Source organism: Clostridioides sp. ZZV14-6154 (assembly GCF_020657785.1).
In the GTDB taxonomy this organism is placed as follows: Bacteria; Bacillota; Clostridia; order Peptostreptococcales; family Peptostreptococcaceae; genus Clostridioides.
This window is the reverse complement of record NZ_JAGWCY010000010.1, coordinates 1-94,994: the sequence shown is the minus strand read 5'-3', so window position 1 is coordinate 94,994 and position 94,994 is coordinate 1. Positions and strand designations below refer to the sequence as shown.

The following is a 94,994-nucleotide window of genomic DNA, read 5'->3' as shown; positions in this document are numbered from 1 at the left end:
AACTTGCATGTGTTAGGCACGCCGCCAGCGTTCATCCTGAGCCAGGATCAAACTCTCAAATAAAAGTTTATCAGGCTCAGATACTATTGTTATCAAAATATCTGGCTTTATGGTTTGTTTCTTGTTTATAAATTAACCTACTGTTTAATTTTCAAAGTTCTTTTGTCTTATTTTTGTGCTCCTTTTGGGCACTCATATATAATATCATCTATGTTATTCTAAGTCAACGCTTTTTTAACTTTTATTTTAATTATTTTTTTGTCAAAACAAAAATAGCTCATATTAATGCATTTTTAAACACCTCAATACAAGCTATTTACATATTTAGACTTATTTTTATAATTATTTCAACTTAGATATTTTTGTATACCTATGTATATCGCCCACGCTATCTTTTCTTGATATGTTTCATCTGTCAAAAGTTTACATTCTTTTTCATTTGATAGAAAACCACACTCTATTAACACTGATGGAATATTATTTTCTTTCAAAAGGTATATGTCATCTCTAGGCTTAACTTCTCTGTTATTTGTTTTATCTACTACTCTTTTAAGTTCTTCTTGAATACACTTCGATAATTCCTTGCTATCTTGTTTATCTTTAGGATAAAAGGTCTGAGCTCCATAGTATTTAGACTGTTCAAATGCATTTAGATGTATGGATACGAACATATTAGCATTGGAATTAGAAATTATTTCTTTCCTATTTTTTAAGTTCTCATTATATTTTTGTCTTGTAGATTTATTATTTTCTTCTTTATAGAGGCTACTGTCATCTTCTCTGGTTAATATTACAAGACCTCCACTTGATTCTATAAGCTCTCTAAGCTTAAGTGTTATTGCTAAGTTGATATCTTTTTCAGATGTGCTCTTATCCTTGTTTAATGCTCCTGGATCAATACCTCCATGACCAGCATCTAAAATTATTGTTTTATTTGTTATTGGCATATATTTGATAACATCTTCAGAAATATTTTTCACTTCAAATATTGATACTATTACTAGACACACCATAACAAAACTAAAAATTATATGTTTTATGTACTTTCTCACAACATCACCCTGTATATGTATACTTATAAAAACACTATAATATTCCAAATATTAGTACAAACATTTAAATTTCACTTTAGTATTTATCAATCTCTATTTTTTAATATTAATATATGATTACATAAATATGCTATATTCACGTCTACTCTAAATTCCTATTTTTAATTATTATCGAATAACAGGTATAATAAATTATGACAATTTATATTATGAATTATATTATTGAATAACCTAAATTCTATTGCTTATAAAATGTAAAATTTTTAATTATATTTACTGTAACTTTCTTTATTAATTTCTCAATAGAACTATTATTCCAATAACTTTAACATGTAATTTTTTATTAGACAATTAAAACAATAAAAAGGATGTTTTTCTATTGAAAAACATCCTAATAAGATATCTTATTATTTTATTGTATATCAATAATTAACTTAAACCCAACATTTTAACATGCTCCCATATTTTCTGAATGGCAGAAAATAAAGGATTTTGCTTTTCCAAAAAAATAAATAATTATCTTTTTGAGAATTGTGGAGCTCTTCTTGCTGCTTTTAATCCGTATTTCTTTCTTTCCTTCATTCTTGCATCTCTAGTTAAGAAACCTTCTTTCTTTAAAGCAGGTCTTAAATCTAAATCAGCTTTTAATAAAGCTCTAGATATACCATGTCTTATAGCTCCAGCTTGTCCAGTGAATCCTCCACCTTCAACTTTTACTATAACATCATATTTATTTTCATTACCAGTTAAAACTAATGGTTGTTTAACATCTCTTATTAATGTTTCATAGTTAAAATAATTTTCTAATGCTCTTCCATTTACTAATATATTTCCTTCACCTGCAACTAGTCTTACTCTAGCAACAGAACTTTTTCTTCTTCCAGTTCCATAATATTGAACGTTAGCCATTATAAACTCCTCCTTTCACCTATTAATCTTATTTAAAGTTTAAAACTTCTGGATTTTGAGCTGCATGAGTGTGTTCAGCACCTGCAAATACTCTTAATCTAGTCATCATTCTACTTCTTAATTTGTTTTTAGGTAACATGCCATTTACAGCATGTGCTATAACTTCTTCTGGTTTTTTATCCATCATATCTCTATAAGATATTTCTTTTAATCCACCTACATAACCAGTGTGGTATCTGTAATATTTTTGATCTAATTTTTTTCCACTTAAAACTACTTTTTCTGCATTAACTACAACAACAAAATCTCCACCATCAACGTGAGGAGTAAATGTTGGTTTATGTTTACCTCTCAATACTGTCGCAATTTCTGTTGCTATACGACCTAATGTTTTTCCTTCAGCATCAACTAAGTACCATTTTCTTTGTACATCAGCTGGCTTAGCTATATAACTTTTCATAACTGTCCCTCCTTAACTACTTTTCATAAAAATTTTTTACCGTTTATGTCAAGTCCGGGGCAAGTGGACTTATTAACACATTCTCATATATTTTAATACATGTAGCCTGGTGTGTCAAGTTAATAATGAACTTTTTTAAGAAATAATCCTTGTGCTGGAGCTGTATGTCCACATCTTGATCTGTTTTTGGATTCCATTATATCTAAAAATGATTCATTAATTCTACCACGTCCTATATCAACAAGTGTTCCAACAATAATTCTCACCATATTATATAAGAACCCATCTCCACTAATTTCTAAAGTAATCAAATCATCTGTTTTTTTTATATTTATATCATATATTGTTCGTATTGTATCTTTTACAGATGAACCAGAACTCATAAAACCTTTAAAATCATGTGTACCCAATAGGCTTTTTGATTCTATACACATTTTATCAAAATCAAGTTCGTACTTTACTTGATATGATATGTTGTTAAGTATTGGATGTCTAAACTTACTGTTATATATTAAATATTTATATGTTTTTCCTTTTGCACTGTATCTTGAATGAAAATCATCATTAACTTCATATGCTTCTATAACTGATATATCTTTTGGTAATTTAGCATTTAGTGCCATTGGTATACTTTCTATACTTATACTTGAACTAATTTTAAAATTTGCAGTTTGTGCAAGAGCATGAACTCCTGAATCAGTTCTACCTGACCCTATAAGTTTAACTTCTTCATTCGTTATCTCATATATAGCCTTTTCAATTGTACCTTGTATCCCTAGGGAATCTGGTTGCTTCTGCCATCCACAATAATTTCTACCATCATATTGGATTGTAATCTTTATATTTCTCATATTTTACCTCATCTATATATGCTTCTATTAAATCGCTATAAATCTAGTAGCTATGATTAATCCTAAATAAATAACTTGAAACACACATGCTATATAATCTGCTTTTACTATAACAGACTCCCTCATTTTTGTTCTATTGTGCCCACCTCTATAACATCTAGCTTCCATAGCCATAGCCAATTCATCTGCTCTTCTAAATGCACTAACAAATAGTGGAACTAAAAGAGGTACTAGATTTTTAGCTCTATTTATAAGATTTTTACTTTCAAAGTCTGCACCTCTAGACATCTGAGCTTTCATTATTTTATCTGTTTCGTCCAATAATGTCGGAATAAAGCGCAAAGCAATTGTCATCATCATTGCAAGCTCATGAACTGGTAAACCAATTTTCTTAAAGGGATTCAATAATCTCTCTATACCATCTGTCAATTCTATTGGTGAAGTTGTTAAAGTAAGTAATGATGTCCCAATTACTAAAAATATAAGTCTTATTGCCATAAAAATTGCTTGTCTCAAACCTTGACTTGTTATCGTTAAAAATCCAAATGACCATATCTCATCACCTGGTAAGAAAAAAATATTTATAATAAATGTAAATAAAATAATCCACTTAAGAGGCTTTACACCCTTAACAATATACTTAACTGGTATATTAGCTAACTTTATCATACCTAATAAACATAATAAAACTATCATATAAGGCCAAAATTTATTTACTACAAATATAGATACCATAAATACAATTGTTGCTACAAGTTTTATCCTTGGATCTAATTTATGAATAGCAGAACTTGTTGGGTAGTATTGCCCTATAGTTATATCTTTTAACATAATCCTCGCCCTCTCACAACTCTTAATATTTCCTGTTTTGCTTCTTCTAAAGTCAATATGTCTTCACTAATGTCAAAACCTTGTTCTCTTAATTTCAATGCAAGTTCTAAAACCTGTGGAATATCTAAACCAATTTCTTTTAATTTAATAGCATTTGATTTAAATACATCTCTAGGAGTACCCATAAATTCTATTTTCCCATGATTCATAACAATTAAAGTTTGTGCCAACTTTGCCATATCATCCATACTATGTGATGACAATATTATAGTCATATTGTTTTTTTCATGTAAATTTTTTATTAAATTGAAAATTTCATCTCTTCCACCAGGGTCAAGACCTGCAGTTGGCTCATCTAATATAAGTACTTCTGGATTCATTGCTATAACTCCAGCTATTGCAACTCTACGTTTTTGTCCTCCTGATAATTCAAATGGAGATTTATCTTTAAATTCCTCATAGTCAAGTCCTACAGCTTCCATCGATGCTTTTACCCTATTATGTATTTCAGCCTCTTCTAGACCTAAATTAGCGGGTCCAAAAGCTATATCTTTATCAATTGTTTCTTCAAATAATTGATATTCTGGATATTGAAATACAACACCTACTCTTTTCCTTATCTCAGTTAAATTTAAATTCTTATCTGTTATATTAAAATCATTTATAAAAATCTCTCCTGAGGAAGGCTTTAATAGTCCATTTAAATGTTGTATCAATGTAGACTTTCCTGAACCTGTATGACCTATAAGTCCAACAAAATCTCTATCTTTAATTTCAAAAGATACATCATCAAGTGCCTTACTTGCAAAAGGCATCCCTTCATTATATATATGTGTTAAGTTCTTTACTATAATTGACATAATTCCATCACCATCTCATCCACAGTTAATATATCACTACTAATATTTATACCTTCTTCTATTAATAAACTAGACAACTCTGTCATACAAGGCACATCTAAACCGATTTCCTTTAACATATCTATTTTACTAAATACTTCTTTAGGAGTCCCTTCTAAAAGTTTCTTACCTTTCTCCATAACGACAACTCTATCAGCTTCTACAGCTTCTTCCATAAAGTGAGTTATATGTAAAACAGTTATATTTTCTTCTTTATTAAGTCTTTTTATTGTTTTCATAACTTCTTTTCTTCCAGATGGGTCTAACATCGCTGTTGCTTCATCAAATATTATACACTTAGGCCTCATTGCAATTATACCTGCTATTGCAACCCTCTGTTTTTGACCACCTGATAACAAATGTGGTTGTCTACCTCTTAAATCATACATACCTACACTTTTTAAAGACTCTTCTACAATACGTCTTATCTCTTTTGGCTCTATGCCTAAGTTTTCAGGACCAAAAGCCACATCTTCCTCTACTATTGTGGCAACAATTTGATTATCTGGGTTTTGAAATACCATGCCTGCTGTTTGTCTTATATCCCATAATCTTTCTTCTTCTTTGGTATCCATTCCATCAATGAGAATATTTCCTTCTGTAGGCATAAGAATAGCATTTAAGTTTTTAGATAAAGTAGACTTACCAGAACCATTATGTCCTATTATCGCAACAAATTCTCCCTTTTTAACATCCAAGCTTAAATTATCTATTGCTTTAAGTTTTGCTTCATCTGTAATATACTCAAATGAAATATTGTTTACTTTTATTATATTATCCATTAATTCATACTCCTTTTAGTAAGCAATAACTTATAAAAATCATTTTACACATTATTATATCACACCTTAGTCAGAAAAATAAAAAAAAGATTAAGCCATCAAGCCTAATCCTTTCCTTACTATACTAATTCTATAAAAGCCATTTCAGCAGCATCGCCTTTTCTTGGCCCTATTTTTATTATTCTAGTGTATCCACCATTTCTCTCAACATATTTTGGAGCTAAATCTGTGAATAAGTTATTAACTACTGTTTCATCCATAACATAAGCTAAAACTTGTCTTCTAGCATGAAGATCTCCTCTTTTAGCAAGAGTTATCATCTTTTCAGCCATTCTACGAGTTTCTTTAGCTCTAGTTACTGTAGTTTCTATTCTTCCACTTCTTAGTAAACAAGTTACTAAGTTTCTTAACATAAGGTTTCTGTGAGCTGTTTCACGTCCTAATTTACGGTACTTAGCCATTCTTATCCCTCCTTTGCTCGCTATTCTTCACTTGGTTTTAAACCTAGCCCAAGTTCCTCTAGTTTTTGTATTACCTCTTCTAATGACTTTTTACCTAGGTTTCTAACCTTCATCATATCGTCTTCAGACTTATTAGCTAATTCTTCAACTGTGTTAATTCCCGCTCTCTTTAAACAGTTGTATGATCTAACTGATAAATCTAATTCTTCTATAGTCATTTCAAGAACTTTTTCTTTTTGATCTTCTTCTTTTTCTACCATGATTTCAACACTACTTACATGTTCAGTTAAGTCTATAAATAGATTTAAATGCTCAACTAATACTTTTGCAGCTAATGATATACCTTCTTGAGGGTTTATACTACCATTAGTCCAAACTTCTAGTACTAATTTATCATAATCTGTTTTTTGACCAACTCTTGTGTTTTCTACATGATAACTAACTTTCTCAACAGGAGTATATATTGAATCCACAGGTAAAACACCTATTGGAACATTCTCTGTTTTATTTTCTTCAGCAGAAACATAACCTCTACCTTTATCTACAAATATTTCCATATTAAACTTGGCATTATCATCTAATGTAGCTATTGCTAAGTCTTTGCTTAATATTTCAACATCTGGAGGACAGATTATATCTGAACCTGTGATAGAGCATGGTCCTTGAGCCTCTATTTTAAGTGTTCTACTTCCTTCACCATCTATAGTTGCTGAAAGCTCTTTTAAAGTTAATATTATCTCTGTAACATCTTCTTTAACACCAGGTATTGTAGAGAATTCATGAAGAACTCCATCTATTTTTATAGCATTTACAGCTACACCTGGTAAAGATGATAATAATATTCTTCTTAGTGTGTTACCTATAGTTATTCCATATCCTCTTTCTAGAGGTTCTATAACAAACTTACCATATCTATAGTCTTCGCTAAGCTCAACTATATCTACTTTTGGCTTTTCTATTTCTATCATGGACAAAACCCTCCTTAAAATTCAGTAATCCACTGAGGGTAAACAAAATTTTAAAATAATTTTTAAAAGTGTGCTTATTATTTAGAGTAAAGTTCTATGATTAAGTGCTCTGCTATTTCAAGATCTATATCTTCTCTTGTTGGAACACCAACTACTTTTGCTGTCATTCCTTCTACATTAGCTTCTAACCATTTAGGAGCTATTCTTGAGTTAACTTCTACTAAATTTTTGAATTTTGCAGAAGATCTTGATTTTTCTTTAACTTCTATCACATCTCCAACTTTAACTGTTAATGAAGCTATATCTACTTTATTTCCATTTAAAGTGAAATGACCATGAGTTACTAATTGTCTAGCTTCTTTTCTAGAAGATGCTAGTCCCATTCTGTAAACTACATTGTCTAATCTTCTCTCTAATAAACTTAATAAGTTCTCACCTGATTTTCCAGGCATGTTCTCAGCACGTTCGTATAAATTTCTAAATTGAGTTTCTAAAACTCCATATATTCTTTTAACTTTTTGTTTTTCTCTTAATTGTAATCCATAGTTAGAAACTTTCTTTCTCCCTTGGCCATGTTGACCTGGAGCATAGTTTCTTTTAACTATAGCACATTTATCTGTATAACATCTATCACCTTTAAGGAATAATTTCATTCCCTCTCTACGGCATTGTCTACATGATGCACCTGTATATCTTGCCATTTATCTACACCTCCTATTTGTACTCTTATTAATTACACTCTTCTTCTCTTTGGTGGTCTACATCCGTTATGTGGGATTGGAGTAACGTCTTTTATCATAGTTACTTCTAGTCCAGTTGCTTGTAAAGCTCTTATAGCAGCTTCTCTTCCTGAACCTGGCCCCTTTACGAATACCTCAACACTTTTTAATCCGTGTTCCATCGCAGCTTTTGCAGCTGTTTCAGCAGCCATTTGAGATGCAAATGGAGTTGATTTTCTTGATCCTTTGAATCCTAATTGTCCTGAACTTGCCCAAGATATAGCATTTCCATGAACGTCAGTTAAAGTTATTATTGTATTGTTGAAAGTTGACTGTATATGAGCATGACCACGTTCTATATTTTTACGTTCTCTTCTTCTAACACGTGTAACTTTCTTTTTTGGTTTAGCCATTTTCCTTTTCCCTCCTTCATCTAATTATTATTTAATTATTTTTTCTTTTTACGAGATACTGTTTTTCTAGGACCTTTTCTAGTTCTAGCATTAGTTTTAGTTCTTTGTCCTCTTAATGGAAGACCTTTACCATGTCTAATTCCTCTATAACATTTTATATCTCTTAATCTCTTTATGTTTAAAGCAATTTCTCTTCTTAAGTCACCTTCAACTAAGAAATCGTCATCTATAACTTTTCTTAACTCATTAACTTGATCTTCTGATAAATCTTTTATTCTTGTATCTGGATTTATCTCAGCTTTAGCTAATATTTCGTTAGCAGTTGCTTTACCTATACCATATATATAAGTTAAGCCTATCTCCGCTCTTTTTTCTCTAGGTAAATCTACCCCAGCTATTCTTGCCATGATCGCACCTCCTACACATAGTTTTTAGTGTTTAAAACTTCATATCATATATCAATCCTACGTCAGATTGTTCAACGATTTTAACGTTCTTTTGTTAACATCACAATATAGTATTATACTATAAAATTTAACAAAATACTAGTAATAATTTCTTATCCTTGTTTTTGCTTATGCTTTGGATTTTCACAGATAACCATTACTTTTCCTTTTCTTTTTATTACTTTGCATTTTTCACATATTGGTTTTACTGATGGTCTAACTTTCATTATTAATCCCTCCTTAGACTAAATATCAAGATAGTCTACTTCTTACGCCAAGTGATTCTCCCTCTTGTAAGGTCATATGGAGAAAGTTCAACATTCACCTTATCACCTTCAAGAATTCTTATGAAGTTCATTCTTAGCTTTCCAGAAATGTGGCATAATATCTCATGTCCATTTTCTAATTTAACTTTAAACATAGCATTAGGTAAAGCTTCTGAAACTGTACCTTCTAATTCTATAACATCTTTTTTGGCCATTAACTAACCAGCCCTCCATTTCAATAAGTTAAATTATCTAATTTAACTTAGTAAGTTCAGCTCTTAAAAAAGAATCTGTAATCTCTTGTCCAGATACTACTCTTTTTCTAACTTCATCATTAATAAAATTATATTTTTTTAAGTGCTTAACTTTCTTTAACTTAGGTTTGTCAAGTTTTCTTTTCTTTCCATCAGCTATTAATACATATTCATTATTAATTATCTTGACTACGAAAAATAAATTTCCTTCATCTCGACCTAATGAAACCTTAACAACTTGACCTATACTTAAATTATCTGATAGCACTTTTTTCACCTACTTCTTAATTTACAACTTTGTCAATATCAAAGGTTCATGTTCAGTAATTGCTATCGTATGCTCATAATGAGCTGATTTTTTTCCATCTATTGTAACAGTCGTCCACCCATCTGATAGAGTCTTTACATGATAACGACCTGCATTAACCATTGGCTCTATAGCAATAACCATTCCTTCTCTAAGTCTTGGTCCTTTTCCTGGGAGTCCATAATTAGGTACCTGTGGATCTTCATGAAGATTTGCTCCAACTCCATGTCCTACCAAATCCCTAACTACTGAGAAACCATGTTTCTCAACGTGTGTTTGTACTGCGTGTGAGATATCTGAAAGTCTATATCCTAATTTAGCAAATTTTATTCCTTCATAGAAGCTTTCTCTAGTTACTTCTATTAATTTCCTATCTTCTTCAGATATCATGCCTACTCCATGAGTTTTCGCAGAATCACCATGATATCCTTTATAATAGGCTCCTATATCTAAGCTTACAATGTCTCCTTCTTTTAATAGAGTCTCACCTGGAATTCCATGTACAACTTCTCTATTGATAGAAGCACATATACTTCCTGGAAAACCTCCATATCCTTTAAAAGATGGTTCAGCATTGTATTTTCTTATATTCTCTTCAGCTATTTTATCTAATTCTAAAGTAGATATTCCCGGAGAAATAGCATTTCTTAAAACTTCATGAGTATCAGCAACAATTTTGCCTGCTTCTCTTAAAAGTTCTATTTCTTTCTTTGATTTCAAGATAATCATTTATTTTCCACTTCCTAAAGCAGCAACAATATCTTCAAATACTTTATCTATTGCTTGGTCACCTTTTATATCAGCTATTATACCTTGTTTGCTATAATAATCTACTAAAGGCTTAGTTTCATCTAGATAAACTTGTATTCTCTTAGATACAGTTTCTTCATTATCATCAGCTCTTTGATATAATTCTCCTTGGCATACATCACATACACCTTTTACTTTAGGAGGATTAAACTCAACATGATAAGTAGCTCCACAAGACTTGCATATTCTTCTACCAACTGCTCTAGATACTAATATACTCTTATCAACTTCAATATTGACAACTTTATCTAGTACTATACCAGCATTTTTTAAGAATACATCTAAATGCTCACCTTGTGCTACATTTCTTGGAAATCCATCTAACATAAATCCATTTTTACAGTCTTCTTGAGATATTCTATCAGTAACTAAACCTACAGTTAACTCATCTGGTACTAATAAACCTTGGTCCATGTATTCTTTAGCTTTTTTTCCAAGTTCTGTTCCCTCTTTTATATTCTTTCTGAATATATCTCCTGTTGATATATGAGGTATATTGTATTTTTCTACTATTCCTGCCGCCTGAGTACCTTTACCAGCACCTGGAGGTCCAAGTAATATTATTCTCATATTATCCATCTCCATTTTATTTTAAGAAACCTTGATAGCTTCTCATAACTAAGTTTGACTCTAATTGTCTCTTAAGCTCCAAAGCAACCCCAACAACGATTAGCAATGAAGTCCCAGCTAGACTCATATTTACATTCATATAATGTGTTGTAAGAGCTGGTACCATAGCAATTATTGCTAAGAAAGTAGCTCCAGCTAAAGTTAATCTTGTTAAGATTCTATTTAAATAATCCATAGTAGGTTCACCTGGTCTGATACCTGGTATAAATCCACCATTATTTTTCATATTTTTAGATATATCTTCTGTATTGAATGATACAGTTGTATAAAAATATGAGAAGAAAATTATAAGTAGAATTTCAATTGATCTGTATGTCCAAAATCCTTGTTCTGTTGCCATACTTAAGTATTTTTGAACAAAAGCTTGAGCATCTGCCCCCATAAACATAGCTATTGTTTGTGGAAAAGCTAAAAGTGAACTAGCAAAAATTATAGGCATAACTCCTGATTGGTTAACTTTCATTGGTATATGAGAACTTTGTCCTCCATACATTTTTCTTCCAACAACTCTTTTAGCATATTGTACAGGTATCTTTCTAGTAGCTTCTTGTATAAATGTAACTCCTGTAACTGTAAGTAATATAACTACAATTAGAAGTATTATTACCCAAGGTGCAACTTGACCAGATTTAACTTGTTGTGCGATTTTAATAACATCTGTTGGTATTCTTGATATAATACCTGCAAATATTATTACTGAACTACCATTACCAATTCCTTTTTCGGTAATTTTGTCCCCAATCCACATTACTAACATACTTGCTGAAACTAATGTTATTACAACAGTTGTGATAAAAAACACACTATTTGATATTAAAGCACTTCTTACAATTCCTAATGTAATTCCCAAAGCTTGTACAACTGCTAGAGCTAGTGCTGTATATTTAGTGTACTTATTGATTTTTTTCTTTCCTTCTTCACCAGATTTTTGAAGTTCTGCTAAACTTTCAAAACCTACTGTTAGAAGCTGTATTATGATTGATGCAGTAATATATGGACTTATACCCAAAGCAAATAATGAAAAGTTACTAAATGCTCCACCCGTAAACATATTATACAGAGAAAGTAGACTATTGCCGCCTACCATCTTTTGTATAATACTAGTGTCTATACCTGGAACTGGTATTGTAGTACCTATTCTGAATATCACGATCATCATAAGTGTATACATTACTTTTTTTCTTACTGCTTTAATCTTCCAAGCTTGTTTTAATTTTGACAGCACGCTAATTCACCCCGCCTGTACTGGCTAGGAGATTAGCAGGTTATTATACTAACTCTGCTTTTCCACCAGCTTTTTCTATTTTTTCTTGAGCTGAAGCTGTAAATTTAGCAGCTTTAACAGTTAAAGCTTTTTCTAAATTACCTTCACCTAAGATTTTAATTCCATCTTTACCTATTTTGCTTATAGTTTTAGTAGATTTTAATAATTCTGCAGTTATTTCTGTTCCATTTTCAAATCTATTTAAAACTTCAACATTAACTTCTGTGTAAACTTTCTTAAATATGTTATTGAAACCTCTCTTAGGAAGTCTTCTAGCTAGTGGCATTTGTCCACCTTCGAACCCTATTCTTACTCCACCACCAGAACGAGACCATTGACCTTTTTGTCCACGTCCTGCAGTTTTACCTTGTCCAGTTGCAGTACCTCTACCTAATCTTCTTTTAGCTCTTACTGCACCTTCAGCAGGTTTTAACTCATGTAACTTCATGGATTGCACCTCCTTGCACTACTTTTTAAAAATTATTCAGCTATTTCAGTTACTTCTAATAAATGACTTACTTTTTTTATCATACCTCTTATTTGAGCATTGTCTTCTTTTACAACAACTTGTTCTCTTTTTCTTAATCCTAACGCTTCAACATTCTTTTTTTGGTTAGGAGTAGTTCCTATAACACTTCTAACTAATTTTATTTGTAATTTAGCCATTTTACACTACCTCCTTACCCTAGAAGTTCTTCAACTTTTTTACCTCTAAGTTTAGCTATATCTTCAACTGTTTTTAGAGAATTAAGTCCTTCTATTGTAGCATTTACCATATTTCTTGGATTGTTAGATCCTAAAGATTTAGCTCTAACGTCTTTTAGTCCAGCTAACTCAAGTACGGCTCTAGCAGGTCCCCCAGCTATTACTCCTGTACCTTCTACAGCAGGCATTATTAATATATTTCCAGCACCAAAGTGTCCGCGTACTTCGTGAGGAATTGTAGTCCCAACCATTGGCACTACTATTAGATTTTTCTTAGCATCTTCAACTGCTTTTTTTATAGCGTCTGGTACTTCCATTGCTTTCCCAGCACCTATACCAACGTGTCCGTTTTCATCTCCAACAACTACTAACGCTGCAAATCTGAAGTTTCTACCACCTTTTACAACCTTAGTAACACGTCTTACTTCAACAACTTTTTCTTGTAAGTCAAGTTGTCCTGCATCTATCGGCTTACGACGTAGCATGTATTTTTCCCTCCTTCGTATTAGAACTTAAGACCAGCTTCTCTAGCACTTTCAGCTAATTCTTGAATTCTTCCATGATATAAGTATCCACCTCTGTCAAATACAACTTCAGTGATTCCTTTTTCAACAGCTTTTTTAGCAACTAATTCTCCAACTTTCTTAGCTGCTTCCTTATTTCCTGTATGATTAACAGCACTCTTAACTTCTGCTTCTAAAGAAGATGCAGCAACTAGAGTTACTCTGTTTGTGTCATCTATTATTTGAGCATATATATTGTTAGCACTTCTAAATACACATAATCTTGGTCTTTGAGCAGTACCGCTTATTTTTCTACGAACTCTCTTATGTCTTTGAAGTCTATTAGCATTTTTATCAGCCTTTTTTAACACCTAGCTCACTCCTTTCTAGCGTTTAAGTTTTGGTATTATTTTTTACCAGTTTTTCCTTCTTTACGTCTGATTACTTCATCAACGTATTTTATACCTTTACCTTTGTATGGCTCTGGCTTTCTCCAAGCTCTTATTTTAGCAGCATAGTTTCCTACTAATTGCTTGTCTATACCTTTTACTATTAACTCAGTTTGGTTTGGAGCTTCAACAGTTATTCCTTCTGGATCTTCCATTTCAACTGGATGAGAGAAACCTAAGTTCATAACTAATTTTTTCCCTTGTTTTTGAGCTCTGTATCCAACACCTTTTAGTTCTAATTTCTTTTCGAAACCAGTATTTACACCTACAACCATATTATCTAATAAAGTTCTAGTTAATCCGTGTAAAGATCTGTGTTTTTTATTATCAGTTGGTCTTTCAACCATTATTGTATTTTCTTCTTTTTTTATATTTAACTCAGCACTTAATTGTTTAGTTAAAGTTCCCTTTGGACCTTTTACTGTAACTAAATTTCCTTCAGCTATAGTAACTTCAACACCTGCTGGTATTATTATTGGTTTAACACCTATTCTTGACATGGTCGCACCTCCTTACATTGTTCATATTAATTACCAAACGTAGCAGATTACTTCTCCACCAACATTTTCTTTTCTAGCTTGCTTGTCAGTTAATATTCCTTTTGAAGTAGATATTACTGATATTCCTAATCCATTTAATACTTTTGGTATTTCATGGTTAGCAGCGTAAACTCTCATACCAGGCTTAGATATTTTCTTAAGACCTGTGATAACTCTTTCGCCTTCTTGTCCGTACTTTAATTGTATTCTTATGATACCTTGTTTTCCATCTTCTATAACATCATAACCTCTTATGAAACCTTCTTCTAATAAGATTCTAGCTAACTCTTTCTTCATATTAGAAGCTGGAACATCTACAGTTTCATGCTTAACAACATTAGCATTTCTTATACGAGTAAGCATATCTGCAATTGGATCTGTCATTGTCATTTTGTAGCCCTCCTTCCATTCTAATCAAGCTTCTACCAGCTTGCTTTTCTAACACCAGGTATTTGACCTTTATAAGCTAATTCTCTAAAGCATATACGGCATATACCAAATTTTTTCAAAACTGAATGCGGTCTTCCGCATATAGTACATCTAGTGTATTCTCTAGTAGCGTACTTTTGCTTTCTTTGTTGTTTAACAACCATCGCTTTTCTAGCCACGGGAATCCCTCCTTTGCTTACTTAGAAAATGGCATTCCTAATAATTTTAATAATTCACGAGCTTCTTCGTCAGTTTTTGCTGTAGTAACGAATATTATATCCATTCCTCTTACTTTATCAATTTTATCATATTCTATTTCAGGGAATATTAATTGTTCTTTAACTCCTAAAGCATAGTTTCCTCTACCATCAAAAGCATTAGGGTTAACACCTCTAAAGTCTCTAACTCTTGGTAAAGAAACTGATACTAATTTGTCCATAAAGTAGAACATTTTGTCAGCTCTTAATGTAACTTTTGTTCCTATTGGCATTCCTTCTCTTAGTTTGAAGTTAGCAACAGATTTTCTAGCTTTAGTTATAACAGGCTTTTGTCCTGATATTATTTCTAATTCTTCAACGCCTTTTTCTAATCCTTTTGGATTTTCTCTAGCATCACCTATACCCATGTTAATAACTATTTTATTTAACTTAGGTATCTCCATTACGTTTTTATATCCAAATTTCTCCATTAAAGCAGGAGCAACTTCTTTCATGTATTTTTCTTGTAATCTAGAAGCCATTTAAGGTCCCTCCTTTCAAGCAATATTTATTATAATTCTTTTCCGCTCTTTGCTGATACTCTTACTTTTGTCCCATCTTTTACTTCATATCTTACTCTAACGCCTTTTCCTGTTTCAGGATCAAATGGCATTACATTAGATATGTGTATTGGGGCTTCTTTATTTATTATTCCACCTTGTTGGTTCATAGCACTTGGTTTTTGATGTTTAGTTATTACGTTTACACCTTCAACTAATACTTTATCAGCTTTAGGGTATACCTTTAAAACTGAACCTTTTTTACCTTTATCTTTACCTGCTATAACTACAACAGTGTCACCTTTTTTAACACGCATCATGTCCTATTGCACCTCCTTAATTATAGTACTTCTGGAGCAAGAGAAACTATTTTCATGAATTCATTGTCTCTTAACTCTCTAGCAACAGGCCCGAATATACGAGTTCCTACTGGAGTTTTATCGTCCTTTATTATAACAGCAGCATTTTCATCAAAAGATATATAGCTTCCGTCATTACGTCTTACGCCTTGTTTGCTTCTTACTATAACAGCTTTAACAACCTTACCTTTTTTTACAACTCCACCAGGTGTTGCACTTTTAACAGTAGCAACTATAACGTCGCCTATGTTACCATATCTTCTTTTACTTCCGCCTAGAACACGTATACATAAAAGTTCTTTAGCTCCTGAGTTATCAGCAACTCTTAGACGTGATTCTTGTTGTATCATATCGTAATCCCTCCTTCTTCAAAAACTACTTAACTTTCTCAACAACTTCAACTAGTCTGAATCTCTTATCTTTAGATAAAGGTCTAGTTTCCATTATTTTAACTCTATCTCCGATGTTACATATATTCTTTTCATCATGAGCCTTAAATTTCTTAGTTCTCTTAACACGTTTGTTATATAGTGGATGACGTACGAATTCTTCAACAGCTACTACTATTGTTTTATCCATCTTATCACTAACAACACGGCCTATTCTAACTTTTCTTCTTCCTCTTTCCATGTTTAAAAAGCCTCCTTTCCAAATTAAGCTCTAGTTTCGTATAACTTTCTTTCAGCAAGAACAGTTTTAACTTTTGCTATATCCTTCTTAACAAACTTTATTCTAGCTGTATTTTCTAATTGACCAGTAGCTAATTGGAATCTTAAGCTAAATAATTCACTTTTGAAGTCGTTTAATTTGTTCATTAGCTCTTCGCTTGTTAAATCTCTTAATTCTTTAGCTTTCATCCTATTCACCACCCTTTACTTCTAAATCTTCTTTTTTAACAAATTTACATTTGATTGGTAATTTATGTGCAGCAAGTCTCATAGCTTCTCTTGCTTTATCTTCAGAAACACCTGCTAATTCAAACATAACTCTTCCTGGCTTAACTACAGCTACCCAATATTCTGGAGAACCTTTCCCTGCACCCATACGAGTTTCTGCTGGTTTTCTTGTTACTGGTTTATGAGGGAATATTTTTATCCAAACCTTTCCCCCTCTTTTTATATATCTAGTCATCGCGATTCTGGCAGCTTCTATTTGATTAGAAGTTATCCAAGAAGCTTCTAAAGCTACTAATCCAAACTCACCATAAGTAACTTTGTTACCTTTATGAGCTTGCCCAGCCATACTTCCTCTATGAACTCTACGACGCTTTACTCTTTTTGGCATTAACATGAGTATTTTTCCTCCTTCCTTGAACCTAACTATTATTAATTTCCTTTGTTTTCAGTTCTTTGAGGTCTTGATCCACCTTGAGGTCTTTGTCCACCTTGAGGTTTTTGTCCTCTATAGTTTCCTCTGTTATCGTTTCCTCTTCTATCATTTCCTCTTCTATCGTTTCTTCTGTTATCTCTCTTGTTGTCTCTTCTGTCGCTCTTTCTGCTTTCTTCTCTTGGATTTACACCATCTCTAGTTGGTAAAACTTCACCATTACATACCCAAACTTTTATACCTATTTTTCCATAAGTAGTATCAGCTTCAGCGAAACCATAATCTATATCTGCTCTTAAAGTTTGTAGTGGCACATTTCCTTCACTATAACCTTCAGTTCTAGCCATTTCAGCTCCACCTAATCTTCCTGAAGCAGAAACTTTTATCCCTTTAGCACCAGATTTCATTGCTCTTTGTATAGCTTGTTTCATTGCTCTTCTGAAAGCAACCCTTCTTTCTATAGCTAAAGCTATATTTTCAGCTACTAATTGAGCATTTTTATCTGTACTTCTTACTTCTACTATGTTAACTATTATACTTTTCTTTGTCATTTTTTCTAATTCAACTTTTAATGCTTCGATTCCAGCACCAGCTCTTCCTATAACTACTCCTGGCTTAGCAACATGTAAGTCCATTTTTATTTTGTTAGCTGATCTTTCTATTTCTATTCTAGCAACTCCAGCTGAGTATAATCTTTTCTTTAAGAATTTACGTATATTATGGTCTTCTAATAATAAGTTTCCGAACTCTTTTTTATCAGTAGCGAACCATCTTGAGTCCCAATCTTTTATAACACCGACTCTTAAGCCGTGTGGATTAACCTTTTGACCCATTATTTTCCCTCCTATCTATTAATTATTTTTTTTCTTTCACAACAACCTCTATATGAGAAGTTCTTTTTCTTATTGTAGTTGCACGACCCATAGCTCTAGGCATGAATCTCTTCATTGTTGGCCCTTGATTAGCAACTATTGATGCTATATATAATTTTTCAGTATCCATTTCGTGATTGTTTTCTGCGTTAGCTTTAGCTGACTTTACAACTTTAGCTATTATTGAAGCTGCTCCTCTTGGAGTGAACTTTAATATCGCTAATGCTTCATCAACATTCTTTCCTCTAACAAGGTCACAGATTTGGCCTGCTTTTCTTGGTGATACACGTACATATTTAGCAGTAGCTTTTGCTTCCATTGTTATTCCTCCTTTCTTAGTCATAATTTAATTATTTTCTCTTATTAGATTTTTCGTCATCCTTATGTCCTTTGAAAGTTCTAGTAGGAACGAACTCACCTAATTTGTGTCCAACCATATCTTCTGTTATATATACTGGAACATGTTTTCTTCCATCATGAACAGCTATAGTGTTTTCTACCATTTGTGGAAATACAGTTGAAGATCTTGACCAAGTTTTTATAACTTCTTTACTTCCACTAGCATTCATAGCTTCTATTTTCTTTAAAAGTCTTGCATGGACAAAAGGCCCTTTTTTAGTTGATCTTGACATTTATATTCCTCCTTTCCGAGCAAAAATAAATTTACTACTTAGTTCTTCTTGATACTATTAATTTATTTGAAGCTTTGTTTTTCTTTCTAGTTTTGTATCCAAGAGCTGGTTTACCCCATGGAGTAACAGGAGATGGTCTACCTATTGGAGATCTACCTTCCCCTCCACCGTGTGGATGGTCATTAGGGTTCATTACAGAACCTCTTACAGTAGGTCTTATTCCCATATGTCTTTTTCTACCTGCTTTACCAATAACTACGTTACCGTGCTCTATATTTCCAACTTGTCCTATAGTAGCTTTACAGTTTATGCTTACTAATCTCATTTCACCTGATGGTAATCTTAATAAAGCATTTTTTCCTTCTTTAGCCATTAATTGTGCAGAAACTCCAGCAGATCTAACTAATTGAGCTCCTTTTCCTGGCTTTAATTCTATATTATGAATGATAGTACCAACTGGCATATCTTTTAATGCTAAACAGTTTCCTGGTTTTATATCAGCACCTAATCCTGATAAGATAGTATCTCCAACGTTGATTCCAACTGGAGCTAATATATATCTTTTTTCTCCATCAGCATAGTTTAATAATGCAATATTTGCAGTTCTGTTTGGATCATATTCTATAGTAGCAACCTTAGCAGGTATACCATCTTTATCTCTTTTAAAATCTATTATTCTATATTTTCTTTTTTGTCCTCCACCTCTATGACGAACAGTTATTCTACCATGTACGTTTCTACCAGCATTTTTCTTTAAGTTAACTAAAAGAGATCTTTCTGGTTGGTTACATGTTATTTCCTCAGAAACTAAAACTGTCATTTGTCTTAAGGCAGGAGAAGTTGGTCTAAACTTTTTTATAGCCATCTGTTTTCCCTCCTTCGTTTGTTATAATATTACATTCCTTGGAAGAATTCTATTTCTTTACTATCAGCAGTTAATTTAACTACTGCTTTCTTAAAGCTTGCTGTTCTTCCTTGAGTTCTACCCATTCTTTTAACTTTTCCATCATAGTTTAAAGTATTTACTTTATCAACACTAACTCCGAATACTTTTTCTACTGCTTTTTTTATTTCAGTTTTGTTCGCATCTTTAGCCACAACAAAAGTGTATTTTTTTTCACCCATTTCAGCCATACTGTGCTCAGTTACAACTGGTCTTATTATTACATCATGTGGATTAGTCATTATGCGTACACCTCCTCCACTTTTTTAACAGCATCTGTAGTTATTATAAATGAATCATATTTTAATATATCATATACATTCATAGTATTAACTAATGCAGTTTGAACACCTTCTATATTTCTAGCTGATTTTATTACATTATCATTTTTATCAGCTATAACTACTAAAGCTTTTTTAGCAGCATTTATATTATTTAATATTTGAGCGAATTCTTTAGTTTTAGGAGCATCTATGTTTAATGCATCTAATACTATAACTTCACTATTTTGTATTTTTGAAGATAAAGCACTCTTCATAGCTAATCTTCTTACCTTCTTAGGTAATGTATATTTGTAACTTCTTGGTTTAGGTGCAAAAGCAACTCCTCCACCTACCCATTGTACAGATCTTGTAGAACCTTGTCTTGCTCTACCTGTTCCTTTTTGTTTCCAAGGTTTTCTTCCGCCACCTCTAACTTCTGCTCTAGTTTTAGCAGATTGAGTTCCTTGTCTCTTATTTGCTAATTGATTTTTTACAACTTCATATAAAACATGTCCATTAACTTCTACGCCAAATATAGAATCTGATAATTCTATTTCTCCAACGTTTTGTCCACTAATATTTAGTACATTTAATTTTGGCATTGTTATTCCTCCTTTCTCTAGGTTAGTCATTATTTAGAAACCTTTACAGCTTCTTTTATAGTTACTACTGAACCTTTAGCTCCTGGTATAGCTCCCTTAACTAATATAAGGTTCTTATCAGCATCTACTTTAACAACCTCTAAGTTTTGAACTGTTACCTTTACGCTTCCCATATGTCCAGCTAATTTTTTGTTTTTAAATACTCTACCTGGGTAAGAACAAGCTCCCATTGAACCTGGTCTTCTGTGGTATCTAGAACCGTGAGATTCAGGACCTCTACTTTGTCCATGTCTTTTTATTGGACCTTGGAATCCCTTACCTTTACTTATTCCAGTAACATCTATTTTTGCACCTGCTTCAAATACATCAGCTTTTATTTCTTGTCCAACTGTGTATCCTTCTACAGAATCTACTCTAAACTCTTTTAAATGTTTCTTTAAAACATTAGCAGCAGCTAAGTGTCCTTTTTTAGGCTTGTTTAAAGATTTTTCTTTAGCATCTTCAAAACCTATTTGTATAGCATTGTATCCATCTTTATCAACTGTTTTTATTTGAGTAACGACCATAGGTCCTGCTTCAACAGCTGTTACAGGTATAACTACACCTTTATCAGTGAATATTTGAGTCATACCAACTTTTTTTCCTAATATTCCATTCATATTAGCACCTCCTATAATTCTTACAGCGGATTACATCATTTTAGAAGTAATCATTCTAAGATAGTTACCTATAGGATAATATCTTAGGGGTTCTTATAATTTTATTTCTATATCTACACCTGCTGGTAAGTCTAATCTCATTAATGAGTCAACTGTTTTAGGTGTTGGATTAGCTATGTCGATTAGTCTTTTATGAGTTCTTATTTCAAATTGTTCTCTAGAGTCTTTGTACTTATGTACGGCTCTTAATATAGTTACAATTTGTTTTTCTGTTGGTAGAGGCACAGGTCCTGAAACTTGTGATCCAGCCTTTTTAGCAGTTTCAACTATTTTACCTGCTGAAAAATCTAATAATTTGTGATCATATGATTTTAATCTTATTCTTATTTTTTCATTCTTAGCCATTTTGTTTTCCCTCCTTTATCACGTGTTTAATTTTCAAGTTGCGTACAACCAATACCGATACACTGCTCCGGGTGTGTTGTAACTTTCAAATCGATATCAGTTCGTATTTCACTAGGATTTAATTCTTATTTTCTTAATCTCTCAAGCACACTATTATATTTTATATCATCTGTTACATTTTTTCAAGTTTTTTTTATGTTTTTTTCAATTTTATTTTCTCTTACAACATTATAACCTTAAACTTGATTATTAATCTATCTCAAGGCACTAGTTTAGTATATATGCTTTATTGCTACTTGTCAACAAAAAACAAAAAAGAGAGGTTGAACCCCCTCTTTTTTTATATGAAATCAATTAGCTTAGTAAAAGATTATTCGATTATTGTAGCAACAACTCCTGAAGCTACTGTTCTTCCACCTTCTCTTATTGAGAATCTTAATCCTTCTTCTACAACTATTGAGTTTATTAAGTCTACTTCCATTGTTACGTTATCTCCAGGCATTACCATTTCTATTCCATCTGGTAACTTACAAGCTCCTGTTACATCTGTTGTTCTGAAATAGAATTGTGGTCTATATCCATCAAAGAATGGTGTATGTCTTCCACCTTCTTCTTTTTTAAGTACATATACTTCTGCAGTAAATTTTGTGTGTGCTTTTACTGATCCAGTTTTTGCTAGTACTTGTCCTCTTTCTATTTCGTTTCTTTGTACTCCTCTTAATAATGCTCCTATATTATCCCCTGCTTGTGCTTGGTCTAATAATTTTCTGAACATTTCTACTCCTGTTACTACTACTTTTCTTGGTGCTTCTGTTAATCCTACTAATTCTACTTCGTCTTGTACTTTTAATACTCCTCTTTCCACTCTTCCTGTTGCAACTGTTCCTCTTCCTGTGATTGAGAATACGTCTTCTACTGGCATTAAGAATGGTTTGTCAGTATCTCTTTCTGGTGCTGGTATATATTCATCTATTTGCTCAAATAATTCTACTATTTTATTTCCCCATTCGCTCTTTGGATCTTCTAATGCCATTAATGCTGATCCTCTTATTATTGGAGTATCATCTCCTGGGAAATCATATTCTGTTAATAAATCTCTTACTTCCATTTCTACTAGTTCTAATAACTCTTCGTCATCTACCATGTCACATTTGTTTAAGAATACTACTATATATGGTACACCAACTTGTCTTGATAATAGTATATGCTCTCTTGTTTGTGGCATTGGTCCATCTGTTGCTGAACAAACTAATATTGCTCCATCCATTTGAGCTGCTCCTGTTATCATGTTCTTAACGTAGTCAGCATGTCCTGGGCAGTCAACGTGTGCGTAGTGTCTGTTTGGAGTTTCATACTCAACGTGTGCTGTTGATATTGTGATTCCTCTTTCTCTTTCTTCTGGAGCTTTATCTATGTTTGCGAAATCTACTGCTTCTCCTAATTGGTATCTGTCATATAATGTTTTTGTTATTGCTGCTGTTAATGTAGTTTTACCGTGGTCAACGTGTCCTATTGTCCCTATATTAACATGAGGTTTTGTTCTTTCGTATTTAGCTTTAGCCATTTTGAATTTCCTCCCTTTATCTTGTGCAAGACGAGACAAGTCTCGTCTTGCTGATTATTTTTTATATTTATATTATTAATTAATTTTTAAATTATTTTCCTTCAGCTATCTTTTTAGCAACTGAAGCTGGAACTTGTTCATAGTGATCGAATATCATTGTATAAGTTGCACGACCTTGAGTTGAAGATCTTAGGTCTGTAGAGTATCCAAACATTTCTGAAAGTGGAACAAATGCATTTATAACTTGTGCACCACTTCTTGCTTCCATTCCTTGGATTAATCCTCTTCTTGAGTTTAAGTCACCCATAACATCTCCCATGTAATCTTCTGGAGTAACAACTTCTACTTTGAAGTAAGGCTCTAAAAGAACTGCATTACCTTTCTTCATAGCATCTTTAAATGCCATTGAACCAGCCATCTTGAACGCCATCTCAGAAGAGTCAACTTCATGGTAAGAACCATCATATAACTCAACAGCAACGTCTACAACTGGATATCCAGCAACTATACCAGATTGCATAGCTCCTTGTATACCCATGTCAACTGGACCAACATATTCTTTTGGTACAGATCCACCAACAGTTTTGTTTGTGAATTTGTATCCTTCACCTGGCTCTTGAGGAGCAACTCTAATCTTAACGTGACCATATTGTCCTCTACCACCTGATTGCTTAGAGTACTTGTATTCAACATCAACTGGTTGAGTTATAGTTTCTCTGTATGCAACTTGTGGAGCACCAACTTTAGCTTCTACTTTAAATTCTCTTAATAATCTATCTACTATTATCTCTAAGTGTAATTCACCCATACCAGATATTATAGTTTGTCCTGTTTCTTGGTCAGTTTTAACTGTGAAAGTTGGGTCTTCTTCAGCTAATTTTTGAAGAGCTATACCCATTTTTTCTTGAGCTGCTTTAGAACTTGGTTCTATAGCAACAGATATAACTGGCTCAGGGAATTCCATAGATTCAAGTATTATTGGATTAGCAGGATCACATAATGTGTCTCCAGTAGTAGTATCTTTTAATCCTACTGCTGCTGCTATATCTCCAGCATAAACTTTAGTTATTTCTTCTCTTGTATTGGCATGCATTTGTAGTATACGACCAATTCTTTCTCTCTTATTCTTAGTTGCATTTAAAACATAAGAACCAGATTCTAATGTTCCAGAGTAAACTCTGAAGAACGCTAGTTTTCCAACAAATGGGTCAGTCATTATTTTGAATGCTAATGCAGAGAATGGCTCTTCATCAGAAGAATGTCTTTCAGCTTCCTCTCCATCTTCCAATATACCTTTTATAGCTGCTATATCAGTTGGTGCTGGTAAGTAATCTAAAACTGCATCTATTACTAACTGAACACCTTTGTTTCTATAAGCTGTACCACAGAAAACTGGGTTCATTTCACAAGCTATAGTAGCTTTTCTTATAGCAACTTTTAATTCATCTATAGTAGGTTCTTCACCTTCAAGATATTTCATCATTAACTCTTCATCAGTTTCAGCTACTGCTTCAACTAATTTTTCTCTCCACTCTGTAGCTAATTCTTTCATATCTTCTGGTATGTCTGTTTCTTCCATTTCAACACCTAAGTCGTCTTTGTATATAACCGCATCCATTTTTAATAAGTCTATTATACCTATAAATGAATCTTCTTTACCTATTGGTAATTGCATAGGAACTGCATTAGAATTTAATCTAGATTTCATCATGCTTACAACATTGTAGAAATCTGCACCTAATATATCCATTTTATTTACAAAAGCTATTCTAGGTACTCCATAAGTTTCAGCTTGTCTCCATACATTCTCAGATTGAGGTTCAACTCCACCTTTTGCACAGAATACAGCAACTGAACCGTCAAGAACTCTTAGAGATCTTTCAACTTCAACTGTGAAGTCCACGTGTCCAGGAGTATCTATTATATTTATTCTATGGTCTTTCCATGAAGCAGTAGTAGCGGCAGAAGTTATTGTTATACCTCTTTCCTTTTCTTGCTCCATCCAGTCCATTTGAGAAGCCCCTTCATGAGTTTCTCCTATCTTATGAGTTTGCCCAGTATAAAACAGGATTCTTTCTGTAGTAGTAGTTTTCCCTGCATCTATATGAGCCATGATTCCTATATTCCTAGTTCTTTCCAAAGGAAACTTTCTAGCCATGGTTATCCTCCTTATGATATCCTCAATTTTATAAGATATCTATATATCCTACCATCTATAATGAGCAAATGCTTTATTAGCTTCTGCCATTTTATGAGTATCTTCTTTTTTCTTAACTGAAGCTCCTGTGTTGTTAGCTGCGTCCATTATTTCTTTAGCTAATTTATCAACCATTCCTTTTTCTCCACGAGCTCTAGTATATTTTACTAACCATCTTAAACCTAATGTTTGTCTTCTTTCAGGTCTAACTTCGATTGGTACTTGGTAGTTTGCCCCACCAACTCTTCTTGCTTTTACTTCTAAAACAGGCATTATATTATCCATTGCCTTATTAAATACTTCTAAAGCATCTTCTCCTGTTTTTTCAGCAATAATTGTGAAAGCATCATAAACTATTGTTTGAGACTTTCCTTTTTTTCCGTCTACCATTAAATTATTTATCAATTTAGTAACTACCTTACTCCCATACATAGGATCTGGTAAAACTTCTCTCTTTGGAACATTACCTTTTCTTGGCATTTCGCTTCCCTCCTTAATTATTTAACTTAAATCATAGGTACTCGACATAAATCATTTAATGCCGTGATGCCATAAATATCTATATATTTAAAGCACCGAACTATAATCAATCATTAATTGTTTTTATTTTTTAGCGTCCTTAGGTTTCTTAGCACCATACTTAGATCTTGATTGTCTTCTCTTATCAACACCTGCTGTATCTAAAGTACCTCTTAGTATATGGTATCTAACCCCTGGAAGGTCTTTTACTCTTCCGCCTCTTATAAGAACAACACTATGCTCTTGTAAGTTATGTCCTTCTCCTGGTATATAAGCAGAAACTTCTATACCATTAGTTAATCTAACTCTGGCAACTTTTCTTAAAGCTGAGTTAGGTTTCTTAGGAGTAACTGTTTTTACTGAAGTACAAACCCCTCTTTTTTGTGGAGCACTAGCGTCAGTTACTTTCTTGTTTAAAGAGTTGTAACCTTTTTGTAATGCTGGAGCAGTAGATTTCTTTTCAACTGCTTTTCTACTTTTACGAACTAATTGGTTAATTGTTGGCATCATCTGCACCTCCTTCCAAATTTTCGATCTTATCAGTGACCGCCAACTACATCAATATGAATACTCATACTGACTGATTGTAACATTTGTTACTTACAATTTAATGTCTATAACACATGAATATGTGATATTAGCATTTTTCTAGCTTGATGCTTTTAGTTTTTGTTTATTGCCATTTAAAAGTCACTAAGAGCTCATATAAGCCCTTAGTGTACTTTTAAACAACACACTTTACTATTTTAACACCACAAATAATGGTTGTCAAGATTTCTTTACTCTATCTGCCATTAATCTTCAATTTTTTCAACAGCTATATTTCTATATTTCTTCATTCCTGTTCCTGCTGGTATTAGTTTACCTAATATAACATTCTCTTTAAGCCCTATTAGGTGATCTTCTTTACCTTTTATTGCAGCTTCTGTTAATACTCTTGTTGTTTCCTGGAATGAAGCTGCTGATAAGAATGAATCAGTTGCAAGAGATGCTTTAGTTATACCAAGTAATACTCTTTTAGCAACTGCTGGTCTTAAGTCTTTAGCTATAGCTTCTTCGTTACATCTATTAAATGTTAATACATCTTCATATCCACCTGGTAATAAATCTGTATCTCCTGGGTCTTCAACTTTAACTTTAGATAGCATTTGTCTTACTATAACTTCTATATGCTTATCGTTAACATCAACCCCTTGAAGTCTATAAACCCTTTGAACTTCTTTAACTATATATTCTTGAACACCTTTAACACCTTTTACTCTTACTATATCATGAGGATTTATAAATCCTTGTGTTAAAGGATCTCCAGCTTCTAATATCTGTCCTTGCTTAACTTTTAATCTAGAACCATATGGTATCACATATGTTTGAGTTTCGCCTTCTTCTGGTATTACATTTACTTCTTTTCTCTTTCCAGTTTCATCTATTTCAACTCTACCAGATACTTCAGTTATTACAGCTAAACCTTTTGGTTTTCTAGCTTCAAATAATTCTTCAACCCTTGGAAGACCTTGAGTTATATCGGCTCCTGCAACCCCTCCAGTATGGAATGTACGCATTGTAAGCTGAGTACCCGGCTCACCTATAGATTGAGCTGCTATTATACCAACTGCTTCACCTATATTAACTTCTTTTCCTGTAGCTAAGTTTCTACCATAGCACTTAGAACAAACTCCATGATTAGTTCTACAGTTAAGAACTGTTCTTATCCTAATTTTTTCAATTCCTAAAGCTACTATAGTTTCTGCTTCATCTTCTTGTATCATAGCATCAGCTTCAACTATAACTTCACCAGTTTCAGGATTTAATATAGGGTCTATAGTATATCTTCCTACAATTCTATCATATATCTCTTCTATAACTTCATTTCCTTCTTTTATAGCATAAATTTCTGTAGTATCTTCTGTTCCACAATCTACTTCTCTTACAATAACATCTTGACTTACATCAACAAGTCTTCTTGTTAAGTATCCAGATTCAGCTGTACGTATAGCTGTATCGGCAAGACCTTTTCTGGCACCATGTGAAGATGTAAAGTATTCAAGTACTGATAAACCTTCACGGAAATTAGATTTAACTGGTATCTCAACTGTTTTACCAGATGCATTGGCCATAAGACCACGCATACCTGCTAACTGTCTAATTTGATTTTTAGAACCTCTGGCTCCTGAATGTGCCATTATATATATATTGTTTAATCTATCTAGTCCACCCATAAGAGCATCAGTAACCTTATCAGTTGTTTCTGTCCATGTCTCTATAACTTTTTCATATCTTTCTTCATTAGATATTAAACCTCTTCTGTATGCTTTTTCATATTTATCAACTTTTGCTTCTGCCTCAGCTATAAATACTTTCTTTTCTTCTGGAACACTCATATCAGCAACAGCAACTGTTATACCACCTAATGTAGAGTATTTAAATCCTAGAGATTTTATATAATCTAGTAATTCAGCTGTTTCTGTATTTCCATGTTTTCTAAAGCACTTATCTATTATTTTACCTAGAGATTTTTTATCTGCTAAGAAGTCAACTTCAAGAGCAAATGGGTTTTCATTTCTATCTACAAATCCTAAATCTTGAGGTATACTTTCATTAAATATAAATCTACCAACTGTACTTTCAACTAATGAGCTTCTTCCATCTTCAAGAGTTACTTTTAGTTTTACTAAGGCATGTAGATGAACTGATTTATTGTAATAAGCAAGTAATAGTTCATTAAAATCTTTAAATACCATTCCTGTTCCTTTAGCATCATCTTGTGCTTCTATTGTTAGATAATAACAACCTAAAACCATATCCTGAGATGGAGTAGTTATCGGAGAACCATCTTTAGGAGCAAGAATGTTGTTTACAGAAAGCATTAAAAATCTTGCTTCTGCTTGTGCTTCTACTGATAAAGGTACATGAACCGCCATTTGGTCACCATCGAAGTCTGCATTGTAAGCTGTACATACAAGAGGATGTAGCTTTATAGCTTTACCTTCAACCAAAATTGGTTCAAATGCTTGTATACCTAATCTATGTAGAGTCGGCGCACGGTTAAGAAGAACTGGATGGCTTTTTATAACATCTTCTAAAACATCCCAAACTTCTGGCTTAACTTTTTCTACTATAGATTTTGCACTTTTTATATTATGTGCATATCCTTCTTTAACTAGTTTATCCATAACAAATGGCTTGAATAGTTCTAGTGCCATTTTCTTTGGAAGACCACATTGATAGAATTTAAGTTCTGGTCCAACAACTATAACAGAACGTCCTGAGTAGTCAACACGCTTACCAAGTAAGTTTTGACGGAAACGACCTTGTTTACCCTTTAACATATCTGATAAAGACTTAAGTGGTCTATTTCCAGGCCCTGTTACAGGTCTACCTCTTCTACCATTATCTATTAATGCGTCAACTGCTTCTTGAAGCATTCTTTTTTCATTTCTTACAATTATATCTGGAGCTCCAAGCTCTAGTAATCTCTTAAGTCTATTATTTCTGTTTATAACTCTTCTATATAAATCATTTAAGTCTGAAGTTGCAAATCTTCCACCATCAAGTTGTACCATTGGTCTTAAATCTGGTGGTATTACTGGTATTGCATCTAAAATCATCCATTCTGGTTTATTCCCAGATTTTTTAAATGCTTCTACAACTTCTAATCTTCTTATTGTTCTAACTTTCTTTTGTCCTGTACTGTCTTTTAATTCCGATCTTAGGTCTTTGCTTTGTTGCTCTAAATCTATGTTTTGTAACAATATCTTTACAGCTTCAGCACCCATACCTACAGTAAAAGTATATCCGTATTTTTCAAGAGCAGTTCTATACTCTTTTTCTGTCAATAACTGCTTCTCATTCAATCCAGTTTCTCCTGGATCAACTACTACATATGAAGCAAAGTATAGTATTTTTTCTAATGATCTTGGTGACATATCAAGTAAAAGTCCCATTCTACTTGGTATACCTTTAAAGTACCAGATGTGAGACATAGGAGCTGCTAGCTCTATATGTCCCATTCTTTCTCTTCTTACTTTTGATTTAGTTACTTCTACTCCACATCTATCACAAACTACACCTTTGTATCTAACTCTTCTATATTTACCACAATGACACTCCCAGTCTTTTTGTGGTCCAAATATTCTTTCACAGAAAAGACCATCTTTTTCTGGTTTTAAAGTACGGTAATTTATAGTTTCTGGCTTTTTAACTTCTCCTCTAGACCATTGTCTTATTTTTTCTGGAGAAGCCAATGCTATTTTTATCGACTCGAAATTGTTTAATTCAAACAAGGAGTTCTCTCCCTTCTATTTGAGATTTACATTAATTAAATTTACACATCAAAGTCATCACCAACAAAGTCTATTTCTTCTTCAAATAAATCTTCTTCAGCAAATTCTTCTAAATTCTCTATATCCTCATCTTCTACGGTTTCCGTAAAATCATCTTCAATTTCTTCTATTATATTACTTTCTTCAACTTCTCCCATGTTATTTACAACATCTAGTTCAAATTCACCTATTGTGTCATCTTCATCTACAGATTCTCTTACTTCTATTTCTTGATCTTCATCTGTTAATACTTTTACATCTAAGCATAAACTTTGAAGTTCTTTTATAAGAACCTTAAATGATTCTGGGATTCCTGGCTCAGGTATGTTTTCACCTTTAACTATGGCTTCGTAAGTTCTAACACGACCTACAACATCATCAGACTTGACAGTAAGTATTTCTTGAAGTATATGAGCAGCTCCATATGCTTCTAGAGCCCAAACCTCCATCTCTCCAAATCTTTGTCCACCAAATTGTGCTTTACCACCTAGTGGCTGTTGAGTAACTAATGAGTATGGTCCAGTACTTCTTGCATGTAGTTTTTCATCAACTAAATGATGTAGTTTTAAGTAGTACATATATCCAACAGTTATTCTATTATCAAAAGTTTCACCTGTTCTACCATCATATAAAGTTAATTTACCATCTCTAGGATATCCAGCTTCTTCAAGAGCATCCATTATATCATACTCATTGGCACCATCAAATACTGATGTTGCAACATACCATCCTAAAGTCTTAGCAGCAAGTCCTAAATGAACCTCTAAAACCTGACCGATGTTCATACGTGATGGTATACCTTGTGGGTTAAGTATTATATCTAGTGGAGTTCCATTTTCCATGAATGGCATATCTTCTTCTGGTAATATTCTTGAGATAACCCCTTTATTACCATGACGACCAGCCATTTTATCTCCAACTTTTATTTTTCTCTTTTTAGCTATATAACATCTTACTAATTCATTTACTCCTGGAGATAAATCATCTCCATTTTCTCTAGTAAATACTTTTACATCAACTATTATACCAGATTCACCATGAGGTACTTTAAGTGAAGTATCTCTGACTTCTCTAGCCTTTTCACCAAATATTGCACGAAGTAATCTTTCCTCAGCAGTAAGTTCAGTTTCTCCTTTTGGAGTTACTTTACCAACTAATATATCTCCTGAATCTACTTCTGCACCTATTCTTATTATACCTCTGTCATCTAAGTTCTTAATTGCACTATCTCCAACATTAGGTATATCTCTAGTTATTTCCTCTGGCCCTAGTTTTGTATCTCTAGCTTCACATTCATATTCTTCTATATGAATTGTTGATAATCTATCTTCTTTAACTAATCTTTCATTTATTAATATGGCATCTTCGTAGTTATAACCTTCCCACGTCATGAATGCTATAAGACAGTTTCTTCCAAGTGCTACTTCTCCTAAATCAGTTGCTGGACCGTCTGCTATAACATCTCCTTGCATTATTTGCTCACCTTTAGTTATTATAGGTGTTTGATTTATACAAGTACCTGAGTTTGAACGTTTAAATTTAAGTAGATTATATCTATCTCTGTTTCCATCTTCTCTTTTTATAATTATCTCATCTGCTGTTACTCTTTCTGCTATACCAGAATTTCTAGCAACAACAACTGCTCCAGAGTCTTTTGCAGCTCTATATTCTATACCAGTTCCTATAATTGGTGCTTCTCTTCTAACTAGAGGCACTGCCTGACGTTGCATGTTCGCTCCCATAAGGGCACGGTTGGCGTCATCATTTTCTAAGAAAGGTATCATAGCAGTGGCAACAGATACAACCTGCTTAGGAGATATATCCATATAGTCTACTCTGCTTTCAGGAACCATTTCAACAGCACCATTTACAGTTCTACAAACAACTCTATGGTTTACGAATTTACCATCGTCTGTTAATGGCTCATTTGCCTGAGCTCTTACGAATAAATCTTCTTCATCAGCAGTTAAATAATGTATCTCATCAGTAACTGTTGATGTTACTTTATCAAATTTTCTATATGGTGATTCTATAAATCCAAACTCATTTATTTTTGCATAAGTTCCAAGAGAGTTTATAAGACCGATATTTGGCCCTTCTGGAGTCTCTATCGGACACATTCTACCGTAGTGTGAATGGTGAACGTCACGCACTTCGAATCCAGCTCTTTCTCTTGAAAGACCTCCAGGTCCAAGAGCTGATAGTCTTCTCTTATGTGTTAACTCAGATAAAGGATTTGTTTGGTCCATGAACTGAGATAACTGAGAACTACCGAAGAATTCTTTTATTGCAGCTGAAACTGGTCTTATGTTAACTAACGCTTGAGGCGTTATAGCTTCCATATCTTGAACTGTCATTCTTTCTTTTATGACTCTTTCCATTCTTGAAAGACCAATTCTAACTTGGTTTTGTAATAATTCTCCTACAGATCTTATTCTTCTATTTCCTAAATGGTCTATATCATCAATATTTCCTATATTATAGAAGATATTGAATTCATAACTTATTGAAGCTATTATATCGTCTAATAATATATGTTTTGGTATAAGTTCTTTAATTCTTGATTTTATAGCTTCTTTTATTTCTTCTTCGTCACTATATCCATCTAAAATTTCTTTTAATGTTGGATAATGCACTTTTTCTTTTATGTTTAAATCATCTATGTCAAAATCAATATGAGACTTAATGTCTACAAAATTATTTCCTATAACTCTAACTTTCTTATCATCATCCATTAATAGATTTACTACATTTATACCTGCATTTTGTATATCTTTAGCTAACTCATAGCTTATTTTTTCTCCAGCTTTTACAAATACTTCTCCTGTTTCAGGATTTATTATGTCTTCTGCTGAAATTCTATTCATAATTCTATAGCATAAAGCAAGTTTTTTATTAAATTTGTATCTACCAACTTTTGCTAAATCATATCTCTTTGGATCAAAGAATAAAGCATTTAGTAAAGATGATGCACTTTCTACAGTAGGTGGTTCACCTGGTCTTAATTTTTTATATATCTCAACAAGACCTTCCTCTACTGTCTTAGTATTATCTTTTTCTAATGTAGCAGATAATCTTTCGTCTTCTCCTAAAAGGTCAATTATTTCTGCATCTGTCCCTATTCCTAAAGCTCTAAGTAAAACTGTAACTGGTTGTTTTCTTGTTCTATCAACTCTTACAGATATTACATCGTTAGAATCTGTTTCATATTCTAACCATGCTCCTCTATTAGGAATTACAGTAGATGAAATTAATCTCTTACCTGTTTTATCTCTCTCTTCCGCATAGTAAACACCAGGAGATCTAACTAATTGACTTACGATAACTCTTTCTGCCCCATTTATAACGAAAGTTCCTCTTTCTGTCATTAAAGGGAAGTCACCCATAAATACTTCTTGTTCTTTTATTTCGCCTGTTTCTTTATTTATAAGTCTTACCTTAACTTTTAGAGGTGCACAATATGTAGCATCTCTCTCTTTACACTCTTCTATATCGTACTTTGGTTTATCGTCTAAAGAGTAGTCAACAAATTCCAATATAAGATTACCAGTATAATCTTCTATTGGTGAAATATCATCAAACACTTCTTTTAAACCTTCTTTTAAAAACCACTCATAGGAATCTACTTGAATTTCTATAAGATTTGGCACATCAGCTATTTCCTTAATTTTAGAAAAGCTCATTCTAGTTCTTTTACCTATCGTGACAGGATGTGGCATTCACTTTTCACCTCTCAATAATTAAAAATAAAACAATAGTTCATTCTAACGCATCTAATAATTTTAGCATAATGTCAAGTATTTTTCAATATATTTTTTATCTTATATGTAAACTATGCATTATTTTTGATTTTTTGTAAATTATTTTAAGCATATATTATGTATTATGTACAATTCTTCAATATAAAATCCAATTTTTTCATTTATCGGTGTAATTTTCTATAAAAAGTTACATTCCATTACTATACCCATATTTAATTATAATTTCATAAATAAGTACTAGTAAATAATTGTATTTATATAAAATCTGTTAAATATACAAAATAAAGACCATAAATGAATTTAATCTGGAGTTTTAAATCTTAAACTATTTCCATCATAAATTATATCTACAGTCTTTATAAAAATAGAATTTCTACTATAATTAAGTTTTTTATTTTTACTATATATTAGTAATATAATTATCCTAATATATTATCTGCAAACTGTGGTGTAGGTAAACCAAAACCTCCAGCTACTTCAAGTAAGTCTCCTGTTATAAAGGATGAATCATCACTAGCATAGAATAAAACAGCCTTTGCTATGTCTTCTGGCTTCCCTATACGATTTAAAGGAACATGCTTTAGAAACTCCTTTATAAATTCTGGAGACATATTATCTAAGGCAGCTTTGGTTGCAATAAGACCTGGAAGTACAGCATTACATCTAACATTATCTTTTGCATATTGTGTTGCTATATTTTGAGTTAATGAGTTGATTGATGCTTTTGATACACAGTAAGCTATTCTAGATAGGTCAGGTAATACTGAACCTATACTAGATATATTTATTATACTTCCCTTACCATTCTTTATCATATGAGGAATAGCAGCTTTACATGGTAAATATACACTTTTTAAATTAGTATTTACTGTATCAAAGAAATTATCTGTATCTCCAGTTAAAAGGTCTTTATCAAGTGAAGGATTTGTCGAACCAAAATTATTTACAAGTATATCTATCTTGCCTTCTTTTTTAACTACATCTTCTATCATTGAAGTAAATGTTTCTTCTTCACGGGCATTAAAATAAACAAACCTAGCACAACCACCTTCTGCACTTATTCTATCTATAACTTCATTAGCCAATTCTTCTGAACGAGCTGCTAAATATACAACTGCTCCATTTTGTGCCAATATTTCAGCTGATGCTAATCCAATACCTTTAGTTGCTGCAGTAACCACTGCAACTTTCCCTTGTAATTTTTCCATTATTAACTCCTCCTTAAATGCCTTTCTTGAAATCTACATATTTCGATTTTTAGAAGTATTTAACTCATTTTAAATTTATATTTGTTAATTAATTATTTATTACATTTTATTTTTAAAGTACTTTTGTAAATTTTTAAAATAATATGTAGTTTTATATATTTTTCCTTTTATTATATCACCTTATATGTGCATATTACAATAATTGTTTATATTTTAATTTAACGTCTGTGTTTGACATAGTAAAAAACATATTCTTTAATAGTATTAAATTAAAATATCATTACACACTATATGATACCCTTAATTTAATACTATTATATAAATTTTTTTTATTTTATAGAAATATTTTATTTACAATTTTTTATAAATAAAAAAAGATACCCAAATGGGTACCTTTTTAAAGAAACTACTTAACTTCTACTTTAGCTCCAGCAGCTTCTAATTTTTCTTTTATTTGATCAGCTTCTTCTTTAGAAGCTCCTTCTTTAACTGTCTTAGGAGCATTGTCAACTACTTCTTTAGCTTCTTTTAATCCTAATCCTGTTATTTCTCTAACTGCTTTTATAACTCCAACTTTTGAAGAACCAACCTCAGCTAATACTACATCAAACTCAGTTTTTTCTTCAGCAGCTGGTCCACCAGCAGCTGCACCAGCTACCATTACTGGAGCTGAAGCTGAAACGCCGAATTTTTCTTCAGCAGCTTTAACTAATTCATTTAATTCTAAAACTTTCATATTTTCTATAGCTTCTAATATTTGTTCTATTGTCATTTTTAGCACCTCCGAATTTTCTTTTCAAATTAATATTTATAATTTTTTAGTTAAGCAATTAAGCTTCTTCTTGACCTTCTGCCTTTTTCGCTATTGCATCTATTAAGTATGCAAAGTTTGATATTGGAGCTTTTAAGCTACCAAGTAATTTAGCGATAAGAACTTCTCTTGATGGTATGTTAGCCATTTCAACAATCTTAGCTTCGTCATAGAATACACCTTCTACAACACCCATCTTTAATTTCATCTTTGGATGAGAATCCATGAATCCTTTTAATATTCTAGCTGGAGCAACTGGATCATCATACCCAAATGCTATAGCATTAGTACCAATTAATAATTCTTCATTGAATTGCTCTATACCAACTTCTTTAGCTGCTCTTCTAACTAAAGTATTTTTATATACTTTGTAATCTACACCAGCTTCTCTCATTTGTTTTCTTAACTCAGTTACTTCTTCAACTGTTAATCCTTTGTAATCTACAACAACCGCAGCAGAAGATTTTTGTAACTTTTCAACTATTTCAGAAACAACTTCTGATTTAATTTCTATAGCTTTTCTCATCTAGATGTGCACCTCCTTCACCAAATAGGCTTAGTATTTACCGCAACATTATAAAAAGCTTTTGTTGCCAAAAGTAGACATCAAAAGCTTTAGTAATCTCAATTTATCTAAAACCTCGGTGGGATATTAAGCTTTTGCACCCACTATCTACGGCAAATCTATTCTTTTTTACATTGACAAATGATATAATAACACTTTTGTCAACCTGTGTCAACAGTTTTATTATTCAGCTGTTCTTGCTGGGTTTATTTTAACTCCAGGTCCCATTGAAGAAGCTACAGTTATACTTCTTAAATATTGCCCTTTAGCAGCAGCTGGTTTAGCTTTTATTATAGCATCCATTAATGCAGCAAAGTTTTCAGATAATTTTTCTCCACCAAATGATACTTTTCCTACTGGAACGTGTATTATGTTAGTTTTGTCTAATCTGTATTCAACTTTACCAGCTTTTATTTCATCTATAGCTTTAGCTACATCAAATGTAACTGTTCCTGATTTAGGGTTTGGCATTAAACCTTTAGGTCCTAATACTCTACCTAATCTACCTACTACACCCATCATATCTGGAGTAGCAACTACTATATCAAAATCAAACCAGTTTTCACCTTGTATTTTTTGAACTAATTCTTCAGCTCCTACAAAATCAGCACCAGCTTGTTCAGCTTCTTTAGCTTTTTCACCTTTAGCAAAAACTAAAACTCTCTTAGTTTTACCAGTTCCGTGAGGTAATACAACTGCACCTCTTACTTGTTGATCAGCATGTCTTGAGTCAACACCTAATTTAATGTGTGCTTCTACTGTCTCGTCAAATTTAGCTCCAGCTATATCTGAAACTAATGTTAATGCTTCTGATGCATCATAGAATTTAGTTCTATCTACTTTTTGTAATGCACCTGCATATCTTTTACCTTTTTTAGCCATTTTATTTTCCTCCTTGTGGTTAATCTCGGCTTTTCGCCTCCCACTTTATAAAAAAAAGTGTATCTTTTAATTAATCTTCTACTACAACACCCATGCTTCTAGCAGTACCAGCTATCATACTCATAGCAGCTTCTACTGATGCAGCATTTAAGTCAGGCATTTTTAACTCAGCTATTTCTCTTACTTGAGCTGAAGTTATTTTAGCAACTTTCTTTTTGTTTGGTTCTCCAGAACCTGATTTTAAGTTTAATGCTTTTTTAATTAAAACTGCAGCTGGTGGAGTTTTTGTTATAAAACTGAATGATCTATCTTGATATACAGTTATAACAACTGGTATTATCATTCCAGCTTGATCTGCAGTTTTAGCATTAAATTCTTTTGTGAATCCCATTATATTAACACCATGTTGTCCTAATGCTGGTCCAACTGGTGGCGCTGGAGTAGCCTTTCCTGCAGGTATTTGTAATTTTATTTGACCTATAACTTTTTTAGCCATTTTGAGCGCACCTCCTCAGATTTTTCTATAATAATAGTATTAGATTTTTTCTATACCTTCAAGCTCTATTACAAATAGAGTCCTTTTACCAAATGCATTTATGCACACTTTAACTTCTCTGTTTTCTACGTCAATTTCTTCTATGTTTCCTACTTGTCCACTAAATGGTCCTTGAGATACCTTTACTGTATCCCCTATTTCAAAGTCAATATCACTATTTACTACTTTAGGGTCAGTTGTATCTATGCCCATAGCTTTAACTTCATCTTCACTTAATGGTACTGGTTTTGAACCAGGTCCAACGAAACCTGTAACTCCCTTAGTATTTCTTACTACATACCAAGATTCATCAGTTATTATCATTTTAACCAAAACATAACTTGGATAAACTTTACGTTGTCTAGTTTTCTCTTTTCCAGTTTTAGTAGTTTCCACTACTTCTTCTGTTGGAACAACTACTTGTCTTATGCAGTCTTCCATACTTCTTGTTTTAACTGCTTTTTCTATTGTAGCTTTAACTTTATTTTCATGTCCCGAATAAGTATGAACTACATACCAACTTGCTTCTTGTAATTCTGACATTTAACTTACCTCTTTTCGTCTATTTTAGTAATAACGCTAGTGCACCAGATAATATAGTGTCTATACCCCATACTAATATAGTGCATGAAATAACTACAGTTAAAACTATACCTGTGTTTTTAAACAATTCTTTTTTTGTCGGCCATGTAACTCTTTTCAATTCTTGTTTAGTTTCTTTTAAATAACCAAATAAACTGAATCTCTTTTTAGTTTTTGCACCGTCATTTGTTTGGGCAGCCATTCCATACTCACATCCTTATAAAACTATTTTGTTTCTTTATGAGTTGTATGCTTTTTACAGAATCTACAATATTTTTGTAATTCTATTCTGTCTGGATTGTTTTTCTTATTCTTAGTAGTGTTGTAGTTTCTTTGCTTACACTCTGTACATGCTAAAGTTACTTTAACTCTCATCTGATACACCTCCAACTTTGTAATACAATAATATATATTGTTAATATATGTGAATATAATATCTTTAAAATATGTATTTATTAAAAATCTACAGTATTCAAGATATTATTAACTTCCTATAATCATTACCTTGTATAAGTTATCACAAAATCCTATGCTGTGTCAATGTTTTTGTATTTCTATGTTAAAAAAAGAGGAGCATAACCCCTCTTTTTATTATTCTTTAATCCATCAGTTTAGTAAAAAGAATTACTCGATTATTGTAGCAACAACTCCTGAAGCTACTGTTCTTCCACCTTCTCTTATTGAGAATCTTAATCCTTCTTCTACAACTATTGAGTTTATTAAGTCTACTTCCATTGTTACGTTATCTCCAGGCATTACCATTTCTATTCCATCTGGTAACTTACAAGCTCCTGTTACATCTGTTGTTCTGAAATAGAATTGTGGTCTATATCCATCAAAGAATGGTGTATGTCTTCCACCTTCTTCTTTTTTAAGTACATATACTTCTGCAGTAAATTTTGTGTGTGCTTTTACTGATCCAGTTTTTGCTAGTACTTGTCCTCTTTCTATTTCGTTTCTTTGTACTCCTCTTAATAATGCTCCTATATTATCCCCTGCTTGTGCTTGGTCTAATAATTTTCTGAACATTTCTACTCCTGTTACTACTACTTTTCTTGGTGCTTCTGTTAATCCTACTAATTCTACTTCGTCTTGTACTTTTAATACTCCTCTTTCCACTCTTCCTGTTGCAACTGTTCCTCTTCCTGTGATTGAGAATACGTCTTCTACTGGCATTAAGAATGGTTTGTCAGTATCTCTTTCTGGTGCTGGTATATATTCATCTATTTGCTCAAATAATTCTACTATTTTATTTCCCCATTCGCTCTTTGGATCTTCTAATGCCATTAATGCTGATCCTCTTATTATTGGAGTATCATCTCCTGGGAAATCATATTCTGTTAATAAATCTCTTACTTCCATTTCTACTAGTTCTAATAACTCTTCGTCATCTACCATGTCACATTTGTTTAAGAATACTACTATATATGGTACACCAACTTGTCTTGATAATAGTATATGCTCTCTTGTTTGTGGCATTGGTCCATCTGTTGCTGAACAAACTAATATTGCTCCATCCATTTGAGCTGCTCCTGTTATCATGTTCTTAACGTAGTCAGCATGTCCTGGGCAGTCAACGTGTGCGTAGTGTCTGTTTGGAGTTTCATACTCAACGTGTGCTGTTGATATTGTGATTCCTCTTTCTCTTTCTTCTGGAGCTTTATCTATGTTTGCGAAATCTACTGCTTCTCCTAATTGGTATCTGTCATATAATGTTTTTGTTATTGCTGCTGTTAATGTAGTTTTACCGTGGTCAACGTGTCCTATTGTCCCTATATTAACATGAGGTTTTGTTCTTTCGTATTTAGCTTTAGCCATTTTGAATTTCCTCCCTTATCTTTCGATATAAATTAATTTTGCTCACAATAAGCTTATGGTAAGTATTTTACTATTAATCATTTCTGTTTTCAAGATGTTTTTCTAATTTTCTCTTAACCCTTTGTAAAGCGTTATCTATTGACTTTACATCTCTTTTAAGTTTGTCCGCTATGAACTGGTATGACTTTCCATTCAAATACAATTCTAGGACTTCTAATTCCAAGTCGCTTAATAATTCGTTCATCTTTGATTCTATATTTTTTAATTCTTCTTTACTAATTATAAGTTCTTCTGGATCTGTTACTATACTTGTAGCTATTATATCTAAAAGTGTTCTGTCTGACTCTTCATCATATATTGGTTTATTCAAAGAAACATATGAATTTAAAGGTATATGTTTTTGTCTTGTTGCAGTTTTTATAGCAGTTATTATTTGTCTTGTTATACATATCTCTGCAAAACATTTAAATGAATTTGTCTTACTTCCATCAAAATCTCTAACTGCCTTATAAAGGCCTATCATTCCTTCTTGTATTATATCTTCTTTATCTGCTCCAATTAAAAAATATGACTTTGCTTTTGCCTTTACAAAATTTCTGTATTTGGTAATAATATACTCTAGTGCTATCTTATCCCCTTCACTTGCTTTTAATACAATGTTATACTCATCTTGCTGACAATTGTCTATTAACTCATAACTTTTTTCTTTTGCTACCAACATGTAAATCTCCCCCATATATAAAACAAATTTATAGGTATATTATAGTCTAAAGAACCTAGTAATTTCAACGCTTTCTACGAATGTTCTCAAGTTTCGACAATGTTTCTTCATCTAACCTCTCCTCCAACCAATTTCGCTGAATTTTTTTCCTTAAACCGCTATTTTTTTCCTTCATTTTATTCTTGGAACGATCTAATTCTAACTTTAATTCTCTAGCAGACATTCTCATAGCACCTTTTCCTAAAATCATTTGTTGCTCTGCATAGTCATTAGTAGCTACTTTTACATCATCATATTTTGATAGAGAAGTTATAAATTTTTCTATATAACTATCTGCTGTTTGGTGCTCTCTTGTATAAACTATTGTTATGTGTTTTCTTTTTTCAACTTTTTCTCGGGAATTCTTAACATTATAAGCATCAAAAACTATTATAGTCTTATATCCCATAAACTCAGAGAATTCTATAATATCATCAATAAGTTTTTCTCGAGAATCTTCTAAATCCTCTTTAGCCAGTTCTTTTAAATTATCCCACGCATTTATAATATTATAGCCATCTATTATTAAGTAGTGATTTATGTTTCTTCTCATACTTATTTACTTTTTATCCAGTCTTTGTCTGAATATTTCATATAAAAGTATACCACCTGCTACAGATGCATTTAAAGATGTAACATTACCTATCATGGGCATTTTTACTATAAAGTCACAGTTTTGTTTAACCAATCTAGATATTCCAAAACCTTCACTTCCAATTACTACACCTAGAGGTCCTGTAAGATTTTGTTTATAAAAAGTTTCTCCATCCATATCAGCAGCTGCAATCCACAGCCCCTCATCCTTCAGTCTTTTTATTGTATTGACTATATTGGTTACCTTACAAACTGGCATATACTCTACAGCTCCAGCAGAAGCTTTTGTAACTACAGGAGTTATGTGCACAGACCTTCTTTTTGGGATAATAACTCCATGTGCTCCTACTGCATCTGCTGTCCTTATTATTGAACCTAGATTATGTGGGTCTGTTATTTCATCTAGTATAATAAAAAATGGGTCTTCATTTTTACTTTTTACTGAGTCTATTAACTCATCTAATTCATAATACTTATATTCACTTGCATAAGCTATTACACCTTGATGAGAATGACTTGTGCTTACTTCATCTAACTTATGTTTATCAACATATTGTATAATTATATTCTTTTCTTTTGCCATTCCTATTATTTTCTTAATTGAACCTTCTTTAGCTGAGTTTGCAATTAATATTTTATCTATCTCTCTATCACTCTTTATAGCTTCTATTACAGGATTTCTTCCTTCAATACTTGCCAAACTATTCACCACCTACAAGGATTTAAATTTTTCTCTAACTTGAACTATGTCACCACAAGTCATAGTTCCTTCTGGACAACTTCCATTTACACAGCTTGGACCAGTCTTTTTAAATAATATAGGAGCAACTTTTTTAACTTCTCTTAACATTTCTACAGCTAAGTTTCTTATTTCCCATTGTGCTCTTTCACAACATCTATGTTCAAAGAAATTAAATAAACTTCTAGCGTTTATAGTAAATACCATTTTTGTTTCACATGCATTTGGAAATACATATCTAGCATCCTCTATTGCTTTTTTCTCAGCTTGTCTCTTTGCTGTTTTCTCATTTTTTCCTTCTTTTATTAAGTCATTATAATGCTTATCAAATAATATCTCCACTAATTTGTCATAATCCTCTTGGTCCTTTTTCATTGAGTTGACAAATAACTCTTTTGCTTTTTCTATTTTTTCTATTTCAGGAGGAATTATGTACTCAAATTGGTCTAGTTTAACATATCTTTGACTTTGTTGTGAAAAACTAGCTATACGATGTCTAACAATTTGATGCGAACAAGCTCTTGAAATACCTTCTATTGAAAACGTAAAAGATGCATGCTCTAATATTGAACCATGCCCTATATTTAATAACATATTTAAAAATTTTTCTATACTTTCTTCTGTTAAGTCTTTTTCTATTTCGTCTGTCCCAACTGGTGAATAGCATAATTTAGCTGCCATAGCTATTACTTTTTCGGGTTCAGGTGTATGTGATATTAATTTTACTTTCATAAATTTTCGTCCTTTCTTATTACTAATTTCTATATATTTATTATACATTAGTTATAAAAAAAGTGTTGCCTTATTAATTATTATTAAGACAACACTCTTTAATATTTACATATCTCTTTCAATAATTTTGATTCCTTTATTGATAATATATTGAAGTCTCTCTATTTCATTATTCAAATACAAATATCCAACTAATGCTTCAAATCCAGTTGCATGTTTATAGTCTATAATATCTGCATTTTTAGGAGAAGTGTTTGATTTTTGATTTCTTCCCCTTTTATAAATTTTACTCTCTTCCTCTGTTAATTCACTTTCGATTTCATGAATTATTGACGCTTGAGCTTTAGCTTTTACATACTTTATGGCTAACTTATGCAAATCATTAACTTTTCGCTGTGTATTTTGTCTAATCAAGTGTTCTCTTATATATGTCTCATACACTGTATCACCTAAATATGCTAAAACTAGTGGTGACATAGTAACTAATTCAGTTTTTTCCATTTTTATACCCTTTTCCACTTAACACCTTGTCTTGTGTCTTCTAGTACTATTCCCATATCTAATAATTGTTGTCTTATATCATCTGCTAATTGGAATTCTTTATTTTTCTTTGCGTCAGTTCTCTTTTGTATTAATTCTTCAATGTCTTTATCTAACACAGTATCCTTTTTCTTATTTACAATATTTAATACTCCTGTAAGCTCATTAAATTCATCTAAACATTTCTTAGCTAACTCTAAAGAAGAGTTTTCGTCTACATTAGAATTTATCAACTTAGCCAACTCAAATATAATACTTACTGCATCTGCTGTATTAACATCATCATCCATAGCATCTATAAATCTTTGTCTAAAATTATCTAATTCTTTAACAAGTTCTACTTCTTTTTCTGTTAGAGATGATTCTTTTAAATTACTTAATGTAAACTCTAATTTTTCTTTAGTATTATATAATCTTTCAAGACCAGCTTTAGCTTGGTTTAACATTTCATCACTAAAGTTTACTGGATTTCTATAATGTGCCGATAACATGAAAAATCTCACTATTTCTAAATCATATAGCTTTGATATATCTCTTACTGTAAAGAAATTACCTTTTGATTTACTCATTTTTTCATCATTTATATTTATATATCCATTATGCATCCAATATTTCGAGAATGTTTTTCCACTTCTAGCTTCACTTTGTGCTATTTCGTTTTCATGGTGTGGGAATGTTAAATCTTGACCACCTGCATGTATATCAATTGTCTCACCTAAGTATCTCTTAGACATAACAGAACATTCTATATGCCATCCTGGTCTACCTTCTCCCCAAGGACTCTCCCATCCTGGCTCTCCTTCTTTTTTTGCTTTCCAAAGAACAAAGTCCATAGGATGTCTTTTTTGGTCATTAACTTCAATTCTAGCTCCAGCCTCTAAATCTTCTTGTTTTTGGCCTGAAAGTTTTCCATATCCTTCAAATTTATTTGTATCAAAATAGACATCCCCATTTACTGCATATGCATATCCTTTATCTTCTAATTCTTTTATAAAATCTATAATTTGTTGTATATTATCTGTAACTTGAGGATGAACAGTAGCTCTCTTAATTCCTAATCCATCACAATCTACAAAATACTCTTTTATGTATTTAGTAGCAACTTCTTCTGGAGATATTCCTTCTTCGTGGCTTCTATTTATAATCTTATCATCAACATCTGTAAAGTTTTGTACATAAGTTACGTCATATCCTCTATACTCTAAATACCTTCTTAGAGTATCAAATATTATAAATGGTCTTGCATTACCTATGTGGATATAGTTATAAACTGTTGGACCACACACATACATTTTTACCTTTCCTTCTTCTAATGGAACAAATTCTTCTTTTGCTCTAGTTAATGTATTATAAACTTTCACACTCATCACCTCACTGTATTTTTATAAATTATTTTCTTAACATCATATATTATATTATAGTTGAAAATTGCAATAAATAATAGTACTACTATCATTTTTCATACTATCCTTCAAATTACATAATAATATTATCACTATTTTCTATTGTTCCTCTAAAAATATCTTTTTTTGAGAAGAGCACTTTTCAAAAGTCTCTTCTGTAATCATTTTTTCGTCTTTTAACTTTTCTAAAATTGTAACATATTCTAAGCATAGCTCCTTTAATTCCTTTTTAACATCATCAATATTACTATACATAGTAATTACCCCCTTAATAATTAAATCAAACTAAAATAATAGATTACCTTCTTCTATGCTTAATATTTTTATTAGTTTATTATTTATATTTTTGCTTTGCTTTTTATATATTAAATTTATTGACCTAAATACCTTCATTTTGTTAGCCATATATTTTCACCAAATACTAACACAAAAAAAGTCCGCATCTAAATTAGCGGACTTTTATGACTATAATATATGATTTTTTACATAAGCTATTCTATTTAAGCAAGTTTCTTTTCCTAAAACTTCCATTACTTTTGGTAAATCTGGGCCATGCATTTGTCCTGTCAAAATTATTCTTGAGCCCATAAATAAATTTTTTCCTTTTATTTTATACTCTTTTTGTATCTCTTTAAGCATTGCTTGACCAAACTCAGCATTTAATATTTCTGCTTTTTCTATTTTTTCTTGTAAGGCATCTATTAAAGTAGGTATGTGTTCTAATTTTAAGAAGTCACTTCCTTCTTCAGTTTCTACCTCTACCTTATCTCCAAAGAATATACTCGCATGCTCAGTAACTTCTTTTACATATTGTAATTTTTCTTTAAGCACTGATATCATACTCTTTAAAAATTCATACTTACTAGTAGCTTCTGCTTCTGTTATAAATCCATCTTCTATTAAGAACGGTATAGCTAAATCCGTTAAGTAAGCATCATCACCATCTTTTATATAATGTTGATTAACCCAGTTTAACTTTTCAGTATCGAATACTCCTCCACTTTTAGATACTCTTTCCACAGAGAAAGCTTTTTCTAATTCTTCCATTGTAAATAACTCTTGATTATCTTCTGGAGACCAACCAACTAGTGCTACATAGTTTACTAATCCTTCTGGTAAATATCCTTTTTTCTTAAAATCTTCAACTGCTACATCACCTTGTCTCTTACTCAATTTTTTCTTTTCTTTATTAAGTATATTTGGTAAATGTACGAATACTGGTGCTTCCCATCCAAATGCTTCATATAAATAAACATGCTTTGGAGTAGATGATACCCACTCTTCGCCTCTTATAACATGTGTAATTTTCATTAAATAATCATCTACCACTACTGCAAAATGATAAGTTGGGAATCCATCTGTTTTCATTAAAACTTGGTCATCTAAATCATTAGTATTGAATTCCATGTCTCCTCTAACTAAATCTGTAAACTTAATTATATGATTTTCTGGTAATTTTAATCTTATAACATATGGTACTCCTGCTTTTATATTAGCTTCTATCTCTTCTTTAGAAAGTTTTTTGCAGTGACCATCATATTTAGCAGTTTCTCCTGCTGCCTTTTGAGCATCTCTTACTTCATCTAATCTTTCCTTTGTGCAGAAACAGTAGTAAGCCTTTCCACTATCTAAAAGTTGTTTTATATATTCTTGATATATATCTAATCTTTGAGATTGAATATATGGTCCATATTCTCCTTTTTGTATTACTTTTCCATTATCATCTAATATAACACCCTCATCATGATTAACACCAGCCCATTTCATAGCATTAAGCATATTCTCTATAGCACCTTCTACTAATCTACTTTGGTCTGTATCTTCTACTCTTAATATATATTCTCCGCCCATTTTTTTTGCAAATAAATAGTTATATAAAGCAGTTCTTAAACTACCTATATGTACAAATCCTGTTGGACTTGGTGCAAATCTTACTCTTACATTCATTTTTACTTCCTCCTGATATTTTATTCAATATAACTATAATATTAAACTAGTACATTGTTTTGCAAGTTTATTTTTAATCAAACTTAATAATAATATCCTTTTTATTTAAAAATACACATGTTTATTATATCAGAAAATACTAGGTTTAATTTCATAAATCTTTCTTTTAATCATTTTCTAAAAATTAAAGGTATCATTTATAACTATTCATAAATGTTTATTCTGAACCTCCCATAACTAAAGTCACAGGGTTCCTGCTTCATAGAATTTTGCATACTAAAATATGTCTTACCAATTCTCCACAGGCTATCCCCGTAGTTCCTACGGTTCTTACATAAGTTATCTATTTTAAACTGTTATTAGTCTTAATCCTTCTTTTAGTATATTTATACTTGCATTTATATCTCTATCGTGAGTTACATTACAACAAGGACAAATCCATTCTCTTATATTTAAATTCTTAATTTCCTCATTTTTGTACCCACATTTATTGCATATTTGTGAACTTGCAAAGAATTTACCTACCTTTACAATTTGTCTGCCATACCAATTAGCCTTGTATTCTAATTGACGAACAAATTCTGACCATGACACATCAGAAATTAAACGAGATAGTTTACGATTTCTAGTCATATTCTTTACTTGTAAATCTTCTATTTCTTTAAAGAATTTTTTATATGCGTTTTCTAACTCTTTTAAGGTGTTTTATAGTGAAAATTTGTCAGGTTCTTTAAGCCACTCTAATTCTTTTTTTAAATTAGTCAAATCAGAACTGCACTGTTTATAAGTAAAAGTTTCTTTATAGTTTTCATAAACTTCTATTCTTTTAGCAAGATATTTATTATATACAAATCTACAACATCCAAAAGTTTTGTTAATTAACTCTTGCTGTTTTTTATTTGGATACATTCTAAACTTATAAGCTTTTTCCACTATTACCACCTCACTTTACTTGTTTTTTCTGATTATATTAATTAAATCTTCTTCAATTTCATTTGTTAATACTGGATGTCTATATTTTACACACCATACTATATGGTACTAAATATACATATCCTCGAGTCACTTCCATTTTTCATCACTCATCATAATATTAACATGTGTAATTATTTAAAATAAGTTTTTTAAAGGTTTTTATATTTGTTTTTAAATAACATATATAAGAACCGCAAATCTTAACTTTTATCATTTTTGAGGTTGTCGTTCACATAAGTTCACTACTACCTATGCAGTTCTCTTATGAATTTTTTCTACTTTCATAACTTTCACACTTAGGTTTTATTTCATCCTTATGTTTTAGTTTGGTTAGCTTTAGGGGTTTCCAGCAATTCAAGTAGTATTGGATAGGTTCTATCCTATCTCTACATATAAGTTTCCCTATATACTGACTATTTTAGCTACTAACTCATGGCTAAAGTCACGAATGTGCGTAGCTATTTTTTAATCAAAAGTAATTCACTTCTATCCTCTTTTTTTACATGAAGATAGTTATCATCTATACATGTTTTTACAGATTGACACACTCCCCATAGCTAAAGCAAGGGGATTCTTGGTGGCTAACGACTTAATACTATCTAAACGATAGAATCATAGGTGGTTACAAAGCCAAGCTACTTGGACGGTGTCTTCGCCACTACTACCTTATATGGTAGATACTTTTAAATTAATAGGTTGCTTATGGTTTATACTAAAATTAACTAAATTATATTTATGTTTTTTATTTAAAATATTCCATGCACCAACTATATCTCTATGAGTTTTATAACCACAAGTACAACTATAAGTTCTACCAGTTGGTTTGTGTTTTTTAGAACACTTTGGGCAAGTTTGAGATGTGTAGTTTTCTTTAACTAGCTTAACTTCAATACCTTGCTCTTTAGCCTTATATTTAATATAGTCTTTAATGCGACCATACTCCATTTGAGATATTTTTTGTCTATTAATTCTATTTAATCTTTTCTTCTTTTTTGTATTTTTCTCAATCCCTTTTATATCTCCTAAAACTATTTCACATACTTGTTGCTCTACACAAAAGTTTATAAACTTTCTAGTTGTTTGGTGGTATAAATTTATTAATTGGTTATCTGTTTTAGTTCTAATAGTGTTTTTTAATTTCCATAATCTCTTATATTGTCTACTACCTTTTTTACATCTACTTAATCTTTTAGAGATATAAGCATATATCTTATTTCTAAATTGCTTAATACTTCTACCTTCTCTATTGGATATTATAAGTCCGATACCTTCATTAGTTATACTAGCTATCGAATGTATTTCTCCTAAGTCTACACCTACGGTGTTGTTACCTTTCGGTGTTGGATTAATGATTCCATCATCAAATGTATAATACAAATAATATCCGTTTCGCCATACTATTTCAGCAGTCTTTATATTTTCAATATTAAAATCTAACTCTAAATAGATACCTTTTGACATTGATAACTTTAAGTTACCTTTAGCATTGATATTTATTGCACTAGCTTTGAATGGTATTATATAAAATTTCTTGGTTTTATATGGATACTTTGCCTTGGTATTACCTTTCTTTCTTAACTCTGAAATAGTTTTTCTATTAGCATCAAATTTATCTGATATTGCTTGTATAGTTTGACTATGTATATTGTATTTACCTTTGATTATCTTTTGTATATCATTCTTTTTTATCCATTGTTTATGTTCAAAATAGTATTCTTTGGATAAGCTAACTATATGATTCCAACAATTAGCACTCTCTATTTGTTTTTCCCTTACTAATTCAAATTGTGTTCTAGTTAGGTTTAATTTTACTCTATGAGTTTTTATCATTTTTTCTTACTCCTAACTTGTTGATTCTCTACGTATTGTTTAACTACTTCTAAACTTACAGAGCCAACAGTTCCTACGAAATAACTATTAGTCCACATACTAGGCATACTAGACTTTAAATGTTGGAAATTTTCTCTTAATACTCTTGAACTAAAACCTTTTAAACCTTTTACTACTTTATGGATTCCAAATTGTGGGTCACATGATATTAATAAATGCACATGGTCTTTGTTTATTTCCATTTCTATTATTTCTGCTCCAAGTTCATCTGCTTTATATGGTATTATCTCTTTTAACATTTTTTCTACTTCGCCAACTAAAACAGGTTTACGATACTTAGGACAAAATATTATATGATATTTACAATCATATGTTATATTTCCGTTAGATTTATACATAAAAACTAACACCTCCTACACATAATCTATCATTCGTAGTGTTAGGTTGCAAGTATTATTCTGACTTTTATTTATATTAAGACCTTGCCTTTCATCCCCACATCTAAAGAAGGGGGCTTTTCGGCAATTTTATTGTAATTTCTAAATCCTTCTTCTACATGTTCCTTGCTATTAGAATCTTCTTTAACATTATTTAAATTTAAAATTTTACTTTTTCAAATCTTTAATCTACTCAGTTATATTATTATCACCCATTGAAAGTATTATTAATCTTAGTAGAATATTAAACAATAAAAAACTGGGATAAAGTATTTAATACTTTACATCCCAGCTAAATTATTTTTACATTTAAATATTTGATTCTAGTAAGCTTTTGCCATTACTACCATATGGTCTGCTTCTTTTCCACAATATATACACTTGTGACCTAAGTTTTCTTGTTCAAAAGGTAGGCATCTTATAGTCGCCCCTGTCTCTTCCTTAATCTTAGCCTCACATTCAGCATCTCCACACCACATAGTTTTTATGAATCCTGGTTTTTCTTCCAAGGCCTTTCTAAATTCATCCATATTTTCAACTACAGATGTATTATCTTCTCTATGTTTTCTTGCTTTTTCAAACATATCATTGTGTATAACATCAAATAAATTATATACAGCATCAGCTAATCCTTCTAGAGGCATAGAACTCTTTTCTAGAGTATCTCTTCTAAATATCATAGCTTGATTATTTTCTATATCTTTTGGTCCAATTTCAATTCTTACTGGTACACCTTTCATTTCCCACTCATTAAATTTCCATCCAGTTGTATAGTTATCTCTATCATCAACTTCTACAGTTACTCCTTTAGCTTTTAAATCTGCATATATTTTATCAACAGTTTCCATTACATTGCCTTTTTTAGCAGCTATAGGAACTATAACAACTTGTATTGGGGCTACTCTTGGTGGTAATACTAAACCTCTATTATCACTATGAGTCATTATAAGCCCACCTATAAGTCTTGTAGATGCTCCCCAAGATGTATGATATGGATTAGCTAAGTTACCTTCTCTATCTGCAAAAGTAATATCAAACGCTTTTGTAAAGTGTTGTCCTAAGAAGTGACTTGTACCTGATTGTAATGCTTTCCCATCATGCATCATAGCTTCTATAGTATATGTTCTTTCACCACCTGCAAATCTTTCACTTTCACTTTTTTGACCAGATACAACTGGCATTGCAAGCAATTCTTCACATAAAGCTTTATATATTTCTAATTGTTGTATTGTTTCTTGTTGTGCTTCTTCTGCTGTTTCATGTAATGTATGACCTTCTTGCCATAAGAATTCAGATGTTCTTAAGAAAGGTCTAGTTGATTTTTCCCATCTAACAACTGAACACCATTGATTATAAAGATATGGTAACTCTCTATATGATTTTAGCCATTTAGCATACATTGTACATATTATAGTTTCTGAAGTAGGTCTTACACATAATCTTTCTTCTAGTTTTTTATTTCCTCCATGTGTTACCCATGCAACTTCTGGAGCAAACCCCTCAACATGCTCTGCTTCTTTGTTTAATAAACTTTCTGGTATCAATAATGGAAAATAACAGTTTTTATGTCCAGTTTCTTTGAATTTTTTATCCATAAATTCTTGCATTTTTTCCCATAAAGCATATCCGTATGGTTTTATGACCATAAATCCTTTTACTGGTGCATAATCAACTAAATCAGTCTTAGTTATAACATCTGTATACCACTGTGGAAAATCATCTTCCATCTTTGTTATTTCTTCAACAAATTGTTTTTCATTTTTTGCCATCTTAATTACCTCCTCATTTATTATGTTTTTATACAAAAACACCCTTTTATCTTTTTTATATAGATAAAAGGGCATTTATAAAGTACAACTCTGATTATCTATACAGTAGCTTTCTTTAAATTATTATCCTAACTTAACATTGTTTTTGATAAATTCTGCTTTTACTTTTTCACTTATTTCTTCTATTTTAATTAACTCTTTATCTTCTTCGTATCTAAGTTTAAATTCTACTTTACCTTCATCAATATTTTTACCTACTGTAATTCTCATAGGTATTCCTATTAATTCTGAATCGTTGAATTTAACACCAATTCTTTCATCTCTATCGTCTAATAAGACTTCAACACCCATATCTTGTAAATCATTATATATCTTTTCAGCTAATGACATTTGTTCCTCATTTTTCATATTTGCTGGAACTATCACAACATGATATGGAGCTACTGATAAAGGCCAAATTATACCTTTTTCATCATTATGTTGCTCAATTATAGCTGCTGCTGTTCTTTCTACACCTATACCATAGCATCCCATTATTATAGGTTTTGATTTACCATCTCTATCAATAAAGTTTGCATTCATAGATTCTGAGTATTTAGTTCCTAACTTAAATATGTGTCCTACTTCAACACCTCTAGCTATTTCAAGAGGTTTGCCACATACTATACACTTGTCACCTTCTTGAACATTTCTAAAGTCTCCAACTATACCTTTAAAATCTCTTCCATAGTTAGCATTTCTTATGTGATACTCAGTTTTATTAGCTCCAACAACTATATTTCTTTGCTCAACAATTTCTTTATCTATAAAGACATAATCAGCATTTACTCCTATTGGTCCAGCAAATCCAACCTCTGCATTAGTTACTTTTCTTACAACATCGTCTGTAGCAAGTGCAAATTCTATAACAGAACCTATTGCATTAGATACTTTGACTTCATTAACTTCTCTATCTCCTCTTACAACAACTACAACTGTTTTCCCATCTGCTTCATATACTAAAGTCTTAGCAAATTTATCTGGAGAAGCATTTAAAAACTCTTCTAATTCTTTTATTGTAGATGCTCCTGGTGTATGAACTTCTTCTAATTCCTTCATTTCTTCTTTTTCTGATACTGCATTACAAGACTCTGCTCTTTCTACATTGGCTGCATAGTCACATCCACTACAGAATACAACTTCATCTTCTCCAACTTCTGATTTAACCATAAACTCAGCTGATGTAGAACCTCCTATAGCTCCTGAGTCTGCCTGTACTGGGCTATTGTCTAATCCACATCTATCAAATATACTTACATATGCATCAAACATATCTTGATATGATTTATCTAACCCTGCTTCATCTACATCAAAACTGTATGCATCCTTCATTGTAAAAGTCTTAGTTCTCATAACACCAAATCTTGGTCTTCTCTCATCTCTATACTTTACTTGTATTTGATACAAGTTCAGTGGTAATTGTTTATATGAAGTAATCTCCTGTCTTATTATGTCAGTAAAAGCTTCTTCATGCGTTGGCCCAAGGCAGTACTCTCTTTCTGTTCTATCTTTTAACCTAAACATTTCTGCACCCATAGCAGTCCATCTTCCAGATTCTTTCCACAATTCTGATGGAAGTAAAGCCGCACATAATATTTCTTGACAATCTTTTTTATTTAATTCTTCTCTAATTATTTGCTCAATTTTTTTGAATACCCTTAACCCCATTGGCAATTGATTATAAACTCCTGAAGTCATTTTTTTTATCATTCCTGACCTCACCATTAATTGATGGCTTGTGATTTCAGCATCTGCTGGAATCTCCTTCAATGTTGGCATAAACATTTTAGACATTTTCATTAATAAATTCCTCCTGAATATTGTTTTCCTGAAAATATAAAAAACCCCTCGTCTCTATACAAGTATAGAGACGAAAGGTTTGATTTCCGCGGTACCACTCTAGTTAGCTATATAAATAGCTCTCTTTAGGGAATGTAACGGTTCCTACCGTAAAGATTTTTATACCTTTAAGCTAAAAGACAGGTTCAAAGACTTCCTCTTGAAAACTCTCACCTCTGTTTTCTCTCTGTGAAGATTTCATCATTTTACTATTTCTTTATCATAGCTAATTTTATATTTATATTAATTTTACTTAAATTCACATATTATAGATATTCTATATAGGCCTATTATTTGATATCCATTAAACTTATTACTAATAATATATTAATTATTCTGACTTGTCAATAATAATAAACAAATACTTTGTGAAGCTATTCCTTGTTTTGCTCCTGTAAAACCAAGACCTTCTTCTGTAGTTGCTTTTATATTTATGTTTTCAATATCTGTACTTAAAGCTTTTGCTATGTTTTTTCTCATACTCTCAATGTGAGGAGCCATTTTAGGACTTTGAGCAATTATAGTACTATCTATATTACCAATTTTATATCCTTTACTTGTTATTAGATTATATACATGTTCTAATAATTTCATACTATCTATTCCCTTATATTTTTCATCTGTATCTGGGAAATGCTTCCCTATATCGCCTAAAGCTAATGCCCCTAAAATAGAATCCATTATTGCATGTATCAATACATCAGCATCAGAATGACCTAGTAAACCTTTATCATGTGGTATCTCTACTCCACCAATTATAAGTTTTCTTTCTTCTGTCAATTTGTGTACATCATATCCCAATCCTATTCTCATACAATTCTCCTTCTACTATTCACTTCATCTCTTTTTTCCATATTTAATATTTGTTCTGCTATATTTAAATCTTCTGGACTAGTTATTTTTATATTTTCATAAGAACCCATTACCATCGTAACACTTTGCCCTATATTTTCTACTAACATTGAGTCATCTGTTCCATAATAGTTAGTTTTATACGCTTGTTCATAAGCATTTATTATAAGATTATATTCAAAAGTTTGAGGGGTCTGTGCTGCCCACAATAGACTTCTTTCTGGAGTTTCTTGTACTGTACCATCAGATACTATTTTTATAGTATCACTTACTGGTACACCTACAACCACGGCCTTTTTTTCTTTAGCCATTTTTATAGATTCATTTATTATTCTATGGTCTACAAAAGGTCTCGCTCCATCATGAATAAGTACTATATCACAATTTTTATCTAATTTTTTTAATCCATTATATATTGAGTCTTGTCTTTCTTTTCCACCATATGCTATTTTTATATTTTTAAAGTTATATTTATTTATTATATTTTCCTTAAAAAAATCTTCCTCTTCTTTTTTTATACATACCACAATTTCATCTATATTTATATTTTCGTAAAAAACTTGAATTGTATGCGCTATGATTTCTTTTTCTCTTAATTTTATGAACTGCTTATTTACGTCTAAGTTCATTCTCCTTCCGCTTCCTGCCGCAACAATTATAACACTATACATGGTATCACCTCGTATTTTATTTTTACCTATCATTTATTAAAACTTTTAATGTTTTTATATTTTAACCATCTGATTAATTATATATTAAATTTTCAGTTGTATAAATAGGTAATATCCATTTTCTAGCCTAAAATATGTGTGTCTGTTGCAAATTATATTGATTTTTCAATAGCTTCATCTTTTTATTTTACAACTTTGTAACAGTTTGTATATCTATAAAAAATATTTAAACCTCTAGATTGATATAAAACAAGTTTATCAATCTAGAGGTTTTGTATTAAAATATTAAATCAATTAAATCCATGTAATCTGGATAATTTTCTAAAATATTGTTTTTTATTTCTTGTTTGTTAAAACCTACTTCTATCAATTTATCCATATTGACTATACCATCTTTACAAGAAATAAAACATTTTGATATTTTCCATTTATTAACATGTACATTGATTTTCCTTTTATTATCAATTGGTAAAACTATTTGAAACTTAGGCGTTTTATTATATATCCATTCTGTTTTTTTATATTTATCTTCTACCAGATTGTATACACTTTTGATATCATCATCGTCTAATTCAATTTCTTTTATATTTTTTATATTATTTTTCATATAATTAACACAATAATCTAAAAAATAATTTATATCTTTTTTAAGTAGAAAATTAATATTTGTAACTTTGCTTGAAACAGACTTAGTTGCCTTTGATTCTGTTGATTTATCTGAATTTAAATACTTAGTTAATTTATTTAAATCTGAATCATAAAGAAGAGTTCCATGATAAAGAGAATTTTGCCTTTTTATAGATTGTGCAGAACCAGAAATTTTTTTACCATTCAAGAATAAATCTTTTCTTTCTGTTATAGATACATCTAATCCAAATGATAAAAGCATACTTTGCATAAATTTAGTATGTTCTAAAAAATCTATTTCATGAAGATTCCTATTTTTTTGTATAAATGATATATTGATGTTTCCTAAGTCATGATACACAGTACCTCCACCAGATATTCTTCTTAAAATGGGAATTTCGCCATTTTCAATAACATCATGATGTATCTCCTGATATGGATTTTGATTTTTTCCTATAAAAATAGATTCTTCATTTCTCCATATGATTATGATATCATCATTATATTTCTCATTTAAAAATAGATACTCTTCTAGAGCTAAATTAAAGTAAGGATTGGTGTTTTTGTTTAATAAGTAATACATAAAAATATAGACTCCTTTTATATTTTATCTTCCTATTTATTTTAAATTTAAATAAGTTTACATAGTATTTAACTTTAAATTATTCTTTCTAAATCATTAAACTTATTATAACATAATACAACACCTTACTATTACTGAACATCTGTGTTTTTATATTACTCTGAGAGTTTTATTAGGTTTACTTGTCCTGACCATACACATTAAGAAATACATTTCTAGCTCTTTGAATTTCTTCATCTGGCAATAATACTGGTGTACCAATTGACTTTGCCAAATAATATACTTTTGCTGCGTCTTCTAACATTACTGCTGCTGTAAATGCATGGTTTACAGATGGTCCAACTGCAATTACTCCATGATTTGCTAAAAGACAAGCTCTCTTATCACCTATTGCATCAATAACAGATTTTCCCATCTGATTAGATGTTGGTGGTGAAAATTTTGCAACTGGAACTGAACCTCCTACTTCATTTGCAAGAGTTGTACTTGCACACTCTATAGACTCATTTAAAATTGCAAAGCAACTTGAATATGTAGAGTGTGTATGTATTATACTATTTATATCATTTCTATGTTTATATATATATAAGTGGTCTGGTGAATCCACTGATGCTTTCCATTTACCATCTACAGTATTTCCATCTATATCTATTACAACAATATCACTTGGTGTAAGATTTCTATAATCCATTCCACTTGGTGTGATTGCTATATATCCAGTTTCTTCATCTCTTCCACTGACATTTCCTCCTGTCAATGTAACTAAATTATAGTTTAGAAGGTCTAAAGACGCTTGTAATACCTCTTTTCTCAAATTTTCTAATAACATTAGCTAAATCCTCCCATTTATTAGAAACATAGTTTTATATGTTCCTGTTATATATCTTACACAATAAGATATTACTCTTGACATTTTAATTGAAAATTCTAAAAACTCTTTATAAAATTTAAACTTCTATACTTATACTAAACACAAGTCGATTTTAATTTGAAATTTTCATTTTTTATAGTTCATTACTCTTTAAGCTTTTACTTCTAAATTTCAATGATTCTGGGTGCAAACATTCTTCTAATTCAATAAAATAATTATATAATTCTATATTGCCATTAAACATGTTTGTTTTTATCCAATATCTCCCCTTAAGAAAACTACCATCATTAATTTTTAGATACATTTTTTTGCCATGAAATTCTCTTATTCTTATTTTTTTTATATCTTTAATTTCATACTTATGTGTAATATTAAATGAACTAAAACATATGTATTTATTGTCCATAGTAATCATTTTAGGATTACTTGAAGATACAAACGTATTAAATACTCCATAAGTACAAATAACTATCATCAAGCTATATATATTAATACTAAGATTTATATAATTATTAAATAGTGCATAAATCAATATTAAAATCATAAAAATTCCTGGTATTGTTACACTAACTATATATCTTTTAGAATCATATATATATTTTTTCATAATTTATACACTCCTTAATAAAATTACATTTAAGCTTCATCTTGTGTAGATAATGCTTTATTTTCCTTTATTATTCTACTTCTATTATAGATAGCCATCCCTAAAGCTATAACAGCCAAAATTATTCCTCCAATTACTTTGTAATTCATAATTTTTACAAATACCCAGCTTAATGGATTTGCACCATCACAAATACTTGAAATCATAGTTGCTCCTTCAGGCATTTTAAAGCTTGCATTTAAAGCCATTTGGGTAAATAGAGGTGCTAAATTAGTTGCAATTAGTAGCCCAGAAGTAATAATAACTATTCCTATTATTAGAGTTCTAAATACATTCCCTTTTGTAATTGGGACGATTAAAACAAGTGCAAATGGTATTACAGCTAAATCTGCAAAAGGTAAAACTTTATTACCTGGTAAGATAGCTGCTATAACTATAGTTAGAGGTACTAGTACTAATGCAACTGATAATGTAACAGGATGTCCTATTCCTACTGCTGAATCTAAACCGATGTATATTTTACCTCTATTTTTAAATCTCTTTTCAATAAATTCTTGTGCTGCCTCTGAAACTGGCAACAAACCTTCCATTAACAAAGCTGCCATCTTTGGAATTAGTATTAAAACAGCTCCCATAGTTATTCCTAACTGCAATATACCTTTTATGTCATACTTCGCTGCAATACCAATTATTATCCCTATTAAAGACCCCATTATTAAAGGTTCTCCAAATAGACCAAATTTTTTCTGTAATGTATCAGCATTTATTTCAATTTTATTTATCCCTGGAATCAAATCTAGTACTTTATTTACAACTATAGCAATTGGAACAAATGCTTGTGTAAATCCATGAGGAAGAGATATACCTGGCATTCCTAAGTATTCTTCTATACCTGGAGCTGTTAAATCTGCCATTACTAAAACAATTACCATATTTGCTACTGCTGCAAATACACCCCACATAACACTTTGTGTAGCCCCTGCCACCAAAGCTCCTGTAAATGCAAAATGCCAGTAATCCCATATATCTACATCAACAGTTTGAGTTGTATTAGTAATTAACATAACTATATTTACTACAAGACCTATTGGAATAATTAAAGCACCCACTGTTGATGCAAAAGCTATAGCTGATGCTGCTGGCCATCCAACATCTATTATTGATAAGCTTAGCCCTAAATTTTTGACCATTTGTTGTGTAGCTGGACCTAAGTTATCTGTTAACAAAGCTATAATAGTATTAAGACCTATAAATCCAACACCTACTGTTAAACCAGCTCTTAAAGATTTCCCCAGCTTTGTACCTAATATCAAGCCAAAAATACATATTATTATTGGCATCATTACTTGTGCACCCAAACCAACAATGAAATTTAATATCGCCATCTAAATTTCCTCCTCTATTTAATTTTCAGTCTCTAAAACCGAAAAATTTTAGAGACTATTTCATTTAAAAATTCAAATTATAACTCTAATTTTTCAAGCACTTCTTTGATTAATTTATCCATTCCTACTCCAGTTAAAAAAGGTAGCCCATTTATTACAGGTGTTTTTATACTACTAGATATTTGTGTAGTACAGATTATTAAATCATAATCTGGTGCTTTTGAAGCCACTTCTACTACTTTACATTGCGTAATACTAACCCTATCTAATTTACCAGCTTCTTCTAATGCCTTCTTTAATTTGTTTATAGCAATTGTTGAAGTACATACTCCTGTTCCACATGCAACTAATATTTTTTTAGCCACATTATTCACCCCCATTAAAATTATTTTATTTTTAAAGATATCTGTAATTAGAAATCTTTGATAACTTTTTATATTTTTAATACTATTTGTGTATGTTTAATTATTCAGTTTAGAATTTAATAAATCACTTACACTTTCTTCACTTAAATCAATAATATTATTTAAAATATTTTCATCTTGAAATATTGTCATAAGTCTTTCTAATAGTTGTAATTGCTCTTGTGGCTCTTTAACTGCCAACATAAATATAACCTTTACATCAATTTCAGTATCATCTGTACCCATCATTATGAATTTTACAGGTTCATTTAATATACCAATAGCTATCCCTGGTTCATTTACATGGACTATATCTGTATGTGGTATTGCTACTCCATAAATTCCTGTTGGCAGTCCTGTTGCATATTTTTTCTCTCTTGCTATGACTGCTTCTATATAACTTTTTTTTACATATTGTTCCTCAAATAAACGTTGTCCCAAAAACTTCAAAGCATCTTCATTACTTGATACTTCAATATCTTTAAAAATTAAATTGCTACTGATTATTTGCATTGACTCCATCTAATATCATCTCCCTAATAAAATCTCTATCTTTAATGTTTTTTATTTTTTTAAATTCATCTGTTTCTATAAATGTAAGTAGAGTATTCAATGGATTAAAACATTTCTGGTCTACAGCTAGTAGAAGTATTATTTTTACTTTGTTTTTACTCCATACAATAGGATTTTTTAAGATTACTATGCTTATTGCTGGTCTGATTACATCAATTCCATCTGTATGAGGTATTGCTATTCCATCTGACAACTCAGTTGGAAATAAGTTATCTCTTTCCACTACTTTTTTATAGAAATTTTTTGTTACATAGCCTTTTTCTCTAAGTTTTTTGCTCATATATTTGAGAACTTCTTCTTTTGATTTAATTTCTAAATCTACAAATATGTCTTCTTTTTGAATTAAATCAGATAATTCATATTTTTTATTTGTTTTGGCAATTTGATTTGTATCAATTAAGTTATTTATTTGATTTAATTTTGTTTTATCATTAATGTCTACTAGGCTAAAAAATGGGATGTTTGGTATCTGAGGATCAATTGTTCCAACTATTGCGATTACATTTTTTTCATTACTGATTTGTTTTATCTCTAAATCAAGACTTGGATATTCAATCATACCAATAGTCTCTATATCAACCTTTTCATTTATCCCTTTAATACTTTCCTCTAAACTTTGCTTTATCTTACAAGCTCCTCCCAATCCAGTAATACATAATGTTACAATTATAGGCTTTCTATTATCTACTTTTGAATTGTCCTCTTTACTAACTTTATCTTTTACTAATGGCTCTATATTTTTAACTTCATCAACTATCTCATCTATTGTTAAATCTGGTAGAACTGCTCTTCGTATGACTTCTATACAGAGTAATGTATCAAATCTAGATATTGTTCTTATATCAATCCCTGTTTTTCCAGAGATAATATCTCCAAAGTATGAAAGTGAACCCATATCAACTAATATAATTACTCCTCTTCCTTCATCAATATCTTTTATTACAGTAGTAGCTTCTTCAATCATGTCTTCCGGCTTTTTCTCAAATGGCATATCCAAATACCTTGCGTGATTAATACCTAATAACTTATTAGTAACCTCACACACAGATGATGCAACTCTTCCATGAGCCATGAGAAGTACACCTATCTTTTTTTGTTCAGAAATTTCTCCTCTACTACTCATTTTAAAATATATTGCTATTATACCTATTTCTTCTTTTGGCAAATTTATATTGTATCTTTCCTTTAAATGTTGTGCTACCTTTTCTGCTACAGAATACTCTAATGGATAATTTCCTATTATCTCTTTCAAATGAGCATTTGATATTACCTTTCCTTCTTTTAATCTTTCAAAAGCTGCTTTTAAATGAACTGCTAAACATAAATGTAGATTTGGTTCTAATGAATTAAGATACTGTGATGCTATTTTGATTACTTCATAAGTTAACTCTACAATGTATTTTCCAACAATAGGACTTATATCAGGTAAAGTCTCAGTTATAGAAACTTTTTTAACTTGTTTTATGTACTTCTGAATACAGCTTTCTAATTCTCCTCCGACAATCCTATTGATAACATCAAAGTCTAAACCTTGTTCTAATAAATCAATGTGTCTTCTTTCAGTAAGTTTGTAGATTTCATCTGGGAAAGTATATATATCTTCATTTTTCTTTTCTATCTCAATTTGAAAGTCTGAATCTATAATTAAATCTCCATCTACATAATTTTCTATCTTTCCTCTACAATTTCTTATCCTTATAAGACCTTGTTTCACATACCCAGGTACATCTGATATATTTATAGTTACTTCTTTTTGTTTATTTGTAAGTTGATTTAATAGTCCTCTAGCACAAGCTACCTGAATATCACTTCTAAGCTGACCTACATTTCCTATACAATCATAAAGCATAAGGGCTTTTAAGACATCTGATTTTATGTGTATGTTTGCTCCCATTCTTTGGGCTTCTATCAAGAAAAAATTGTTTATAATGTCAAATCTTTCGTTTAATGGTCTTGCAACTAATTCTGGTATTTCAATTGTCACAGGTATACGTCTTTTAAAGGTATTAAGTAAATGAGAATCTATTGGTTCAGAAGTTGCAGAAATAATCATTACATTTATTTTATTTGTAAGCTTTGTTTCTCCTAATTTTCTAACCATTCCCTTATCAATCAATTGAAAGAGTATTTCTTGACCCTCATACGGCAATCTATGTATTTCATCTATAAACAAGATTCCCCCATCTGCTTTTGTTACCAGACCTTCTTTAGTTTCATCAGCTCCTGTAAAAGCACCCTTAACATGACCAAATAATTGAGATAACAAAAGTTGTGGATTTTCTGAGTAGTCAGCTGCATTAAAGACTATAAATGGTGCATTTTTAGGAAATCTAGATGATTCTACTGCAAAGTTATACATGCACTCTGCTAACTCACTTTTTCCAACACCAGTTGGACCCATAATAATAGTATGCAATCCATGAGGTGGATAAAGTATAGCTGCCTTAGCTAATTTGATGATTGTACTTAAACTTCCACTACTTCCTATTAATTTATCAAAGGCTACATCTATTTTTTCTTCTTTATCATTTAGTTCCTCTTTTTTATCATCATGCTCTTTATCATGTTTTAAATCACCAGAATCTTGGATTTCTTTTAAATACTGTATAACTGTAAATCTCGATACAGTAAATCCAATACTATTTAATCTTCTTGTTATATCATTTTTATTTATATTTTTTTCTTCTTTTACAATATCTTTTATAGCTTTAATCAAAACAACTTTTCTTCTTTGTCTAGAATCTTCTATTTTTAATTCATTTCTTAAAAAGGTAACATCTTCTCTTCGAATATTTAACATACTTGAAATTGCTTCATCTGTTAAAGGATTTTTTTTATCTTCATTTTCAATTAAGTTTTTTATTCTTTGCCTCATTTGTAATTGTCCCTCCTTACTATTTATATAAGCAACTTACATGCCACATAGTGTTTTTTTTGTGCCATTTTTTACTTCATAAACTTATAACGTTTAAATCAAGCTATTCTTTTATTTAAATATTAAGAAAATTTTTTTTATTTTTTACAAATAATACTATCTTAAAAAACAAAAAAGTCTTTTCTCCTAAATCTTTCTGTAATAAATATAAAATGACACTATTATTCTATATTACTATCTTTTTTGTACAACAAAAACTACAAATAACTCTATGTTATATTTTTCCAAAAAAATACCCCTTTTTGTATAAATACATACATTTATACAAAAAGGGTATGGCTAATTGAGTGTTTCAAGATTTTATATATTATATAAACTTAGGTTAATAGCTTATTTTTTTGGTAAATGTAAACACTCACCATTTACATCTGCTAAAGCTTCCATTAGAGCTTCTGAAGTGCATGGATGACCAAAAATCAAATCACTAGCTTCATCGGCAGGTATTTCTAATGCCTTAAATGATGCTGCATGATTTATAAGTTCTGCTACACCACATCCAAACATATGCACACCTAAAATTTCTCCATATTTAGCATCTGATATTACTTTTACATATCCTTGCTCTTGCCCAGAAGCTAAAGCTCTTCCATTTCCAGCAAAGTTAAATTTACCGATTTTTATATTATATTTTTGTTTAGCTTCTTCTTCTGCAACTCCAACTGATGCAACCTCTGGAACTGTATAAACACAACTAGGTAATGCACTTAAATCTACTTCTTCATTCATACCTAAAGCATTTGAAGCTGCTACCTCTCCCATTTTAAAAGCTGCATGAGCTAGCATTATACCTCCAGTAACATCACCTACTGCATATATACTTGGTATACTTGTTTCCATTTTGCTATTTACAACTATTGAACCTCTATCTATTTTAACATCTAAGTCTTCTATACCAGATAGATTAGCTTGTCTTCCTATAGCATATAGACCTAAATCTGCCTTTATTGGTTCTTCTCCTTCAATACATACTACTATTTTATTTCCTTCTTCTTTAAATTCAGAAACTTTCTTTTCAGTTAATATAGTTATTCCCTTTTTCTTAAGTGAATCTCTTAAAGACTGACTCAATTCTTTGTCCATTCTTGGAATTATTCTGTCTTCCATTTCTATTATAGTTACTTTAGAGCCTCTTGAGTTGAATATCTCTGCAAATTCACAACCTATTACTCCACCACCAATTATTACTAACTCTTCTGGTACTATGTCTAAATCTAAAGCTTCCGTACTAGTTATTATTAATTTTGATTCTATCCCTTTTATTGGTAAGATTCTCACCTTAGAACCAGTGGCAATTATTGTATTTTCTGTATCTAAAACTTTTCCATCTGATAATATTACTTTATGTGCTTCTTTGACAGTAGCTTTAAGATTAAAAACATCTACTCCTCTGCTTTTTAACAATCCACCAACACCAGCTGTAAGCTTTTTAACTACTCTATTTTTATATTTTATAGCCTTTTTTATATCTTGTTCCTTATCAACAGATACTTTTACCCCTCTCTTTGATAATTGTTCAATTTCTTCTAATATTTCTACTGTTTTTACATAAGTTTTTGTAGGAATACAACCTCTATTTAGGCAAGTTCCTCCTAATGTGTCCTCTTCTACTAATGCAACTTTTCCTCCTAATGTAGCTGCTTTTAGTGCTGATAAATACCCTCCAGGGCCTCCACCTACTACTACCACATCATAATCATGATTACCCTCTTTTTTGATTGTCTTTTCTTCTTCTATTTCTATTTTTTCTGTTTCAACAATTAAATCCTCTTTTGATATATTTCCAGATAAATATTTAGCCTTTATTTCTTCTTGCTTTTCTCCCTTTTCTGCTATTACACCTATTACTGTAAATACTGGTAATACCTCTCCTTCTTCTTTGTGTATAATTGCAGCAAGTATACCTTCTCCTTCTGATTCTATTTCCATGTTGACTTTATCTGTTGTTATCTCTAATATAGGTTCTCCAATTTTTACTTCTTCGCCTTCTTGTTTTAGCCAAGATACTATAGTACCTTCTTCCATAGCTACTCCAGCTTTTGGCATTATGACTTCTACTGACATAGGCTATCCTCCTATTTATTTTTTATATATTTTAGTTAATCCTCTTATATTCATACAGATATTTTTTACAAATAACATTGCACATAATAATTTTAAATTTATTAAAATTACACACATCCTTTTATGTATTCTATTAAATCTATTTACATAAAGAGTAAGATATCAAAACCTATACAAGCATTGATAATGGATTTTCTAATAATTCTTTTAAATCCTTTAAGAATTTAGCTGCTACTGTACCATCTATTATTCTGTGGTCTGATGTTAATGATAAATTCATTATAGGTTTTATTTTAGCCTCCCCATTTACTGGAACAAACTTATCTTGAGTTGCTCCCACACCAAGTATCGCACTTGAAGGCATATTTATTATAGGGGTAAATGTCGTTATTCCATACATTCCAACATTGCTTATAGTAAATGTGTTACCTTCTTGGTCTGCTGGTAAAAGCTTTCCTGTTTTTACTTTTTCAGCAAGTTCTTTGCTTTCTTTGGCTATTTCTTTTAACGATTTTTCATTTACATTTTTTACTACTGGGACATATAAACCTTCATCCAGCCCAACAGCAATAGCTATATTTATATCTTTATATCTAAATATTCCATTATCCGTCCATGCTGAATTTAATGCTTGATGCTTTGGAAGTACTCTAGACACAGCCATTACTATTAAATCTGTCATTGTTAATTTTACTCCAGTTGACTCTTTTACTGTATCTATTAATTTTGCTCTAAGTGCTTTAAGTTCTGTAGCATCTACCTCTATATTGAATGTAAATACAGGAGCACTGAAGTAGCTTTCTGACATTCGTTTTGCTACAGTTGCTCTCATTGGATTTGGCTTTTCAAACTCTCCTTCTACAGTATTAAATGTACTTAAATTTTCATGTTTTGATTTTGTTTCTTTTGTATCATTAGATTTAGATACATCAGTTGATACGAGAGTCTCTTTTGTATGTATCTTTTCTATATCTGATTTTTTTATTTTTCTATTATATCCAGTACCTACAACATTTTCTAAATCTATATTTAAATCCTCCGCTATTCTTTTTGCTAAAGGAGTTGCTTTTACTTTATTATTTTCTATATAATTTAACACATCTACTAGATGTATTCTTCCATTTTCTCCACTTCCAATCAGCCTATCTAACTCTATGTTGCCTTTTCTTGCTTGATTTCTGGCTGCTGGTGTGGCTTTTACTTTATTTGCCACCATTTCTATCCCCCCTTATCTAACAATTAAAGATCTTATTGCATCTTCTATTTCATCAATTCTTGGGACTACTGCTTTTTCTAGTTCTGGATTATATGGTATTGGCACATCTTTTCCACATATTCTTTTTACTGGTGCATCTAAATAATCAAATGATTCACTTTCTGTTATTAATGCTGATATTTCTCCACCTAGACCACCAGTCTTAGCTGCTTCATGACAAATTAAAACTCTACCAGTTTTGCATACACTTTTTACGATTGTCTCTTTATCTAGTGGATATAAAGTTCTTAAATCTATAATTTCTACATCTATATTTTCTTTTGATAGAGTTTCTACAGCTTCTTCAACACTTTGCAACATCCTTCCGTAAGTGATTACTGTAACATCAGAACCTTCTTTTTTAACATCTGCCTTTCCAATATCAATTACATAATCTCCCTCTGGGACAATTCCTTTTTTTCTATATAACAATTTGTTTTCAACAAATATTACTGGATTATTGTCTCTTATAGCTGCTTTTAATAATCCCTTAGCATCTGCTGGTGTTGAAGGTGCAACCACTTTTACTCCTGGTACATGACAAAACCATGCTTCCAAACTTTGTGAATGTTGTTCTGCTGAACCAGTTCCAGAACCTCCAGGACATCTAACAACCATTGGAACTTGGGCTTTCCCACCAAACATATATCTCATTTTTGCTGCTTGATTTACAATCGCATCCATAGATATTGTAACAAAATCCATAAACATTACTTCCATAATAGGTCTTAACCCAGTTGCCGCTGCACCTGCTGCTGCACCTGCTATAGCTGCCTCTGATATAGGTGTATCTCTTACTCTTTCTGGACCAAATTCATCTATCATTCCCACTGATACGCCAAATGCTCCTCCGTATATTCCTATATCTTCTCCCATAAATACTACATTTTCATCTCTTCTCATTTCTTCTGACATTGCTTCTTTTATTGCTTGTGCATATGTTAATTCTCTTGTACTCATTTTTATTTTCCTCCTTTACTATTTTTAGTCTGCATATACATCCTCTAATAAAGATTCTATTTTTGGATTTGGGCTATTTTGAGCAAATTCTACTGCATCTTCTATTGATTGTTTCGCAAAATCTTCAATTGTATCTAATTCATTTTCATTTGCCATATTATTTTCTATAAGATAATTTCTTAAAAATTTTATAGGGTCTTTTGACTTCCATGATTCTATCTCTTCTTTTGTTCTATATACATTTGCATCTGATTTCGAATGACCTAACCATCTATAAGTTCTACTTTCAATTAGTACAGGCCCTTCTCCTCTTCTACATTTTTCAGCAGCTTTTTGTACTGTTTCATATACTTCTATTGGATTATATCCGTCTATAGATATCCCTTCTATACCATAAGATGCTGCTCTTGTAGCAACACTATCTATATTCATATGACGTTTTATACTTGTTGACATACCATATAGGTTGTTTTCACAATAAAATATTATTGGTAATTTCCATATTGATGACAAGTTTATTCCTTCATGAAATGTACCTTCATTTGATGCACCATCACCAAAACTACATAAAACTATTTTTCCTGTCTTTTTATATTGTTGTGTAAGTGCAGCTCCAGGAGCTATAGTAAGACCTCCACCTACGACTCCATTTGCTCCTAAGTTGCCTGACTCAATATCTGCTATGTGCATTGAGCCTCCTTTTCCTTTACAAAACCCAGTCTCTTTCCCCATAAGTTCAGCCATCATTTTATTTAAATCTATTCCCATTCCTATAAATTGGCTATGACCTCTATGAGTTAATGAAACCAAATCGCCTTTTTCTAATGCCATTACTGCGGCTACACTTGAAGCTTCTTGACCTACTGATAAATGAGTTGTTCCATGTACCATACCTCTTGCAAAAAACCAACTAACTTTCTCTTCAAACTTTCTAGCTTGATTCATTCTCTTATACATTTCAAGCAATGTTTCTTTTGATACTGTCATATAAATTCCCTCCTATTAATTTTTATCTATCTTTTTATTAGTCACAATCTTCTAATAGTTCAAGTGCTAAACTGTGATTAATTGCTAAGCTATTTATAAATTTGGCTTTTAATGATGCTTTTATTGCTTCTATTTTTTCATCTCCTGAAGCAACACCTATTGTTCTTTTTATCTTTTTCAAATCATTTAGTTTTACTCCTAATACTCTTTGATTAAATTCAAGTATTGAAGTTTTTCCTTCCTTATCAAAAGCTTGCAAACAAATTGCACCTATTGAGTTATACTTTTTTAAATCGTCTATATCTTCTTCATGCATATATCCTGAAGCCATTATCGTTGAGTTTAAACTCATAGGATTTCCTATACCTACAATTGCAATAGTTGTTTTATCTATTAAATCTAGTACCTCTTTAATTTTTTCATCTTTACAAAGTTTTTCTTTTGTAGATAAATCAGACATCACAGCAGGAGCATGTAATAACTTAAAATCTCCTCCAAAAGCTCTTGCTAAGCTTACAGCTATTTGATTTGCATGTATATCTATTTCATTATCTCCAATTCCACCTAGTAAAGGTATAAATGTAACATTTTTGCAGTTATTTTTTTCTACATATCTAGGAATTTCTTTTAGAGTTGTTCCTATGGAAACCCCAATTATATCATTTTCTTTTACTACTCTGGTAAGATATTCAGACACAGCTCTTGCCAGTTCTTGCTTTTGTGTTAATGAATCTTGTTTATCATCTACTACTATTACTTCTTTCAATTTATATTTTCTTTCTAAACTTCTCTCTATTTTTTGATAGTCATTTTTTAAAACATCAACTATTTGTATTTTTACTATTCCTTGCTCAAAAGCTTCTTTTAGTATTCTTGATATTGTTGGTCTTGATATTCCCAATTGATTTGCTATTTCTTGTTGATTCAAATTATCTTCATAATAAAGTGAACAACATTTCATCATTAATCTTAAATCTCCAATTTTTTTCATTTCCCTTCCTCCAAAATCAAGATTTTTTAATTATTTTTACATTTGTTCAATGATTTTACTTAATTTCAATAACATTATAGAAGTGGTATATATAAAAAGTCAACTGTTTTTTTGTATAACAAAAAATATACTGTTTTAAAATAAAATAGAGATTCTCCTATATAAAAAGGTAAATCCTGATATACAAGATTCACCTTTGTGTAAGAATATTTTATTAGTAACATGGATATGTCCTATTTTGTAAGTTATATTGACTTTATTTGAAGAATTAGTTTTTAATATAAATCTATATCATAACTCATTTTTTATAAACATTAATAAAATTATTTTTTATTTCTTGTTTATATTAAATCTTGAAGTATCAAAATTAATCTTATATACTAAATTTATGGAGGTGAAACAAATGAAAATAGGTGATTTTTCAAAATTAACAAAAGTTTCAGTACGAATGTTGAGGTATTATGATAAGAAAGGAATTTTAAAACCCGAATACATTGACTCCTCTACAGGTCACCGATTATATTCAACTAATCAAGTCCCTTTGCTTCAAAAAATTATAATGTTAAGAGACTTAAATTTTAGTATCGTAGAAATAAAAGATATAGTTGACCATTGGAATCAGCAGTATCTTTTAGATAAAATGTCAAAGAAATTAAATGCAACCTATGAATACATAGAAGAAGAAAAACTTCGTGCCAACAAACTAAAAGAAGCAATTGAGCATATTCAAAAAAATGAAATTGAAAAACATTACAATATATCTTTAAAAAGAGTAGAAGCAATTCCTATCATTTCATTAAGAAGAAAGATGAACAGCCCTTTCGAAGAAGAACTCCTTTGGAAAGAGCTAACTGAATTTGTCATACAGAATAATATTACTATTGACCAAACTAGATACAACAATATAGCTATTTATCATGATATTGAACACGCAGATGATAGAGTTGACATTGAAGTTGCTTTCATTGTAAAGAAACTTGGAACTTCTTCTGGTAGTATTTGTTTTAGAATGTTGGAATCTGTTGACGTTATGGCTTCAATGATGGTTTATGGACCTTATTCTAATCTTGAGGTTGCTTATTCATCACTTGTGCAATGGTTAATTGAACATAATGAATATTCAATCGGTGATTACTCACGCCAAATTACCATTGTTGATTATAGACATACAGATAATCCACAAGAATACTTAACCGAAATTCAAATTCCTCTAGTTTTAATCGATTCTATCTGATTTGTTGGATAGAATTGTTTCCTTTTTTATTAGTATGCTTCCACCTAAAAATGCCAGAAATAATCCAGGTATGATAAAGGCACTGCTCAAATTTATAGAACTTAATGGTCCAAATATAAACATCCCACATGGTGTAGCCAAAGTTCCCAATAAGTCTACATAGGAGAAAACACGTCCCATATATTCTAATTGTGTTTCTTTCTGGATAATTGTAATGAGTGGCGTATAATAGAGAGGGCTTCCTATACCCATAACAAACATACTCACCAGAAATAGGTGCACTTGTTTACTAATTACTACTAAAATCATCATCAAGCCAAATAGAAAGGCAGAACAACCAATTAGCTTAAAATGGGAAATTTTAATCTTTTTATAACCCATTACTAGACTTGATACCAGTGCCCCTACTGAAAAAGCAATTTCGATTACACTTAATATCCACACTTTTTCTCCCAAATTATTTGAAGCTAGAAGAGGAGTTAGTTGAGAAGCAGGAACTACTAGAAATTGAAAAACTGTGTATAGTATTAATATACTTTTCAATGTTTTTGAGCGAGACAGATATTGAAATCCTTTTTTCATTTCTCTGATACTATTTTCTGCTACCTTTTGCTCTGTTTCCTGTATTGAAATGGTTGACAATAAGCTAACACCAATAAGTGCAGTCACAACATCAATAAGAAAAACTTCTCCCAATGGCAACATGGTTAGTGCCAATCCTCCTAAACCAGGGGAGATAAGTTGTATTACACTCCAAATAGTTGTTGAATAGCTATTTGCTCGCAATAATTCATCTTCTGGAATAAATAGAGGAAGGATACTTTTTGAGGCAGGTAATTGAATTCCAGTCCCCAAAGATCTGAAAGTATTAAAAATGTAAATCCATAAAATAGACTGATAACCTAAAAAGTATAAAATTGCTAAGCAGAGTGTAGCTCCTGCAATAAAAATATCAGACAAAATGATAATCTTTTTCATGGAAAAGCGGTCTGCAATTACTCCTCCCGCTAACATAATGAGTGCTTGTGGGAGAAATGTAGTTATTGTAATTCCTGCAATACTAATTCCTGAGTTTGTTTGAAGAGTGACATGCCATATCATTGCTAAAGATACAATAGACGAGCCTAACATTGAGATTGTTTGACTAAGCATGTAAGCAGTCAATTTCATTTGCCAACTTTTTTCTTTTCTCATGTATTTCTCCTCCTATAAGAATCTTCCAGTTATGCTATCATGGTTATTTTTTATATCATTAGGTGTTCCAAAAGCAATGATTTCTCCCCCTTGAGCACCACTATTAGGACCTACATCAATTATCCAATCAGATGCATTCATAATTTCAGTATTATGTTCAATAACTAACAAAGAGTGTTGTTCTTCTACTAATTTTTTAAATGTAATTAGTAAATTTTCAATATCTTGAAAATGAAGACCTGTAGTAGGTTCATCTAGGATATATAGCATTCGCTTTTTCGTTTTTGCTCCCAATTCTTTCGCTAACTTCATTCTTTGAGATTCTCCACCACTCAAACCTAAAGTACTTTGTCCTAGTTTTAAATAACCTAGCCCAACCTCTTCTAATATAGATAATTTTCTAAATAATTCAGAATTGTCATTAAAAAACTCTTTTGCTTCTCGTACTTCCATGGAAAGAATATCTACAATAGATTTTTCTTTGTATAAAATTGATAAAATTTCCTTTTTATATCGTTTCCCGCCACATTCAGAACAAGTTGCCCAACTATCAGCCATATATTGTAGAGTAATTTTTGTTTTTCCTAATCCTTGACAATTAGGACATTGACCGTTTTTGCTATTAAAGCTAAAACAACTATCATCAAATAATCTCATCTTGGCCTCTGGTGTTTGAGCAAATATATAGCGAATATCATCAAAAATATTGATATAAGTAGCTGGAGTAGATCGATTTGATTTTCCTATAGGTGTTTGGTCCATCGTTATGAAACCATCAATATGCTCTGTTCCAGTTAGTTCATCATATTTTTTGTTACGATTAATTTTCTGATTTATTTGTTCTTCTAAAGCTGGTATTAAGCTATGAAAAATAAGCGAACTTTTTCCAGAACCACTCACACCTGTAATACAACACATACAGTTCAATGGAATTTCTACATCAATATTTTTTAAATTATGGGCATTACATCCTTTTAAGCTTAACCATTTTTTAGGTACTTGTTTAGTTAGTGTTCCTTTTTTCTCTGTTATTTGAAGATACTTCCCAGTAATAGAGTTTGGATTTTCTATAATTTGTTGAACGGTTCCTTTCGCAATTATTTTTCCCCCATTTATACCTGCACCAGGCCCTACATCAATAATATAATCTGCCTGTAGCATGGTATCCTTGTCATGTTCTACGACAATAACAGTGTTACCCTTATCTCTGAGTTCTTTCATCATCTTAATCATTAAATGGTGATCTCTAGGATGTAATCCAATAGAAGGTTCATCTAAAATATAAGTTAATCCAATTAATTCACTACCTAATTGGCTAGATAAACGGACACGTTGTAATTCTCCGCCTGATAATGTTGGTGCCGTTCTGTCAGTAGTCAAATAGTGTAGCCCAACTTTTAGTAAATAATTAACTCGAATTTCTAGTTCCATTAGTATATCTTGTACAACCTTTATTTCATTTTGTTGAAGGTAGTTTGGTAATTCAGATAACCAATCCCATAATTGTTCTATTGTCAGTTTAGTTAATTCAGGAAACCTATAACCTTGAATGGTAGTAAACCTTGCTTCTGTGCTAAGTAGTTCACCATTACACGTATGACATGGTACTTCCTCCATGTATTGTTGTGAAGCATTATTATTTGCACTAGATTCTCTAAAAAGTCGCTGAATATGATTAATTGCTCCAGAAGCAGGTCTTTTGATTTTTGCTAATCTACCTTTTGATTCATAGCTAAATTCATATATTTTATTTCCAGTACCATATAAAATAGCATCAATAAATTCCTTAGGAAGTAAGTTCCAAGGTGTAGATAAGTCAATATTTTGATGTTCTGCAATTGCAAATAATTCGCCTACCATCCAGTTTCCTGTTAGCTTTTTACCTCTTAATTTTCCCCAATAATAAGTAGCTCCATCTAATATGGAAATATTAGGATTTTTTACGATTAATTGAGGGTTAACTTCATAAATAATACCTAAACCGTTACACGTATGGCATGCTCCTGTATGGGAATTAGCATTGAATGTTGAAGTATTTATTTTCGAAAAAAGAGTTTCACAATGTGGACAATAATTTTTTGTTTTATTCTTTTTCTTTAAGGGTACTTTACAGTATGGGCAATAGCTTCTCCCAATTGAAACAAATAGCATTCGTAAATAATCCCAAATACCAGTAAGAGTTCCTACTGTAGAACGTGGATTTTTACTTCCTTTTTTCTGTTCAATAGAAATTGTAGGTGTTAACCCTTGAAGCAAATCAAACTCAGGCTTTTGAATTTGTTCTTGTAACTTTGCAGCATTGCTTAGATTCTCAAAATAACGTCTTTTTCCTTCTTCATAAATTGTATCAAAAGCTAAGGATGATTTTCCACTGCCACTTACTCCCGTAATTACTGTAAACTTATTTTTGGGAATACTCACTTCTATATCCTTTAAATTATTTTGTCTCCCTCCTTTTAAATAAATTGTATCTTTGTTAGAAGAAGGTATGTATTTACTAGGTATTTTCGAAGTCTTAATAAGTTCAAATTTTTTCTCCAATTCTTTAGGATTGCTAAATTGTTTTGATTCTAAAATACCTAATAGTTTAAGTTGAGAAAAAATAGATGTAATGTATTCTTCTGGTAATTTAGAAATCAGCTTATTTATGTTATTTATCTTCATATCTTTATCAGATATTATTTCGGCGATTTCATCTAATAAATTTTTTTCTTCTATAGTTAGTTGACTATATTTTTTTGTACTCAATTCTGTCCATAAATCCCAAGGAAGTAACTCTAATCCAATGAGATTATTAAAATCATGTAAAAGATTTCCTTTTACTGAGTGCCATCCTTTCCAGTTTTTGTTGTATCCAAAATCATACTGATGAGCAGTACCTTGTCGGCAATTTATCCAAGCTTCTGCTCCTGTTAAAAATCCATTTTCTTTACCAATATCATGAGTATCAAAATCAAGTTGAAAATGTTTCTTTTGAATCTCATCAATCTGAGCATCAATTTTTATCCATCTGTTTTGGATTTTATTATAATATTCAACAACCCAATGATCCTCATAAGGAATCTCACTTTGAAAGTAGCTGGCAAACCCAGCTCTCATTCTGGCTTCGTAACCCTGATACCTAAGAAAAGAAACAAAGAGTAAAGAATAATCTCTACACATACCTACTAATCGTTGCTTTGGTTCTCTAGGTATAGTTATCGATTGAGAATTTATCTTCATAATCTTCCCTAGCATTTGTGAAACTGTACGTAGTAATTCTTCTTCTGATTGTTGCTTACTAAACGATACACCATATAGATTTCCATGTTCTCCATGAATAATTAAATTCTGAACAATCTCTAATAGTTCAGTAGGAGTAGTAGGAAGGTTCTTATACTCTTTTTCAAATTTTGTAGGATTAGTAATTATACTTTGATTTGTATAGTTTAATATTTTCATCATCATTCACCTCTCTAAATAGAGGTTACAACATGACACTGTGTCAATAGCAAGGGGTATTTTTTTCTTTATTTTTTATTAACAAATATATAATATATTGTATTTACATAAAAAAGAGTGTCTCATCTATAATCTTAAAAAATTATTTTGAGACACTCTCTTTAATTGTATTATATAAAAATCAATTTAAATTAATATTTTAACCTTTATATAGCGATATCTATAATTTATTCCTTTAATGCTGTCATATTTATACTTAATATAATCATAGGTACAATTACATATATAAAAGCTGTAGCTGATGAAACTATACCAGAATCATTTACTAAAAGAGTGACAAAACATCCTACTACGGATGCTATAAACCCTTTAAATACAATTGGATATTCATTAATTAATTGTTTGAAATATCTAATTTGAGTAAGCATAAGTACTAAAATTACTCCTATTCCAGCTAATAATATATTTACCCATGCACTGGTTTGAGCTAATTTTAAATTCATTTCTATCTTTCTACTAAATGTTTGTATTATTTCTCCTGGACCATTAAAGTAAATGTCTTTTACAAACATACCTAAATGTGAGTTGCTTCCTGAAACTATATCTATTGTTACAAAAACTCCTAAAACAAGTAGTACTGCTATGCCTAACAATATAACTTTTTTAAAATCTATCTTTACATCATATATCAATAATATAAATAGTAAAAATGCTACACATTCAGAAATAGCACTTCCTACATTTGCTCCCATAATTGGAGATGCACTAGTAATTAAAATGGCTAAAGAAAAGACTATTACAGACCATTTTGGTATCTTTTTATATGTCAATAAAATTGCAAATGTAAAAATTGCACTCCCTATTGCCACACCTTGATATTCATTTCCTACACCATAATATCTAGCTCCAATTATACAATCATAGCTCATTACATTACCTTTCATTAGATATGCACCAAGTGCAGAATCTATAACCATAATCAATATAGTTAATCCTGTAAAGAATAGAATATTTTTTAGGTCATTTTTTATTAAAACTTTACTTATTAAATATATAGTAAGTGTTATTATAATTATGCCTAAGGAAATTGCTACTGGTGTTTTAAAGTTCATTATTGGGGTTATCATAAATGACAGAGGCATTACTATTCCTATTTTTAAAAGTTCTTTTAGTATAAAGTATGTTGTTTCTTTGTGTTTTTTTGATATATGTTTTCTAAATAAAATTGCAATCATCGCAACTATCCACGACAAAAAAACTACATTTACAAAACCATTTAATATCACAGACCTTATACTTGAAATAGATACTATCTTTTGATATTCATCCATTAAATATTCTTTATTATCATCTCTATTGATAAGTTCATACTTTCTTCCAACCATATTTGGATTTTTTAAATCAAAACTATCTAGTATGTCTACTCCTACATCTAAATTAGTTACAATACCTTCTCTTCTAGTAGTTGAAGATGACAACAATCCTTTTCCATTCCCACTTAACTTTATTATTGGAGAAAGTCTTCTTTTATTTTTATAATCTAAATCACTTGGAAATGCACTGGCTATGTAAACAGTATCATTTTCTCCAACCATAGAAAATATATTTTTTAAATATTCATCTATATTTTTTTCTATCTTGTCTTTCATGTTTTTATATGTATTTTCATTCAAGTTTGGTTTATATAAATCTAATCTATATGTATCTCCAAGTTCTACAAAAACTACATCACTGTTTTTATAAGCTTCTTTAGTTTCAGCAACAAGCTTAGTATAATCAGTTGATATTCCATAAGGCATAGATAAATCTTTTTTATTGATATTATCTACATTTCCATAAGGAATTCTACCATACTCATCCATAGCTGTTAGGCATAAATTTCTATTTTTTACAAGTTGACCACCTTCAACTATATCTGCATTTCCTAATATGGACGTTTTCAGTTCATTTTCAGATAAACTTTGACCTAATGAACCCAATGTAGAGCCATATTCTCCAAAGTTTAGATTCTCATTTATTGACATATTTATAGTCAAATCATTTATACCTTTTGCTTTCTTACCTGTAACTGATTCAAAAACTATATTTCTATCTTTGCTTGAGCTTTCAAAATTAATATCTTCTTCATTAGCTACATTGGCTCTTCCACCAGCACCCATACTGGCATATGACCTTCTATCATCACTACCTTTATCGCCTCTTATGTTCATCAAGCCAATATACCCTCTATTTTCTAGCTCTTCTCTCAATGATTTTATTCTTAACATATTGTTCATACTAGTTCTATTCATATCTATAAATATTACTTTTCCATGCGTTGGTATATCATCTGCAAAGCTATACTGACTCATCGATATTAATATTATGATAAATGTTGCTAAGAAAGATATAATCTTTTTTCTCATAAATTCTCCCTGCTTTCTGATTTAAATCCTCACACTTAAGAATACATTAAACATTATCGTTATAAATAAATAAATTTGGACCATCTATTTACAATAAACAGCCCAAATTTTAGGTTTATTTGAATATATCAATTTTTAGGTTTTGCAAATATCATTCTACCAGCAGGAGTTTGAAGAACAGAAGTTACTAAAACTTTTATAGTCTCATTCATATGTTTTCTTCCTCCATCAACAACTATCATAGTTCCATCATCTAGATATGCAACACCCTGTTGAGCTTCTTTTCCTTCTTTAACCACTTGAACAACCATATCTTCACCTGGTATTGCAACTGGTTTTATAGCATTAGCCAACTCATTTATATTTAATACTTCAACACCTTGAAATTGAGCAACTTTATTTAAGTTATAATCATTAGTAACAACTTTTCCATTTAATACTTGGGCAAGCTTTAATAATTTACTATCAACTTCTGCTATATCATCAAAGTCCCTTTCACTTATTTCAACCTCTATATTTAATTCTTTCTGAATTATATTTAATATATCCAGACCTCTTCTACCTCTTACTCTTTTTAAATCATCTGAAGAATCTGCAATATGTCTTAGTTCTTCCAAAACAAAAGCAGGGATAATAAGTTTTCCTTCTACAAATCCTGTTTTGCAAATATCAGCTATCCTTCCATCAATTATTACACTTGTATCTAATACTTTTGGAGGTATCGCCTTTACTTCTTTTTTATTATCTTTGTCTTTATCCTTATCTTTAATAGGATTTGCTAATCTTCCTAATTTTCCAATATTAAATAAATCATTTTTACTTTTAAGCGCAACTTTCATTCCAAGATATCCTAGGAATAAATATAATAGTAAAGATAGTATTCCACCTACTATTGGTATTCTGTTTACTAATCCACTCAATAAATATGCAATTACGAATCCTACTATAAGACCCATAGACCCTAATAATATATCCGTTTGAGGATATTTTGATAACTCTTTATCCACAACTTTAGCAATTTCTTTTGTTCTATTTACAACCCACGGCTCTATAAGATATCCTAAAATAGCTATTACTATACCTGCTACTACAGCTGCTATATAACCATACGTTTCTTTTCCAAATGTTAATATTTCAAAATCTCTCATCAATGTTAAATAGGTCGTTATACCTATCGTAAATCCAAGTAAAATAAACAATATCCTTGTTACTTTCCTTATCAATGCTTCACCCCCTAGTTATACTTATCTATTATAGACCAAAGTGTATATTATATTCAAGAAAAAAGTAGTAAAATTCACTTAAAATTCATTATATGTGTCTATCTAATAATACTAATTGTTTCATTTTTATAAGTCCATTTTTTATATATGTTGCTCTTATTTCGCCTATTCCTTCAACTTCATCTAACTCTTCAATAGATGCATCTAATATTTCTTGGAAGTTTTCAAAATAATTTACTAAGTTTTCTATTATTGCTGTTGGTAGTCTATGTATTTTGCTAAGAATTCTATATCCTCTTGTTTTTATAGGCATATCCATACTTTCTGAAAATCCACTATACCCTAATAGTTTTGCCATATTAAATAATTCTATTAGTTCTTCTGAATTTAAATTTTTAACTTTTTTCATAAGTTCTTTTATTTCAGTATTTTCTTTGTTATAATCTTTGAATATTAATTTCTGATCTATTCTAGTTGTACCCATTAATTCCTCTAATTGCATGCTTACTAAAGTTCCTTCATCCCCCAATTCTATCACATATTTTTCAATTATACTTGTAACTCTCATTACCATTTCCATTTTCTGCATGACTAGCGCTACATCATAAATAGTTACCAAATCATTAAACTCTAGAGCATTTAAATTAGTTATAGCTTGGTCTAATACTGTTTTATATTTTTCTAAAGTTTGTATTGCTTGATTTGCCTTAGTAAATATCTTAGATATATCTTCGACCACATACTTCTCATTTCCTCTATAAACTGTTATAACATTTCTTCTTTGTGAAATTCCTATGACTATAGCACCAGTTTGTTTTGCTACTCTTTCTGCCGTCCTATGTCTAGTTCCAGTCTCTGACGTTTCTATAAAGTAATCTGGTATAAGTTGTGCATTAGCAAATAATATTTTCTTTACATCACCACTTAAAACTATCGCTCCATCCATTTTTGCTAATTCATATAGATATGATGGTGAATACTCTGCATTTATAGCAAATCCTCCATCTACTATTTTCATTACATCTTCATTTGTCGCAATTACAATTAAACCACCAGTCTTAGCTCTTAGTACATTGTTTAGACCTAATCTAAGAGGGGTTCCAGGAGATATCATTTTTAATGCATACAGCATATTTTTATTATCCAAAAAATTCTCCATATTTATTGATTCCTCCCAAGTACTATATTTATAGCTTGTCTTAAGTTATCTACTGGCCATATTTCTATACCCTTAGTATCTTTTACAACCTCATAATTACTTCTAGGAACTACTATCTTTTTAAATCCAAGTTTTTTGCACTCAGCAATTCTTTTTTCTATAAAACTTACTGATCTAACTTCTCCTGTAAGCCCTACCTCTCCTGTAACAGCTATATCTTCATCTATAGGTATATTTCTAAAACTAGATGCTACAGAAATAGCTATTCCTAAGTCAATCGAAGGTTCATTTATCTTTATACCTCCAACTATATTTATATATACATCTTGATTTTGTATTTGCAGACCAACACGTTTTTCTAAGACTGCTAATAACATACCAACTCTATTATAATCTACTCCTGTAGATGTTCTTCTTGCTATACCAAAACTTGTCGGCGAAACTAATGCTTGTAATTCAAGTAACATTGGTCTTGTACCTTCTACAGTAGATATTATAACTGAGCCTGCTACATCTTTTGGTTTTTCAGATATCAAAATCTTAGACGGGTTATCAAGCTCTACTAATCCCAAGTCCCTCATTTCAAATACCCCAAGTTCATTTGTTGAACCAAATCTATTTTTAACAGCCCTTACTAATCTATATGTATTATATCTTTCACCTTCAAAATATAAAACAGTATCAACCATATGCTCTAATAATTTTGGCCCTGCTAGTGAACCTTCTTTGGTTACATGACCAACTATGAATGTTGAAATTCCCATTTTTTTAGAAATCTTCATGAATTTTGAAGTACCTTCTTTAATTTGACTGACAGTTCCTGGTGCTGAAGATATTTCTGGACTAAAGACAGTTTGAATTGAGTCTAGAATTATTAATTCTGGATTTACACTTTCTAAATAAGATTCAATTATACTTAAATTATTTTCGGCAAATATATATAAATTTTCTGAATTAATACCTAATCTTTTTGCTCTCATTTTTATCTGTGATTCTGATTCTTCTCCAGTTATATATAAAACAGTCTTTCCTAACTTAGCTACATTACTAGAAACTTGAATTAAAAGTGTGGATTTACCTATACCAGGGTCTCCACCAACAAGTACTAGAGAACCTTTAACTATACCTCCCCCAAGTACTCTATCTAATTCTTTTATATCTGTTGTAAACCTTTCTTCTTCTTTGCTCTCTATTGAAGTTATACTAACTGGTTTAGATGAAGATTTATCTATTATAAAGACCTCTTTTTTTGTGCTTTTTTGATCTACTTCTTCTACAAATGTATTCCATTTTGTACACTCTGGACATTTTCCAAGCCACTTAGCTGTTTCATATCCACAGGATTGACATACATATTTAGTTTTTATTTTTGCCATATTTTAATCATCCTTAATTTATTATTCTATACTATAATTTTAGCATATGTGAAAGAGAATAGGTAAAGATTAAATAAAATAATTAAGGACAATGAATTATTATAGATTCATTGCCCTTAAAATTTTCTTTAAACTATAAAACTTATATCTATAAGATTTTAAAATGCAACTCTATTGAATTATTTAGTTTCAAAAACTATTTTTTCATCTTTAACTTTTGCTATTATATTACTTCCTTTTTTTACATCACCTTTTAAAATCGCTTCAGATAACTCATCTTCTAGTTCTTTTTGTAAGGCTCTTTTAAGAGGTCTTGCTCCATATTCCAAATCAAACCCAGATTTAGAAATTAAATTTATAGCTTCATCACTCATTTCTAGTTTTATATCCATATCTTTTAGTCTTTCTTGTAATTTGTCTACCATTAAAATTACTATTTTAGATATGTGTTCTGCATTTAATGAATGGAAAACTATTATATCATCTATTCTATTTAAAAACTCTGGTCTAAATCTTTGCTTTAATTCACCCATTATGTTTTCTTTCATTTTTTCATATTGAGACTTTTCTTCTTCGTCTCCTTTAGCTATACTAAACCCTAAAGTTTTTTGTCTACCAATTGTAGATGCACCAACATTTGATGTCATTATAACAATAGTATTCTTAAAGTCAACAGTTCTTCCTTTTGAATCTGTTAATCTACCATCATCTAGAATTTGTAATAGAATATTAAACACATCTGGATGAGCTTTTTCTATCTCATCAAATAAAATAACTGAATATGGGTTTCTTCTTACTTTTTCAGTTAATTGACCTCCTTCATCATGACCTATATAACCAGGAGGTGAACCTATCATTCTTGATACAGCATGTTTTTCCATATATTCAGACATATCAATTCTTATTATTTGATTTTCATCTCCAAATTGCACTTCTGCTAATGCCTTAGATAATTCTGTTTTTCCTACTCCTGTAGGCCCTAAAAATAAAAATGAACCAATTGGTCTATTAGGATCCTTAAGACCCGCTCTTGACCTTCTTATTGCCTTGGAAATAGATTTTACTGCTTGTTCTTGACCTATAACTCTATTGTGTAAGATTTCTTCAAGTTTTAAAAGTCTATCAGCTTCTTCCTCAAGAATTTTATTAACAGGTATTCCTGTCCATAAACCTACTACTTCAGCAATGACTTCTCCATCAACTAAATCAGAATGTTTAGATGATTTATTCCATCTTTCTCTAACATCTTCTAATTGTTTTTTAAGTATACCTTGCTCATCTCTTATTTTTGCTGCTTTCTCGAAATCTTGGCATCTTACTGCCTCTTCTTTTTCTTTATCTATATTTTCTATTTCTAATTCTAATTTTTTTATTTCGGCTGGAGGAGTATTTTCCTTTAGCCTAACTTTTGATGCTGCTTCATCAATCAAATCTATCGCTTTATCTGGTAGATATCTATCTGATATATATCTAGTTGATAATTCTACAGCTGTTTTTATAGCATCATCAGTTATTTTGACTTTGTGATGAGCTTCATATTTATCTCTCAATCCTTCTAATATTTTTATTGAATCTTCTTTACTTGGTTCATCCACCATAACTGGTTGGAATCTTCTTTCTAGTGCAGAGTCTTTTTCAACATGCTTTCTATACTCATCTATTGTTGTTGCACCTATAACTTGTATTTCGCCTCTAGCTAACGCAGGTTTTAATATATTTGACGCATCTATAGAGCCTTCTCCTGTAGACCCAGCTCCTATTATGGTATGCATCTCGTCTATAAATAAAATTATATTTCCGTTTTTAACAACTTCATCTACAACTTCTTTAATTCTTTCTTCAAATTCTCCTCTGTACTTAGCACCAGCTAATAAAGAACCCATCTCTAAAGAATACAGCGTTTTACTTTTTAGTGTTTCTGGAACATTACCTAATGCTATGTTTGTTGCTAGACCTTCAGCTATAGCTGTTTTACCTACTCCTGGGTCTCCTATTAGCACAGGATTGTTTTTAGTTCTTCTACTTAATATTTGTATAACTCTTTGTATTTCTTTTTCTCTTCCTATAACAGGGTCTATTTTATTTTGTTTTGCATATAGTGTAAGATTTCTTCCATATTTATCGAGAATCTTAGACTCTGTTTGATTTTGGTTGCCCGTGTAACTATTTTCTGATTTATATTGATTATTATCACTTATACCCATCATATCAATTGTTAATTGGGCTAGAGTTCTGTCATTTACACCTGCATAGTTCAAAACTTTATTGGCTATTCCTTCACCTTCTTGAATAATAGCTAATAATATATGCTCAGTTCCTATATAATTTGTTTTTAATTTATTTGCAAACATTCCTGATAGTTCCAATATTTGTTTACTTCTTGGGCTTAATACTATATCCTCTGGGATTCCTTCACCCTTACCTTCCATATCAATTATTTTGCCTTCTAAATAAGCCTCTGTAAATCCAACCTTACTTAGAACTTTGGCAGCTATTCCTTCTTCTTCTTTTAAAAGACCTAAAAGTATATGCTCGCTTCCAACAATATTATGTCCTAAGTTTTTAGCAGACTCAAACGCTAAATCAATTGCTTTTTTAGCTCTTTGTGTAAATCTATTGAAGTTCATAATTTATCCCTCCTCTTAATTTTTCCAAAGTTTCTCTAATGTATGTTGCTCTATTTATATCTCTATTCTCAACATCATCACTCTTATACATTATTGACTGATGTGCTGGTTGTATACCTATCATAAGTTGTTCTATAGCTTTTAAATCTAATTTTTTTATATAGTTCATTTCTATTCCCATTTTTATATTTGATAGATGGCTCATTGCCTCTGAACTACTCATTACCCTTGAATTTTCAAGTGTTCCTATTGACCTAAATATTTTATCTTCTAATTTTATACCCAATTTTTTTTGTAATATTTCTCTGGCTTTCACTTCTTTTGAAATTGCATCCTTTGTAAGGCCACTTACATTCTCTATAATATTAGACTCTGTTCTTCCAAGTGTAAGCTGATTAGATATTTGGTATATATTTCCCAATGCTTCTGTTCGCTCTCCATATATACCTCTTATTGCTATACCTATTTGTGATGAAATCTTATAAAGTTCATCCATATAACCTAATTGACTTAATGCAGGCAAGTGCATCATCACAGAAGCTCTCATTCCAGTTCCTGTGTTAGTTGGGCAAGATGTTAGATAACCCAACTTTGTACTAAATGCATATTCTAAATTTGATTCTAATAAATCATCTATCTCATTTGCTATGTTATAAGCATTTTCTAAATTTAAATCATCACATATAGTTTGTATTCTTATATGGTCTTCTTCATTTATCATTATACTTACAGTTTTATCTTTTTTTACTATAACAGCGCTTTTATCATTTTCTGCTAAGTCTGGACTTATCATATGCTCTTCAACCATAAGCATCTTTTTAGATTGGTCTAAATCTTCAATCTTATAGAAATCAAACTCTTCTTTATGTTCTAAACTAGAATTCATAAATGCATTTTTTACCTTTTCTATTATTTCCATAGCACACTCTTTATCTAATCTATTTGGAAAAGGATAATTGTTCAAGTTCCTAGCTAGCCTAACTCTTGATTTCATGACTATATTCTCTTTCATAATATCACTCCAATCTTAGTCAATAGAGCCTTTTAAATACTTAATCTTATCTCTAAATTGAGCAGCTAATTCATACTCTTCATTTTTTATAGCTCTATCTAAATCTTCTTTTAATTCTCTAATCTCATTTTCTACACTTATTTTATAAAATGATTTTTTAGGAGCCTTACCTATATGTTCTATATGGCCATGTATATTTTGAAGCATTGGATTTACTTGACTGCTAAATGCATTGTAACATTCACTGCATCCAAATCTTCCATTATTCTTAAATTCACTATATGTCATATTACATTTTTGGCAAACTAACTTTTCTTCAAGCTCTTTTTTAGGTTGAAATCCTAAGTTAGAAAATATATCCATCATTGAAAAAGGCATATCTAAATTAAAATTCATCTCTGTATTCTCTTTAGCACATTCACTACACAGATACATTTCAGTCTTTTCTCCATTGACTATTTTATTGTAATATACAGATGCTTTATTCTTATTACATTTTTGACATAGCATAAATTATCACTCCTCTATACTAAATACTCCTATTATTATATTCTTTAAAACATTAGACCTTACCTTCTCTTTTAATTCATATACTGGCATACATAATGACTTATCATCTATTGCATATAATATTAGTTTTAATTCTCTTTCGCTAATCAAGTCTGATTCTCTCAAACTTTCTACCAACTCTTTTGCCTTCTTATAGGATATTTGGCTTCCTATTCTTTCATTCAATATTTCTCTAATATGTCCATCTTTACTTCTTCGTATTTTTTCTATCTGAACATATCCTCCGCCACCTTTTTTGCTTTCTATATAATAACCTTTATCTATGGTAAACCTTGTCGTTAAAACATAATTTATTTGTGATGGTGCACAACTAAACAAGTTTGCTAGTTCATTTCTTTGAATTTGTATACTACTATCTTCTTCCATCAAATCTTTAATAAATTTTTCAATTATATCTGTCATAGTTGCCATTTATATCACCACACACCTTTTTATTTTTGACTTTCTTTGACTACTATTTTACACCTATTATTTAAATTTTTAAAGCCCTAAATTGTGTAAATTTATTTTTTTCATAATAATTTAAATGTAAGTGTCCATCTTTTTTTAAATATAAGCTTCTACTTCTTACATTTACAATAATTAAGTTTTAAAATTCTTGGTTATTAATTTATTTTTAATGTATCTATACCTTGTATTTGTAAATATACCTTCATATCATTATTATTAAACATTTCTAAAAATAATAATATAAAAAGATACTTTCTTTTATTAAAACAGTTTAAGAAAGTATCTTTTATTCTTCACATTTTTTATTACTTTAATTTGATTTTTTCTTGTTTTTTATAAAAACACATAAAAACTAGATATATACTTATTTAAAATAAGCATATACCTAGCTTTAATTACAAAATTATTTTTATATAATATTATATAATAGATGGATATTAATTATATAATATTATATCTTCTTTATTACTTTGCAGTAACTAATCCAATTATTTTTTCTGCAAATTGTGATGGAACTTCTCCATATCTTTCTAATTCCATTTCAAAGTATCCTCTACCTTGTGTCATTGCTCTTAAATCTATTGCATATTTAAATGTCTCTGCTTGTGGAGCCTCTGCAAATATTATTTGTTTTCCTTTATTATCTGGCTCCATACCAAATATTTTACCTCTTCTCTTGTTTATATCTCCCATAACATCTCCCATATATTCTTCTGGAACAGTTATCTTAAGTTTCATAATAGGCTCTAATAATATTGGATGAGCTTCCTCCATACCTTTTTTAAAGGCTGCACTTGCTGCCATCTTAAAAGCCATTTCAGAAGAATCTACATCATGATATGAACCATCATAAAGTGTAGCCTTTATATTTGTAACAGGGAAACCAGCCAATACCCCTTTTTGCATAGAATCTTTTAAACCTTTTTCTACTGCTGGTATATATTGTTTTGGTACAGAACCACCAAATATTTCTTCTGCAAATTCAAAATCAGATTCACATCTTTCAAATCTTATCTTTACATCTCCATATTGACCATGGCCACCTGATTGTTTCTTATGTTTCCCTTGTACATCAGCTGTTTCCTTTATAGTTTCTCTATAAGGAACTTTAAGGTCATTTAATTCAACATCTACCCCAAACTTATCTTTCATTTTATTTTTAATTGTTTTTATGTGAAGTTCCCCTTGTCCTCCTAAAAGAGCTTGCTTTGTCTCTGTATTTCTATACCAATGTAATGTAGGGTCTTCCTCTACAAGTTTGTTTAATACAGCAGCTACCTTTTCTTCATCACCCTTATTTTTAGGATTGACAGCATAATATATTTGTGGTTTTGGGAAATCTATCTTATCTAAAGCTTCTGCATCTTTATCTACAGATATAGTATCTCCTGTTTTTAGAGAATTAACTTTAGTTACAACTACTACATCACCAGCCTTAGCTTTTTCTATTTCAACTAACTCACTATTTCTCAATGTATATATGTTAGCTATTTTTTCTTTTATGTTTTTGTTTATATTAAAAATTTCTTTATCTTTAGAAATTGTACCTTGAGTAATTTTTATATATGACATTTTTCCTACAAATGGGTCGACCATAGTTTTAAATACTAATCCTTTAAATGGCTTACTCTCTTCTGTAAATATAGGTTCTATATAATTTGATATTGTATCTAATATTTCTTTTGTCCCTATGTTATTTATAGTTGAACCACATATTACAGGTATAATATCTCCTCTTTGTATACCTATAACAATACCTTTTTGGATTTCTTCTGTAGTTAACTCTTCTCCATTAAAATACTTATCTAATATTTGGTCATCTGTTTCTGCTATAAGTTCCATTAAAGCTTCTTTTACACTCATAGCTTGTTCTTTAAATTCACCTTCTAAATCATCTATATTTTCAAATACATTATGTAACTTGACAAAGTTTTTATCTTTGTATATAGGACTTATCATTGGAACTATCTTATTATTGTATTTTTCTCTTAACATTGCTATTGCATCTTTATATCTTGCTTTTTCATTATCTATTTTATTTATAAACATTATCTTAGGAATACTCTCAGTTAGTTCTAATGATTTCTCTGTACCAACTTGAATAGGTGCTGTTGCATCTATTACTATTATTGCTGCATCACTTGCTCTAAGAGATGATACAACGTCTCCGCTAAAGTCAAAATATCCTGGTGTATCCAATAAGTTAAACTTATAGTCATTATATTCTATAGGTATTAATCCCATACTATAAGTCATATTTACCTTGTCAGTTAATTTAGGTATCTTATTAGTGTTTGCTGTGTAAGCTATAGTTTCGATTAGATTTGTTTTACCACATCCGCTATGTCCTAATACCGCTACATTTCTCAACATATTACTATCATAAACTTTCATATAAGCACCCACCTTTTAAATTTATGTATTTTCTCTTAGCTGTTATTTCCTAAGAAATAGTCTAGAAAATGTTTATTATTTTTAGAATTTTTAGATAACATTTTCCTTACTAGCTTTATTTCTACATAGGGATATAATTTTCCTCTTTTTTTTAACAAATATTTAATTTAAATAAATAAAAACACTCTAAATATTTAATAAAAATATTTTAGAGTGTTTTATAAGTTGTTTTAATTCAATTATTTCATTATCATTAATAATTGTTTATCTTCAACCATATCATCTTCTTTTACTTTAATTGATTTAATTACTCCATCAGTCTTAGCAACTATTATAGTTTCCATTTTCATTGCTTCTATAACTATTAATGGTTGATTTGCTTTTACTTCATCTTCTTCTTTAACCATTATCTTTATAACTTTTCCTGGTATACTTGCTCCGATTTGAAGTGGATCATTCATATCAGCTTTCTCAACATTAGTAACTTTTCCAGAGAAGTTTCTATCTTTTATTTCCACTTCTCTAACCATTCCATTTAATTCAAAACCTATAGTTCTAAATCCATCTTCTTTAACTTCGCCAACTTCAACTAATCTTATTGTTAATACTTTACCTTCTTCTATTTCTACTTCACATTCTTCATTTTTATTTAATCCATAGAAGAATACATCACTTTCAAGTTTAGATATATCATTATAATGTTGTAAATGTTTAATATAGTCTTCATAAACTTTTGGATATAAAGCATAACTTATAACATTTCTTATATTTGCATTTATATCATATTTTTCATTTAGATATTTTGCTATCTCATCAAAATCTTCTGCTGGTAATAGTGAACCTGGTCTTACTGTAATAGCTTCTTCACCTTTTAAAACTACTTCTTGTAAATCTTTTGGTACTCCACCTTCTGGTTGACCAATCATACCTTTACAGTAGTCTACAACAGAATCTGGGAATGATAAGTTCTTACCTTCTTCTATTATATTATCTTTATCTAATTTATTTTTAGTCATAAAGATAGCTAAATCTCCTACAACTTTTGAAGATGGTGTTACTTTTATTATATCTCCTACAACTTCATTAGCTTCTTTATATTTTTCTTTAACTTCATCAAATCTATTAACTAATCCTAAACTATCAGCTTGAGGTTTTAAGTTTGTATATTGACCTCCTGGTATTTCAAAATTATATATTTCTGCACAAGAGTTAGTTAAGTCACTTTCAAATTTGTTATAAACTTTTCTTAAATCCTTATAGTATTTTCCTAACTCATCATATCCAAATAAATCTATACCTGTATCTCTTTCTGTATTTTTAAGAGCTTCTACTATTGCATTAAGCGATGGTTGACTTGTAAGCCCTGCCATAGATTCTAATGCAGCATCAATTATATCTACACCAGCTTCTGATGCCATCAAACAAGTTGCCACACCATTTCCACTTGTATCATGAGTGTGTAAATGTATTGGTGCTTTTACATTTTTCTTTAGTTCTTTGACTAATGTATAAGCAGAGTATGGTTTAAGAAGTCCTGACATATCTTTTATTGCTATTATATCTGCTCCTAAACTTTCTAACTCTTTTGCCATCTTAATATAATATTCTAAGTCATATTTAGTTTTAGTCTTATCTAATATATCACCTGTATAACACATAGTTGCTTCAACTATTTTTCCAGTTTCTAGAGCTGTATTAATAGATGGTTTCATATTTTCAACCCAGTTTAATGAGTCGAATATTCTAAATACATCTATTCCTTGTTTAGCAGACTCTTTTGTGAATTCTTCTATTACATTATCTGGATAGTTTTTATATCCAACTCCATTTGATGCTCTAAGCAACATTTGGAACATTATACTTGGTATTTCTTCTCTTAGTTTTTGTAATCTACGCCAAGGTGACTCTTTTAAGAATCTATATGCAACATCATAAGTAGCTCCACCCCACATTTCAAGTGAGAATAAATCTTTTTGATATTTTTCTGTTGGTTTAGCAGCTTTTAGTAAGTCATATGTTCTTAATCTTGTTGCCAATAATGATTGATGTGCATCTCTCATTGTTGTGTCTGTTAATAATAGTTTTTTATCATTTTTTATTTTTTCTATATATGCAGATTTACCTAACTTATCAAAAAGTATCTTACTTCCTTCTGCCTTTGAACCATCTTTATTCATTCTTGGTTCATGTAACGCATCAAATAATGGTTTTTCTTGACAAGCGTTATCATTTACAATTACATCACCTATAAATTGAAGTAATTTTGTTCCTCTATCTTTACTTTCTGTTATTTCAAATAAATCTGGATTTTCATCTATAAATTTAGTACTACATTTACCATTTGAGAATATAGGATTATTTAAGACATTAACTAAAAATCCTACGTTAGTCTTAACACCTCTAACTCTAAGTTCTTTTATAGATCTTATAGTTTTATTTATTGCTCCTTGGAATGTTCTATCCCAAGATATTGTCTTAACCAATAAACTATCATAGTGAGGACTTATGTTTGCTCCTGTAAATCCATTTCCACCATCTAGTCTTATACCAAATCCTGAACCAGTTCTATAAACTTGAATTTTACCTGTGTCTGGCATAAATCTATTTTTAGGGTCTTCTGTAGTTATTCTACATTGGATAGAATATCCTCTTATTTCAACATCATCTTGTGATTTTATATTTATTTCTTCACTATCTAAACTGTATCCTTGAGCTATTAATATTTGACTTTGAACTATATCTATTCCTGTAACCATTTCTGTTACAGTATGCTCAACTTGTACTCTTGTATTCATTTCTATAAAATAATGACCACCATTTGCATCTACTAAGAATTCTAGTGTCCCTGCATTAGAATATCCTACATATCTTGATAACTTGACTGCATCATCACATATTTCTTTTCTTACTTTTTCATCTAATGAAAATGCTGGTGCATATTCTATTATCTTTTGATGTCTTCTTTGAACAGAACAATCTCTTTCGTATAAATGAACTATATTTCCATAGTTATCCCCTAATATTTGAACTTCTATATGCTTTGGATCAGCTATATATTTTTCTATGAATATAATATCTTCACCAAAAGCTTTTCTTGATTCACTACAAGCAGTTTCATATTCAAGTTCTAAATCTTTTTCATGATGTACGATTCTCATACCTCTACCGCCACCACCATTAGATGCTTTTATCATAACAGGATAACCTATTTTATTTGCAACTTCTTTTGCTTCTTCAGTACTTCTTATTGCTTTTTCCACTCCTGGTATAGTTTGAACATTAACTTCTTTTGCAATTTTTTTAGAGTTTATCTTATCCCCCATCATATTCATTACTTTAGATGATGGGCCTATAAAAGTAATTCCATTTTCTTCACATTTACGAGCAAATTCTGCATTTTCTGCTAGAAAACCATATCCTGGATGTATAGCGTCAACTTTTTTTCTCTTTGCTAAGTCTATTATTCCATCCATATCTAGGTATGCATCTATTGGACCTTTGCCTTCCCCTATTAAATACGATTCATCTGCTTTTGTTCTAAATAATCCATATTTATCTTCTTTACTATATATACCAACACTTTTTATCCCCAATTCTGAACAGGCTCTAAATATTCTTATAGCTATTTCGCCTCTATTAGCTACTAGTATTTTATTAAACTTTTTAAGCATACTCTATTCTTCTCCTTTATTGTTTGTGTAATATTAAAGATTATAGACTAAAATACTTTATTTTTGAAGATGTTTAAGCAAGTTCCTTAATTAATAAGATAAATTTATAAATATATATAACTTTTAGACTGTCTAAACTCAATTTACCTCACTAAAATTAAGGGATTTTTTATGGAATTTCAGACAAATTTGTGTGAAAATTTCTACAATTGATTTTATTTTATACTATTTTTTTCTCTGTTTACATAATTATTTTCATCTTTACGTAATATTTCACATACTTTTCTCAATATAGTTCATATCTTAATCTATCTGTCTTAACAAACGTTTTATTACATCAGAAAGTTTTAGATGACCTAAATCTGCATATGCTATAACTAGTATTATTTTTACTACTCCTTCTACCTCATCTAATTTATATGCTCTAGCATTTATTATTGTGTACTTTGGCATAAGTTCTTCTAAATCTAGTGCAAGTTCATCAGATAAAGTCATATACTCATCAAACTTTTCCTCATCAGATAAAGTCATATACTCATCTTGTTCACTTATAATAGTATCTAAGTAATCCAAATTTATACTTAATTGATAAGCTATTACATCCTCTCTTTTTGTACTTTTACTTAAATCCTTCTCAACTTTGAATTTACTATTTTTATCTATGATTATTTTAAGTTCTTCACTATCAACTATTTCATTTCCTATAATTATATACAAATTTTTTACCTCCTAAATATAAATCTTTTTTAATCAAAAATAAAACCTCTAGTAAAATTACTAGAGGTTTGCACTGGTGGGATTAACAGGGCTCGAACCTGTGACCCCCTGCTTGTAAGGCAGGTGCTCTCCCAGCTGAGCTATAATCCCTCGATGTTTATATGGTGCGCCCAAAGGGACTCGAACCCCTAACCTTCTGATTCGTAGTCAGACACTCTATCCAGTTGAGCTATGAGCGCATTTTATTGGAGGCGACACCCAGATTCGAACTGGGGATCAAGGAGTTGCAGTCCACTGCCTTACCACTTGGCTATGTCGCCACCTTTTTGGTGATCTATCCGCGACTCGAACGCGGGACACCCTGATTAAAAGTCAGGTGCTCTACCGACTGAGCTAATAGACCATATTAGTTGGGGTGGATAATGAGAGTCGAACTCACGACCTCCAGAGCCACAATCTGGCGCTCTAACCAACTGAGCTATACCCACCATAGATCTTTAATTTAATGTGGTGGGCCATCAGGGACTCGAACCCCAGACCTACCGGTTATGAGCCGGGCGCTCTAACCAACTGAGCTAATGGCCCACATTAAATTTTAGTAGCGGTAATAGGAGTCGAACCTATGACCTTTCGGGTATGAACCGAACGCTCTAGCCAACTAAGCTATACCGCCATATTCTGGTGCCCAGAGGCGGAATCGAACCACCGACACGGGGATTTTCAGTCCCCTGCTCTACCGACTGAGCTATCTGGGCATTTGGCGGAGAGGGTGGGATTCGAACCCACGGCCCCTTTCGAAGTCACTGGTTTTCAAGACCAGCTCCTTAAACCACTCGGACACCTCTCCATTGGTGATCTATCCGCGACTCGAACGCGGGACACCCTGATTAAAAGTCAGGTGCTCTACCGACTGAGCTAATAGACCATGTTTTTATTTGGCTGGGGATGCAGGACTCGAACCTACGCATACATGAGTCAAAGTCATGTGCCTTACCGACTTGGCTAATCCCCAATATATATGTGGTGAGCGCACAGGGATTCGAACCCCGGACACACGCCTTAGAAGGGCGTTGCTCTATCCAGCTGAGCTATGCACCCACATTGCACTATAAACATAAATTTGGAGCGGGAAACGAGATTCGAACTCGCGACTTCAACCTTGGCAAGGTTGCGCTCTACCACTGAACTATTCCCGCTCGTTTATTAAATTAAATAAAAATGGTGCGGATGAAGGGAGTCGAACCCCCACGCCAATGGCGCTAGATCCTAAGTCTAGTGCGTCTGCCAATTCCGCCACATCCGCGCATTTTTTTGGTGGAGGATGGTGGATTCGAACCACCGAAGTCGATGACAACAGATTTACAGTCTGCCCCCTTTGGCCGCTCGGGAAATCCTCCGTGTTAATTTTACATGGAGCTGGTGATAGGAATCGAACCTACAACCTGCTGATTACAAGTCAGCTGCTCTACCGTTGAGCCACACCAGCATTTCTTATATTTTATTTTGGCGACCTGGAAGGGGTTCGAACCCTCGACCTCCAGCGTGACAGGCTGGCATTCTAACCAACTGAACTACCAGGCCGCAAATGGTGGGACCAGCAGGGCTCGAACCTGCGACCCCCTGCTTGTA

95 protein-coding genes, 17 tRNA genes, 1 rRNA gene, 1 pseudogene and 2 other annotated features are annotated in these 94,994 nt (G+C 31.0%); of the genes and pseudogenes, 1 reads left to right on the top strand and 113 read right to left on the bottom strand.

Annotation, left to right across the window (positions count from 1 at the left end; genetic code table 11):
• From KGF45_RS16485 to KGF45_RS16075, 83 genes and pseudogenes are all read right to left on the bottom strand, one after another.
• Positions 1–63 (bottom strand): 16S ribosomal RNA (locus KGF45_RS16485); the annotation flags it as partial.
• A gap of 284 nt (positions 64–347) precedes the next feature.
• Positions 348–1,052: an N-acetylmuramoyl-L-alanine amidase CwlD gene (gene cwlD, locus KGF45_RS16480; protein WP_227842897.1), complete on the bottom strand. Its 705-nt coding sequence runs from the start codon at positions 1,050–1,052 to the stop codon at positions 348–350.
• Between the two features lie 516 nt (positions 1,053–1,568).
• The gene (gene rpsI, locus KGF45_RS16475) at positions 1,569–1,961 is read right to left on the bottom strand and encodes a 30S ribosomal protein S9 (RefSeq protein ID WP_003421105.1); all 393 of its coding nucleotides are present in this window, start codon (positions 1,959–1,961) and stop codon (positions 1,569–1,571) included.
• Between the two features lie 28 nt (positions 1,962–1,989).
• Positions 1,990–2,421: a 50S ribosomal protein L13 gene (rplM, locus tag KGF45_RS16470; RefSeq protein WP_227436993.1), complete on the bottom strand. Its 432-nt coding sequence runs from the start codon at positions 2,419–2,421 to the stop codon at positions 1,990–1,992.
• Positions 2,422–2,540: 119 nt separating this feature from the next.
• Positions 2,541–3,272, bottom strand: a complete 732-nt coding sequence (gene truA / locus KGF45_RS16465) for a tRNA pseudouridine(38-40) synthase TruA (RefSeq protein WP_227842896.1) — start codon at positions 3,270–3,272, stop codon at positions 2,541–2,543.
• 27 nt (positions 3,273–3,299) lie between these two features.
• On the bottom strand, positions 3,300–4,103 hold the full coding sequence (locus KGF45_RS16460) for an energy-coupling factor transporter transmembrane component T family protein (RefSeq protein WP_227436997.1): 804 nt from the start codon (positions 4,101–4,103) through the stop codon (positions 3,300–3,302).
• A complete protein-coding gene (locus KGF45_RS16455) occupies positions 4,097–4,963 on the bottom strand; it encodes an energy-coupling factor transporter ATPase (protein WP_227834972.1) in 867 nt (288 codons plus the stop codon). The genes KGF45_RS16460 and KGF45_RS16455 overlap by 7 nt, the downstream gene beginning before the upstream one ends.
• Positions 4,951–5,784, bottom strand: a complete 834-nt coding sequence (locus KGF45_RS16450) for an energy-coupling factor transporter ATPase (RefSeq protein WP_227830327.1) — start codon at positions 5,782–5,784, stop codon at positions 4,951–4,953. Before KGF45_RS16450 ends, KGF45_RS16455 begins: the two co-directional genes overlap by 13 nt.
• A gap of 119 nt (positions 5,785–5,903) precedes the next feature.
• Positions 5,904–6,245, bottom strand: a complete 342-nt coding sequence (gene rplQ / locus KGF45_RS16445) for a 50S ribosomal protein L17 (RefSeq protein ID WP_227830328.1) — start codon at positions 6,243–6,245, stop codon at positions 5,904–5,906.
• A gap of 20 nt (positions 6,246–6,265) precedes the next feature.
• A complete protein-coding gene (locus KGF45_RS16440; protein ID WP_227830329.1) occupies positions 6,266–7,213 on the bottom strand; it encodes a DNA-directed RNA polymerase subunit alpha in 948 nt (315 codons plus the stop codon).
• A 77-nt stretch (positions 7,214–7,290) separates the two neighbouring features.
• Entirely contained in the window at positions 7,291–7,914 is a 624-nt protein-coding gene (gene rpsD / locus KGF45_RS16435; protein WP_227437005.1) for a 30S ribosomal protein S4, read from the bottom strand.
• A 32-nt stretch (positions 7,915–7,946) separates the two neighbouring features.
• Positions 7,947–8,345: a 30S ribosomal protein S11 gene (rpsK, locus tag KGF45_RS16430; RefSeq protein WP_227437007.1), complete on the bottom strand. Its 399-nt coding sequence runs from the start codon at positions 8,343–8,345 to the stop codon at positions 7,947–7,949.
• Positions 8,346–8,380: 35 nt separating this feature from the next.
• The gene (gene rpsM / locus KGF45_RS16425) at positions 8,381–8,752 is read right to left on the bottom strand and encodes a 30S ribosomal protein S13 (RefSeq protein WP_227437009.1); all 372 of its coding nucleotides are present in this window, start codon (positions 8,750–8,752) and stop codon (positions 8,381–8,383) included.
• Between the two features lie 152 nt (positions 8,753–8,904).
• Complete coding sequence (gene rpmJ / locus KGF45_RS16420) at positions 8,905–9,018, bottom strand: 50S ribosomal protein L36 (RefSeq protein WP_002509257.1); 114 nt, start codon at positions 9,016–9,018, stop codon at positions 8,905–8,907.
• A 35-nt stretch (positions 9,019–9,053) separates the two neighbouring features.
• Positions 9,054–9,272: a translation initiation factor IF-1 gene (gene infA, locus KGF45_RS16415; RefSeq protein WP_003421127.1), complete on the bottom strand. Its 219-nt coding sequence runs from the start codon at positions 9,270–9,272 to the stop codon at positions 9,054–9,056.
• 37 nt (positions 9,273–9,309) lie between these two features.
• Complete coding sequence (locus KGF45_RS16410) at positions 9,310–9,579, bottom strand: KOW domain-containing protein (protein WP_227854967.1); 270 nt, start codon at positions 9,577–9,579, stop codon at positions 9,310–9,312.
• 21 nt (positions 9,580–9,600) lie between these two features.
• Complete coding sequence (gene map, locus KGF45_RS16405) at positions 9,601–10,347, bottom strand: type I methionyl aminopeptidase (RefSeq protein WP_227830331.1); 747 nt, start codon at positions 10,345–10,347, stop codon at positions 9,601–9,603.
• Complete coding sequence (locus KGF45_RS16400; protein ID WP_227437015.1) at positions 10,348–10,998, bottom strand: adenylate kinase; 651 nt, start codon at positions 10,996–10,998, stop codon at positions 10,348–10,350. It lies immediately after the preceding gene.
• 16 nt (positions 10,999–11,014) lie between these two features.
• Positions 11,015–12,283, bottom strand: a complete 1,269-nt coding sequence (gene secY / locus KGF45_RS16395) for a preprotein translocase subunit SecY (RefSeq protein ID WP_227437017.1) — start codon at positions 12,281–12,283, stop codon at positions 11,015–11,017.
• 43 nt (positions 12,284–12,326) lie between these two features.
• Positions 12,327–12,770, bottom strand: coding sequence for a 50S ribosomal protein L15 (rplO, locus tag KGF45_RS16390; RefSeq protein WP_227842895.1), 444 nt, complete (start codon positions 12,768–12,770; stop codon positions 12,327–12,329).
• A 32-nt stretch (positions 12,771–12,802) separates the two neighbouring features.
• Positions 12,803–12,988 (bottom strand): 50S ribosomal protein L30, encoded by a 186-nt coding sequence (gene rpmD / locus KGF45_RS16385; RefSeq protein ID WP_227830332.1) that lies wholly within the window; start codon positions 12,986–12,988, stop codon positions 12,803–12,805.
• Positions 12,989–13,002: 14 nt separating this feature from the next.
• Positions 13,003–13,512: a 30S ribosomal protein S5 gene (gene rpsE / locus KGF45_RS16380; RefSeq protein ID WP_227437021.1), complete on the bottom strand. Its 510-nt coding sequence runs from the start codon at positions 13,510–13,512 to the stop codon at positions 13,003–13,005.
• 20 nt (positions 13,513–13,532) lie between these two features.
• Positions 13,533–13,901, bottom strand: a complete 369-nt coding sequence (gene rplR, locus KGF45_RS16375) for a 50S ribosomal protein L18 (protein ID WP_227437023.1) — start codon at positions 13,899–13,901, stop codon at positions 13,533–13,535.
• 35 nt (positions 13,902–13,936) lie between these two features.
• On the bottom strand, positions 13,937–14,479 hold the full coding sequence (rplF, locus tag KGF45_RS16370) for a 50S ribosomal protein L6 (RefSeq protein ID WP_003435668.1): 543 nt from the start codon (positions 14,477–14,479) through the stop codon (positions 13,937–13,939).
• 30 nt (positions 14,480–14,509) lie between these two features.
• Positions 14,510–14,908: a 30S ribosomal protein S8 gene (rpsH, locus tag KGF45_RS16365; RefSeq protein WP_003421148.1), complete on the bottom strand. Its 399-nt coding sequence runs from the start codon at positions 14,906–14,908 to the stop codon at positions 14,510–14,512.
• Between the two features lie 32 nt (positions 14,909–14,940).
• Positions 14,941–15,126 (bottom strand): type Z 30S ribosomal protein S14, encoded by a 186-nt coding sequence (locus KGF45_RS16360; RefSeq protein ID WP_003421149.1) that lies wholly within the window; start codon positions 15,124–15,126, stop codon positions 14,941–14,943.
• A 17-nt stretch (positions 15,127–15,143) separates the two neighbouring features.
• Complete coding sequence (rplE, locus tag KGF45_RS16355) at positions 15,144–15,686, bottom strand: 50S ribosomal protein L5 (protein ID WP_003421151.1); 543 nt, start codon at positions 15,684–15,686, stop codon at positions 15,144–15,146.
• Between the two features lie 29 nt (positions 15,687–15,715).
• Complete coding sequence (rplX, locus tag KGF45_RS16350) at positions 15,716–16,021, bottom strand: 50S ribosomal protein L24 (RefSeq protein ID WP_227437031.1); 306 nt, start codon at positions 16,019–16,021, stop codon at positions 15,716–15,718.
• A 23-nt stretch (positions 16,022–16,044) separates the two neighbouring features.
• Positions 16,045–16,413, bottom strand: a complete 369-nt coding sequence (gene rplN, locus KGF45_RS16345; protein WP_003421155.1) for a 50S ribosomal protein L14 — start codon at positions 16,411–16,413, stop codon at positions 16,045–16,047.
• A 25-nt stretch (positions 16,414–16,438) separates the two neighbouring features.
• Positions 16,439–16,693, bottom strand: coding sequence for a 30S ribosomal protein S17 (rpsQ, locus tag KGF45_RS16340; RefSeq protein WP_003421156.1), 255 nt, complete (start codon positions 16,691–16,693; stop codon positions 16,439–16,441).
• 23 nt (positions 16,694–16,716) lie between these two features.
• Positions 16,717–16,920: a 50S ribosomal protein L29 gene (gene rpmC / locus KGF45_RS16335; protein WP_003421158.1), complete on the bottom strand. Its 204-nt coding sequence runs from the start codon at positions 16,918–16,920 to the stop codon at positions 16,717–16,719.
• A 1-nt stretch (position 16,921) separates the two neighbouring features.
• Positions 16,922–17,353 carry a 50S ribosomal protein L16 gene (rplP, locus tag KGF45_RS16330; protein WP_003421160.1) on the bottom strand — a complete coding sequence of 144 codons (432 nt, stop codon included), beginning with the start codon at positions 17,351–17,353 and terminating at the stop codon, positions 16,922–16,924.
• 35 nt (positions 17,354–17,388) lie between these two features.
• Positions 17,389–18,222, bottom strand: coding sequence for a 30S ribosomal protein S3 (gene rpsC / locus KGF45_RS16325; RefSeq protein ID WP_227830333.1), 834 nt, complete (start codon positions 18,220–18,222; stop codon positions 17,389–17,391).
• 22 nt (positions 18,223–18,244) lie between these two features.
• A complete protein-coding gene (gene rplV, locus KGF45_RS16320) occupies positions 18,245–18,580 on the bottom strand; it encodes a 50S ribosomal protein L22 (RefSeq protein WP_009887891.1) in 336 nt (111 codons plus the stop codon).
• A gap of 31 nt (positions 18,581–18,611) precedes the next feature.
• Positions 18,612–18,893, bottom strand: a complete 282-nt coding sequence (gene rpsS / locus KGF45_RS16315; protein ID WP_021386634.1) for a 30S ribosomal protein S19 — start codon at positions 18,891–18,893, stop codon at positions 18,612–18,614.
• Positions 18,894–18,927: 34 nt separating this feature from the next.
• On the bottom strand, positions 18,928–19,758 hold the full coding sequence (rplB, locus tag KGF45_RS16310) for a 50S ribosomal protein L2 (RefSeq protein WP_227437027.1): 831 nt from the start codon (positions 19,756–19,758) through the stop codon (positions 18,928–18,930).
• Positions 19,759–19,787: 29 nt separating this feature from the next.
• On the bottom strand, positions 19,788–20,078 hold the full coding sequence (rplW, locus tag KGF45_RS16305; RefSeq protein WP_003421170.1) for a 50S ribosomal protein L23: 291 nt from the start codon (positions 20,076–20,078) through the stop codon (positions 19,788–19,790).
• Entirely contained in the window at positions 20,078–20,701 is a 624-nt protein-coding gene (gene rplD / locus KGF45_RS16300; protein ID WP_227830334.1) for a 50S ribosomal protein L4, read from the bottom strand. The genes rplW and rplD overlap by 1 nt, the downstream gene beginning before the upstream one ends.
• A gap of 29 nt (positions 20,702–20,730) precedes the next feature.
• Positions 20,731–21,360, bottom strand: a complete 630-nt coding sequence (gene rplC, locus KGF45_RS16295; RefSeq protein WP_227437029.1) for a 50S ribosomal protein L3 — start codon at positions 21,358–21,360, stop codon at positions 20,731–20,733.
• Between the two features lie 93 nt (positions 21,361–21,453).
• Complete coding sequence (gene rpsJ / locus KGF45_RS16290; RefSeq protein ID WP_054268679.1) at positions 21,454–21,765, bottom strand: 30S ribosomal protein S10; 312 nt, start codon at positions 21,763–21,765, stop codon at positions 21,454–21,456.
• 370 nt (positions 21,766–22,135) lie between these two features.
• Positions 22,136–23,329, bottom strand: coding sequence for an elongation factor Tu (tuf, locus tag KGF45_RS16285; protein ID WP_227842893.1), 1,194 nt, complete (start codon positions 23,327–23,329; stop codon positions 22,136–22,138).
• Between the two features lie 91 nt (positions 23,330–23,420).
• Positions 23,421–25,487, bottom strand: coding sequence for an elongation factor G (gene fusA / locus KGF45_RS16280; protein ID WP_227437035.1), 2,067 nt, complete (start codon positions 25,485–25,487; stop codon positions 23,421–23,423).
• Positions 25,488–25,535: 48 nt separating this feature from the next.
• Positions 25,536–26,006 carry a 30S ribosomal protein S7 gene (gene rpsG / locus KGF45_RS16275; protein ID WP_227830409.1) on the bottom strand — a complete coding sequence of 157 codons (471 nt, stop codon included), beginning with the start codon at positions 26,004–26,006 and terminating at the stop codon, positions 25,536–25,538.
• A 123-nt stretch (positions 26,007–26,129) separates the two neighbouring features.
• Entirely contained in the window at positions 26,130–26,552 is a 423-nt protein-coding gene (gene rpsL / locus KGF45_RS16270; protein WP_227437039.1) for a 30S ribosomal protein S12, read from the bottom strand.
• Positions 26,553–26,839: 287 nt separating this feature from the next.
• Positions 26,840–30,325 carry a DNA-directed RNA polymerase subunit beta' gene (gene rpoC / locus KGF45_RS16265; protein ID WP_227842894.1) on the bottom strand — a complete coding sequence of 1,162 codons (3,486 nt, stop codon included), beginning with the start codon at positions 30,323–30,325 and terminating at the stop codon, positions 26,840–26,842.
• A 41-nt stretch (positions 30,326–30,366) separates the two neighbouring features.
• Positions 30,367–34,083 (bottom strand): DNA-directed RNA polymerase subunit beta, encoded by a 3,717-nt coding sequence (locus KGF45_RS16260; RefSeq protein ID WP_227830407.1) that lies wholly within the window; start codon positions 34,081–34,083, stop codon positions 30,367–30,369.
• A gap of 461 nt (positions 34,084–34,544) precedes the next feature.
• Positions 34,545–35,333 (bottom strand): SDR family NAD(P)-dependent oxidoreductase, encoded by a 789-nt coding sequence (locus KGF45_RS16255; protein WP_227830406.1) that lies wholly within the window; start codon positions 35,331–35,333, stop codon positions 34,545–34,547.
• 406 nt (positions 35,334–35,739) lie between these two features.
• Positions 35,740–36,105 carry a 50S ribosomal protein L7/L12 gene (gene rplL, locus KGF45_RS16250; RefSeq protein ID WP_021382505.1) on the bottom strand — a complete coding sequence of 122 codons (366 nt, stop codon included), beginning with the start codon at positions 36,103–36,105 and terminating at the stop codon, positions 35,740–35,742.
• A 58-nt stretch (positions 36,106–36,163) separates the two neighbouring features.
• Positions 36,164–36,670 (bottom strand): 50S ribosomal protein L10, encoded by a 507-nt coding sequence (gene rplJ / locus KGF45_RS16245; RefSeq protein ID WP_227437047.1) that lies wholly within the window; start codon positions 36,668–36,670, stop codon positions 36,164–36,166.
• Between the two features lie 42 nt (positions 36,671–36,712).
• Positions 36,713–36,841, bottom strand: a sequence feature (ribosomal protein L10 leader region).
• Between the two features lie 51 nt (positions 36,842–36,892).
• Positions 36,893–37,591 carry a 50S ribosomal protein L1 gene (gene rplA / locus KGF45_RS16240; RefSeq protein WP_227437049.1) on the bottom strand — a complete coding sequence of 233 codons (699 nt, stop codon included), beginning with the start codon at positions 37,589–37,591 and terminating at the stop codon, positions 36,893–36,895.
• Positions 37,592–37,661: 70 nt separating this feature from the next.
• Entirely contained in the window at positions 37,662–38,087 is a 426-nt protein-coding gene (gene rplK, locus KGF45_RS16235) for a 50S ribosomal protein L11 (RefSeq protein ID WP_054268674.1), read from the bottom strand.
• A gap of 39 nt (positions 38,088–38,126) precedes the next feature.
• Positions 38,127–38,669, bottom strand: a complete 543-nt coding sequence (nusG, locus tag KGF45_RS16230) for a transcription termination/antitermination protein NusG (protein ID WP_227830405.1) — start codon at positions 38,667–38,669, stop codon at positions 38,127–38,129.
• Positions 38,670–38,688: 19 nt separating this feature from the next.
• Positions 38,689–38,910, bottom strand: a complete 222-nt coding sequence (gene secE / locus KGF45_RS16225; RefSeq protein WP_227437053.1) for a preprotein translocase subunit SecE — start codon at positions 38,908–38,910, stop codon at positions 38,689–38,691.
• Between the two features lie 23 nt (positions 38,911–38,933).
• Positions 38,934–39,083 carry a 50S ribosomal protein L33 gene (gene rpmG / locus KGF45_RS16220; protein WP_003421192.1) on the bottom strand — a complete coding sequence of 50 codons (150 nt, stop codon included), beginning with the start codon at positions 39,081–39,083 and terminating at the stop codon, positions 38,934–38,936.
• 249 nt (positions 39,084–39,332) lie between these two features.
• Positions 39,333–40,526: an elongation factor Tu gene (gene tuf / locus KGF45_RS16215; protein WP_227842893.1), complete on the bottom strand. Its 1,194-nt coding sequence runs from the start codon at positions 40,524–40,526 to the stop codon at positions 39,333–39,335.
• Positions 40,527–40,599: 73 nt separating this feature from the next.
• Entirely contained in the window at positions 40,600–41,247 is a 648-nt protein-coding gene (sigH, locus tag KGF45_RS16210) for an RNA polymerase sporulation sigma factor SigH (protein ID WP_227437057.1), read from the bottom strand.
• Positions 41,248–41,311: 64 nt separating this feature from the next.
• Positions 41,312–41,839: an NYN domain-containing protein gene (locus KGF45_RS16205; RefSeq protein ID WP_227437059.1), complete on the bottom strand. Its 528-nt coding sequence runs from the start codon at positions 41,837–41,839 to the stop codon at positions 41,312–41,314.
• A gap of 6 nt (positions 41,840–41,845) precedes the next feature.
• Entirely contained in the window at positions 41,846–42,580 is a 735-nt protein-coding gene (gene rlmB / locus KGF45_RS16200; protein WP_227830460.1) for a 23S rRNA (guanosine(2251)-2'-O)-methyltransferase RlmB, read from the bottom strand.
• Positions 42,581–42,592: 12 nt separating this feature from the next.
• Positions 42,593–43,351: an FAD-dependent thymidylate synthase gene (thyX, locus tag KGF45_RS16195; RefSeq protein WP_227841314.1), complete on the bottom strand. Its 759-nt coding sequence runs from the start codon at positions 43,349–43,351 to the stop codon at positions 42,593–42,595.
• A 105-nt stretch (positions 43,352–43,456) separates the two neighbouring features.
• Positions 43,457–43,852: a ribonuclease III domain-containing protein gene (locus KGF45_RS16190; protein WP_227830458.1), complete on the bottom strand. Its 396-nt coding sequence runs from the start codon at positions 43,850–43,852 to the stop codon at positions 43,457–43,459.
• Between the two features lie 2 nt (positions 43,853–43,854).
• Entirely contained in the window at positions 43,855–45,252 is a 1,398-nt protein-coding gene (cysS, locus tag KGF45_RS16185; protein WP_227483629.1) for a cysteine--tRNA ligase, read from the bottom strand.
• Between the two features lie 141 nt (positions 45,253–45,393).
• Complete coding sequence (locus tag KGF45_RS16180) at positions 45,394–45,549, bottom strand: hypothetical protein (RefSeq protein ID WP_003421202.1); 156 nt, start codon at positions 45,547–45,549, stop codon at positions 45,394–45,396.
• A gap of 210 nt (positions 45,550–45,759) precedes the next feature.
• The gene (gene gltX / locus KGF45_RS16175) at positions 45,760–47,241 is read right to left on the bottom strand and encodes a glutamate--tRNA ligase (protein WP_227842892.1); all 1,482 of its coding nucleotides are present in this window, start codon (positions 47,239–47,241) and stop codon (positions 45,760–45,762) included.
• A gap of 348 nt (positions 47,242–47,589) precedes the next feature.
• Positions 47,590–48,183 (bottom strand): annotated as a pseudogene (locus KGF45_RS16170) (RNA-guided endonuclease TnpB family protein).
• Positions 48,184–48,189: 6 nt separating this feature from the next.
• Positions 48,190–48,276, bottom strand: a complete 87-nt coding sequence (locus KGF45_RS20525) for a transposase (RefSeq protein WP_227830501.1) — start codon at positions 48,274–48,276, stop codon at positions 48,190–48,192.
• Between the two features lie 606 nt (positions 48,277–48,882).
• Positions 48,883–50,046 (bottom strand): transposase, encoded by a 1,164-nt coding sequence (locus KGF45_RS16160; protein WP_227830500.1) that lies wholly within the window; start codon positions 50,044–50,046, stop codon positions 48,883–48,885.
• Entirely contained in the window at positions 50,043–50,444 is a 402-nt protein-coding gene (gene tnpA, locus KGF45_RS16155; protein WP_227842891.1) for an IS200/IS605 family transposase, read from the bottom strand. Before tnpA ends, KGF45_RS16160 begins: the two co-directional genes overlap by 4 nt.
• A 362-nt stretch (positions 50,445–50,806) precedes the next feature.
• Positions 50,807–52,252: a proline--tRNA ligase gene (gene proS / locus KGF45_RS16150; protein ID WP_227842890.1), complete on the bottom strand. Its 1,446-nt coding sequence runs from the start codon at positions 52,250–52,252 to the stop codon at positions 50,807–50,809.
• A gap of 123 nt (positions 52,253–52,375) precedes the next feature.
• Entirely contained in the window at positions 52,376–54,091 is a 1,716-nt protein-coding gene (locus KGF45_RS16145; RefSeq protein ID WP_227830172.1) for a proline--tRNA ligase, read from the bottom strand.
• 63 nt (positions 54,092–54,154) lie between these two features.
• Positions 54,155–54,363: a binding site (T-box leader), on the bottom strand.
• A 94-nt stretch (positions 54,364–54,457) separates the two neighbouring features.
• Complete coding sequence (ispF, locus tag KGF45_RS16140; RefSeq protein WP_227830173.1) at positions 54,458–54,943, bottom strand: 2-C-methyl-D-erythritol 2,4-cyclodiphosphate synthase; 486 nt, start codon at positions 54,941–54,943, stop codon at positions 54,458–54,460.
• Positions 54,940–55,653 carry a 2-C-methyl-D-erythritol 4-phosphate cytidylyltransferase gene (gene ispD / locus KGF45_RS16135; protein WP_227830174.1) on the bottom strand — a complete coding sequence of 238 codons (714 nt, stop codon included), beginning with the start codon at positions 55,651–55,653 and terminating at the stop codon, positions 54,940–54,942. The genes ispF and ispD overlap by 4 nt, the downstream gene beginning before the upstream one ends.
• Positions 55,654–55,930: 277 nt before the next feature.
• On the bottom strand, positions 55,931–56,863 hold the full coding sequence (locus KGF45_RS16130) for a biotin/lipoate A/B protein ligase family protein (protein WP_227830175.1): 933 nt from the start codon (positions 56,861–56,863) through the stop codon (positions 55,931–55,933).
• Between the two features lie 178 nt (positions 56,864–57,041).
• A complete protein-coding gene (locus KGF45_RS16125) occupies positions 57,042–57,692 on the bottom strand; it encodes a class II aldolase/adducin family protein (RefSeq protein ID WP_227842889.1) in 651 nt (216 codons plus the stop codon).
• Positions 57,693–57,867: 175 nt separating this feature from the next.
• On the bottom strand, positions 57,868–58,341 hold the full coding sequence (locus KGF45_RS16120) for a hypothetical protein (RefSeq protein WP_227842888.1): 474 nt from the start codon (positions 58,339–58,341) through the stop codon (positions 57,868–57,870).
• A gap of 29 nt (positions 58,342–58,370) precedes the next feature.
• On the bottom strand, positions 58,371–59,726 hold the full coding sequence (locus tag KGF45_RS16115) for a PTS galactitol transporter subunit IIC (protein WP_227839845.1): 1,356 nt from the start codon (positions 59,724–59,726) through the stop codon (positions 58,371–58,373).
• A 77-nt stretch (positions 59,727–59,803) separates the two neighbouring features.
• Complete coding sequence (locus KGF45_RS16110; RefSeq protein WP_227437087.1) at positions 59,804–60,106, bottom strand: PTS sugar transporter subunit IIB; 303 nt, start codon at positions 60,104–60,106, stop codon at positions 59,804–59,806.
• Positions 60,107–60,187: 81 nt separating this feature from the next.
• Positions 60,188–60,652: a PTS sugar transporter subunit IIA gene (locus KGF45_RS16105; protein WP_227830179.1), complete on the bottom strand. Its 465-nt coding sequence runs from the start codon at positions 60,650–60,652 to the stop codon at positions 60,188–60,190.
• Positions 60,627–63,578: a sigma 54-interacting transcriptional regulator gene (locus KGF45_RS16100; RefSeq protein WP_227842887.1), complete on the bottom strand. Its 2,952-nt coding sequence runs from the start codon at positions 63,576–63,578 to the stop codon at positions 60,627–60,629. Before KGF45_RS16100 ends, KGF45_RS16105 begins: the two co-directional genes overlap by 26 nt.
• A gap of 390 nt (positions 63,579–63,968) precedes the next feature.
• Positions 63,969–65,699, bottom strand: a complete 1,731-nt coding sequence (gene lpdA / locus KGF45_RS16095; RefSeq protein WP_227842886.1) for a dihydrolipoyl dehydrogenase — start codon at positions 65,697–65,699, stop codon at positions 63,969–63,971.
• Between the two features lie 169 nt (positions 65,700–65,868).
• A complete protein-coding gene (locus KGF45_RS16090; protein ID WP_227842885.1) occupies positions 65,869–66,915 on the bottom strand; it encodes a 2-oxo acid dehydrogenase subunit E2 in 1,047 nt (348 codons plus the stop codon).
• Between the two features lie 12 nt (positions 66,916–66,927).
• Complete coding sequence (locus tag KGF45_RS16085) at positions 66,928–67,914, bottom strand: alpha-ketoacid dehydrogenase subunit beta (protein WP_227842884.1); 987 nt, start codon at positions 67,912–67,914, stop codon at positions 66,928–66,930.
• Positions 67,915–67,938: 24 nt separating this feature from the next.
• Positions 67,939–68,901 carry a thiamine pyrophosphate-dependent dehydrogenase E1 component subunit alpha gene (locus KGF45_RS16080; RefSeq protein ID WP_227830184.1) on the bottom strand — a complete coding sequence of 321 codons (963 nt, stop codon included), beginning with the start codon at positions 68,899–68,901 and terminating at the stop codon, positions 67,939–67,941.
• Positions 68,902–68,938: 37 nt separating this feature from the next.
• Complete coding sequence (locus KGF45_RS16075) at positions 68,939–69,892, bottom strand: sugar-binding transcriptional regulator (RefSeq protein WP_227830185.1); 954 nt, start codon at positions 69,890–69,892, stop codon at positions 68,939–68,941.
• A gap of 403 nt (positions 69,893–70,295) precedes the next feature.
• Here KGF45_RS16075 and KGF45_RS16070 point away from each other — a divergent pair, with 403 nt between their 5' ends.
• Complete coding sequence (locus KGF45_RS16070) at positions 70,296–71,126, top strand: MerR family transcriptional regulator (protein ID WP_227842883.1); 831 nt, start codon at positions 70,296–70,298, stop codon at positions 71,124–71,126.
• Here KGF45_RS16070 and KGF45_RS16065 read toward each other — a convergent pair.
• The 30 genes from KGF45_RS16065 to KGF45_RS15920 form a co-directional block, all read right to left on the bottom strand.
• The gene (locus tag KGF45_RS16065; protein ID WP_227830187.1) at positions 71,109–72,320 is read right to left on the bottom strand and encodes an MFS transporter; all 1,212 of its coding nucleotides are present in this window, start codon (positions 72,318–72,320) and stop codon (positions 71,109–71,111) included. The genes KGF45_RS16070 and KGF45_RS16065 overlap by 18 nt on opposite strands.
• Positions 72,321–72,332: 12 nt before the next feature.
• The gene (gene uvrA / locus KGF45_RS16060; protein ID WP_227830188.1) at positions 72,333–75,761 is read right to left on the bottom strand and encodes an excinuclease ABC subunit UvrA; all 3,429 of its coding nucleotides are present in this window, start codon (positions 75,759–75,761) and stop codon (positions 72,333–72,335) included.
• Between the two features lie 227 nt (positions 75,762–75,988).
• Positions 75,989–78,166, bottom strand: a complete 2,178-nt coding sequence (locus KGF45_RS16055) for a hypothetical protein (RefSeq protein ID WP_227842882.1) — start codon at positions 78,164–78,166, stop codon at positions 75,989–75,991.
• Between the two features lie 128 nt (positions 78,167–78,294).
• Positions 78,295–79,389: a PIN/TRAM domain-containing protein gene (locus KGF45_RS16050; protein WP_227830190.1), complete on the bottom strand. Its 1,095-nt coding sequence runs from the start codon at positions 79,387–79,389 to the stop codon at positions 78,295–78,297.
• Between the two features lie 88 nt (positions 79,390–79,477).
• Complete coding sequence (gene disA / locus KGF45_RS16045) at positions 79,478–80,548, bottom strand: DNA integrity scanning diadenylate cyclase DisA (RefSeq protein ID WP_227437106.1); 1,071 nt, start codon at positions 80,546–80,548, stop codon at positions 79,478–79,480.
• Positions 80,549–80,550: 2 nt separating this feature from the next.
• On the bottom strand, positions 80,551–81,924 hold the full coding sequence (gene radA, locus KGF45_RS16040) for a DNA repair protein RadA (RefSeq protein WP_227830191.1): 1,374 nt from the start codon (positions 81,922–81,924) through the stop codon (positions 80,551–80,553).
• Positions 81,925–82,103: 179 nt separating this feature from the next.
• On the bottom strand, positions 82,104–84,551 hold the full coding sequence (locus tag KGF45_RS16035; RefSeq protein WP_227842881.1) for an ATP-dependent Clp protease ATP-binding subunit: 2,448 nt from the start codon (positions 84,549–84,551) through the stop codon (positions 82,104–82,106).
• Positions 84,538–85,563: a protein arginine kinase gene (locus KGF45_RS16030; RefSeq protein WP_227830193.1), complete on the bottom strand. Its 1,026-nt coding sequence runs from the start codon at positions 85,561–85,563 to the stop codon at positions 84,538–84,540. Before KGF45_RS16030 ends, KGF45_RS16035 begins: the two co-directional genes overlap by 14 nt.
• Before the next feature lie 15 nt (positions 85,564–85,578).
• Positions 85,579–86,073: a UvrB/UvrC motif-containing protein gene (locus KGF45_RS16025; RefSeq protein ID WP_227437113.1), complete on the bottom strand. Its 495-nt coding sequence runs from the start codon at positions 86,071–86,073 to the stop codon at positions 85,579–85,581.
• 6 nt (positions 86,074–86,079) lie between these two features.
• Positions 86,080–86,544, bottom strand: a complete 465-nt coding sequence (locus tag KGF45_RS16020; protein WP_227830195.1) for a CtsR family transcriptional regulator — start codon at positions 86,542–86,544, stop codon at positions 86,080–86,082.
• 504 nt (positions 86,545–87,048) lie between these two features.
• Complete coding sequence (locus tag KGF45_RS16015; protein WP_227830196.1) at positions 87,049–88,977, bottom strand: elongation factor G; 1,929 nt, start codon at positions 88,975–88,977, stop codon at positions 87,049–87,051.
• A 239-nt stretch (positions 88,978–89,216) separates the two neighbouring features.
• Positions 89,217–92,648 carry a pyruvate carboxylase gene (locus tag KGF45_RS16010; protein WP_227842880.1) on the bottom strand — a complete coding sequence of 1,144 codons (3,432 nt, stop codon included), beginning with the start codon at positions 92,646–92,648 and terminating at the stop codon, positions 89,217–89,219.
• A gap of 303 nt (positions 92,649–92,951) precedes the next feature.
• Positions 92,952–93,365, bottom strand: coding sequence for a hypothetical protein (locus tag KGF45_RS16005; RefSeq protein ID WP_227830198.1), 414 nt, complete (start codon positions 93,363–93,365; stop codon positions 92,952–92,954).
• Positions 93,366–93,439: 74 nt separating this feature from the next.
• Positions 93,440–93,515 (bottom strand) — tRNA-Val (locus KGF45_RS16000).
• A gap of 12 nt (positions 93,516–93,527) precedes the next feature.
• Positions 93,528–93,604: transfer RNA gene (locus tag KGF45_RS15995), tRNA-Arg, on the bottom strand.
• Between the two features lie 7 nt (positions 93,605–93,611).
• Positions 93,612–93,685: transfer RNA gene (locus KGF45_RS15990), tRNA-Cys, on the bottom strand.
• Positions 93,686–93,692: 7 nt separating this feature from the next.
• A tRNA-Lys gene (locus KGF45_RS15985) sits at positions 93,693–93,768 on the bottom strand.
• Positions 93,769–93,776: 8 nt separating this feature from the next.
• Positions 93,777–93,853: transfer RNA gene (locus tag KGF45_RS15980), tRNA-His, on the bottom strand.
• Positions 93,854–93,873: 20 nt separating this feature from the next.
• Positions 93,874–93,950: transfer RNA gene (locus KGF45_RS15975), tRNA-Ile, on the bottom strand.
• Between the two features lie 14 nt (positions 93,951–93,964).
• Positions 93,965–94,038, bottom strand: a tRNA-Met gene (locus KGF45_RS15970).
• Between the two features lie 6 nt (positions 94,039–94,044).
• Positions 94,045–94,120, bottom strand: a tRNA-Phe gene (locus KGF45_RS15965).
• 3 nt (positions 94,121–94,123) lie between these two features.
• Positions 94,124–94,212: transfer RNA gene (locus KGF45_RS15960), tRNA-Ser, on the bottom strand.
• A 2-nt stretch (positions 94,213–94,214) separates the two neighbouring features.
• Positions 94,215–94,290: transfer RNA gene (locus tag KGF45_RS15955), tRNA-Lys, on the bottom strand.
• An 11-nt stretch (positions 94,291–94,301) separates the two neighbouring features.
• Positions 94,302–94,377 (bottom strand) — tRNA-Gln (locus tag KGF45_RS15950).
• A 9-nt stretch (positions 94,378–94,386) separates the two neighbouring features.
• Positions 94,387–94,463, bottom strand: a tRNA-Arg gene (locus tag KGF45_RS15945).
• 23 nt (positions 94,464–94,486) lie between these two features.
• Positions 94,487–94,561 (bottom strand) — tRNA-Gly (locus tag KGF45_RS15940).
• A gap of 23 nt (positions 94,562–94,584) precedes the next feature.
• Positions 94,585–94,668 (bottom strand) — tRNA-Leu (locus KGF45_RS15935).
• A 9-nt stretch (positions 94,669–94,677) separates the two neighbouring features.
• Positions 94,678–94,762 (bottom strand) — tRNA-Tyr (locus KGF45_RS15930).
• 14 nt (positions 94,763–94,776) lie between these two features.
• Positions 94,777–94,851 (bottom strand) — tRNA-Thr (locus KGF45_RS15925).
• An 18-nt stretch (positions 94,852–94,869) separates the two neighbouring features.
• Positions 94,870–94,946 (bottom strand) — tRNA-Asp (locus KGF45_RS15920).
• Positions 94,947–94,994 lie beyond the last annotated feature (48 nt).

Excerpts from the sequence above, each read along its gene's own strand:
- rpsI (WP_003421105.1), bottom strand. The coding sequence starts at position 1,961 with ATGGCTAACGTTCAATATTATGGAACTGGAAGAAGAAAAAGTTCTGTT.
- rplM (WP_227436993.1), bottom strand. The coding sequence starts at position 2,421 with ATGAAAAGTTATATAGCTAAGCCAGCTGATGTACAAAGAAAATGGTAC.
- truA (WP_227842896.1), bottom strand. The coding sequence starts at position 3,272 with ATGAGAAATATAAAGATTACAATCCAATATGATGGTAGAAATTATTGT.
- KGF45_RS16460 (WP_227436997.1), bottom strand. The coding sequence starts at position 4,103 with ATGTTAAAAGATATAACTATAGGGCAATACTACCCAACAAGTTCTGCT.
- KGF45_RS16455 (WP_227834972.1), bottom strand. The coding sequence starts at position 4,963 with ATGTCAATTATAGTAAAGAACTTAACACATATATATAATGAAGGGATG.
- KGF45_RS16450 (WP_227830327.1), bottom strand. The coding sequence starts at position 5,784 with ATGGATAATATAATAAAAGTAAACAATATTTCATTTGAGTATATTACA.
- rplQ (WP_227830328.1), bottom strand. The coding sequence starts at position 6,245 with ATGGCTAAGTACCGTAAATTAGGACGTGAAACAGCTCACAGAAACCTT.
- KGF45_RS16440 (WP_227830329.1), bottom strand. The coding sequence starts at position 7,213 with ATGATAGAAATAGAAAAGCCAAAAGTAGATATAGTTGAGCTTAGCGAA.
- rpsD (WP_227437005.1), bottom strand. The coding sequence starts at position 7,914 with ATGGCAAGATATACAGGTGCATCATGTAGACAATGCCGTAGAGAGGGA.
- rpsK (WP_227437007.1), bottom strand. The coding sequence starts at position 8,345 with ATGGCTAAACCAAAAAAGAAAGTTACACGTGTTAGAAGAAGAGAACGT.
- rpsM (WP_227437009.1), bottom strand. The coding sequence starts at position 8,752 with ATGGCAAGAATAGCTGGGGTAGATTTACCTAGAGAAAAAAGAGCGGAG.
- rpmJ (WP_002509257.1), bottom strand. The coding sequence starts at position 9,018 with ATGAAAGTTAGACCATCAGTAAAACCAATATGTGAAAAATGCAAAGTA.
- infA (WP_003421127.1), bottom strand. The coding sequence starts at position 9,272 with ATGGCCAAAAAAGATGTTATAGAATTAGAAGGTACAGTTTCAGAAGCT.
- map (WP_227830331.1), bottom strand. The coding sequence starts at position 10,347 with ATGATTATCTTGAAATCAAAGAAAGAAATAGAACTTTTAAGAGAAGCA.
- KGF45_RS16400 (WP_227437015.1), bottom strand. The coding sequence starts at position 10,998 with ATGAGAATAATATTACTTGGACCTCCAGGTGCTGGTAAAGGTACTCAG.
- rplO (WP_227842895.1), bottom strand. The coding sequence starts at position 12,770 with ATGAAGTTACATGAGTTAAAACCTGCTGAAGGTGCAGTAAGAGCTAAA.
- rpmD (WP_227830332.1), bottom strand. The coding sequence starts at position 12,988 with ATGGCTAAATTACAAATAAAATTAGTTAGAAGTGTTATAGGAACTACT.
- rpsE (WP_227437021.1), bottom strand. The coding sequence starts at position 13,512 with ATGCTACGTCGTAAGCCGATAGATGCAGGACAACTTGACTTACAAGAA.
- rplF (WP_003435668.1), bottom strand. The coding sequence starts at position 14,479 with ATGTCAAGAATAGGTGTTAAACCAATAATAATACCAGCAGGTGTTGAA.
- rpsH (WP_003421148.1), bottom strand. The coding sequence starts at position 14,908 with ATGACAATGACAGATCCAATTGCAGATATGCTTACTCGTATAAGAAAT.
- rplE (WP_003421151.1), bottom strand. The coding sequence starts at position 15,686 with ATGGCTTCTAGATTACAAGAAAAATACATGAAAGAAGTTGCTCCTGCT.
- rplX (WP_227437031.1), bottom strand. The coding sequence starts at position 16,021 with ATGCGTGTTAAAAAAGGTGACACTGTTGTAGTTATAGCAGGTAAAGAT.
- rplN (WP_003421155.1), bottom strand. The coding sequence starts at position 16,413 with ATGATACAACAAGAATCACGTCTAAGAGTTGCTGATAACTCAGGAGCT.
- rpsQ (WP_003421156.1), bottom strand. The coding sequence starts at position 16,693 with ATGGAAAGAGGAAGAAGAAAAGTTAGAATAGGCCGTGTTGTTAGTGAT.
- rpmC (WP_003421158.1), bottom strand. The coding sequence starts at position 16,920 with ATGAAAGCTAAAGAATTAAGAGATTTAACAAGCGAAGAGCTAATGAAC.
- rplP (WP_003421160.1), bottom strand. The coding sequence starts at position 17,353 with ATGTTAATGCCAAAAAGAGTAAAGCGTCGTAGAGTTCATAGAGGAAGT.
- rpsC (WP_227830333.1), bottom strand. The coding sequence starts at position 18,222 with ATGGGTCAAAAGGTTAATCCACACGGCTTAAGAGTCGGTGTTATAAAA.
- rplV (WP_009887891.1), bottom strand. The coding sequence starts at position 18,580 with ATGGAAGCAAAAGCTACTGCTAAATATGTACGTGTATCACCAAGAAAA.
- rpsS (WP_021386634.1), bottom strand. The coding sequence starts at position 18,893 with ATGTCAAGATCAACTAAAAAAGGGCCTTTTGTCCATGCAAGACTTTTA.
- rplB (WP_227437027.1), bottom strand. The coding sequence starts at position 19,758 with ATGGCTATAAAAAAGTTTAGACCAACTTCTCCTGCCTTAAGACAAATG.
- rplW (WP_003421170.1), bottom strand. The coding sequence starts at position 20,078 with ATGACTAATCCACATGATGTAATAATAAGACCAGTTGTAACTGAGCAC.
- rplD (WP_227830334.1), bottom strand. The coding sequence starts at position 20,701 with ATGCCAAAATTAAATGTACTAAATATTAGTGGACAAAACGTTGGAGAA.
- rplC (WP_227437029.1), bottom strand. The coding sequence starts at position 21,360 with ATGAATGGAATATTAGGAAAAAAAGTTGGTATGACTCAAATATTCACT.
- rpsJ (WP_054268679.1), bottom strand. The coding sequence starts at position 21,765 with ATGGCTAAGAATGAAAAAATAAGAATAAGATTAAAATCATATGATCAC.
- tuf (WP_227842893.1), bottom strand. The coding sequence starts at position 23,329 with ATGGCTAAAGCTAAATACGAAAGAACAAAACCTCATGTTAATATAGGG.
- fusA (WP_227437035.1), bottom strand. The coding sequence starts at position 25,487 with ATGGCTAGAAAGTTTCCTTTGGAAAGAACTAGGAATATAGGAATCATG.
- rpsG (WP_227830409.1), bottom strand. The coding sequence starts at position 26,006 with ATGCCAAGAAAAGGTAATGTTCCAAAGAGAGAAGTTTTACCAGATCCT.
- rpsL (WP_227437039.1), bottom strand. The coding sequence starts at position 26,552 with ATGCCAACAATTAACCAATTAGTTCGTAAAAGTAGAAAAGCAGTTGAA.
- KGF45_RS16260 (WP_227830407.1), bottom strand. The coding sequence starts at position 34,083 with ATGCCACATCCTGTCACGATAGGTAAAAGAACTAGAATGAGCTTTTCT.
- KGF45_RS16255 (WP_227830406.1), bottom strand. The coding sequence starts at position 35,333 with ATGGAAAAATTACAAGGGAAAGTTGCAGTGGTTACTGCAGCAACTAAA.
- rplL (WP_021382505.1), bottom strand. The coding sequence starts at position 36,105 with ATGACAATAGAACAAATATTAGAAGCTATAGAAAATATGAAAGTTTTA.
- rplJ (WP_227437047.1), bottom strand. The coding sequence starts at position 36,670 with ATGAGAAAAGCTATAGAAATTAAATCAGAAGTTGTTTCTGAAATAGTT.
- rplA (WP_227437049.1), bottom strand. The coding sequence starts at position 37,591 with ATGGCTAAAAAAGGTAAAAGATATGCAGGTGCATTACAAAAAGTAGAT.
- rplK (WP_054268674.1), bottom strand. The coding sequence starts at position 38,087 with ATGGCTAAAAAAGTTATAGGTCAAATAAAATTACAAATACCTGCAGGA.
- nusG (WP_227830405.1), bottom strand. The coding sequence starts at position 38,669 with ATGTCAGAATTACAAGAAGCAAGTTGGTATGTAGTTCATACTTATTCG.
- secE (WP_227437053.1), bottom strand. The coding sequence starts at position 38,910 with ATGGCTGCCCAAACAAATGACGGTGCAAAAACTAAAAAGAGATTCAGT.
- rpmG (WP_003421192.1), bottom strand. The coding sequence starts at position 39,083 with ATGAGAGTTAAAGTAACTTTAGCATGTACAGAGTGTAAGCAAAGAAAC.
- tuf (WP_227842893.1), bottom strand. The coding sequence starts at position 40,526 with ATGGCTAAAGCTAAATACGAAAGAACAAAACCTCATGTTAATATAGGG.
- sigH (WP_227437057.1), bottom strand. The coding sequence starts at position 41,247 with ATGTTGGTAGCAAAAGAAAAAAGTTATGAGTTAATAGACAATTGTCAG.
- KGF45_RS16205 (WP_227437059.1), bottom strand. The coding sequence starts at position 41,839 with ATGAGAAGAAACATAAATCACTACTTAATAATAGATGGCTATAATATT.
- thyX (WP_227841314.1), bottom strand. The coding sequence starts at position 43,351 with ATGAAAGTAAAATTAATATCACATACACCTGAACCCGAAAAAGTAATA.
- KGF45_RS16190 (WP_227830458.1), bottom strand. The coding sequence starts at position 43,852 with ATGGAAAAAACTGAATTAGTTACTATGTCACCACTAGTTTTAGCATAT.
- KGF45_RS16180 (WP_003421202.1), bottom strand. The coding sequence starts at position 45,549 with ATGTATAGTAATATTGATGATGTTAAAAAGGAATTAAAGGAGCTATGC.
- gltX (WP_227842892.1), bottom strand. The coding sequence starts at position 47,241 with ATGAATGTAAGAGTAAGATTTGCACCAAGTCCAACAGGATTTGTACAT.
- KGF45_RS16160 (WP_227830500.1), bottom strand. The coding sequence starts at position 50,046 with ATGATAAAAACTCATAGAGTAAAATTAAACCTAACTAGAACACAATTT.
- tnpA (WP_227842891.1), bottom strand. The coding sequence starts at position 50,444 with ATGTATAAATCTAACGGAAATATAACATATGATTGTAAATATCATATA.
- proS (WP_227842890.1), bottom strand. The coding sequence starts at position 52,252 with ATGGCAAAAAATGAAAAACAATTTGTTGAAGAAATAACAAAGATGGAA.
- KGF45_RS16145 (WP_227830172.1), bottom strand. The coding sequence starts at position 54,091 with ATGAAAATGTCTAAAATGTTTATGCCAACATTGAAGGAGATTCCAGCA.
- ispF (WP_227830173.1), bottom strand. The coding sequence starts at position 54,943 with ATGAGAATAGGATTGGGATATGATGTACACAAATTGACAGAAGAAAGA.
- ispD (WP_227830174.1), bottom strand. The coding sequence starts at position 55,653 with ATGTATAGTGTTATAATTGTTGCGGCAGGAAGCGGAAGGAGAATGAAC.
- KGF45_RS16130 (WP_227830175.1), bottom strand. The coding sequence starts at position 56,863 with ATGTATTACTTATTAAACAAAAACACCAATCCTTACTTTAATTTAGCT.
- KGF45_RS16125 (WP_227842889.1), bottom strand. The coding sequence starts at position 57,692 with ATGTTATTAGAAAATTTGAGAAAAGAGGTATTACAAGCGTCTTTAGAC.
- KGF45_RS16120 (WP_227842888.1), bottom strand. The coding sequence starts at position 58,341 with ATGAAAAAATATATATATGATTCTAAAAGATATATAGTTAGTGTAACA.
- KGF45_RS16115 (WP_227839845.1), bottom strand. The coding sequence starts at position 59,726 with ATGGCGATATTAAATTTCATTGTTGGTTTGGGTGCACAAGTAATGATG.
- KGF45_RS16110 (WP_227437087.1), bottom strand. The coding sequence starts at position 60,106 with ATGGGGGTGAATAATGTGGCTAAAAAAATATTAGTTGCATGTGGAACA.
- KGF45_RS16105 (WP_227830179.1), bottom strand. The coding sequence starts at position 60,652 with ATGGAGTCAATGCAAATAATCAGTAGCAATTTAATTTTTAAAGATATT.
- KGF45_RS16100 (WP_227842887.1), bottom strand. The coding sequence starts at position 63,578 with ATGAGGCAAAGAATAAAAAACTTAATTGAAAATGAAGATAAAAAAAAT.
- lpdA (WP_227842886.1), bottom strand. The coding sequence starts at position 65,699 with ATGTCAGTAGAAGTCATAATGCCAAAAGCTGGAGTAGCTATGGAAGAA.
- KGF45_RS16090 (WP_227842885.1), bottom strand. The coding sequence starts at position 66,915 with ATGGTGGCAAATAAAGTAAAAGCCACACCAGCAGCCAGAAATCAAGCA.
- KGF45_RS16085 (WP_227842884.1), bottom strand. The coding sequence starts at position 67,914 with ATGAGTACAAGAGAATTAACATATGCACAAGCAATAAAAGAAGCAATG.
- KGF45_RS16080 (WP_227830184.1), bottom strand. The coding sequence starts at position 68,901 with ATGACAGTATCAAAAGAAACATTGCTTGAAATGTATAAGAGAATGAAT.
- KGF45_RS16075 (WP_227830185.1), bottom strand. The coding sequence starts at position 69,892 with ATGAAAAAAATTGGAGATTTAAGATTAATGATGAAATGTTGTTCACTT.
- KGF45_RS16070 (WP_227842883.1), top strand. The coding sequence starts at position 70,296 with ATGAAAATAGGTGATTTTTCAAAATTAACAAAAGTTTCAGTACGAATG.
- KGF45_RS16065 (WP_227830187.1), bottom strand. The coding sequence starts at position 72,320 with ATGAGAAAAGAAAAAAGTTGGCAAATGAAATTGACTGCTTACATGCTT.
- uvrA (WP_227830188.1), bottom strand. The coding sequence starts at position 75,761 with ATGAAAATATTAAACTATACAAATCAAAGTATAATTACTAATCCTACA.
- KGF45_RS16055 (WP_227842882.1), bottom strand. The coding sequence starts at position 78,166 with ATGAGAAAAAAGATTATATCTTTCTTAGCAACATTTATCATAATATTA.
- disA (WP_227437106.1), bottom strand. The coding sequence starts at position 80,548 with ATGGAGAATTTTTTGGATAATAAAAATATGCTGTATGCATTAAAAATG.
- radA (WP_227830191.1), bottom strand. The coding sequence starts at position 81,924 with ATGGCAAAAATAAAAACTAAATATGTATGTCAATCCTGTGGATATGAA.
- KGF45_RS16035 (WP_227842881.1), bottom strand. The coding sequence starts at position 84,551 with ATGAACTTCAATAGATTTACACAAAGAGCTAAAAAAGCAATTGATTTA.
- KGF45_RS16030 (WP_227830193.1), bottom strand. The coding sequence starts at position 85,563 with ATGAAAGAGAATATAGTCATGAAATCAAGAGTTAGGCTAGCTAGGAAC.
- KGF45_RS16025 (WP_227437113.1), bottom strand. The coding sequence starts at position 86,073 with ATGCTATGTCAAAAATGTAATAAGAATAAAGCATCTGTATATTACAAT.
- KGF45_RS16020 (WP_227830195.1), bottom strand. The coding sequence starts at position 86,544 with ATGGCAACTATGACAGATATAATTGAAAAATTTATTAAAGATTTGATG.
- KGF45_RS16015 (WP_227830196.1), bottom strand. The coding sequence starts at position 88,977 with ATGAAAGTTTATGATAGTAATATGTTGAGAAATGTAGCGGTATTAGGA.
- KGF45_RS16010 (WP_227842880.1), bottom strand. The coding sequence starts at position 92,648 with ATGCTTAAAAAGTTTAATAAAATACTAGTAGCTAATAGAGGCGAAATA.